At 34.0% G+C, this 115343-nt stretch carries 98 protein-coding genes and 2 tRNA genes (2 of these 100 running past the window's edge); 27 read left to right on the top strand and 73 right to left on the bottom strand.

Annotation, left to right across the window (positions count from 1 at the left end):
• The 3 genes from E0F98_RS08310 to rluF form a co-directional block, all read left to right on the top strand.
• Positions 1-65: the final stretch of a zinc ribbon domain-containing protein gene (locus E0F98_RS08310; RefSeq protein ID WP_132110355.1), read on the top strand. The gene continues 715 nt to the left of window position 1, outside the view; only the last 65 of its 780 coding nucleotides appear in the window; its start codon lies beyond the left edge, outside the window; the stop codon is at positions 63-65.
• Between the two features lie 128 nt (positions 66-193).
• Positions 194-1036 carry an alpha/beta fold hydrolase gene (locus E0F98_RS08305; RefSeq protein WP_132110353.1) on the top strand — a complete coding sequence of 281 codons (843 nt, stop codon included), beginning with the start codon at positions 194-196 and terminating at the stop codon, positions 1034-1036.
• A 140-nt stretch (positions 1037-1176) separates the two neighbouring features.
• Entirely contained in the window at positions 1177-1992 is an 816-nt protein-coding gene (rluF, locus tag E0F98_RS08300; RefSeq protein WP_132110351.1) for a 23S rRNA pseudouridine(2604) synthase RluF, read from the top strand.
• 217 nt (positions 1993-2209) lie between these two features.
• On the opposite strand, the gene E0F98_RS08295 is transcribed toward rluF, so the two are convergent.
• The 4 genes from E0F98_RS08295 to argS all read right to left on the bottom strand — a co-directional run bounded on the left by E0F98_RS08295 (position 2210) and on the right by argS (position 7100).
• Positions 2210-2617, bottom strand: coding sequence for a DUF1801 domain-containing protein (locus E0F98_RS08295; protein ID WP_132110349.1), 408 nt, complete (start codon positions 2615-2617; stop codon positions 2210-2212).
• Positions 2618-2661: 44 nt separating this feature from the next.
• Entirely contained in the window at positions 2662-3543 is an 882-nt protein-coding gene (locus tag E0F98_RS08290; protein WP_132110347.1) for a bifunctional 5,10-methylenetetrahydrofolate dehydrogenase/5,10-methenyltetrahydrofolate cyclohydrolase, read from the bottom strand.
• A gap of 76 nt (positions 3544-3619) precedes the next feature.
• Positions 3620-4981 carry a signal recognition particle protein gene (gene ffh, locus E0F98_RS08285; protein ID WP_132110345.1) on the bottom strand — a complete coding sequence of 454 codons (1362 nt, stop codon included), beginning with the start codon at positions 4979-4981 and terminating at the stop codon, positions 3620-3622.
• Positions 4982-5321: 340 nt separating this feature from the next.
• Positions 5322-7100: an arginine--tRNA ligase gene (gene argS / locus E0F98_RS08280; RefSeq protein ID WP_132110343.1), complete on the bottom strand. Its 1779-nt coding sequence runs from the start codon at positions 7098-7100 to the stop codon at positions 5322-5324.
• 286 nt (positions 7101-7386) lie between these two features.
• Between argS and E0F98_RS08275 the strand changes: the two genes are divergently transcribed.
• Complete coding sequence (locus tag E0F98_RS08275) at positions 7387-9801, top strand: outer membrane beta-barrel family protein (protein ID WP_132110341.1); 2415 nt, start codon at positions 7387-7389, stop codon at positions 9799-9801.
• Positions 9802-9896: 95 nt separating this feature from the next.
• On the opposite strand, the gene E0F98_RS08270 is transcribed toward E0F98_RS08275, so the two are convergent.
• Positions 9897-10904 (bottom strand): 3-oxoacyl-ACP synthase III family protein, encoded by a 1008-nt coding sequence (locus tag E0F98_RS08270; RefSeq protein ID WP_132110339.1) that lies wholly within the window; start codon positions 10902-10904, stop codon positions 9897-9899.
• Between the two features lie 447 nt (positions 10905-11351).
• Here E0F98_RS08270 and E0F98_RS08265 point away from each other — a divergent pair, with 447 nt between their 5' ends.
• The gene (locus E0F98_RS08265) at positions 11352-13763 is read left to right on the top strand and encodes a S9 family peptidase (RefSeq protein WP_132110337.1); all 2412 of its coding nucleotides are present in this window, start codon (positions 11352-11354) and stop codon (positions 13761-13763) included.
• 45 nt (positions 13764-13808) lie between these two features.
• On the opposite strand, the gene E0F98_RS08260 is transcribed toward E0F98_RS08265, so the two are convergent.
• From E0F98_RS08260 to E0F98_RS08250, 3 genes are all read right to left on the bottom strand, one after another.
• Positions 13809-14759, bottom strand: coding sequence for an ABC transporter ATP-binding protein (locus E0F98_RS08260; RefSeq protein WP_132110335.1), 951 nt, complete (start codon positions 14757-14759; stop codon positions 13809-13811).
• 143 nt (positions 14760-14902) lie between these two features.
• A complete protein-coding gene (locus E0F98_RS08255) occupies positions 14903-15598 on the bottom strand; it encodes an OmpA family protein (RefSeq protein ID WP_132110333.1) in 696 nt (231 codons plus the stop codon).
• 29 nt (positions 15599-15627) lie between these two features.
• Positions 15628-16104 (bottom strand): lipocalin family protein, encoded by a 477-nt coding sequence (locus tag E0F98_RS08250; protein ID WP_132110331.1) that lies wholly within the window; start codon positions 16102-16104, stop codon positions 15628-15630.
• A 183-nt stretch (positions 16105-16287) separates the two neighbouring features.
• Here E0F98_RS08250 and htpG point away from each other — a divergent pair, with 183 nt between their 5' ends.
• The 4 genes from htpG to E0F98_RS08230 all read left to right on the top strand — a co-directional run bounded on the left by htpG (position 16288) and on the right by E0F98_RS08230 (position 21829).
• Positions 16288-18174: a molecular chaperone HtpG gene (gene htpG, locus E0F98_RS08245; protein ID WP_132110330.1), complete on the top strand. Its 1887-nt coding sequence runs from the start codon at positions 16288-16290 to the stop codon at positions 18172-18174.
• 559 nt (positions 18175-18733) lie between these two features.
• A complete protein-coding gene (locus tag E0F98_RS08240) occupies positions 18734-19327 on the top strand; it encodes a hypothetical protein (protein ID WP_132110328.1) in 594 nt (197 codons plus the stop codon).
• Positions 19328-19883: 556 nt separating this feature from the next.
• The gene (locus tag E0F98_RS08235; RefSeq protein WP_132110326.1) at positions 19884-21341 is read left to right on the top strand and encodes an FAD-dependent oxidoreductase; all 1458 of its coding nucleotides are present in this window, start codon (positions 19884-19886) and stop codon (positions 21339-21341) included.
• A 95-nt stretch (positions 21342-21436) separates the two neighbouring features.
• Positions 21437-21829 carry a DUF2721 domain-containing protein gene (locus E0F98_RS08230; protein WP_132110324.1) on the top strand — a complete coding sequence of 131 codons (393 nt, stop codon included), beginning with the start codon at positions 21437-21439 and terminating at the stop codon, positions 21827-21829.
• A 69-nt stretch (positions 21830-21898) separates the two neighbouring features.
• On the opposite strand, the gene E0F98_RS08225 is transcribed toward E0F98_RS08230, so the two are convergent.
• Entirely contained in the window at positions 21899-24016 is a 2118-nt protein-coding gene (locus E0F98_RS08225; RefSeq protein ID WP_132110322.1) for an outer membrane beta-barrel family protein, read from the bottom strand.
• 143 nt (positions 24017-24159) lie between these two features.
• On the opposite strand from E0F98_RS08225, the gene E0F98_RS08220 reads away from it, so the two are divergent.
• The 7 genes from E0F98_RS08220 (at position 24160) to E0F98_RS08190 (ending at position 30589) form a co-directional block, all read left to right on the top strand.
• Entirely contained in the window at positions 24160-25533 is a 1374-nt protein-coding gene (locus tag E0F98_RS08220) for a DUF1800 domain-containing protein (RefSeq protein ID WP_132110320.1), read from the top strand.
• Positions 25534-25557: 24 nt separating this feature from the next.
• Positions 25558-26724, top strand: a complete 1167-nt coding sequence (locus tag E0F98_RS08215) for a DUF1501 domain-containing protein (RefSeq protein WP_132110318.1) — start codon at positions 25558-25560, stop codon at positions 26722-26724.
• Positions 26725-26793: 69 nt separating this feature from the next.
• Positions 26794-27693: an EamA family transporter gene (locus E0F98_RS08210; RefSeq protein ID WP_132110316.1), complete on the top strand. Its 900-nt coding sequence runs from the start codon at positions 26794-26796 to the stop codon at positions 27691-27693.
• A 90-nt stretch (positions 27694-27783) separates the two neighbouring features.
• Positions 27784-28137: a DoxX family protein gene (locus E0F98_RS08205; RefSeq protein WP_132110314.1), complete on the top strand. Its 354-nt coding sequence runs from the start codon at positions 27784-27786 to the stop codon at positions 28135-28137.
• An 88-nt stretch (positions 28138-28225) separates the two neighbouring features.
• Positions 28226-29062: a sterol desaturase family protein gene (locus tag E0F98_RS08200; protein WP_132110312.1), complete on the top strand. Its 837-nt coding sequence runs from the start codon at positions 28226-28228 to the stop codon at positions 29060-29062.
• Positions 29063-29174: 112 nt separating this feature from the next.
• Positions 29175-29453: a DUF2805 domain-containing protein gene (locus E0F98_RS08195; protein WP_073210045.1), complete on the top strand. Its 279-nt coding sequence runs from the start codon at positions 29175-29177 to the stop codon at positions 29451-29453.
• A 416-nt stretch (positions 29454-29869) separates the two neighbouring features.
• The gene (locus tag E0F98_RS08190) at positions 29870-30589 is read left to right on the top strand and encodes a DUF4369 domain-containing protein (protein ID WP_132110310.1); all 720 of its coding nucleotides are present in this window, start codon (positions 29870-29872) and stop codon (positions 30587-30589) included.
• 139 nt (positions 30590-30728) lie between these two features.
• Here the strand turns inward: E0F98_RS08190 and E0F98_RS08185 are convergent.
• The 6 genes from E0F98_RS08185 to idi all read right to left on the bottom strand — a co-directional run bounded on the left by E0F98_RS08185 (position 30729) and on the right by idi (position 33050).
• Positions 30729-30802: transfer RNA gene (locus E0F98_RS08185), tRNA-Thr, on the bottom strand.
• A gap of 157 nt (positions 30803-30959) precedes the next feature.
• A tRNA-Thr gene (locus tag E0F98_RS08180) sits at positions 30960-31033 on the bottom strand.
• A gap of 78 nt (positions 31034-31111) precedes the next feature.
• On the bottom strand, positions 31112-31378 hold the full coding sequence (locus E0F98_RS08175) for a hypothetical protein (RefSeq protein ID WP_132110308.1): 267 nt from the start codon (positions 31376-31378) through the stop codon (positions 31112-31114).
• Between the two features lie 239 nt (positions 31379-31617).
• Entirely contained in the window at positions 31618-32082 is a 465-nt protein-coding gene (locus tag E0F98_RS08170; RefSeq protein WP_132110306.1) for a peroxiredoxin, read from the bottom strand.
• Positions 32082-32492: a 6-pyruvoyl trahydropterin synthase family protein gene (locus E0F98_RS08165; RefSeq protein ID WP_132110304.1), complete on the bottom strand. Its 411-nt coding sequence runs from the start codon at positions 32490-32492 to the stop codon at positions 32082-32084. Before E0F98_RS08165 ends, E0F98_RS08170 begins: the two co-directional genes overlap by 1 nt.
• Before the next feature lie 30 nt (positions 32493-32522).
• Positions 32523-33050, bottom strand: coding sequence for an isopentenyl-diphosphate Delta-isomerase (idi, locus tag E0F98_RS08160; protein ID WP_132110302.1), 528 nt, complete (start codon positions 33048-33050; stop codon positions 32523-32525).
• A gap of 169 nt (positions 33051-33219) precedes the next feature.
• On the opposite strand from idi, the gene E0F98_RS08155 reads away from it, so the two are divergent.
• Both E0F98_RS08155 and E0F98_RS08150 read left to right on the top strand, forming a co-directional pair.
• Complete coding sequence (locus E0F98_RS08155) at positions 33220-33681, top strand: GNAT family N-acetyltransferase (protein WP_132110300.1); 462 nt, start codon at positions 33220-33222, stop codon at positions 33679-33681.
• A gap of 204 nt (positions 33682-33885) precedes the next feature.
• Positions 33886-36363 carry a PAS domain-containing hybrid sensor histidine kinase/response regulator gene (locus tag E0F98_RS08150; protein WP_132110298.1) on the top strand — a complete coding sequence of 826 codons (2478 nt, stop codon included), beginning with the start codon at positions 33886-33888 and terminating at the stop codon, positions 36361-36363.
• Positions 36364-36495: 132 nt separating this feature from the next.
• Here E0F98_RS08150 and E0F98_RS08145 read toward each other — a convergent pair whose 3' ends face one another.
• Positions 36496-38070, bottom strand: a complete 1575-nt coding sequence (locus E0F98_RS08145) for an NAD(P)/FAD-dependent oxidoreductase (protein ID WP_132110296.1) — start codon at positions 38068-38070, stop codon at positions 36496-36498.
• Positions 38071-38231: 161 nt separating this feature from the next.
• Here E0F98_RS08145 and E0F98_RS08140 point away from each other — a divergent pair, with 161 nt between their 5' ends.
• Positions 38232-38480, top strand: coding sequence for a hypothetical protein (locus E0F98_RS08140; protein WP_132110294.1), 249 nt, complete (start codon positions 38232-38234; stop codon positions 38478-38480).
• Between the two features lie 1871 nt (positions 38481-40351).
• On the opposite strand, the gene E0F98_RS08135 is transcribed toward E0F98_RS08140, so the two are convergent.
• Positions 40352-42547, bottom strand: coding sequence for an ATP-dependent DNA helicase RecQ (locus tag E0F98_RS08135; protein ID WP_132110292.1), 2196 nt, complete (start codon positions 42545-42547; stop codon positions 40352-40354).
• A gap of 85 nt (positions 42548-42632) precedes the next feature.
• Here E0F98_RS08135 and E0F98_RS08130 point away from each other — a divergent pair, with 85 nt between their 5' ends.
• From E0F98_RS08130 to E0F98_RS08110, 5 genes are all read left to right on the top strand, one after another.
• Entirely contained in the window at positions 42633-43598 is a 966-nt protein-coding gene (locus tag E0F98_RS08130; protein ID WP_165929297.1) for a KpsF/GutQ family sugar-phosphate isomerase, read from the top strand.
• The gene (gene tatC, locus E0F98_RS08125; protein WP_132110290.1) at positions 43598-44404 is read left to right on the top strand and encodes a twin-arginine translocase subunit TatC; all 807 of its coding nucleotides are present in this window, start codon (positions 43598-43600) and stop codon (positions 44402-44404) included. Before E0F98_RS08130 ends, tatC begins: the two co-directional genes overlap by 1 nt.
• Before the next feature lie 2 nt (positions 44405-44406).
• Positions 44407-44751, top strand: coding sequence for a carboxymuconolactone decarboxylase family protein (locus tag E0F98_RS08120; protein WP_132110288.1), 345 nt, complete (start codon positions 44407-44409; stop codon positions 44749-44751).
• A gap of 190 nt (positions 44752-44941) precedes the next feature.
• Positions 44942-45682: an LPS export ABC transporter ATP-binding protein gene (gene lptB, locus E0F98_RS08115; RefSeq protein ID WP_132110286.1), complete on the top strand. Its 741-nt coding sequence runs from the start codon at positions 44942-44944 to the stop codon at positions 45680-45682.
• Positions 45683-46100: 418 nt separating this feature from the next.
• Positions 46101-46334 carry a DUF5808 domain-containing protein gene (locus tag E0F98_RS08110; protein WP_132110284.1) on the top strand — a complete coding sequence of 78 codons (234 nt, stop codon included), beginning with the start codon at positions 46101-46103 and terminating at the stop codon, positions 46332-46334.
• Between the two features lie 25 nt (positions 46335-46359).
• On the opposite strand, the gene E0F98_RS08105 is transcribed toward E0F98_RS08110, so the two are convergent.
• Both E0F98_RS08105 and E0F98_RS08100 read right to left on the bottom strand, forming a co-directional pair.
• Positions 46360-47223, bottom strand: coding sequence for a glycoside hydrolase family 25 protein (locus tag E0F98_RS08105; RefSeq protein ID WP_132110282.1), 864 nt, complete (start codon positions 47221-47223; stop codon positions 46360-46362).
• Positions 47204-47929: a CDP-alcohol phosphatidyltransferase family protein gene (locus E0F98_RS08100; RefSeq protein WP_132110280.1), complete on the bottom strand. Its 726-nt coding sequence runs from the start codon at positions 47927-47929 to the stop codon at positions 47204-47206. The genes E0F98_RS08105 and E0F98_RS08100 overlap by 20 nt, the downstream gene beginning before the upstream one ends.
• A 194-nt stretch (positions 47930-48123) precedes the next feature.
• On the opposite strand from E0F98_RS08100, the gene E0F98_RS08095 reads away from it, so the two are divergent.
• Both E0F98_RS08095 and E0F98_RS08090 read left to right on the top strand, forming a co-directional pair.
• Positions 48124-49194, top strand: coding sequence for a putative type IX sorting system protein PorV2 (locus E0F98_RS08095; protein ID WP_449404271.1), 1071 nt, complete (start codon positions 48124-48126; stop codon positions 49192-49194).
• A gap of 736 nt (positions 49195-49930) precedes the next feature.
• The gene (locus E0F98_RS08090) at positions 49931-51097 is read left to right on the top strand and encodes an Lnb N-terminal periplasmic domain-containing protein (protein ID WP_317126190.1); all 1167 of its coding nucleotides are present in this window, start codon (positions 49931-49933) and stop codon (positions 51095-51097) included.
• A gap of 550 nt (positions 51098-51647) precedes the next feature.
• On the opposite strand, the gene E0F98_RS08085 is transcribed toward E0F98_RS08090, so the two are convergent.
• The 34 genes from E0F98_RS08085 to E0F98_RS07920 all read right to left on the bottom strand — a co-directional run bounded on the left by E0F98_RS08085 (position 51648) and on the right by E0F98_RS07920 (position 89139).
• Complete coding sequence (locus E0F98_RS08085) at positions 51648-53042, bottom strand: exopolysaccharide biosynthesis polyprenyl glycosylphosphotransferase (RefSeq protein WP_132110461.1); 1395 nt, start codon at positions 53040-53042, stop codon at positions 51648-51650.
• Between the two features lie 1121 nt (positions 53043-54163).
• Positions 54164-55501 (bottom strand): O-antigen ligase family protein, encoded by a 1338-nt coding sequence (locus E0F98_RS08080; RefSeq protein ID WP_132110278.1) that lies wholly within the window; start codon positions 55499-55501, stop codon positions 54164-54166.
• Positions 55498-56574, bottom strand: a complete 1077-nt coding sequence (locus E0F98_RS08075) for a glycosyltransferase (RefSeq protein WP_132110276.1) — start codon at positions 56572-56574, stop codon at positions 55498-55500. Before E0F98_RS08075 ends, E0F98_RS08080 begins: the two co-directional genes overlap by 4 nt.
• A 3-nt stretch (positions 56575-56577) precedes the next feature.
• Positions 56578-57291 (bottom strand): hypothetical protein, encoded by a 714-nt coding sequence (locus tag E0F98_RS08070; protein WP_132110274.1) that lies wholly within the window; start codon positions 57289-57291, stop codon positions 56578-56580.
• A 127-nt stretch (positions 57292-57418) separates the two neighbouring features.
• Positions 57419-58555 carry a glycosyltransferase family 4 protein gene (locus tag E0F98_RS08065; RefSeq protein WP_132110272.1) on the bottom strand — a complete coding sequence of 379 codons (1137 nt, stop codon included), beginning with the start codon at positions 58553-58555 and terminating at the stop codon, positions 57419-57421.
• Complete coding sequence (locus tag E0F98_RS08060; protein WP_132110270.1) at positions 58555-59556, bottom strand: glycosyltransferase family 2 protein; 1002 nt, start codon at positions 59554-59556, stop codon at positions 58555-58557. The genes E0F98_RS08065 and E0F98_RS08060 overlap by 1 nt, the downstream gene beginning before the upstream one ends.
• The gene (locus tag E0F98_RS08055; protein ID WP_243699218.1) at positions 59556-61085 is read right to left on the bottom strand and encodes a glycosyltransferase family 2 protein; all 1530 of its coding nucleotides are present in this window, start codon (positions 61083-61085) and stop codon (positions 59556-59558) included. Before E0F98_RS08055 ends, E0F98_RS08060 begins: the two co-directional genes overlap by 1 nt.
• A 12-nt stretch (positions 61086-61097) precedes the next feature.
• Positions 61098-62276: a glycosyltransferase family 4 protein gene (locus E0F98_RS08050; RefSeq protein ID WP_132110266.1), complete on the bottom strand. Its 1179-nt coding sequence runs from the start codon at positions 62274-62276 to the stop codon at positions 61098-61100.
• Between the two features lie 327 nt (positions 62277-62603).
• Positions 62604-63998, bottom strand: a complete 1395-nt coding sequence (locus tag E0F98_RS08045) for a glycosyltransferase family 28 protein (protein ID WP_132110264.1) — start codon at positions 63996-63998, stop codon at positions 62604-62606.
• A 208-nt stretch (positions 63999-64206) separates the two neighbouring features.
• The gene (locus tag E0F98_RS08040; RefSeq protein ID WP_132110262.1) at positions 64207-65082 is read right to left on the bottom strand and encodes an N-acetylneuraminate synthase family protein; all 876 of its coding nucleotides are present in this window, start codon (positions 65080-65082) and stop codon (positions 64207-64209) included.
• A 132-nt stretch (positions 65083-65214) separates the two neighbouring features.
• A complete protein-coding gene (locus E0F98_RS08035) occupies positions 65215-65622 on the bottom strand; it encodes an endonuclease domain-containing protein (protein WP_132110259.1) in 408 nt (135 codons plus the stop codon).
• 146 nt (positions 65623-65768) lie between these two features.
• Positions 65769-66923, bottom strand: a complete 1155-nt coding sequence (locus tag E0F98_RS08030; RefSeq protein ID WP_132110257.1) for an acylneuraminate cytidylyltransferase — start codon at positions 66921-66923, stop codon at positions 65769-65771.
• Positions 66924-67067: 144 nt separating this feature from the next.
• On the bottom strand, positions 67068-67952 hold the full coding sequence (locus E0F98_RS08025; RefSeq protein WP_132110255.1) for a glycosyltransferase family 2 protein: 885 nt from the start codon (positions 67950-67952) through the stop codon (positions 67068-67070).
• Positions 67953-67958: 6 nt separating this feature from the next.
• Positions 67959-68969 (bottom strand): glycosyltransferase family 2 protein, encoded by a 1011-nt coding sequence (locus tag E0F98_RS08020; RefSeq protein WP_132110253.1) that lies wholly within the window; start codon positions 68967-68969, stop codon positions 67959-67961.
• A complete protein-coding gene (locus E0F98_RS08015) occupies positions 68966-70183 on the bottom strand; it encodes a glycosyltransferase family protein (RefSeq protein WP_132110251.1) in 1218 nt (405 codons plus the stop codon). Before E0F98_RS08015 ends, E0F98_RS08020 begins: the two co-directional genes overlap by 4 nt.
• The gene (gene wecB / locus E0F98_RS08010) at positions 70180-71295 is read right to left on the bottom strand and encodes a non-hydrolyzing UDP-N-acetylglucosamine 2-epimerase (RefSeq protein WP_132110249.1); all 1116 of its coding nucleotides are present in this window, start codon (positions 71293-71295) and stop codon (positions 70180-70182) included. Before wecB ends, E0F98_RS08015 begins: the two co-directional genes overlap by 4 nt.
• 3 nt (positions 71296-71298) lie before the next feature.
• Positions 71299-72249 (bottom strand): glycosyltransferase family 2 protein, encoded by a 951-nt coding sequence (locus E0F98_RS08005; RefSeq protein WP_132110247.1) that lies wholly within the window; start codon positions 72247-72249, stop codon positions 71299-71301.
• A gap of 24 nt (positions 72250-72273) precedes the next feature.
• Complete coding sequence (locus E0F98_RS08000; protein ID WP_132110245.1) at positions 72274-73212, bottom strand: glycosyltransferase family 2 protein; 939 nt, start codon at positions 73210-73212, stop codon at positions 72274-72276.
• A gap of 2 nt (positions 73213-73214) precedes the next feature.
• Complete coding sequence (locus E0F98_RS07995) at positions 73215-74249, bottom strand: glycosyltransferase family 2 protein (protein ID WP_132110243.1); 1035 nt, start codon at positions 74247-74249, stop codon at positions 73215-73217.
• Complete coding sequence (locus E0F98_RS07990) at positions 74236-75192, bottom strand: glycosyltransferase family 2 protein (RefSeq protein ID WP_132110241.1); 957 nt, start codon at positions 75190-75192, stop codon at positions 74236-74238. Before E0F98_RS07990 ends, E0F98_RS07995 begins: the two co-directional genes overlap by 14 nt.
• Positions 75176-76093, bottom strand: coding sequence for a glycosyltransferase family 2 protein (locus E0F98_RS07985; RefSeq protein WP_132110239.1), 918 nt, complete (start codon positions 76091-76093; stop codon positions 75176-75178). The genes E0F98_RS07990 and E0F98_RS07985 overlap by 17 nt, the downstream gene beginning before the upstream one ends.
• Before the next feature lie 25 nt (positions 76094-76118).
• Complete coding sequence (locus E0F98_RS07980; protein WP_132110237.1) at positions 76119-77111, bottom strand: glycosyltransferase family 10 domain-containing protein; 993 nt, start codon at positions 77109-77111, stop codon at positions 76119-76121.
• 5 nt (positions 77112-77116) lie between these two features.
• Positions 77117-77956 (bottom strand): glycosyltransferase family 2 protein, encoded by an 840-nt coding sequence (locus tag E0F98_RS07975; protein ID WP_132110235.1) that lies wholly within the window; start codon positions 77954-77956, stop codon positions 77117-77119.
• A 12-nt stretch (positions 77957-77968) separates the two neighbouring features.
• Complete coding sequence (locus tag E0F98_RS07970; RefSeq protein ID WP_132110233.1) at positions 77969-78823, bottom strand: glycosyltransferase family 2 protein; 855 nt, start codon at positions 78821-78823, stop codon at positions 77969-77971.
• 16 nt (positions 78824-78839) lie between these two features.
• Positions 78840-80123, bottom strand: a complete 1284-nt coding sequence (locus E0F98_RS07965) for a glycosyltransferase (protein ID WP_132110231.1) — start codon at positions 80121-80123, stop codon at positions 78840-78842.
• Positions 80124-81029, bottom strand: coding sequence for a class I SAM-dependent methyltransferase (locus tag E0F98_RS07960; RefSeq protein WP_165929296.1), 906 nt, complete (start codon positions 81027-81029; stop codon positions 80124-80126).
• Between the two features lie 13 nt (positions 81030-81042).
• Complete coding sequence (locus tag E0F98_RS07955) at positions 81043-82326, bottom strand: ABC transporter ATP-binding protein (protein WP_132110227.1); 1284 nt, start codon at positions 82324-82326, stop codon at positions 81043-81045.
• A 112-nt stretch (positions 82327-82438) separates the two neighbouring features.
• On the bottom strand, positions 82439-83374 hold the full coding sequence (locus E0F98_RS07950) for a glycosyltransferase family 10 domain-containing protein (protein ID WP_132110225.1): 936 nt from the start codon (positions 83372-83374) through the stop codon (positions 82439-82441).
• Positions 83375-83393: 19 nt separating this feature from the next.
• Positions 83394-84419: a glycosyltransferase family 2 protein gene (locus E0F98_RS07945; protein WP_132110223.1), complete on the bottom strand. Its 1026-nt coding sequence runs from the start codon at positions 84417-84419 to the stop codon at positions 83394-83396.
• Positions 84412-85095: an FkbM family methyltransferase gene (locus E0F98_RS07940; protein ID WP_132110221.1), complete on the bottom strand. Its 684-nt coding sequence runs from the start codon at positions 85093-85095 to the stop codon at positions 84412-84414. The genes E0F98_RS07945 and E0F98_RS07940 overlap by 8 nt, the downstream gene beginning before the upstream one ends.
• 320 nt (positions 85096-85415) lie before the next feature.
• A complete protein-coding gene (locus tag E0F98_RS07935; RefSeq protein ID WP_132110219.1) occupies positions 85416-86336 on the bottom strand; it encodes a GDP-L-fucose synthase family protein in 921 nt (306 codons plus the stop codon).
• Between the two features lie 10 nt (positions 86337-86346).
• Complete coding sequence (gene gmd / locus E0F98_RS07930; RefSeq protein WP_132110217.1) at positions 86347-87435, bottom strand: GDP-mannose 4,6-dehydratase; 1089 nt, start codon at positions 87433-87435, stop codon at positions 86347-86349.
• A 193-nt stretch (positions 87436-87628) separates the two neighbouring features.
• Positions 87629-87979, bottom strand: coding sequence for a four helix bundle protein (locus E0F98_RS07925; RefSeq protein ID WP_132110215.1), 351 nt, complete (start codon positions 87977-87979; stop codon positions 87629-87631).
• A 290-nt stretch (positions 87980-88269) separates the two neighbouring features.
• On the bottom strand, positions 88270-89139 hold the full coding sequence (locus E0F98_RS07920; protein ID WP_132110213.1) for an ABC transporter permease: 870 nt from the start codon (positions 89137-89139) through the stop codon (positions 88270-88272).
• A 146-nt stretch (positions 89140-89285) separates the two neighbouring features.
• Here E0F98_RS07920 and E0F98_RS07915 point away from each other — a divergent pair, with 146 nt between their 5' ends.
• Positions 89286-90035, top strand: coding sequence for a tyrosine-protein phosphatase (locus tag E0F98_RS07915; protein WP_132110211.1), 750 nt, complete (start codon positions 89286-89288; stop codon positions 90033-90035).
• 1443 nt (positions 90036-91478) lie between these two features.
• Here E0F98_RS07915 and E0F98_RS07910 read toward each other — a convergent pair.
• The 20 genes from E0F98_RS07910 to E0F98_RS07815 all read right to left on the bottom strand — a co-directional run.
• Positions 91479-93449 (bottom strand): polysaccharide biosynthesis protein, encoded by a 1971-nt coding sequence (locus E0F98_RS07910; RefSeq protein ID WP_132110209.1) that lies wholly within the window; start codon positions 93447-93449, stop codon positions 91479-91481.
• A gap of 75 nt (positions 93450-93524) precedes the next feature.
• Complete coding sequence (locus tag E0F98_RS07905) at positions 93525-94664, bottom strand: DegT/DnrJ/EryC1/StrS family aminotransferase (RefSeq protein WP_132110207.1); 1140 nt, start codon at positions 94662-94664, stop codon at positions 93525-93527.
• A gap of 1260 nt (positions 94665-95924) precedes the next feature.
• Positions 95925-96884 carry an MraY family glycosyltransferase gene (locus E0F98_RS07900; RefSeq protein WP_132110205.1) on the bottom strand — a complete coding sequence of 320 codons (960 nt, stop codon included), beginning with the start codon at positions 96882-96884 and terminating at the stop codon, positions 95925-95927.
• 317 nt (positions 96885-97201) lie between these two features.
• A complete protein-coding gene (gene rfbA, locus E0F98_RS07895) occupies positions 97202-98068 on the bottom strand; it encodes a glucose-1-phosphate thymidylyltransferase RfbA (RefSeq protein WP_132110203.1) in 867 nt (288 codons plus the stop codon).
• A gap of 71 nt (positions 98069-98139) precedes the next feature.
• Positions 98140-98256 (bottom strand): GxxExxY protein, encoded by a 117-nt coding sequence (locus E0F98_RS16315; RefSeq protein ID WP_132110201.1) that lies wholly within the window; start codon positions 98254-98256, stop codon positions 98140-98142.
• Between the two features lie 507 nt (positions 98257-98763).
• Positions 98764-99810: a dTDP-glucose 4,6-dehydratase gene (gene rfbB, locus E0F98_RS07885; RefSeq protein WP_132110199.1), complete on the bottom strand. Its 1047-nt coding sequence runs from the start codon at positions 99808-99810 to the stop codon at positions 98764-98766.
• A gap of 395 nt (positions 99811-100205) precedes the next feature.
• On the bottom strand, positions 100206-101069 hold the full coding sequence (gene rfbD / locus E0F98_RS07880; protein ID WP_132110197.1) for a dTDP-4-dehydrorhamnose reductase: 864 nt from the start codon (positions 101067-101069) through the stop codon (positions 100206-100208).
• Positions 101070-101577: 508 nt separating this feature from the next.
• Positions 101578-102126, bottom strand: coding sequence for a dTDP-4-dehydrorhamnose 3,5-epimerase (gene rfbC, locus E0F98_RS07875; protein WP_132110195.1), 549 nt, complete (start codon positions 102124-102126; stop codon positions 101578-101580).
• Between the two features lie 158 nt (positions 102127-102284).
• A complete protein-coding gene (locus tag E0F98_RS07870) occupies positions 102285-103373 on the bottom strand; it encodes a mannose-1-phosphate guanylyltransferase (RefSeq protein ID WP_243699212.1) in 1089 nt (362 codons plus the stop codon).
• A 287-nt stretch (positions 103374-103660) separates the two neighbouring features.
• The gene (locus tag E0F98_RS07865) at positions 103661-104593 is read right to left on the bottom strand and encodes a GDP-L-fucose synthase family protein (RefSeq protein ID WP_132110457.1); all 933 of its coding nucleotides are present in this window, start codon (positions 104591-104593) and stop codon (positions 103661-103663) included.
• 219 nt (positions 104594-104812) lie between these two features.
• A complete protein-coding gene (gmd, locus tag E0F98_RS07860; protein ID WP_132110193.1) occupies positions 104813-105925 on the bottom strand; it encodes a GDP-mannose 4,6-dehydratase in 1113 nt (370 codons plus the stop codon).
• A 21-nt stretch (positions 105926-105946) separates the two neighbouring features.
• Entirely contained in the window at positions 105947-106696 is a 750-nt protein-coding gene (locus tag E0F98_RS07855) for a glycosyltransferase family 2 protein (RefSeq protein ID WP_132110191.1), read from the bottom strand.
• On the bottom strand, positions 106693-107745 hold the full coding sequence (locus E0F98_RS07850) for a glycosyltransferase family 4 protein (RefSeq protein ID WP_132110189.1): 1053 nt from the start codon (positions 107743-107745) through the stop codon (positions 106693-106695). Before E0F98_RS07850 ends, E0F98_RS07855 begins: the two co-directional genes overlap by 4 nt.
• Positions 107746-107818: 73 nt before the next feature.
• Positions 107819-109171 (bottom strand): O-antigen polymerase, encoded by a 1353-nt coding sequence (locus E0F98_RS07845; protein ID WP_165929295.1) that lies wholly within the window; start codon positions 109169-109171, stop codon positions 107819-107821.
• Positions 109171-110016 (bottom strand): glycosyltransferase family 2 protein, encoded by an 846-nt coding sequence (locus tag E0F98_RS07840; protein WP_132110185.1) that lies wholly within the window; start codon positions 110014-110016, stop codon positions 109171-109173. Before E0F98_RS07840 ends, E0F98_RS07845 begins: the two co-directional genes overlap by 1 nt.
• A 4-nt stretch (positions 110017-110020) precedes the next feature.
• Positions 110021-110929 (bottom strand): glycosyltransferase family 2 protein, encoded by a 909-nt coding sequence (locus E0F98_RS07835; protein ID WP_132110183.1) that lies wholly within the window; start codon positions 110927-110929, stop codon positions 110021-110023.
• Between the two features lie 41 nt (positions 110930-110970).
• Positions 110971-112065, bottom strand: coding sequence for a glycosyltransferase WbsX family protein (locus E0F98_RS07830; RefSeq protein WP_132110181.1), 1095 nt, complete (start codon positions 112063-112065; stop codon positions 110971-110973).
• A gap of 338 nt (positions 112066-112403) precedes the next feature.
• Positions 112404-113513 (bottom strand): alpha/beta hydrolase family protein, encoded by a 1110-nt coding sequence (locus tag E0F98_RS07825; protein ID WP_132110179.1) that lies wholly within the window; start codon positions 113511-113513, stop codon positions 112404-112406.
• Between the two features lie 234 nt (positions 113514-113747).
• On the bottom strand, positions 113748-114584 hold the full coding sequence (locus E0F98_RS07820) for an acyltransferase (protein ID WP_132110177.1): 837 nt from the start codon (positions 114582-114584) through the stop codon (positions 113748-113750).
• Positions 114584-115343, bottom strand: the 3' portion of a protein-coding gene (locus tag E0F98_RS07815; protein ID WP_132110175.1) for an oligosaccharide flippase family protein. 725 nt of this gene lie beyond the right edge of the window; the window shows 760 of its 1485 coding nt (coding positions 726-1485); its start codon lies beyond the right edge, outside the window; the stop codon is at positions 114584-114586. Before E0F98_RS07815 ends, E0F98_RS07820 begins: the two co-directional genes overlap by 1 nt.

Below are 115343 nucleotides of genomic sequence, written 5' to 3'. Positions count from 1 at the left end.
TAGTTGACAGCGTTTTAGCTGATGAAGAAAAAGAAAAAATGGAAAAATTATTTTCTAAATTCTAAATATATTTAAGTCCCGATTCACATCGGGACTTTTTTTTTATGAAATGAGCATGACCGTAATTTCTTCGCAAACACCAATAATCAAATGCGAATTACACATGACCGATAAAAATCAATAATATCTACATGTGAAAAAATCAATCTACTTCCTTTTTACTAAGTCTGTCGGATTTTACATTAATTTCCTGAGTTTTTTACTCCCCAAAAAAGCGACTCAACTTGCTTATACTTTATTTAGCGAACCTAGAGACGGAAAATTATCTAAGGACAAGCTTCCGGCAATCCTTCAAGAAACAGAGCAAGAAACCTATCATCACAACGGAGCCCATTTTCAAACCTATACTTGGAAAGGCAATAATACAATTGTTCTTTTAGCCCACGGCTGGGAAAGTAATGCCTCGCGCTGGGAAAAAATATTACCTTATTTACAAAAATCCGGTAGTACTATTATCGCTATCGACGCGCCAGCTCACGGACTTTCGAGCGGAAAGGAATTCAACATCCCGCAATATGCCGCCTTTATTGATATTTTAGTGGGTAAATTTAAACCGCAATATCTCATCGGACATTCTCTAGGTGGAAAGACTTGTTTATACTATCAATCCACCTATCAGAATAATAGTATTGAAAAAACGGTATTATTAGGTTCGCCGAGCGATTTCAATATTATACTTAATAATTATATCGCAATGCTTAGTTTAAATTCTATAATCTCCAGAGGCTTAGAAGCGCATTATCTCAATCATTTCAAATTGAAATTAGAGAATTTTTCTGGAAAAGTTTTTGCCGCAGCAATACCAACAAAAGGATTTATCGCCCACGATACGGAGGACAATGTTGTTTTATTCGAAGAAGGAAAAAAAATAGCTAGCACTTGGAAAGACGCTGTTTTTATCGAAACCAGTGGTCTAGGTCACAGCATGCACAGCGACGAATTATACAAGAAAGTCTCGCAGTTTTTATTTGAGTAATTTTAAAAAAAACTATTTCACAAAGCTTCACGAAGAATTTTATAATTTTTTTAAAAAAAACTTTGAGCATCTTTGTGTAACAATACTTTTCAAATCAATTTTAAATAGTATCTAATTATCAAATTCATTACTTTTGCAGTATGGAAGAAAATCTAAAACGCCTCAATAAATTCATAGGAGAAACTGGATATTGCTCCCGTCGAGAAGCTGATAAACTAATCGATGAAGGACGTGTTACGCTTAACGGAGTTATCCCCGAATTAGGCACTAAGGTTGCACCGCATGACGAAGTGCGTATTGACGGTAAATTGATCCGTGAAAAAAATGAGAAACCGGTTTACCTTGCTTTCTACAAACCAGTAGGAATTGAATGTACCACAAACTTGGATGTTCACAACAACATTGTAGATTACATCAACTATCCTACCCGTATTTTCCCTATTGGCCGACTAGATAAAGCCAGTGAAGGATTGATTTTCATGACTAATGACGGTGATATTGTAAATAAGATTTTACGCGCTAGAAACAATCACGAAAAAGAATACACCGTAACGGTAAATAAATTAATTACCGATCGTTTTATTGAAAAAATGGGAAATGGAGTTCCTATTTTGGACACGATTACCAAAAAATGTAAGGTAGAAAAAATCAGTTCTACTACTTTCAAAATCATTTTAACGCAAGGTTTAAATCGCCAAATTCGTCGAATGACTGAATACTTGGGCTATGAAGTTACGGCTTTAAAACGCATTCGAATCATCAATATTTCACTTGATGTTCCCATGGGAAGGTACCGTGATTTAACTGATGCCGAAATTAAAGAAATGAATGAACTTATAGAGCCTTCTAGCAAAACCGAAGAAGCGAGTTTACCAAAACCCGAACCAGTCGTAAAAAGAAGAACGGAATTTATAAAAAGAGACGATCCTAGATTTAAGAAAAGAGGAGATTATTAAAATAGAAACGGTGTGAAATTATTCACGCCGTTTTTTTATGAATAAAGCTTCTTCTTCCGAAAAACAGGAAGCAAACCATTTCTTTCACTTAAAAAAAAATGCAACACCCTTTAAGCTGAATAGTTTGGAGCATTACTATATGTCGATTGAACAATTTGCTATGAAGTAGCACTAAACACTTGAAGACTAAAACCAAGCTTGAGAGTAAACTAAAAATTTATTGTATCCTTCTTCTCCTAGCTTTAACGATTTGTTCGTCAATTAAAATAGCCTCGTTGATTTGTTGCTTTAAAGAAACAACATCAATCTCGTCGATTGAAGAAAATAAGGTTTTCGAACTAAAAGTAGTCGTCTCAAAAGCTTCATCCCTAAACGCGCTGTTTTTACAAAAACCTATAGCAACTCCTTTTTCTACTTTTGTCCAAGGAATCGAAGCAGGCCAAATATAACAAATTCTTGAATGACGGTAATAAAACGGAATATTATGAGCTAATTTCTCTTTGCAATCCGGCATGCATTCTAGAATAATTTTACGAAGAAAAAGGACAATTTCCAGTTCTGCTGCAGGCAAATAATCCAAAAACTCCTCTATAGAATTAAAATCTAATATGTCTGATTCTTCCATAACTAAAAAAGCCTATTCGAAATGGAATAGGCCTTGTTTATATTTTATTTTCTACTTCTAATTTTTCGAGCCAAAAGTGTATTTTTCAATAACATAGCAATGGTCATAGGCCCTACTCCTCCAGGAACCGGAGTAATAAAAGATGATTTTTTACTAACTTCTGCAAAGTCAACATCACCTGTGATAATGTATCCTTTTGGGTGGCTAGCATCTTCTACTCTTGTAATACCTACATCAATTACCACAACACCATCCTTCACCATATCAGCTTTCAAATAATTTGGAACTCCAAGTGCTGTAATGATAATGTCGGCTGTCTTTGTGTATTCTTCAATATTTTTGGTTCTACTGTGCGTCAATGTAACCGTTGAATCTCCAGGATATCCTTTTCGACTCATTAAAATACTCATAGGACGACCTACAATATGACTACGTCCAATAACAACGGTATGTTTACCGGCTGTTTCTACTTTGTAACGCTCTAACAACTCCATAATTCCATAAGGAGTAGCAGGTAAAAAAGTATCCATTTCTAATGCCATTTTTCCAAAATTTGCAGGATGAAAACCATCTACATCTTTATCAGGATCAATTGCCATCAAGATTTTTTGCTCATCGATATGTTTAGGCAAAGGCAACTGAACAATATAACCATCTAAATTATCATTGTCGTTCAATTCTTTGATTTTGTCTAACAATTCAGCCTCGGTAATCGTTTCTGGCAAAGCAACCAGGGTTGATTCGAAACCAATTTGCTCACAAGAGCGAACTTTACTTCCAACATAAGTTAAACTTGCGCCATTGCTACCAACTATAACAGCTGCTAAATGAGGTACTTTTTCCCCATTGTCTTTCATCATTTGTACTTCGGCTGCGATTTCATTTTTAATATCCGCTGCTGTCTTGTTTCCGTCTAGTAGTTGCATTTTAAAAAAAGTTTAAAGTTTAAAGCTTAAAGTTTCAGACTCCAACAACTTGAAACCTGAAACTTAAAACAAAATATTATCTCATTCCGGGCATACCTCCAGGCATTCCGCCTTTCATTCCACCCATCATTTTCATTAAGTTTTTACCGCCTGGGCCTTGCATCATTTTCATCATTTTACTCATTTGCTCAAACTGCTTCATCAATTGATTTACTTGCTCGATTTTTGTTCCCGAACCTTTTGATATTCTAGCTTTTCTCTTCACATCTATTAGGGAAGGTTTGCTACGCTCTGCTGGAGTCATAGAGTGAATAATAGCTTCAATATGCTTGAATGCATCGTCTTCTATCTCCACATCTTTCATGGCTTTTGAAGCTCCTGGTATCATTCCAACCAAGTCTTTCATATTACCCATTTTCTTTACTTGTTGAATTTGAGTTAGGAAATCGTCAAAACCAAATTCGTTTTTGGCAATTTTCTTCTGAATTTTTCTAGCTTCTTCTTCGTCAAACTGCTCTTGTGCTCTTTCTACCAAAGACACAACATCTCCCATTCCAAGGATACGTTCTGCCATACGAATAGGATAGAAAACATCAATCGCTTCCATTTTCTCCCCTGTACCTACAAACTTAATTGGCTTATTAACTACAGATTTTATCGAAAGTGCTGCTCCTCCACGAGTATCACCATCTAATTTGGTTAAGATAACTCCGTCGAAGTTTAATATATCATTAAATGCTTTTGCTGTGTTTACGGCATCTTGTCCAGTCATTGCATCCACAACAAACAAAGTCTCTTGCGGCTGAATTGCTTTATGAACTCGGGATATTTCATCCATCATTTCAGTATCAACTGCTAGACGACCTGCGGTATCCACAATCACCACATTAAAACCATTTTCCTTAGCGTGTTTAATTGCATTTTGAGCAATTTCAACTGGGTTTTTATTTTCTGGCTCTGAATATACCTCAACACCTATAGAATCTCCAACAACGTATAATTGTTGAATCGCTGCTGGACGGTAAATATCACAAGCAACCAAAAGCGGTTTTTTGTTCTTTTTGTTCAAAAGATAATTTGCTAGTTTTCCAGAAAAGGTAGTCTTACCTGAACCTTGTAAACCGGACATCAATATAACAGTAGGATTTCCAGAAAGATTGACTCCTGCAACATCACCACCCATTAATTCTGTCAGTTCATCTTTTACCAACTTTACTAAAAGTTGTCCCGGTTGAAGCGTAGTTAAAACGTCTTGTCCAAGTGCTTTTTCTTTAACTCTAGTAGTAAAGTCTTTGGCAATTTTAAAGTTCACATCGGCATCAAGTAAGGCACGACGAACTTCTTTTAAAGTTTCGGCTACGTTTACTTCGGTGATTTTTCCGTGCCCTTTTAATATATGAAAGGCTTTATCTAGTTTATCGCTTAAATTATCGAACATGATTTTTTCTTTTATTGAAGTGCAAATATAAACTAAGTTAGATTATTAGGCAATTAGATTATTATATAATTGGCAGGCATTTTTGACACTAATTTCACAACTTGACATTAATTTCAGTGATGTTAAAAACTAATTTCATCAATTTTTATAATTATTCAGAAATCTATGCAATTTTAGATTATCCAAATTCGCGATTTTCGTGTAATAGGTGGCTAATTTTAAATCTTTTCAAAACTTAATCGTTTATAATGAGATAATTGATAGCTTATTAATCCTATTCTTTTAACCAAAAAAAACGACCCCAAATTGAGGTCGTTTTTAGTATAATTTTCGAGAAATATTACATTCTCTCTGGCACATTAATCCCTAACAAACTAAAAGAAGAGGCTATCACATCAGCTACTTTTTTGGATAACTGCACTCTGAATATTTTCTTTTCTAAATCTTCTTCTCCTAAAATCGGAACTGCTTGATAGAACGAATTGTACTCACGTACTAAATCATAAGTAAAGTTAGCAAGCAATGCTGGACTATGATGTTGCGCTGCATTTTGAATCACTTCTGGAAACAACTCTAGTTGTTTTACCAATTCTTTTTCTTTTGCATGAAGCTCCACCATTCCTGATTTATTCGAAAAGTCAAAATTCGATTTTCTAATAATAGATTGGATTCTCGCATAGGTATATTGAATAAACGGCCCTGTATTCCCAGCAAAATCAACCGATTCCTCTGGATTAAACAAGATGCGTTTTTTAGGATCTACCTTAAGTATATAATATTTTAAAGCACCTAAACCTATCGTATTGTATAATTTAGCTTTTTCTTCATTAGAATACGTATCTAGTTTCCCTAAATCCTCGGCGATTTTTTGAGCCGTATCTGTCATTTCTTGCATCAAATCATCTGCATCCACAACTGTTCCTTCACGGCTTTTCATTTTCCCAGAAGGTAAATCTACCATTCCGTATGATAAATGATATAAGTTTTTAGACCAGTCAAATCCTAATTTTTTCAATATTAGAAACAATACTTTAAAATGGTAATCTTGTTCGTTCCCCACCGTGTAGACCATTCCACCCACATCTGGAAAATCTTTCACCCGTTGAATTGCCGTTCCAATATCCTGCGTCATATATACCGCAGTTCCATCTGAACGCAATACGATTTTTCGATCTAATCCTTCATCAGTCAAGTCAATCCAAACAGAACCGTCAGGATCTTTTTCGAAAATCCCTTTTTCGAGTCCAATATTTACAACATCTTTACCTAACAAATAGGTATTACTTTCATAATAATAAGTATCAAAATCAACTCCAAGATTTTTGTAGCTAATGGCAAAACCATCATAAACCCATTGGTTCATTTTTTTCCAAAGCCCAATTACCTCTTCATCACCAGCCTCCCATTTCAACAACATTTCTTGGGCTTCTAGAATGATTGGCGCTTGCTTTTTAGCCTCATCTTCCGTTTTACCGTCGCTCATTAACTGAGCAATCTCAACTTTATAAGCTTTATCGAAAGCAACATAGTAGTTACCAACTAATTTATCGCCTTTTAAACCCGTACTTTCAGGCGTTTCTCCGTTGCCAAACTTCTGCCAAGCCAGCATCGATTTGCAAATATGAATTCCTCTATCGTTTATGATTTGAGTTTTGTATACTTTTTTACCCGAAGCCTTAATAATTTCAGCTACAGAATAGCCCAATAGATTATTACGAACGTGACCTAAATGCAAAGGTTTATTAGTGTTTGGCGAAGAATATTCTACCATTACCGCTTTCTCTTCTGGATTAGGAGTTACGAAACCATATTTAACCTCATCCTTTATTCCATCAAAGAAATTCAAATAATATTCATCAGAGATTACGATATTCAAAAAACCAGAAACCACATTAAATCGGCTCACTTCGGCTAGATTTTCCACTAAATAGTTTCCAATTTTATTTCCTAATTCAACAGGATTGCTTTTTACCAATTTCAACAATGGAAAAATTACCATAGTAATATCTCCTTCAAATTCCTTCCGCGTAGTTTGAAATTCCACTTTGTCAATAGCAATATTAAATAAGGCTTGGACCGCTTTTTCAATTGAAGGGGTAAGGATTTGTGATAATGTCATTTTGAGTATTTATTTTAAGCTTGCAAATATAGTTATAATGTGACAATTTGTAAATTGGAATACAAGATAATTTCCTATTTAAAAATAAGAACCTTCCTCTTAAAAACTCAAAATGCTACGTTTTTTTATAAAAACTGTAACATTTTGAAAACTTGATAGTCTATTAAGCACCCCTTAATTTTTCTATTTTAATTTATGTATAAAACAGTACTATGTATTGCATATATTGAAATAAATACTATACCTTTACATCATCAATCAAATTTTTAATCAAAAATCATCAATCATGAAAATCAAATTAATCTTAGCATGCCTATTCGGGACCTTAGTTTCGATGCAAGCACAAACTTCAGTCAAAACACCTCTTCTAGAAAACCCTGGAAGTATTACCGGAAAAGTAGTCGATAAAAACAGTAACGAAACCCTTCCCTATGTCAATGTTATTGTAAAAGAAGGCGACAAATTTGTTACTGGTGGAATCACCTCTGAAAAAGGAATTTTTTATATCAAAAACCTAGACTTAAAAAATTACACTGTCGAAATACAATTTATGGGATACAAGACCATTTCAACAGCGGTCACATTATCTACTGACAAAAAGAACGCAGATTTGGGGACATTTGCACTAAAAGAAGATGCTATCGAACTTAAAGGTGTTGATGTCGTTAGTGAGAAATCGACAATTGAACAGAAAATCGATAGAAAAATAATCAACGTTGGCAAAGATTTAATCTCGGCAGGAGCCACGGCGAGTGAAATAATGAATAACATTCCCTCAGTAAGTGTTGATCCTCAAACCAACGCAATAAGTTTAAGGGGAAATTCTAATGTTCGTGTTCTCATTGATGGCAAGCCATCAAATATTGACGCTTCCCAGTTATTGCAGCAAATTCCATCTTCCTCTATCAAACAAATTGAATTAATCACAAATCCGTCAGCAAAGTACAATCCAGAAGGAATGAGTGGTATCATCAACATTGTATTGAACAAAAACAGTAAAATAGGCCTTAACGGAAGCATCAACAACGGAGTTACATTTGGAAAAACACCTAAAATCAATTCTGCCTTCGACTTAAATTACCGAAATGGAAAATTTAATTTTTATGGGAATTATGGTTTAAAGCACGGTAAAAACAATAATTATGGTTTTATAAAAAGCGAACAAGAAAACAAACAAAACACGCAACTCTTTCAATTCAATAATCTCACCACCTCGCATTTAGCTAAAGTTGGAGTAGATTACTACATCAATGACAACAATACGGTGTCTTTTTACACCAATCAAAGCTTCTTTAACGGAAAAGGATATGGAAGTACTGATGTGGACTATGTAAATACCGCTTCTACTGACTTGCTGCAGCTTTTTACTAGTGATAGTAAGAATCATTCCCAAACCTACAATTTCGACTATAAAATTAAATTCAAAAAAGAAGGTCATAGTCTTGAATTAGAAGCGAATTACAATGAAAATGACGATCCCGAAAACGCAAGTTATACCAATTTAAACAGAGACAATAAATCGCTAATCAACTCCTTTACAAATGATGTAGCTACTCTTGGTAAAAACACGATCATCAATCTTGATTATGTAAATCCGCTGACTGAAACTACCAAGTTAGAGCTAGGATTAGAGGCACGAGAGGAATCTACAGCTAATAATTTATTTAGAGATAATGCATACAGTTCTGACTTTACTTATGATCGAACAATTTACTCAGCTTACGCAACTCTTGGTAAACAATGGAAAAAATGGAGTTTCCAAGCGGGAGCCCGCCTAGAACAATACAATGTTGAAGCACTATTTAAACAAGCATCTTCAGCCGACGGACAATTTAAAGATGACATTTTAAGTATTTATCCTTCTACGTTTTTGAATTATAATCCAAGTGAAAATAACTCCTTTAACCTTAGCTTTTCAAGAAGAGTCGACAGACCAAGTATTGGCCAAGTAAATCCTATTAGAGAATGGAGCACTGCTACTATAGATTCAGAAGGAAATCCAAATCTTATTCCGCAATTCACGAACTCATTTGAATTAAATTATACCAGAAAAACAAAAATAGGTTCTATCACTTCCGGTATTTTTTACAGAAGAATTGAAGATGAAATCACAAGAGTGATTTTTACCAATCCTGAAAATCCAAACAAACAAGTTTTATCCTTTGCTAATTTTGAAAATAACAATGCTTACGGCCTTGAACTATCGAGTAATTTAGACTTTAAGAAATGGTGGAGCGCTAATATTAGCGTAGACGCTTATCAGAAAAAAGTTAAAGGAACGGTAGAAACAGCACCTAGTACTTATGAATTTATCGAAGTTAATGCCACCACTTTCAACGCTAGAATCAATAATACGTTTAAAGCTACTAAAGATTTAGGTTTTCAATTATTTGGTATGTACCAAGGAAGGGACCAAAGCCTTCAATTTGACAGAGCTACGATGTGGAAAATGGATATTGGCAGCAGCTACAATATTTTAAAAGGTAGTGGAACAATTAGTGCACGTTTCAGTGATATTTTTAACTCGATGAATTTTGCTTTTGCCGGAGATAGACCTTACAAATCAAACGGGCAGTTCAACTGGGAAAGTCAATCTGTTTATTTAGGATTCAATTATAAATTTGGAAGCGGTAAAAACAAAGCCATTCAAAGAAAAGAAAGAGATAAGAATGAAACCCAAAGTGGCGGTGGACTTTTATAAGAATTAGTTTTAAATTTTGTTACCAAAGAAAAACCCGGAGTATGCCAACTCCGGGTTTTTTGATATAAATAAAAATAGTAGTTTCTAAAAAAATTTTACCACTTAATAATAGCGCTTCCCCAAGTAAAACCACTTCCAAAAGCGGCTAAAACAACAGTATCACCACTTTTAATCTTACCTTTTTCCCAAGCCTCAGTCAAAGCAATTGGAATAGAAGCGGCTGTAGTATTTCCGTATTTTTGAATATTATTATAAACTTGGTCATCATTCAGTCCAAATTTCTTTTGTATGAATTGTGAAATCCTAAGATTTGCTTGATGCGGAATCAGCATGTCTATATTAGAAACTGATAAATTATTGGCTTCAAGCCCTTCATTAATTACCTCAGCAAAACGAACAACTGCATTCTTAAATACAAATTGTCCATTCATATGAGGAAAGTAACTTTCATCATTAGGATCATTATCTGCAATAATATCACTTACCCATCTTGCTCCCATACCTGGCGCAATAAGTGCTAGTTCTTCAGCGTGCTGTCCTTCTGAATGTAGGTGCGTAGAAAGAATTCCTTTGGTCAAGTCTTCTTCTCTGCTTAAAACAGCAGCTCCAGCTCCATCGCCAAAAATCACCGATACACCACGTCCACGAGTGGTCATATCTAATCCAGTAGAATGAACTTCGGAACCAATCACCAAAACGTTTTTATACATTCCGGTTTTAATATATTGATCAGCAACAGACAAGGCATAAATAAATCCTGAACACTGATTTCTAACATCTAATGCACCTACAGTTCTCAAACCTAAATCACGCTGCACTAAAACTCCTGGACCAGGAAAATAATAATCTGGACTTAATGTTGCAAAAACAACAAAATCAATATCTTCTTTGGCAACACCAGAGCGTTCAATCGCAATTTTGGCAGCTTTAACTCCCATAGAAGTTGTTGTATCTTCTCCTCTTATAATGTGTCTCCTTTCCTGAATTCCAGTTCGTTCTTGAATCCACTCGTCGTTTGTATCGATGAGTTTTGACAAATCATCGTTAGTCACCACATTTGAAGGAACATAATATCCTAATCCTGCTATTTTTGAATGATACATATATTACTGTTATATTAAAAATAAGAAAGCAAATTTAAACATAGTTTAACTTCTATTTCACAAATAAATGCTTTTTTATCTATTTATCATTTTAATAATTGCTTTTAATTTTCCCTTTCTAAAGAATAGCACAATCCTAAAATGACTGAAAAGTAAACCACTATAGACTGAAAGACCATAGCTTTAATGTGGCAGACTGAAAAGTTGGAAGATTAGATTATGGGTATTGACCACAAATTCGCAAATTATTCAAATTATAATTATTTTAAAAATTCCGAATTTGCGGTGTGAAAGTTTTTAGAAGCTCAAGCGAAATACACCAATAAGACATCGTTTTAAGCTCTTTTTGTGACTAATAAAAATATTTCCTAGCCATGTAACTATTTTAATATACTTTAGTCTAATTATAATTCAAATCAATTTACAAAAACTAAAACCAAATTAACTATGAAAATAAATGGGTATATAATTTTATTTTTATGCTTCGGATTCACTGCTTTTGCGCAAGAAAACCTGAGCTATCAAAAACCCTCCAAGTCAATTCTTGATTTAGTAGACTACGAGAGAGCGCCGTCTGTTAGCATGGATACAAAAAAGGAATACATGCTGTTAACCTACAGAAACACTTATAAATCTTTAGACGATTTAAATCAAGATGAAATGCGATTGGGTGGTTTAAGGATTAATCCAACCACTAATATTTCCAGTACGGTTACCTACACTAACAACATCAAACTTCGCAAAATAAAAGATAAAAACGAAATTCAAGTTAGCGGATTGCCTGCTAACCCACAAATTTCTAATATCTCTTGGTCCCCTAGTGAGAAGAAAATCGCTTTTTCAAACACCACAAATTCAGGTGTTGCCTTATGGGTTATTGATATCGCTTCCGCGAAAGCGACTCAGCTAACAGAAGATAATGTTAATGCTAATCTTGGAAATCCATTTAGCTGGTATAGCGACAACGAAAATATTCTAGTAAAAATGCTCCCAAAAAACAGAGCCGCTTTATTAAACGACAAGAAAGATTTACCAACAGGTCCGATTGTTTCAAATGCAAGTGGTTCGATTTCTCAAAACAGAACCTATCAGGATTTATTAAAAAACAAAACGGACGAAGCTAATTTTGAAAATATAGTAACTGCTGAATTGTACAAAGTAAGCTTAAACGGAACTAAAACTTTATTCAAATCGGCTGACATGTATGCCGGCGAGAATTTTTCTCCTGACGGAAACTACCTAATGATAAGCACGATTCAAAAACCATTTTCATACATCGTTCCTCTAAATCGTTTCCCTTCGAAAACGGTAATTTATGACAAAAACGGCAACGAAATTAAAGTGGTGAACGAAGTCGCATTAAACGAAATCATGCCAAAAGGTTTTATGGCAACCCGAACTGGTAAAAGAAATATGAACTGGAGAAACGACGAAGCTGCGACATTGTACTTTGTGGAAGCATTGGACGGAGGAAATCCAGAAAACAAAGTCGACTTTAGAGATCAAGTGTCTCAGTGGAAAGCTCCTTTCGATAAAAACCCAACCCTTATTTTAAAAACAAAACAACGTTATGGGGGAATTATTTGGGGGAATGAAAATACAGCAATCGCATTCGATCAATGGTACGACACTCGTAATACTAAAACCTATTTATTCAACCCGTCAGACGCTACTCAAACTCCAAAAGTAATTAGCGATAGAAACTCTCAAGATATCTACTCTGATCCAGGGAATTTTGAAACGATTAAAAATGCCTACGGAAAACAAGTGCTAGCGATGGAGAATAATAATCTTTATTTGTTAGGAAGTGGTTTCACTAAAAGTGGACAGTTTCCTTTTATAGATGAGTTTAATCTTAAAAGCTTAAAAACGAATAGACTTTATACTTCAACATTTAAAGATAAAAAAGAAGATTTGCTTTCTATTGAGGATTATAAAAAAGGAGAAGTTCTAGTTCGCATACAATCTAAGAATGAGTATCCTAATTATTACTTTAGAAACATCAAGAAAAAAGGACAATTAACTCCAATCACCACTTTCAAAAGTCCTTTTGAAAGCATTAAAAATGTGTATAAAGAAGTAATTAAATACAAAAGAAAAGATGGCGTTGAATTATCAGGAACTTTATACTTACCTGCCGGTTATGACAAAGTAAAAAAAGAAAAATTGCCCTTACTAATTTGGGCTTACCCAGCGGAATTTAAAGACCGAAATTCAGCGGGACAAAGTGATCAAAACCCAAATGAGTTTACTTTTCCTTCTTATGGTTCATTCGTGTATTGGGTAACTAAAGGATATGTTGTACTTGACGATGCTGCTTTCCCAATTATTGGTGAAGGAACAACGGAGCCAAATGATAATTTTATTACACAATTAGTAGATAATGCTGAGGCTGCAATTAATGCTGTAGATGCTTTAGGATATATCAATAGAAAAAAAGTAGCCGTGGGAGGACATTCATATGGAGCGTTTATGACAGCTAACTTATTGACACATTCTGATCTTTTTGCCTGTGGTATCGCTAGAAGCGGCGCATATAACAGAACATTAACTCCTTTTGGTTTCCAGTCAGAACAACGTAATTACTGGGAAGCACCTGAAGTTTACAATGCGATGTCTCCATTCATGAATGCTAAGAAAATGAAGACTCCAATGTTATTAGTACATGGTGAAGCCGATAATAATCCAGGAACTTTTACCCTACAAACAGAGCGTTATTTCCAAGCGTTAAAAGGTTTAGGAGCACCGGCAAGAATGGTAATCTTACCGAAGGAATCACATGGCTATGCGGCCAAAGAAAATATCTTACACCTGCTATGGGAACAAGATCAATTCCTAGAAAAGCATTTGAAAAACTAACAAAAAAACAAAGTCCCGAAATTTAAACTTTCGGGACTTTATTTTTTATGAAATCATTAAACTTACTTCTTGATTTAATTCTAAAGGAGTTTCGTGCTCAAAGAAAATTACTTTTCGAGCAAAAACAGCTTTAATTAAATAATGACTCCCTTTAAAATAAGATTGTTTCACGATGGCTAATAACATTCCGTTGTCGACCACTTTTAATTGATGTGGATATAATAAAATAATCTGGTCTTCGTCATCTTCTTCCATCGAAATTAGATTTGATAATTTCAACTCATTTACTTCCCCAAAGAGTGAGGCCACATATTTATTGATAGGATTGCTATACAACGTCATTGACTCCGCTTTATCAACCAATTGTCCTAATTGAAGCACAATAGTCTCATCTGCAAACGAAAGCGCGTCTGTGCTATCGTGTGTCGCAACAAGACAAGTAACCCCATTTGCTTTTAGATAGGCAAACAAATTTCGGCGAAGCGCATTTTTCCTAAAATTATCAATATGACTAAACGGCTCATCGAGCAATAAAATTTCAGGCTCTAATGCCAGCACCCGCGCCAAAGCTACACGCTGCTGCTGACCTCCGCTTAAGTATTTTGCTTTCACGTTTGCAAATTCAGTCATCTCAACGATTTCTAGTAATTCGTTTATTCGCTCCTTCTTTCTTTCTGGAAAAGTATTCGAAAGAAACTTACCTACATTTTCGGCAACTGTAGTATAAGGCATCAAGTCAAAATCCTGAGATAAATACTTTATAAAAGGCATTCCTGGCACTAAATTGAATTTTGGTCCTAAAACTTCTGTTTCATTCCAGAAAATCTGCCCTTGATCCAAATCATGCAAACCGTAAATTAGTTTTAACAGCGTACTTTTCCCGCAGCCACTTTCTCCAATTATGGCAATATTCTGGCCTTTTTCAATTGTGAAATCTATATTTTGAATAACGGTTTTTTCTGTATAACCGAATGTAATGTTTTTAACTTGAAGCATTTTTTATGGACTGAAATTTTGAGACTGCAAAGATAGATTTCTTTGTCAAAAAGATTTTAATGAAAGTAAAATTTATGAAAAAAAAGAAAGCCGTTTCGTTGTTAAAACGAAACGGCTTTCAATATATTTAAAACTATTTTGTTTTAGTTTCCTGATTCTTTTTTAGCATCTTCACGCATTTTATCATTTGCAGTAATAGCAAACTCAACACGACGGTTTTGCGTTCTTCCTTCGGGAGTTGCATTAGTAGCAATTGGGTCAGCAATACCTAAACCAGTAACATTAAATCTAGCAGAAGCTACCCCTCTACTTACTAAGTAATTTTTAACTGAAGCGGCTCTTTCTTTAGAAAGCTTTAAGTTATAAGCAGCAGCGCCTGTGCTATCTGTATATCCAAAAATAGTAATATCAGTATCAGGATATTCTGCAAACACAGGAACTAATTTATCTAAGTTCGCTTTTGCCGCAACAGTCAATGATGATTTGTTAGTGTCAAAACGTACTGCATTTTCATTTAATACTAATTGAATACCTTCACCTACTCTTTTTACTTCAGCTCCTGGGATTGCTTCATCGATTTGTCTAGCTTGCTTGTCCATTTTATTACCGATAACTCCACCGGCAACGCCACCAACAACACCACCAAGAACAGCTCCCATCGCACCTTTACCACCTTTACCGATATTATTCCCAAGAATACCTCCAATTATTGCACCACTAGCTGCTCCAATTCCAGCACCTCTTTGTGTATTATTTGTATTTTTTAACGCTTCACAACTTGTGAATAACGTTCCCATTGCCATTATTAAGCCTAATGTAAGTATAGAAATCTTTTTCATAATTCTTGTTTTTTAAAATTTATTTAGTTTTAGTTTACTTTTTGAAATTGGTAAACTACACTGATGCTTTTACCTTCAACATTTCCTTTATCTACTAATTGAAACGATGTTTCTGTTTGATTTTCAACAGCTAAAACATAACCTTCTCTTACTCTTTTCGCTTTAATATCAGCATCTAAAACTTTCAAAACAAACTCTCCACTTTTATTTACAAACCAAGTAATTGGAGAACTAAATGCTGCACATTTACTATTTGTTAAAGTCATATTCCCTTTGTTATTATTCGAAACTAATTTCCAAGTACTCCCCACAAAACATTGCGAGTCTGCAATTTCAAAAGAGTTCACTTTAATATATTCTTGTCCAGGATAAGAAACAGAGCTTATTACCCAGTTCCCTTTCATTGCCACCTGAGACCCTTTATTTAATTTTGTGTCTGTAGCAGAAGTCGATTTACACGAAAATAACACTAAGGTTATTGCTGTTAAAAATAATATTTTTTTCATTTTGTTTTTGGTTTTACAATTAAACTCTTACAAAGGTACAATCCATTTCGGGAGATTTAGTTGCAACATTTATATAATTTGTTTCAAAATTAACTGTTGCGACAATTTGTCACGATTAAAACTATTGGTATCTTATTTGAAAGATTGACCTAAGATTGTAAAACCATTATAAAATATTTAAATATGACAACAGGAAAAATTAATGTTTCGGTAGAAAACATCTTCCCTTTAATCAAAAAGTTCCTATACAGCGATCACGAAATATTTTTACGTGAATTGATTTCAAATGGGACTGACGCAACATTAAAATTAAAACATCTTACTAATATTGGTGAAGCTAAAGTAGAATATGGCAACCCAACTATTGAAGTAAAAATAGACAAGGAAGGAAAAAAACTTCACTTGATCGATCAAGGAATTGGTATGACCGCTGCCGAAGTAGAGAAATACATCAACCAACTAGCTTTTTCTGGTGCTGAAGAATTCCTAGAAAAATACAAAGACTCTGCTAAAGATTCTGGAATTATTGGACATTTTGGTCTTGGTTTCTACTCTGCCTTTATGGTCGCTTCCAAAGTGGAGATTATCACGAAGTCATACAAAGACGAGCCAGCAGCTCATTGGACCTGTGACGGAAGCCCTGAGTTTACCTTAGAGCCTGCTGACAAAACTTCACGTGGTACTGAAATCATTTTGCATATCGCCGAAGATTCATTAGAATTCCTTGAAGAATCTAAAATCAAAGAATTACTGAACAAGTACAATAAGTTTATGCCTATTCCAATTAAATTTGGAACAAAAACAGAGACACTTCCAAAACCAGAAGATGCTCCCGAAGATTACAAAGCAGAAACTGTTGAAGTAGATAATTTCATCAACAACCCAAATCCAGCTTGGACAAAAGCACCTACAGATTTAACTGATGAAGACTATAAAAAGTTCTATCATGAATTGTATCCTATGCAATTTGAAGAGCCATTATTTCACATTCATTTAAATGTAGATTATCCGTTTAACCTAACTGGTATTTTATATTTCCCTAAATTAGGTTCTGACTTACAAATTCAGAAAGATAAAATTCAGTTGTACCAAAATCAGGTTTATGTAACTGATAATGTAGAAGGAATTGTTCCTGAATTTTTAATGATGCTAAAAGGTGTTGTTGATTCACCAGATATTCCTTTAAATGTTTCTCGTTCTGGATTACAGGCAGATGCAGCGGTTAAGAAAATTTCAAACTACATCACTCGTAAAGTAGCTGATAAATTGAAATCATTATTCACTGAAAACCGTGAAGATTTCGAGAAAAAATGGAATGACATTAAAATCGTACTAGAATACGGAATGCTTTCTGAGGATAAATTCTACGAAAAAGCAGGTGCTTTTGTATTGTACCCAACCGTGGATAACAAATACTATACGCTTGAAGAATTAAAAGAAAACCTTAAAGAGAAACAAACGAACAAAGACGGAAAACTAGTTGTTTTATATGCAGGAAATAACGATGCACAGCACTCTTACATCGAAACTGCGCAAGAAAAGGGATATGAAGTGCTATTATTAGATTCTCCTATTATCTCGCATTTGATTCAAAAAATCGAAGGTGATAATAGCGATCTAACTTTTGTACGTGTGGATTCAGACCATATTGATAATCTTATCAAGAAAGACGAAGACGCAATTTCTAAATTATCTGAAGAAGAGCAAACTAGTCTAAAAACAGTTCTTGAAACTATCGTTCCTAAGCAAACTTACACCGTTCAACTGGATGCTTTAGACAGCCAAGCGGCTCCATTTATCATCACGCAACCAGAATTCATGCGTAGAATGAAAGAAATGAGTCAGTCTGGTGGTGGTGGAATGTTCGGAATGGGCAACATGCCAGAAATGTACAACCTTGTGGTAAATACTAATTCACCACTAGCAACAACTATTCTAAACACTACTGATAAAACAGCTCAAGAACACCTTGTAAAACAAGCGCTTGACTTAGCTAAACTATCTCAAAACTTATTAAAAGGAGAAGCATTAACTGCTTTTGTTAAGAGAAGTTTCGAAATGATAAAATAATATTAGCATAACCCCTCCAAAGGAATGGGCACTAAAGACCTGCAAGTACAAACTTGCGGGTCTTTTTTTTTGGAGCAGAATGATTGATTTTCATAAGAAGTTTTGACCCGTTTTTCACTTTATCTTTTACTTTTTAAAGAAAAAAGTAAAAGGATTTCTCCCGAGGCTTCGGGACAATCGGGGCTAATTAGAACATTTTGTTAATTAAAAGTATATTTAGAAAAAGAAGTCTACAACGATATGACGGATTTCTATATCACAGTATCGGGAATTTTAACGTAAAAAAGACACTGCATCTCTCAGAGTTTCCTCCGAGAATCTTTGCGATACAAAACTGAGATGCACTTTCATAAATAAACAATTTCAATGAAAATATATAGAACAAAAACTTAAATGGCTTATATGTTAAAGAAAACGCTCTACTTCCTCCCCATATCACTGTAAAACAAAAACTATTTCAGTAACAAAGTAAATTTAATTGTAATTTTGAAGTTCATTGATTAGATATATAAAATTAGCACTACTTGTTTAATTAACTTATCAATAAAATTCCAAGCAAATGTGGTGGCAATATCTATTAGTTTTTTTTGGTGCGGTATTATTTGACATCGTACCTTTTCCTTTTGCTCCAGCATTTACAATAATGATGTTTTTTCAAATTTTATTTGATCTAAATGTTTGGGCAGTAATTGTCATTGGAGTGTTAGGATCCGTATTTGGTAGATACATTCTTCTTTTGTATGCTCCATTATTGGCTAACAAATATTTAAAAGCATCAAAAAATGAAGACATTAAGTTTCTGGGAGACAAAATGAACGAAAATAAATGGAAAGGTGTTTTAGTGGTACTTGCATATTCTTTGTTACCGCTTCCTACCACACCTCTTTTCTTAGGCGCGGGTATTTCAAAGATAAAGCCCATTTATATCATAGCTCCTTTTTTGGCAGGGAAATTTACTAGTGATTCCATCGCCTTGCATTTAGGAAAATTTGCCGCCGAAAACCAACAGAGCATTATTGATAACATTTTTTCGTGGCAGTCAATCGCTAGTTTTATATTGGGTTTTGCAATGTTATTTTGTTTGTTTTTTATCAATTGGCGCACCTTAATTCATACTAAAAAATTAGCCTTTGATTTTAAAATCTTAAATTAAGCTCTTCTACCTTAAAGGATTGATCACTTCAAATTAAAATAATTCACGACAACGATATCATAGATTTGCAAACGATAGTTTCAGTGCTTAGAAGATAAAAAAACTCTAAGATTCTTTGTGTTTCCTCTGTGAATCTTTGCGAAACATAACTGCGATGTACTTCCACAAATAAACAATTTCAACAAAAATATATAGCGCTAAAACTTATATGACTTATATGTTTAAAAAATAAGCCTAAAACGGTAGGGCCGATTTGCATATCGTAGTTTAGAGCTTTTTAATCTAAAAAAACTTTGCATCTCTCTGCGTATACTCTGTGAATCTTTGCGAAACAAAACTGATATGTGCTTTCATAAATAAACATATTCAGCCAATCTACACAGCACAAAAACGTATATGACTTATATGTTTAAAAAAACGCTCTACTCCATAACGTTGAAACAATAACCTATTCAAGCTAACATTCCTAAAATAGATATTATCTTTGCCTAATTACATTCCTAAAAACAGATCTAATGACTCCAGAACTTCCTAACTATTATACAAATAAAAAGAAGTGAAAAAGCTAGAAAACACAACCACTAGCTGGACTATTTGTCCTGAATGTAAAGGACGTGGTAAAAAAAGTCGGAGAATCAACAAAAAAGTGCGACTCCAATACCAGAAAGCACTAGAACAATTTGAAAATTCGAATAGTAAAGGCCTAGCTCCTGTCCAGCCAAAGGCACATCTAGATTCTTGCTTGAATTGCTCTGGCTCTGGCTTAATTCCTGCCAGAAATCCTCCCGAAGCAGACACAGAAAACTACCCACACCTTGCTATTATTGGTGGCGGAATAGGCGGCGTTGCCCTAGCTGTAGCTTGCCTACACCGTGGAATTCCTTTCACATTATATGAACGCGACAGCAGCTTCGAGGCTCGATCTCAAGGCTACGGACTTACTTTACAACAAGCGAGTAAAGCGATCGAGGGTTTAGGTATTTTTTCTTTAGAAGAAGGGGTGATTTCCACCAGACATCTGGTTCATACTACTGACGGAAAAGTGATTGGGGAATGGGGAATGAGAAAATGGATGCAGAACGATGCAAAGAAATCTCCCAAGCGTACCAATGTGCATATCGCGCGACAGTCTTTGCGTTTAGCACTGCTGAAACAGCTCGGCGGACATGAGGCTGTGCAATGGGGACACCAATTAGTAGATATTCATAAAACTAAGGACAACGTTGCAAATCTAACATTCGAAGTAAACGGAAAAATAAAAAACGCCAAAGCAGATCTGGTTGTTGGCGCCGACGGGATTAGGAGTTCAGTACGGAAATTAATTATTGGTGACGACACAGCTCCTTTGCGTTATCTCGATTGTATAGTGATTTTAGGAATTTGTCCTTTGGCAGCGCTCGAAAGTCTTGAAAGCCCTTTGCTGGACTCGGCCACAGTATTCCAAACCGCCAATGGTAATGAGCGAATCTATATCATGCCGTACGATTCAGAGTCGGTAATGTGGCAATTGAGTTTCCCAATGTCAGAAGAACAGGCTAAGGCATTAAGTGCCCAAGGTCCTAAAGCACTTAAAGAGGAAGCCTGCTGCAGAACGCAATGGCATGATCCCATTCCGCAAATTTTAACTGCGACCTTAGAATCACAAGTTTCTGGCTATCCCGTGTATGACCGAGAATTACTCGATAAAGAATTATTAGAAAAGAACGAACATATAACGCTGATTGGCGATGCAGCTCACCCAATGAGTCCATTCAAAGGACAAGGAGCAAATCAAGCACTCCTAGATGCACTGGCGCTAGCTCGAGCAATCACAAGAGAATGCCGACCTTTATCTAATTGGCGTGAAGCTGGATTGAGAGAAAGCGTTTTAAATCAGTTTGAATCAGAAATGCTAAAACGTAGTGCTATTAAAGTGAAACATTCAGCAGAAGCTGCTCAGTTCCTACATTCTGAGATTGTGCTCCATGCGGGCGACGAACCTCGAGGACGCTGCCTAACGAGAAAGAAGGAATAGTAATGAATGCAGAAAATCGATTAAATGAATAAAAAATCAGTTTTCGAAAAAAATTATCGAAATTTGGTTATTCAACCGTATCAATAAATTAATAGATGATCCTAAACATAGAAACTCCAGCCTTATTATTCTCAGCAACTTCACTTATACTTTTAGCGTACACCAATCGTTTTCTTACTATTGCGACTATCATTAGAAGTTTAAAGAAAACCTATGACGAAAATGAAAACAAGAGTATTTTAATCGAAATTAAAAACCTCAACTTGCGACTAACACTAATTCGTTACATGCAACTTTTTGGGGTACTTAGCTTATTTCTTTCGGTTTTTGCAATGCTACTGTTGTTTTTTAATATCCAATTAGCCGGTCTGTACTTTTTCGGTTTTAGCTTATTAAGCCTTCTGGTTTCGTTAGCGCTATCTTTCTGGGAAATAAGTATATCTGTAAAAGCATTACAAGTACATTTAAGTGACTTGGTTCAAAAATAGTATAATTAACAAACAAAAAAGAGCTGTGAAATAAATTTTCACAGCTCTTTTTTATTCTAGTCAAACCAACTATTGAGTTAAAATCCCAGCGTCTTCTTTCTTATCGGTATTTAATAAGTTAGGATTTTCTTTGGCCAACTTATTTTTGGTTGGAATCTTATAATTCAGGCTAAAGCCAAATTTCCTCGTATCCATTTTATTGCTGATTAACAACGGAGTTTCATACGAATTAAATGCAGTTTCACTCGTATTCAACACATCATCCGCAAAGATTGACAATGTCAGTTGGTCTTTTAAAAACTTTTTTGATAAGTTTAAATCCAATGCATTTCTGAATGGCTTTACCGCAATGAAGTAAAAATAATTCCCCTTCGGGATACTATAACTATAATTAGCTACGAATTTTATCTTTTGCGGAAGCACAAGTTGCGACATCAAGTTAAATATCCAGAAACCATTTGTGTCTACCTGAGGAATTTGGTGGTATTGATAACCCGCATATACATACATAAAGTTCATGGTATCTGGATTAACATTCATTTTCAATGTTTCTTCCAGCCCTTTGGTAAACAACATATAAGGAATTGGCATCCCAATGTTAAAATTATGAATTTTTATCTCTGGAATATTCTCGTTACTATTAATCACTAAATCATTATTAAGCGTCACTCTATTGATAACTTGATTCTTAGCCGAACTAATATTATAACTGATAAAAGCATAATCAAAGGCGCTTAACTTCACCTCATAATTATCAAAAATAGTAGGCTGCAGGTTTGGATTACCGGAGTAGTCAATGTTGGGGTTTTGATAATTTGTGTTATTAGGGTTCAAGGCTGATGTACTAGGCAGCGTGATCTTTTTATTATAATTCAAATTAAAATTAACCGATTTACTAAAATTATACTGCGCACTTGCATTTGGAAAAAAGCGAAATTGCTTGAATGCAGTTAGTTCAGCGGTGTCTGTTTTGCCTGAAATATTGTAATCTTCGGCGCGACCGCCCACAATAAAACTAAATTTGTCAAATGTAGTTTGCAGTTCTACATAAGACGCCGCAGTTCTTCGTTTATAATCTAAATTCGTAATTCCCTTACTTTCTGCATCGAAAAGTAATTCTTCATACAAACTCCCAAAACTTAACTTCCCTTCGTCCGATAACGGAACGGGCTGCGAATAGTCAAATTTAAAATTATACAAACTTTGGTTTGATCCATTCTCTAAGGTCAAAGCCGAACTATTAATCGGACTTAGTTCAAAATCATTACTATTGTTGTTGTAATTAAATTTAAACTCTAATTTTTTAGCCGCATTATCAAATTTTTTCTGGTAAGTAACTACTGCATCTTGGCGCAAGCCAGTGCTTACGGAAGCATCATTAGTACTAAAACCGGGACCGTTTCCTAGAGTATAACTGTCATTATTATTGTGAGTTATATCATAATTCAATAACAAACGGTCTTTACCGATATCAAATGTTAATGCCGATTTCACAAAATTATTTCTCCCTATACGATCAGCATTTGTTCTTGACAGCAAGGTAGTTGTACCGTTCTCTTCTTTCTCAAGCGAAGTCCAGACAGCACTTTCTCTATAATTCTGACCTAGATTTAATTGCCATCCAAAATACTTATTCTTAGCGCTCAATAACAGACTGTTGTTCATTCTCCAGCGCAGGTCATCATAATTCGTAAAACTTGTACTGTTAGTATACGTAGCACTCAAATAATTCTTTGCGTTTTTATTAGTGATAATATTCAAAATTGCACCTCCAGAAGTAGCGGGGAATTCGGCACCTGGTTGCGTAATAATTTCAATTTTTTCAATAGCATTGGCAGGCATTCCCTCCAGGAAAGCATTCAGCTCCGTAGTAGAAATATTCAACGGCCTTCCGTCCATAAAAACGTCCAATTGCTTTCCTTGATACATCATTCCAGCAATGTCTGAAGCAATTAAACCCGGTAGTTTTTTTATTCCTTCTAAAACCGAACCCGTATTCAAACTGGCTTGGCCCGCAAAATCAAAGATGGTGCGATCTGCTTTTTGCTCTACTGCTTTCTTGGTTTTTATAATTGCAACCTCATTTAATTCTGTTGTCTTTTCGGGTGCCGTCTCAGTAGTCGTTTGAGCAGAAAGTGTAGAAAAACTTCCTAATCCCATCAAAGCAATCAAATATATTCTTTTCATTTTTTTTGTATCAGATATTCCATAAGTCAACGTTATCCTTTAGTTGTTACATTCTTACTGAAAATAGTTTTAATCAATTGGAATTAAACCTTTTTAGATTTGGAATATCTAAACAAATACCCAGCTCATAAAAGTCATTTATTATGGATCAAAACGCATTATGGTCACTACGATTAGGTTTTTCGAATAAGGAAAATAGCAAAATTTCGCAAAAAGGAATCCCTTCTTTTTTAGAAGATTCCTTCAAAGTTTCTTTTGATACTAGTATTCCTGATTTTTTAAAAAACAGTCCAAAAACGGCGACCGAATTAAAGCAATTGCGACAGCTGTATAAAAATGCTACTCCAGAAGAAAAAAAAGAAGCTAGACAAAAAGAAAACCAAACTTCGGAAGCCATGAAACAATGGTGGATAGAGCGAATTATCGATGCCGAATATCCACTCCAAGAAAAGATGACCTTACTGCTGCACAATCATTTTGTATCTACTTTTCAGAAAGTAAAAGTGAATTATTGGATGTTTCAACACAACCAAATATTACGTAAAAATGCTTTTGGAAACTTCAAGACGCTAACCAAGGAAATACTAAAGAGCAACGCCATGGTGCGATATCTTGATAATACTGATAACAAAAGAGGGAAGATAAACGAGAATCTCAGCCGCGAACTACTGGAATTATTCACCCTTGGCATAGGAAACTACACTGAAGATGATGTGAAAAATGGCGCAAAAGGACTTGCAGGCTTAAATCTTGGCGAAGAAGGAGCCCAATATCGAAAAGCATTTGAAGACAACTCAACGATAACCTATCTCGGGAAAACCGGTGTTTTTAAATCGGATGCTTTGGTGGATATTATTTTCGAACAAAAAAATATTCCCTACCTCATGACACGCAAAATACTAGAATGGTTCATTTACGACAATCCAAAAGAAGAGTTGGTGCAGTATTATGGTGATTATTTTAGAAAAGTTGATTTTGAATTCAAACCTTTACTAGTAAAAATATTCACCGAAGAAGCACTTAAAAATACCGCAGGTTCCAAAATTAAAAATCCATTAGAATACAGCTTACAACTACTAACTGAATTGCAGTTAGAAAATGCGAAAAAGACGGTAATTACCAACTTTTTAAAGCAGCAAAGTATGGATTTGTTCAATCAGCCTAATGTGAAAGGCTGGGAAGGAGGCAAATCTTGGTTGACTACACAAATCTATTTGCAGCGCAGCATTGTCGCGGATGCTTTTTGTCAAGGCCGTATAAACATTAACAGAAAAATGGACGGGAAAAATCGACCTCTTCAAAATAAAATAGTATCATTAAACTGGCAAAAGGGCACAAACAAAACCATCATAAAAGAACTTACGGACCGCTTGTTATTTGGCGTAAGCCCAGAAATACAGAAAGACCTTGAAACCGTTTTAAAATATGATTTTGATGCCAATGCACCCAATGCTGATCAAGCCGTTTTAAGATTATTTAATACAATAATCAAAGAACCTGAGTTTCAATTAATCTAATAACGACTCCTAATATCACTAATTATGAACAGAAGAAATTTTTTATCCTTAACAGGCACTTTTACTGCAGGATCGTTGTTATTACCTGATTTTTTATTCTCTTTTAGCAAGCAAGAAAGTCTAGTCATAGGCGAGCAATGCGTTTTATTTATTCAGCTAAATGGTGGTAACGACGGCTTGAATACTTTTATTCCTTACCTCGACCCATTGTATTATGAAATGCGTCCAAAAATTGCACTTTCTAAAGATGATGTCATCGCTGGAAATAAAGAAATGGCATTTCATCCTGCTCTAAAAGGATTTGCACAAATACAACAAAACGGCGATTTAGCAGTGATTCAAAACGTAGGGTATCCCGAGCCGAATCGCTCCCATTTTAGAAGTCAAGAAATTTGGCAAACCGCTTCGGATTCTAAGGAATATATTAACGAAGGATGGCTGGGTCGCTATCTGGATTTACAATGCGCCACCCACACTCCTACTGCTGGAATTAATATAGATAACATTGACAACTTGTCTTTAAAAGGCGAAGTGCCGAATGCCATTACTATCAAAGATCCTGAAAGATTTAAAGTGAAAAATAATACAACTGAGCCTAATGCATTATCGGAAAACCCCGAATTAGATTTTGTTCGAAAAATAGCCAACTCAGCGGTAGAAGGTTCAGAGCAAATCCAGAAAGCATTAACAAATACAACTCAAGAAAATTCTTATCCGAAGACAGGATTAGGAAAAAACCTTGCGTGGATAGGTCGATTAATAAAAGGAAATCTGAATTCGAAAGTATATTATACTTCTCTTAATGGATTTGACACACATGATAACCAATTAGCCATTCATAGAAATAAACTATCCGAATTAAACGATGCCGTATTTAGTTTTTACACCGACATGAAAAATGCGAAACTACTTCAAAACGTTACAATTGTTGTTTTTTCTGAATTTGGACGAAGAGTGAAAGACAATGGAAATGGCACAGATCACGGAACAGCAGCTCCAATGTTTGTCATTGGCGGAAGCAATAAAGGAAAAGTAATAGGTGAGAATCCCAATTTATCCGACTTACTTCAAGGGGATTTAAAACATCAAATTGACTTTAGGAGCGTGTACGCTACCTTGTTACAAGACAAGTTAAATTTTGCACCAAGCTCCATTGGCATTAAGAATCCACTAATCAAAAATCTATTTTAAAAAATCATCCACTATCTAAAGTTGCGTTGCACTTGAAAGCTTACCTTTGCCCTTCAAAAAAAATATTGAATGTCAAATAATCAGGTTTTAAAAGGAGTATTTCTAGTTGCATTTGGCGCTACGAGTTACGGTATGCTTGCTACTTTTGTAAAGATGGCGTATGATGAAGGTTATACAACTGCCGAAGTTACTACCTCACAATTTGTGTTGGGAATCATAGGGATACTGTTAATCAACTTATTCCAAAAAACAAAAAATAAAAATACAGCTGTAAAGGCTTCAAAACGAAATATATTTCACCTAATGCTGGCCGGAACTTCATTAGGAATGACGAGTCTTTTCTATTATTTGGCAGTAAAATACATTCCTGTTTCCATTGGAATTGTATTACTGATGCAAACGGTATGGATGGGAGTTTTACTAGAAATGATTCTTGAAAAGAAACTTCCTTCTAAGCAGAAGATAGTTTCCGTAGCTATTGTTTTATTCGGAACCGTTTTAGCGACTAACTTAATAAACAATGAAGTTCAACTGGACTGGCGCGGTCTAATGTGGGGTTTTTTGGCTGCAGCCTCATTTACCACCACAATGTTTACCGCAAATCGTGTTGCAACTAATATTTCTTCAGCTCAACGCAGCTTATATATGCTGTTGGGCGGTGCAATAATTGTTTTTACATTTTCGATTATCACTCAAGTAACACCGTTTAATTTTGAAATTTTTCTAAAGTGGGGAATTGTATTGTCTCTTTTTGGGACTATTATTCCACCAATGCTTATGACTGCCGGCTTTCCACTTACGGGAATTGGACTAGGAAGTATTGTTTCTGCAATTGAGCTACCGGTTTCTGTGACAATGGCCTATTTCCTTTTGAACGAGACTGTAACTATGACACAATGGTTTGGCATAAGTTTAATACTATTAGCGATAATATTAATGAATATTAATAGCAATGGCAAAATAGCATAATTCTGTTTTTATATAAAATTATGAAATTCGACACCAAAAAGAATAATTAGTTGTAAATTCGCATCAAAATTCTATTTAATTTCCTTTATTATGAATTTACCTTGGCATCTTTACCTAATGGCTTTGATTTATACCGTTGCAGGATTCAACCATTTTAGATCGCCTCGACTATACAAGAAAATTATACCTCCTTATTTCCCCAATCCTAAATTATTAAATATCCTAAGCGGTGTTGCCGAAATAATTTTAGGAATATCATTATGTATTCCGATGCTTTCCACATATGCAGCCTGGGGAATTATTGCACTGTTAATAGCAGTTTTTCCAACACATATCTATATGTACCAAGACGAAAAAGCAAGAATGGGACTTCCCAAATGGGCTTTATTACTGAGAATGCCAATGCAACTATTGTTGATCTACTGGGCTTATCTGTACACTTAAGACTTCTAATAAAAAGGACTTGACTATTAATGAATTAGGATGTCATCGTATCTGAAAAATCACTATTTTTGATACATACCCTACTAGCATGAATGAAATTGTTTCTTATTTTTCTACCATACCTTCTTCCCACAGAAGTTTGATTCTAGTTAGTGGTATTACTATTTTTTGGTTGATCGAAAACGCATTTCCACTTTTTAACTTTACTTATAAAAAATGGCATCACGCTGGAATTAATATATTCCTAACACTGACCACAATTATAATTAATTTTTTATTGGCTTTCGTATTACTAATAGCTGCTGATTGGACTATTACAAATGATTTTGGAATTCTTCAATGGCTACCTGAAATACCATTATGGCTTTATGTACTAATTGGTTTGTTATTACTGGATCTTATCGGAGCCTATCTAGTTCACCTTATCGAACACAAAACTAAATTCCTTTGGCGGTTTCACATCATCCACCATACTGATAATTGGATAGACACCACAACCGCTAACAGACATCATCCTGGTGAAAGCATCATTCGGTTTGCATTTACAACTTTGGGAGTTTTAATCGTGGGAAGCCCTATGTGGATGGTATTCCTGTACCAAACGCTATCTGTAATTGCTACTCAATTTAACCACGCCAATATTGCTTTACCAAAAAAGTGGGACACTATTATGAGCTATTTCATTGTATCACCAGACATGCATAAGGTACATCATCATTATAAATTGCCTTATACGGACAGCAATTACGGAAATATATTCTCAGTTTGGGATCGTCTTTTTGGAACATTTAGAACATTGCCCAAAGAAGAAATTGTATATGGAATTGATACGCACATGAATATGGAAGAACATAATAAACTAAATAATTTATTGAAAATTCCTTTTCAAAAACAACGATCACCAGAAAAGAATTATACCCCATGAAAAAAAAATGCTTTTATGGTTATAACTAATTATATTTTTATTAATATTGTTCTATCTAATTTAGAATCAATTATATTAATCATTAAAAACAAATTGAATTAATTTTCAAGTGATGAAAAAGAGTAACCGCAAAGAATTAAACTGGGAACAAACAGAAAAACTTGTTACAATGGCCTTAGAGGAAAAAAACCCTTTTGAAATTATTAAAAAGGAATTTGGTCTGGTCGAAAAAGAAGTTTTGGAAATAATGAAAAAGAAGATGCCGGCAGAGAAATTTGAGATGTGGAAAAAGAAAGCTACTGCAAATAAACCAAAACCAAAACCCGTTAAAATCGATGATTTTGATGAAGACTTGGATGGTAAATATTATATCAAAAACAAATTGGATTAACCAATAAGAAAAACACTCTCCCGAAGAGTGTTTTTTTTTATGAAAATTTTAAATTAGTTGGTGCTGAATAAATTTAAAATCCTCAATCAGAGTATTATTTATGTGCAAATCCCTTCCACTTTCGAGAAACAAATTACCTCGGAGCAGAGCCCCAGCGGTATTAGCGAAATAACAGCCACAGATTCACAGATTTTCAATAATCTTTTTTAATCTGTGACTCGAGACCAAAGGTCGAACAGGCTAAGTAATCTGTGACAAAAAAAATCGAAGCAGAGCTTCTAGGAATTAAACCTAAAGAGATTAAACCAGAAATCCCTATATAAAAATAGATTGCGATTTTTTTTTAGAAAATTACCTCAAACTAGCGACTAATCTTTCCAACTATTTTCTTTATTTTGCAGCAAAATATTTAACCAATGAAAAAATCAATCCTTGCATTCGTTTCTCTGTTGCTTTTGGCATCCTGCGCTAAAAACGAATCAAAAACCAACTTGCACATTACAGGAAATATTAAGGGACTAAAAAAGGGAACCTTATATATTCAAAGAGTCGTAGATAGCGCTCTTGTAGCAATAGACACCATTGCAATCGACGGCAGCTCTGCGTTTGAGAGTAATATCGATTTAAAATCACCTGAGATGCTTTATCTGTTTCTAGACAGAGGAGTCAGCAATTCATTAGACAATAATTTATTGTTTTTTGCTGAACCTGGAAACATCAACATAGACACCAACCTAGACTCTTTCCTTTCGGGAGCTAAAATAACAGGATCTAAAAATCAAGAATTATACGAAGAGTATAAAAAAATAAGCAGTCGTTTTAGAGACGATAACTTAACTTTATTAGAACAAAAATTCAATGCTCTTAAAAGAAATAATACAAAAGCGGTAGACAGCCTGAGTGCAAGACAAGATTCTAACACAAAAAGAAGGTACTTGTATGTAACGAACTTTGCCATCAACCATAAAGATTACGAAATAGCGCCTTACATCACTTTATCTGACATCTACGACATCAATCTTAAGTATCTAGACACTATTCAAAAATCGATGACTCCAAAAGTCGCAGAGTCTCTTTACGGGAAGAAACTAACTGAATACGTAACTGCGGTTAAAGCTCAAGAACAAATCGATTAGAGATTCCGCAATTCAATTTATATTAAATAGGCTCCTTCAATTAAGGCAGCCTATTTTTTTTACCTTATAATTAAATTGTTCTCGATTCCTGTGGTAAAACAAAAAACCACCTAACAAAAGTTAGATGGTTTTCACAAAGAGCCGGCGGAGGGACTCGAACCCACGACCTGCTGATTACAAATCAGCTGCTCTAGCCAACTGAGCTACGCTGGCATTATTCTGGCTGCAAATATAGTTCTGAATTTCTATTATCCAAATAAAAAAAAGCACTATTTATAATTATTTTTTATTTAAAGAGATCAAAAACTATTCGCTCTTTGTTCTCTTTTTATAAAAAAACCACCTAACAAAGTTAGATGGTTTTACGATGAGCCGGCGGAGGGACTCGAACCCACGACCTGCTGATTACAAATCAGCTGCTCTAGCCAACTGAGCTACGCTGGCGTCTCATTACGGGTGCAAAGATACAGATGAATTCGTGTTTTCCAAAATAAATCTGTACTTTTTTATCGTTTTTTTTGACTACAATTCGTTGATTTTAGCAATCAATTGATTTGCAGTTTGTTCCAATTCAATATTGATTTGTTTGAAGTGTGCTTTTTTATCTTCTACTTTTTTAGCGTTCACTTTTGTGATCAAAGTATCAAATGCAGCAATAGCCTCATCAATTAAATTATTAGTTTCTGTTGTAGCTTTTCCTGTAGTTGAAATTTCAAACAAGTAAACTGCTTCAATAATATCTCCTAATACGTAGTTGATGTCTTTTTTTAAATTCTTAATATTTGCCATTTTATTTTTAATTTTAATTTGCGTCTGCAAAAGTACATATAATCTTTCTATTACCGACTATGAAATGTAAATTTCTAAAATAGAAGCTTTTCCAATACCCAGCTATTCATTTCTCGGAACTGTAATCACCACTACATTTTATTTTTTGTTTTCGAAATATGAATTCTCTTTCAATATCTCAAATTCTACATCTATAATCATTTACACTCTAAAAGATAAGCAATTATGTCTAATGATTATTACTTTAAAAAGATGCTGTTTTTCACAGCTTCCAGCGCTTTTGGAATATGATTCCCAGCCTTAATACTATCAAAAATCATTATTATTTTTCCTTCTTTATCAGCCACATAGGTGACTCTTCCCGGAATCAATCCAAAAACATAGGATGGAACTCCAAAAAGCTTTCTGATTTTTTTATCGCCATCCGATAAAAGCACAAAGGGCAATTTATAGTGGGAAGCAAATTTCTGATGAGAAGCGACACTATCACTGCTTATTCCGATTACTTCAGCACCTAGGTCTTTAAAATCTTCATATTGATCCCTAAAGCTGCAGGCCTGAGCAGTACATCCCGGCGTATTGTCTTTTGGATAGAAATAAATCACCAATGGTTTATGACCTACTAGGTTTTGACTGTCGAAATCATTCCCATCAGTATCTTTCGCTTTAAAATTTGGAATCTTATCTCCTACTTTTAACTCCATTACTCTCCTCTATAAGTTACAAAATTACGAGGCGTTTCATACAGCACAACTTCCAAATCAAATTCTACATTAATCCTCTTTCTTATTTTATTCCAAATCACCACTACGATATTTTCGGCGGTAGGATTGAGATTTTCAAACTCAGGAACGTCAACATTAAGATTTTTATGATCAAACTGATCCTCTACTTCTTCCTTTATTATATCCGACAAAATTTTTATATCCATCACATAACCCGTTTCGGGATCAATCGCACCGGTAACACCTACAATTAAATCATAATTGTGTCCGTGGTAATTCGGGTTATTGCATTTTCCAAAAACAGCATCGTTTTTCTCGAAAGTCCAATCCTTGCGATACAATCGATGCGCCGCGTTAAAATGCGCCTTTCTACTTATAGTTACTCTCATGTTGTGATTTTAGAATTAGGATTCTACTTCTTAAATTTTATGTTCTTCTAAGAAATGATAGAATTCGTCGAAAATTATTTTAAACCAAACCGTATAGATTTCAGGATGTACTTGCATGTCATTTTTGACGGCATCAATCCCCATCCATTTCCAACCTTCTACTTCCTCTGGATTTATAACTGGACTTTCATTTGAATAGCCGATCATAACATGATCTAATTCATGTTCTGTTAATCCATTATCAAATGGAGCTTTGTATATAAAATGAAAAAGTTCTTTGAGCTCAGTTTTAAAGCCCATTTCCTCAAACAACCTTCTACTCCCCGCCTCAATATTAGTCTCGCCCTCTCTTTGATGACTACAACAAGTGTTAGTCCACAACAACGGCGAGTGATATTTATGATGCGCACGCTGTTGCAGCATGATCTCATTTTTACTATTCAAAACAAAAACCGAGAAAGCACGATGTAACAAAGCTTTTTCATGTGCTTCTAGCTTAGGCATCAACCCAATTTGCTCATCGTTCTCATTAACTAATATTACATTTTCTTCTATCATAATTATTTTTAGCATCACAAAAATACAAAAAAGTTAAACAATAGTAACTCCTTTAACGTTCTGTTTCGAATTGTCGAAGATACTAGAATACCTTGACATTTAACCCACATTCGACGAAAACAAACACTTAATTCTTTCTTACATTTGATATTCTAAAATCGATATCATAATGAACGAAATAAATACCCGTAGCGCCAAAATGGAAGACTTGAGTACACTTCTCGAATTCGAACAAGGAATCATAACTGCCGAACGTCCCTTTGACCCTACTTTAAAGGAAGATCCAATTTCCTATTATGATATTAAAAAAATGATTACTGCAACCGAAATTAAAATTGTAGTTGCCGAAATTGAGTCCCTTATTGTAGGCTCTGGTTATGCGCGAATCGAAGCTGCAAAACCGTATTTGAAGCACAGCAACTATGCTTATCTAGGATTTATGTACACGGACCCAAAACACCGAGGAAAGGGAGTAAACGCAAAAATTATTGAAGCTCTAAAAGAATGGTGTCGTTCCCATGATATAACAGAACTCCGATTAGACGTTTATAGCGACAATCCATCAGCAATAAGAGCCTATGAGAAGGTAGGTTTTAAAAAACACTTGCTAAATATGAGAATTGGACTTTAGCGATTTATTCGTAAAAATAACAATTAAACAAGGCATTATTTCTATCGAAAAAAAACATCAAATACACGCTGTTTTCTTTATGAATAATAAATGTGCACCGCATCGTTTTTTATATACCTTTACCTGATTTTTCTTCAAAAAAAGAATCATAAATTATTTCGATTTAAAACCCTACAAATATCCAAGTCTTTAATTTAGCATTCTATGGAAAGTCACGATTACATTAGTCTATTTGAGCAATCTCCAGCATTATTATTAGTGCTAGACCCCCATTTTAATATCGTCACTATATCTGACGCTTATTTAAAAACAACAATGACCGAAAGGGAAAATGTGATAAACAGAAACATTTTCGATGTCTTTCCTGACAACCCAAAATACAAAACATCGGGTGCGCTTGCTGCTCTACGAATTTCTTTAAATCGCGTTTTAGAGCAGCAAGTTGCCGATAAAATGGAAATTCAAAGACATGCCATTAAAAAACCACAATCAGAAGGAGGCGAATTTGTAGAACGTTATTGGAGTGTTGTCAACTCACCAATATTAGATGACAATAAAAAAGTGAGGTACATTATTCAGCTTATCGAAGATGTGACTGAAAATAAAGAATTGATCTCGAACAACCTTAAACTGAAAACCCACATTGAATTGCTAGCTGAATCATACGAGTATGCTGAAGAAATTATTGCAACTATCAACGAACCTTTCTTGATACTCAATGGAGAATTAGAAATCAAATCCGCCAGTAAATCTTTTTGTAAAAAATACAACATCACTAAAGACGAAGCCGAAGGAATCGCTCTATTTAACTTAAATAACAAGCAATGGGACATCCCAAGCTTACGTTCACATATAGAAAACATTCTCACCTATGAAACAGCACCTGAGGACCTAGAAGTTACCCATCTTTTTTATGGCATAGGCAACCAAACAATATTGTTTAATGCCAAGAGCATTTTTCAAAAAACACATGGCGAGCAATTAATCCTACTCGCTATAAAAGATATTTCTGAAGTGCGCCGATTATCAAACGAACTTCAATTAAAAGAAAAAAAGGCATTAGAGAGACAACTTGAGACCGAAAAAATAGCACTGAAAAAAATTGAAGATAGCGAGAAGCGCTACAATTTAATGCTTACTAAATCCCCTTATTCCATAGCAATATTGAAAGGCGAAAACATGGTGGTCAGCCTAGCAAATGAAAGTATCGTAGAAATGTGGGGAAAAGGAAATGACGTAGTAGGAAAAGAATTCACCACTATATTACCTGAAATTAAAGACACGCAGTTCCCCGCACTACTGAATGAAGTTTACACAACAGGAGTTCCATTTTATGGCAATGAACTATTAGCGCCTTTGCTTCGCAATGGTAAATTAGAAGATGCTTATTTTAATTTTGTCTACCAGCCTTATCACGAAGCTGACAATACTATTTTGGGAGTCACCATCATTGCTTATGAAGTTACCGAACAAGTAATTGCAAAAAACGAATTAATCATATCTAAAATCAATGCCGAGCAAAAGACTTTAATTGCAGAAGAAGCCGTAAGGTCAAAACAGCAATTTTTGTCAAACATGAGCCACGAGATTAGAACTCCAATGAATGCAATTATTGGCTTCACTAATATCATTTTAAAAACAGAGCTGAATAATTCACAAAGAGAGTATATCACGGCAATTAAAGAATCAGGAGATGCATTAATTATCCTAATTAATGATATTTTAGATATTGCAAAAGTCGATGCTGGAATGATAACCTTTGAGACAACCATATTCAGACTTACAAAGTCAATATCGACCACACTGCATCTTTTTGAACAAAAGATTTTAGAAAAAAACATAGCACTAGTACATAACTACGATCCAGCAATCCCTAAATATTTGATTGGTGACCCAATGCGTTTGCGCCAGATTATCTTAAATTTAATGAGCAACGCGATTAAATTTACTTCAAAAGGCGAAATAGGTGTAAATGTACGTCAGCTAAGTCACGACAGCGAATCGGTTACAATTGAATTTATAATTACCGATACCGGAATTGGTATTGCCAAAGATAGACTCGAACATATTTTTAAAAATTTCGAACAAGCTACCAAAACAACCAGCACTTCCTATGGCGGAACTGGACTAGGTCTTGCTATCGTTAAACAATTAGTGGAACGCCAAGGCGGGACAATAATCGCATCTAGCGAGCATGGCGTAGGATCCTCTTTTGGTTTTAGAATGAACTTCAAAAAATCAAACCGACAAGAATTAGTAGCTAATGACGAACTGGGAACAAGCTCTTTCGACACTTATAAAGAAGCAATTACCAAAGGAACAAAAGTACTCGTTGTTGAAGACGTAGTATTAAACCAATTGTTAATAAAAATAATATTACTGGATTTCGGATTTGAAATCGAAATGGCCGACAATGGCAAAATCGCGGTTGAGTTGCTCGAAAAAAATGAATATGACATTATTTTAATGGACCTACAAATGCCAGAAATGAATGGATTTGAAGCTACAGCACACATACGGAATGTTTTAAATTCTCAAATTCCTATTATCGCTCTTACTGCTGATGTCACTAATGCCGATGTTGAAAAATGCATCTCTATTGGTATGAATGATTATATTTCGAAACCAATTGACGAACAATTATTGTTTGAAAAAATCAGCAAGCATCTTGTTAAAGTTTAAGCAAGTTTATGAATTTAGGATAATCGAAAATTTGAACGATTGTACGCTATCGCAAAAGTTAAGAACAACTCACTCCTAAAATAGCATACCTCCGCAATAAAATAAAAACAACAAAAAAACCTCGATTTAAGACTAAATCGAGGTTTTTTTGTTTAAATTTTCTCCAATCATCAGGGCACATTTCTCACCATCAATAGCTGCCGAAATGATTCCGCCCGCATAACCAGCTCCTTCGCCACAAGGATACAATCCTTTTATTTGCAGGTGCTCATAAGAAATTGGGTCTCTTGGAATTCGTACTGGCGACGATGTTCTTGATTCCGGTGCGTGTAATATCGCATCATTAGTCAAATAGCCACGCATCGATTTCCCAAATTCAGAAAATCCTTCTCTTAATATCTGAGTTAAAAATCCTGGAAAAACTTCACCCATTTCTACTGATGTAGTTCCGGGAACATAAGATGTTTTCGGAATTTCTGAAGAAACTTTACTTTGCGTAAAATCGATCATTCTTTGCGCTGGTACTTTTTGAGATTCCCCAGCCAGCTGCCATGCTTTTTGTTCGATGCTTTTTTGAAACTCCATTCCAGCAAGAGCGCCAAATTTAGCAAATGGCTTAAAATCTTCTAATTTTAATTCAACTACAATTCCTGAGTTTGCTGTCGCCTGATCCCTTTTTGATGGAGACCAACCGTTAGTGACTACTTCTCCAGGACTCGTCGCACAAGGTGCAATCACGCCTCCAGGACACATGCAGAAAGAATACATTCCTCTACCGCCCACTTGCTTTACAATACTATAAGGAGCCGGTGGCAATAGCGCGCCACGATAATCACAGCTGTATTGAATACTATCAATTAAGGATTGAGGATGCTCGGCTCTAACACCTAAAGCAAAAGCTTTGGCCTCTATAAATATTTTTTTTCTATCTAATAATTCGAAAATATCTCTGGCAGAATGTCCAGTGGCCAAAATCATTTTATTTGCTAAAATCGTATCTCCTTTTTGAGTTACGATCCCCTCCACTTCATTATTTTTTATTAAAATATCAGTAACTCGAGTTTCAAATAAAACTTCGCCGCCACATTCAATGATTTTCTCCCGAATATCCTGAATAATTTGGGGTAATTTATTAGTTCCAATGTGCGGATGTGCTTCCACTAAAATATCTGGAGTAGCACCATAAGCCACAAATAACTCTAAAATACGGAGTACATCTCCTCTTTTTTTGGATCTCGTGTATAATTTTCCATCAGAATAAGTTCCTGCTCCACCTTCACCAAAACAATAATTAGAATCGTCGTTTACAAGATGATCAACATTGATTGCCTTCAAGTCACGACGACGGCCACGCACGTCTTTTCCTCTTTCGATTACTATTGGCTTTAAGCCCAATTCAATAAGCTGTAAAGCAGCAAAAAGTCCTGCTGGTCCAGCACCTACAACAATTACTTCTTGAGAAGTGGCCACATTTCCATAATCAGGAAGTTGAATTTTATTTTCTTCCAAAGGCTCTCCTTTCAAATACACCTTTACTTTCAGATTGATTTTAATGGCTTTTTGACGCGCATCAATAGAACGCTTTAAAATGAAAACATGCTGAATCTCTTTCGGAGAATTCTTTAATAATTTTCCAAGGTGCTCTTTTAGCAACATTTCATTTGCGGCAATTTCTGGAGATACTTGTAATAGGTGTTCTTGAGGCATTTCTTAAGTGATAAAACGGTGATTTTTTTACTTGCTTTTCATCGAAAAACAAAGTGCAAAAATAGTATTTTGAAGTGGATTTGAATGTTTGTTTTGGCGGTATTTGTTTTTCGTCTTCTAAACTTTGTAACTTTGCTTCATTAAACTTACACAAACGAGGCATGTCGAGACAAATAAAATTAATATGGGACTTTCGTGGACCTGCTTCCGCAAAAACAGCGGAGCATCACGAAATTCACTTAAAAGAATACATCGCGATTAAAAAATTACCACTAAACATCACGGGGTTTGAAATTCAAGGCGAAATGCAAGCGATTGCCTTTATGGTCGTTACTGATGAAAACATGATTCAAGTTCGTGATGCCCTGAAACCGCACCGCGGACAAGTCTATGAGGAAAGTGAGCAGTAAACAGTGGTCAGTATCTCTGCAAACTGAACACTAAAACCTAGTTTGTCATTCTGAGGAACGAAGAATCTCATCAAACTACTCATGTAAATAAGATTCTTTCTCTGTCAGAAGAACAAGTTTACGAATCTATTTTATCAGTATTTTCAAAAGTCAAATAGTAGCAATATTTCAGATACCAATATCTCTCAATACTGAACACTGCAAACCGAACACTGAACACTAAAACCTAGTTTGTCATTCTGAGGAACGAAGAATCTCATCAAACTACTTACCTACGCTGTGATTCCTCCATCGTCAGAAGGACAAGTTTACGAATTTATTTTATCAGTATTCTCAAAAGTCAAATAGTAGCAGTATTTCAGATACCAATAGCTCTCAATACTGAACATTGCAAACCGAACACTGAATACTAAAACCCAGTTTGTCATTCTGAGGAACGAAGAATCTCATCAAACTACTCACGTAAATAAAACTCTTCCTCCGTCAGAAGGACAAGCTTACTAATCTATTTTATCAGTATTCTCAAAAGTCAAATAGTAACAGTATTTCAGATACCAATATCTCTCAATACTGAACACTGCAAAACGAACACTGAACACTAAAACCTAGTTTGTCATTCTGAGGAACGAAGAATCTCATCAAACTACTCACTTAACGGTGATTCTTCCTCCGTCAGAAGGACAAGTTTGCGGATCTATTTTATCAGTATTTTTAAAAGTCAAATAGTAGCAGTATTTCAGACACCAATATCTCTCAATTCTGAACATTGCAAACCGAACACTGAACACTAAAACCTAGTTTGTCATTCTGAGGAACGAAGAATCTCATCAAACAACTCATGTAAATAAGATTCTTCCTCCGTCAGAAGGACAAGTTTACGAATCTATTTTATCAGTATTTTCAAAAGTAAAATAGTAGCAGTATTTCAGACACCAATATCTCTCAATACTGAACACTGCAAACTGAACACTAAAACCTAGTTTGTCATTCTGAGGAACGAAGAATCTCATCAAACTACTTACCTACGCTGTGATTCCTCCGTCAGAAAGACAAGTTTGCGAATCTATTTTATCAGTATTCTCAAAAGTCAAATAGTAGCAGTATTTCAGATACCAATATCTCTCAATTCTGAACATTGCAAACTGAACACTGAACACTAAAACCTAGTTTGTCATTCTAAGGAACGAAGAATCTCATCAAACTACTTGCCTACGCTGTGATTCCTCCATCGTCAGAAGGACAAGCTTACGAATCTATTTTATCAGTATTCTCAAAAGTCAAATAGTAACAGTATTTCAGATACCAATATCTCTCAATACTGAATACTAAAACCTAGTTTGTCATTCTGAGGAACGAAGAATCTCATCAAACTACTTGCCTACGCTGTGATTCCTCCATCGTCAGAAAGAGAAGTTTGCGGATCTATTTTATCAGTATTTTTAAAAGTTAAATAGTAGCAGCATTTCAGACAGCTAAATCTCTCAATACTGAACACTGCAAACTGAACACTGAATACTAAAACCTAGTTTGTCATTCTGAGGAACGAAGAATCTCATCAAATTACTTACCTACGCTGTGATTCCTCCATCGTCAGAAGGACAAGTTTACGAATCTATTTTATCAGTATTCTCAAAAGTCAAATAGTAGCAGTATTTCAGATACCAAAATCTCTCAATACTGAACACTGAACACTAAAACCTAGTTTGTCATTCTGAGGAACGAAGAATCTCATCAAGCTACTTACCTACGCTGTGATTCCTCCATCGTCAGAAGGACAAGTTTGCGGATCTATTTTATCAGTATTTTCAAAAGTCAAATAGTAGCAGTATTTCAAACACTAAAATCTCTGAAAACTGAAAACCGATAACTTCCTAATTAGCCACTTCACTAATGAATTTAATTCGCATCAAGCGCAATTCATCAATATCATAGTCACCTTCAAATTCTTTCAAGGCATCTTCAATTTTATCGGTTTTTGATTCCATAAAATAATCATGAATTTCCTCTTGTTGGTCCTCATCAAGCATATCGTCAATCCAATATGCGATATTCAACTTGGTGCCTGAATACACAATTTGCTCCATTTCCTTAAGTAAGGCTTCCATCGTCAACCCTTTCGCCTTAGCGATATCATCCAAAGATAATTTTCTGTCAACGTTTTGTATTATATATAATTTATTGGCTGAATTAAGCCCAGTCGATTTCACAACCAAATCATCTGGACGCACAATTTCATTATCTATTACGTAGCGATTTATTAATTCGACAAATTCACTACCGTATTTCTTCGCTTTTCCTTCTCCTACTCCATGAATGTTAATCAACTCCTGCACCGAAATAGGATATTTTAAAGCCATATCTTCTAAAGAAGGATCTTGGAAAATAACAAATGGCGGCACTCCCAACTTCTTAGATGCTTTTTTACGCAAATCACGTAGCATTCCCATCAAAACTTCGTCAATAGCTCCAGCAGATTTTGACGCACTTACAATTGCTTCGTCTCCAGCTTCATTGTATTCATGATCTTCAGACATCATAAAGGAGCTTGGACTCTCAATAAAAGCCAATCCTTTCTCGGTGATTTTTACAATACCATAAGTTTCTATATCTTTCGATAAATAACCCTCTACGAGAACTTGTCTCAATAAAGCCATCCAATATTTTTCGTCAAACGCTACACCGCATCCAAAAAATGATTGCGAGTCGGTTCTATGCGCTTTTATGACCGCATTGACTCTACCGATTAGCGTAAAAACAATTTCTTTAGATTTATATAAATGCTTGGTATCTCTTACTACTTGCAGCAATTTCACTGCCTGGTCTTTGGCTTCTACTTTTACTTTTGGATTTCTTATATTATCATCCATATCAGCACCTTCACCTGTAGCACTGTCGAATTCTTCACCAAAATAATGGAGTAAAAATTTTCTTCTCGACATCGAAGTCTCTGCATAAGCAACAACTTCCTGTAATAAAGCAAAACCAATTTCCTGTTCAGCCACAGGTTTACCAGACATAAATTTTTCTAGTTTCTCTACATCTTTATACGAATAGTAAGCAAGACAATGTCCTTCTCCACCATCCCTACCGGCACGTCCTGTTTCCTGATAATAACTTTCGAGTGATTTTGGAATATCATGATGAATCACAAAACGAACATCCGGTTTATCGATTCCCATTCCAAACGCGATTGTCGCCACAACCACATCTACATCTTCCATAAGAAACATATCCTGATGTTTTGCCCGCGTTTTAGCATCTAATCCAGCATGGTATGGCACAGCACTAATACCGTTTACCTGCAATACTTGAGCCACTGCCTCCACTTTCTTACGGCTAAGACAATAGATGATTCCTGATTTTCCTTTGTGCTGTTTTATAAATCGAATGATATCTGATTCTATATTTTTTGTCTTTGTGCGTACCTCATAATAAAGATTAGGCCTGTTGAATGACGCTTTAAAAGTCGTGGCATCACACATATCTAAGTTTTTCAGAATATCTTCTTGCACCTTTGGAGTAGCCGTAGCGGTAAGACCAATAACGGGCACGTCTCCTATTTGCTTGATTATATTCTTTAGATTCCTGTATTCCGGCCTAAAATCATGCCCCCATTCAGAGATGCAATGAGCTTCATCAATGGCTACAAAAGATATAGTTACGTTTTTAAGGAAATTGACATTTTCCTCTTTCGTCAACGATTCTGGAGCAACATACAACAGCTTCGTCAAACCCGAAGTAATATCCTTTTTAACTTGAGCGATCTCGGTTTTTGTAAGGGATGAATTTAAAACATGAGCAATACCTTTTTCTGAAGATAAACTTCTAATGGCATCAACTTGGTTTTTCATCAAAGCAATTAAAGGAGAAACAACAATAGCGGTTCCTTCTTGAACTAAAGCGGGCAGTTGATAACAGAGCGATTTCCCACCGCCTGTAGGCATAATTACAAATGTATTCTGCTTATTGAGTAAACTTTTAATAACCTGTTCCTGCAGCCCCTTAAATTGGCTAAAGCCAAAATATTTCTTTAATTCTTTATGGATATCAATTTCGTTTGAATTCATTCTTTATTATATGGTATTTTGTATAAATTTGCACCATATAAAGATACAACTTTCTTTTACACTCACAAATTTTAAACATTCTGTTTTGATATCTAAAGAAAACATATTGGCTCTAGCCAAAAAAACCATTTTATCTGAAAGCGAGTCAATTACAAAACTAACTGATTTTCTAGACGAAAATTTCGCAGATGCAACGCAGGCAATCTATAATTCTAAAGGCAGATTAATCGTAACTGGGATCGGAAAAAGTGCAATCATTGCTCAAAAAATGGTCGCCACATTTAATTCTACCGGTACACCATCCATGTTTCTTCATGCCTCCGAAGCCATTCACGGTGACTTAGGAATGCTTCAAAATGACGATATTATTATCTGTATTTCAAAAAGCGGAAACAGTCCAGAGATAAAGGCCGTTGTCCCGTTTCTAAAACGTTTTGGAAATACACTAATCGCCATCACCGGAAACATGACTTCATTTCTTGCCAGAGGATCTGATTTTGTTTTAAACACTACTGTTGACGCCGAATCCTGTCCTAATAATCTCGCTCCTACAAATAGCACTACCGCACAATTAGTAATGGGCGATGCTGTTGCAGTTTGCTTAATGGAAATGCGAAACTTCAAACCGGAAGATTTTGCCGTTTATCATCCTGGCGGTGCTTTGGGCAAAAAGCTATTACTCCGAGTGCAAGACATGCTGGAACACACTTTAAAACCAATGGTTTCTCCTGATGCGCCAATTAAAAAAGTAATTTTCGAAATCTCCGAAAAACGCCTAGGTGTTACTGCCGTTATTGAAAATGATATTGTAATCGGAATTATAACTGACGGTGATATTCGAAGAATGTTGAATGAAAGAGATTCTTTTGCCGAGTTGACAGCGAAGGACATTATGACCAAAAATCCAAAAGTAATTCAATCCACAGATATGGTTGTTGACGCATTGAATATTCTCGAAGATTTTTCCATCACACAATTAGTGGTAGTTGATCAAGGCGAGTACAAAGGCGTTTTACATTTACACGATATTTTAAAAGAAGGAATAGTATAATGGCAAAAAAAAATCAAAACGAAATGTCGTTTTTAGATCATCTTGAAGATTTAAGATGGTTACTAGTACGCAGCACGATCGCAATAATTATTATGGCTATCGCCACTTATTTTTTTAGTGGCTTTTTGTTCGATACTATAATATTTGGACCTACAAGACCTACATTTTTTACCTATCAATTTTTCTGCGAGCTATCGCATTCTTTGGGCTTCGCAGACAATATTTGCATCACCGAAATGCCCTTCATCATTCAGAATACCTCAATGGAAGGACAGGTAAATGTATTTATTTGGGTTTGTATTCTTGCAGGATTTATTTTAAGCTTCCCTTATATCTTATACGAAATCTGGAAGTTTATTAGTCCGGCCTTATATATGAACGAGAAGAAAAATGCCAAAGTATTTATCTTTTTCTCTTCGCTACTTTTCTTTTTCGGAGTCATATTTGGCTATTTTGTGGTTATTCCCATGTCAATAAACTTTGTTTCGACCTTTACAGTCAGTGACATTGTACTAAATCAGTTTACACTAGAATCTTATATCGGAATGGTAAAAACATCCGTGTTGGCGAGCGGACTGTTTTTCGAACTTCCCATTATCATCTATTTCTTAACAAAACTAGGTTTAGTAAGCCCAGCTTTCCTAAGAACATATAGAAAATATGCAATTGTACTTGTACTTATTATCGCCGCGATCGTAACACCTCCAGATGTAGTAAGTCAAACTATTGTTGCAATCCCAATGCTACTAATCTACGAAGCAAGTATCTTTATCTCAGTATTTGTATCTAAAAATAAAAAAGAATAATTATGGCTGATATTATCGAAGAATTTAATGAATATCGTTCTCGAATGAACGAAAAATTACTGGCTGACAACAACAAAATAGTGAAACGTATTTTCAACCTAGACACTAATGCGTATGCTGCCGGTGCTCTTGATGTAAAAACCAAAGAACTACTAGGTTTAGTGGCTTCGGCTGTACTTCGTTGTGACGATTGTGTAAAATACCATTTAGAAACCAGTCATAAAATTGGGGTAACCAAAGAAGAAATGATGGAAGCAATGGGAATCGCAACCTTAGTGGGCGGAACTATCGTAGTACCACATTTACGTAGAGCCTATGAGTTCTGGGAAGCGCTTGATGAAAATTAGCATAATTTAGTCCCGATAGCTATCGGGATCAGAAGTTAAAATCCAAAATTGAAGTTAAAAGCTAAAGCCAAATAAACGAAATTCGTTTCTTTGCAAGGATTAAAAATAGTTCTCGATGTATCTCATAAAAAAGCGATACACTTAAACTGTCGATCACCTAATTAAACGCTTAACGTTTAAACCAAAGCACATGATATTAAGAGCCGAGAATTTAATAAAAACATACAAAGGACGAAGCGTCGTAAAAGGCATTTCGGTAGAAGTAAATCAAGGTGAAATCGTTGGACTTTTAGGTCCAAATGGTGCCGGAAAAACAACTTCTTTTTATATGATTGTAGGATTGGTAAAACCCAATTCGGGCAATATCTATCTTGACGATTTGAATATCACCGATTATCCAATGTACAAACGCGCACAGCACGGAATTGGATATTTAGCGCAAGAAGCCTCTGTTTTTAGAAAACTAAGCATCGAAGACAATATCTTGAGCGTTTTACAACTTACTAAACTATCCAAAGAAGAGCAAGTTGCCAAAATGGAAAGTCTGATTGCCGAGTTTAGCTTAGAACACATCCGTACAAATCGTGGCGATTTACTCTCTGGAGGTGAACGCCGTCGTACTGAAATAGCACGATGCCTAGCAACCGACCCAAAGTTTATCTTACTTGACGAACCTTTTGCTGGAGTCGACCCCGTAGCTGTAGAAGACATTCAGAGGATTGTAGCGCAATTAAAAAATAAAAACATCGGAATACTAATCACGGACCATAACGTTCAGGAAACCTTAGCTATTACAGATAAAACCTACCTTATGTTTGAAGGCGGAATCTTAAAAGCTGGAATTCCAGAGGAATTAGTGGAAGATGAAATGGTACGTCGCGTATATCTGGGACAAAATTTTGAATTGAGAAAGAAGAAGATCGAGTTTTAAAAGTCCTCCCCCCAGCCCCCTCCAAAGGAGGGGGTGACTGGATGTGAAAAAACATTTCATTAATGATTGTGCTAGGAAGGTTCTCGATACTCTCGTTCCTTCATTCCGATAGCTGTCAGAAAAAGAATGCTAGTTGGAGTGAAAAAAATATTTCAAGAATGATTGTGCAATGAAAGTTCTCGATACTCTCGTACCTTCAGTCCAATATCTACCAGAAAGAGGGTGATAGTTATAGTAAAAAAACCACGTCAGTTCGAGTGATTTTTTAAGCTGCGCAGAGCTCTTTTTATAAAATCAACGTTCTGCTTAAAAAATTTTATCGAGAACATTTTATAATCCGCACGAAGTCTAGAAACTAGTTGACGCACATATACACAAGTCAAGGAATTTGACAATCTTAATCTATTAGCTAACCAAAATGACTCCAAAAGAAAAACCAAGTAAAGAAACTTTAGAAAAATGGCACAAAGACCCTAACAATTGGATTGGCGGAATATTCTATTTTAACAAAGAGGACAAACGTATCCTTCCGCCTAAAAGAATTGCCTGGATGGGTTGGACAGTCAATTTTGCTAACACTATTTCAGTGGCAATATTTGTACTACTGCTAATGCTTATAATCGGGGTTCTTATCTTCTCCCCAAAGAAATAGTAGCAATTTCTTCTAGCTCTAAAAATTATTCGATAGTAATAAACTGCAGCTGTTGCAAATCGCCGTTGTAGATATTTACATCTACATTCCCTTTTATTCCTGGCACGCTTGCTTTTTCAGTAAACTGCCAAAACAACCAATCTTCCTCCATACTTTCGCGGTAAAAATTATAATTAGCGATCCAAAAAAGATAATCACTAAACTCTTCTTTTAAAAAATCATCATAGTAACTTTCGCCGGTATAAATAATCGGTTTCACTTTATAATGCTCTTCTACCCTTTTCAACCATCTTTTTAAGCCGATTTTTAATCGCTCGACAGACTGATTTTTAGGTAGTTTTTCAATATCTAAAACAGGCGGTAAATCCCCTTTCCTTAAAGACACCGTTTTAATAAAAAGATCGGCTTGCTCTATGGAATTCTCATTGGGGCGATAGTAATGATAAGCCCCTCGAATCAATTTGTTTTCTTTGGCGCCAAGCCAATTCTTCTCAAACTTCCGGTCCAAGCGGTCTTTTCCAACCGTAGCTCGAATAAATACAAATCGCACAGCATATTTGCTTTCTATAGTATCAACATCGGCCCATTTAATTCTCCCTTGGTACTCAGAAACATCTATTCCCACCGCCTTTCCTAGATGATTGTCTAGAACTTGGTAATTTCGAACATCAGAAATACGCTTATCTTCTGCCTCTTGCCTTAAAACTTTATCTGATTTAAAACTAAAATAATAAGCCAGGCCATTTCGATAATGATACCCAACGCCAACAAGAAGAAGTATAAAAAATGAAACTATTGCAAAGCGTGAAACCTTACCAGAAAAAAAAGAAGCTTTCTTTTTAGCCTTGCGCCTTACCGGCGGCTTCCTTTTAACGTTTGCTTTTCTCATCTAACGAAAATTTATTGCTCACTACTGACAGTAATACATATCCAATGATAACCATTGGGATTCCTGCAAATTGGAAAAAAACCAGCAATAAAAACGATAGGAACAAAAAGACAATTTGAAGTGCATTGTCCTTGAGGTTGAATTTTTTAATCTTTAGAGAAAACAACGGAATCTCGGCATTCAAAATGTAAGCACTAAAGAGTGTAACACATAATAAAACCCATTGACTTGTTAGGATTTCGAGAACCAGCAAAGAATCTGAATATTTTAAAACTAGGGGTAAACTTAATATAAAAAGAGCATTGGCAGGCGTTGGCAATCCAATGAAGGAATTTGTCTGACGGGTATCGATATTAAACACAGCGAGACGGTAACAAGAACCCATGGTGATAATAAAACCAAGATAAGGCAACATATAGTGCCCCGAAATATCTTGCTGACTTTCCGACAGCATACGAAACATAACGAATCCCGGTACAAAACCGCTCGTAACCATATCAGCTAATGAATCTAATTGTAATCCTAGCGGACCTGAAACTTTGAATAATCGAGCAAAAAAGCCATCAAAAAAATCTAAAAAGATTCCAAGACATACAAAATAAAAAGCCATTTCAAAATCGGATTTCGTCACAAAGACCATCGCAATGCAGCCACAAAGTAGATTAAGTAATGTTATTGAATTAGGGATGTGTTTTTTAATGTTCATTGCGTATCGAATTTTAGAGTCTTATCGGACAAATTTAATATAATAAGTGAATGCAGCAGCCGTTTTTTATAGAGATTATCAACAGTAAAATTTGCAAGACGGTTTATTTAATAAAAGAACGAACTAAGCTCAGCAAAATATTATATTTTTGGTAAAAATTAAATTCCGCTTTGGCTTCATAAAAAACAGCACGATTGAAAAAAATTCAATTCTTTTTATTGCTTTTGGTTTGTACCGCTAATTATGGTCAAGCGGTTAGAAAATATTCCAATGAGTTTATGAATATTGGTGTCGATGCGGCAGCCTTAGGAATGGCAAATGCCGTGACAGCTTCAACTGCCGACGTAAATTCTGGCTACTGGAATCCCGCAGGATTAACCAAATTAGAAGATAGTCAACTGGCTTTAATGCACGCGAGTTACTTTGCAAATATTGCCCAGTACGATTACATTGGCTATGCAAGCCCCATTGACGACCGCAGTGCTTACGGTATTTCGTTAATCCGTTTTGGTGTCGATGATATTTTGAACACTACAGAATTAATAGACAGCGACGGAAATATTGATTACAATAGAATTAGCCTTTTCTCTACAGCTGATTATGGTTTTACTTTTTCTTATGCTCGAAAATTAACCGTTCCCGGATTTCAATACGGTGTAAATGCTAAAATAATAAGAAGAATAATCGGGAAGTTTGCCGATTCTTGGGGATTTGGATTTGACGTCGGACTCCAATTCGAAAAAAACGACTGGCAATTTGGCTTAATGGTTCGCGATATTACAACAACATACAATGTTTGGAATATAGACGAAAAAGAATATCAAAAAATTGCTGATGCTATACCGGGACAGAATCAAGAACTTCCTGAAAGTACAGAGATCACAGCTCCAAAAGCACAGCTAGGACTTTCCAAAAAATTCATTATTCGCTACGATTACAGTATCATGGCTGCCGCCAATGTCAATATGCGTTTTGCCAAAACCAATGATGTTTTTTCCTCTGATTTTGTGAGTGTAGATCCAGCATTAGGACTCGAATTTGGATATACCAATCTTGTTTTTGTACGGGCGGGTGCGGGTAATTTTCAAAATATAGAACAATTAGACAACACCGAAAAAGTAAGTTTCCAGCCTAATATCGGCCTGGGTTTTAAATACAAAGGCATCCAAGTGGATTATGCCTTAACTGATTTAGGAAATCAAAGTGCAGCTTTGTATTCGAATATCTTTTCACTAAAAGTGGATTTATCGCTTTTTAGGAATTAAGCGATTAAAAAAAAACTGTTACGCAAAGATGCGCAAAGGAAATGAAGAGATGCGCAAAGTAATGTATTTTTAAGAGTCGTATAAAAGAGAGAACATTATTTTAAAAACGTCTGTTCGAGTGTCACGCTTTTTTGCCTGATATATCGAGTACTGTTTTAAAAACGTCTGTTCGATGTATCGATTTTTAGAAATTAAGGAATTTTTAAAAAAAATGTTACGCAAAGATGCGCAAAGGAAATAAAGAGATGCGCAAAGTAATTTATTAATAAGAGCATTATAGTTGAGAGAGCACTATTTTAAATACGTCCGTTCGAGTGTCACGCTTTTTTTGCCTGATGTATCGAGAATTGTTTAAAAACGTCTGTTCGAGTGTCACGCTTTGTTGCCTGATGTATCGAGAACCGTTTAAAAACGTCTGTTCGAGTGTCATGCTTTTTTGCGTGATGTATCGAGAACCGTTTTAAAAACGTCTGTTCGATGTATCGATTTTTAGGAATTGAGCAATTTTAAAAAACTGTAACGCAAAGATGCGCAAAGGAAATGAAGAGATGCGCAAAATAAATAATTTATGAAAGCATTATAAAAAAGAGAATATTGTTTTAAAAACGTCCGTTGGAGTGTCACGCTTTTTTGCGTGATGTATCGAGAACCGTTTTAAAAACGTCTATTCGAGTGTCACTTATTTTGGTGATGTATCGAGAATCGTTTTAAAATCCATGATTGAGTTAAAAAAAATATGAAAATTATCAAAACACCAAACCCAATGAATAATTCATTATTTCAAAAAATAGTATGTGCAGTTCTGCTAATAGCAACAATGAACTACGGCTTTGCACAAACCCCGATATTATCAGAAAATGCGCGTGTTAGTGTTTTAACCTGCGGCACCGGAAATGAGTCCTATTCTCTTTTTGGACATACCGCCATTCGCATTAACGATACAAACCAATCTATCGATTTGGTTTATAATTATGGCGCTTTTGACTTTAACACACCTAATTTCGTCGCTAAATTCACAAAAGGAGACCTACAGTATTTTGCCGTTACACATCCCTACACTGATTTTATAAACCAATACGACTACGAAAAAAGGTCTGTCTATGAGCAAGAATTAAATATTCCCGATAGCCTAAAACAAAAACTGTTTGAGAATCTGAATACTTCATTAGCTTCTGGAGACAGCTACTACACCTATAAATTTATTGATAAAAACTGCACCTCCATGGTCGTCGATATTATCAATAAAACCCTCGGCAGCGACGTTATTGAAAAAAACACCGACACGGATATTAGCTACAGAAGTATTCTATACCCCTATTTTGACGGTCATTTTTATGAAAAACTAGGAACTAGTATTATTTTTGGAAAAAAAGTAGATAAGCTAGGTACTCACATCTTTTTGCCTTTCGAATTGAACAAAAACCTAAAAACGGCGCAGTTCAACAATCAGCTGCTTAGCAAGGAGAATAAAACGCTTCTTGAGTTTAATGAATCCCCGCCCACTTCCTGGTGGAACAATTGCTATACCTACTTGATCCTTCTGGGATTTATTATCCTTATGAATTCAAAAATAATAAACCAAGTGTACCTTTTATTTATAGGTATTTTAGGTATCTTCTTTTTGTTTGTTGGTTTCTATTCAAACCATCACGAACTGGCCTACAATTACAATATCTTATTATTCAATCCCGCCTTACTCGTTCTAATTTATTTTTGGCATACAGACAACAAGAAATGGATCTACAATATCACTTTATTCAACTTGCTTTCTTTGGTAATCTATTTATTTATAATGATCAACAAAGCTCACTTATTAATTGTGTCACCTCTAATTATTACCAGTGGAATAATATTGGTCAAATTAGCACTAAAAAACAAAAAGCCGACACCAATTATCATCTAGATAAAGCTATCCATCATACAAATTAAATACATCAATGAGTTTTGAAATTGCCATTTGCTATTGCCATTGATATTGAAATTATATGGATCAAATTGGCACGCAGATTTTGCAGATTATCACAGATAAAAGTAAAGCAAATCCGTCAAATCAGCGTCATCCGTGGTCCATTTTTATTTTTCAAATCGTCTCGAGAGCATTTCAAATGATTTTTAAAGTAATAGCAAAGCTTGTTTTCGAATTTAATAAGCCGCTTTATAAACAATTGATATTGACATTGAAACTGCCATTGATATTATATGGATATTATATTGATCAAATTGACACGCAGATTTTGCAGATTTCCAAAGATAAAAGTAAAGCAAATCCGTTTAAATCCGTCAAATCAGCGTCATCCGTGGTCCATTTTATTTTTTCAAATCGCCTCGAGAGCATTTAATTGATTTTTAATGTAATAGCAAAGTCTTATTTTCGAAGTAAATAAGCCCCTTTATAAACAATTGATATTGATATTGACATTGAAACTGCCATTGCCATTGCCATTAAACTTTCCCTACTGCCCTCTATAAAACAAAACCGTAGTAATCGTACGCAGAGCAATATTCAGATCCAGATAAAAACTCCGATGTTTAATATAATAAAGATCGTATTGCAACTTAATCAGACTGTCATCAATCGATTCCCCATAAGAGTAGTTCACCTGTGCCCATCCAGTAAGCCCTGGTTTTATGATATGTCTCGTCTCGTAAAAAGGCATGATTTCCGAAATTTCTTTTACAAAAAAAGGACGTTCCGGGCGCGGACCTACTAAACCCATATCACCTCTCAAGATATTAAGAAACTGCGGAAACTCATCGAGACGAGTTTTGCGCATAAAATTTCCAAATACGGTTTTTCTAGGATCTGTAACTGTCGAAAAAACCGCCTTATCAGCTTCAGAAGTATTCTTCATACTTCTAAATTTTAAAATTGAGAAAACAACTCCGTCTTTACCGATACGTTCTTGAGTATAAAACAACTCCCCCCTATTACCGATGGCATTCCCCAGTATAATAAAGGGTATAAACACCACGCATAAAAGAAGTCCTACAATTGAAATAATTATTTCAAAAAATCGAACAATGGACAAATAAAATTTATTTTGATTGTTGCGGCTAAATGGAAAAAAACGATAAAAATCCCTTTCGATATACTGTACCGGAACGCGATGTGTCTTACTCTCATAAACCTGAGTGTACTCCCGGACGATTTTCCCCGACTCTAACAGCTCTATCAATTGCTGGTACAATTCTGAAGTTATCCCTGCTGTATCTTTCGAAGCAATCACGACTTCAGAAACGGCATTTTTTTTAACATAGGCAGCCAAATCCTTTTTGTGTATCGCCTCCACATCTTGATAGGGTCTAATATCACTATTTTCCGTAGCATCAGCACTTACATATCCAATAATCCGATAATGCGGATCAATATTTTGCAGTCCTAAGATCAATTCTTCCAATTGTTCCTGCTCACAAATCAACACCGCGTTTTGAAGAAACCGATTGCTAGCCAGAAAGCGAACATAAAACAACCGCCACAAAATCAAAGTGCTAAAAATAACGGCGTAAAAAACTAAAATCTGGATTCGGTTTGAGGGAAGTTCCGGCGAAAAAACAGGAGTCAATAAATAGACCAAGGCTGTAGTAGATGCTGTTAAAAACGTACTTTTCAAGACGGCCAATTGGTTGCTGGCAACCTGAAGATTATACATTTCGAAAATAGCGCCAAATATACTGAGGTACAATGCCAAAAAAATAATCCAATATCGGTTAGTCACTGCCGCTTCCAAATAGTTCAGCTCAAAAAAAGTCCCAACCAAATACACGGCGACTAAAACAAAAACAACATCAAAAAGACGAAGAATTAACTTCCGCTCTGATATTTCAAAATGCATCTTGGACTTGGACATTACTTTATGTAGATATGCCTGCAATTTAGCAATTTTATTGAGTAATCTACATAAAACGACTCATTTCTACAAACAAAATAACGCTGATTAGCTTCCAAGCAAAACACCACCTCTTTTCAGTAAAATTGGACTCGTTAAACAGTTTCCTATAAACCTCAACGACATATAAACCATTGACTTACAAACACCAACTCATTTAAAGTACCACCACATAGCAGTGAAAGAGAAAGGGTGTAATTCTTGATCCGCAACGCCTGTCAAAAATTAACAATATCGATGTAATAGTGGAGAAATAGCTACAGTATCGAACAAAAAATGAAGAATGCATGCTGCATTTTAGCTCCTTTGGGCACTAATAAAACTGATCACTAAATAATGACCACTTCTCACTTCTCACTTCTCACTTCTCACTATCCTAACAATCCCGTACTGCTGCAAGTGTTGAAAATGGAACACGGATAAAAACAATTTAAACTGGTAAAAACGGATTTCTATATAAAAAATCAGCGAACATCCCCCGATCTGTGTCCCAATATTGAATTACTAGTCCGCTAAACCGACATTCTCATATAATTTTAAATACCTCTGAACTATTCTTCCCGAAACTATTGCACTAATTGAGATCACCGATCACTGAATTCAGATCACTGATCACTGCTTCTCACTTTCATATTGGCTTTATCACACATCCAATCATAACTCATAACTCAATACCGACATCTGAAAACTCCTCCCCTCGCCCTTAAATTAAAAACGGCGAAAAACAACGAAAAAACGGCGTGGCAGCAGTCCGCGAGTTGAGCCTAAAAGGCGAACGGCTCGGGCTGTGGAACAGAGTTTTGAGGTAGTTTTTAAGTTTTTAATTTTCAGGCTTGATCTTTTGTTTCTTTTGCATCAAGGCAAAAGAAAAAATCCCTTCATGAAAACCTACTCCCCCGTTAACGCAAATTTGCAATCCGTGCCTAAAAAAAAAAAAATCAAAACAACCAACTTCCTACTGAGACAATATGAAAATTTCACATTCACACATAACTGAAAACTCCTACTCCCCACCGCCAACTTTAAACCTTAAACTCTTTTCGATTTTAAACTGCAATTTACTGACCACTGCTCACTCCTCACTATTCTTTTTTGGAATTAGGTACTAGCTGAACATTCAGCAGCGACAAGGAATACACAAAAGCAGGTATAGCCGTTCGCATCGCAGCATGATTTATAGTCAAAAACCAGAAGGCCACAAAACACAATAAAAACATATTGAACTTATTTTCCAGGTACAAGACCAAAGGCGTGATAACCAAAATTAACAGACCAACAATTCCAAATGATCCGTGCTCCGCTAGCATCCGTGTAATTTCATCATGAGATGTTGAAAAACTCCCAGTTACCACTTCGCGAACTTCAGCTCCTTTGGCAACGCCAACCCCAAAAATAGGATTGTCCAGAAACATATCAATTTCAGTCGCGGCTATATCCCCTCTTCCAGTAAATTGGTTTTTTTTCTCCCTTCCCTGAGCATCTTGATTGGCATACCTGTTTTTGATTAAGCCACCGGTTTGAATAGAAGTATAGGTCCAAGTCACCATCATCGCTAAGCCGATTACTACTATAATATAATTCAGTTTTACCTTCCCTCTAAAATTAGATTTAAAATACAGGAAGCACAACAATAATACAATCATCAAGAAACCGGTAATCATCCCACCACGGGAGAAGGTAACCATCCCTCTATAGCTGATATTTAAAGCGATAATTAAATTGAGCACCAGCATAAATTTCGATCTAGATTCTAATATAATCCTCGAAAAAAAAATAAACATACCCAACCCTAAAAAAGTAGCCACCTGATTAGGACCAAATCCTCCTGAGGTCTCAAAATTAGATTGGGTACCTGTAATTACATCCCTAACATTTGGAGTATATAAAGTCAAATACGCCGCACAACTGACTATGGGAAGACCTATGCATAACAACATCGAATTCATCTGCTCCAGTGTAATTTTTCGTCTATAAGTATACAATGAAGCCACTGCCAAGCAGACCGGCCCAGAAATATTAAACGCAATAGTTTTCCTGATATTGGTATCAAAGTTTAAAACAAAGGTGGAAATAACTACGCTAGGAACCAACAATAATAAGAAAAGCCAATAGGGAGTAGCTCCTTTAGAGAAACCGCTAAAATACATCCCCATTAAAACAAATATCATCACCCCGTATTTAGAAAATTCATAGCTGATATTTCCGCCTGTCATTCGCAATAATACTTCAGCTCCAGCTATATAAGCCGCCGCCATTAAGGCTTCATTATTGCGATTTTGGGTTTTTATTACAAAATAAGCCCCAACCAATATCATAGAGTAGCCATATAGTTTAGCAGCAAAAGGAAGTACGAAAATCCCAATACCAATAGCCACATGGGATAAAATTAAATACAAATAGAATTGTTCTTCTTTTTTCATTTACTTTGCTGTTGCACCCACTTTAAATATTGTTTTATAATCACTTCTTCTGAATAGCTATTTAAAACTGTGTTATAAATCGCTGCCCCAAAATCATCCCTAAGAGCCTCATTTTCTATCAATTCAACTATCGCTGCACAAAACAACTCCGCATTGTGTGGGACGACAAAACCATTCTTTCCATTTTGAACCACCTCAGGCATATTCCCAACATCAGTAACTACTACCGGTTTTTCACCCCTAGCATATTCTAGCAATGCAACGGGCAAGCCCTCTGATTTAGAAGTTAAAACACAAATAGATGCTTGCTGAACTATATTTTCAACATCATTTTTACTACCATAAACAAAGACCTGATCTTTCAGATCATATTCGACAATCAACTTCTTTATTTCCGACGAATAATTATCTTCAAAATCTTTTCCGACCAAATGAAACGTCCATTCGGGATGTGTTTCTCTAAGTATCTTCGCTACTTCCAATAAAAGAAAATGATTTTTTTGCGGTCTTAAATTAGCCAAAGATACAATCCGTTTTCCAGTCACCCCTTTCAAAACGGTTTTCCCTTTAAACTCATTTTCCGTAGATGCGAAATTGGCTAAATAAATAGCATTCTTACAATGTATCTTTTGCTCTACCCATTGTTTTAGTTTTTGATTGACACTAATCACGCCCTTAAAAAAAGGAAGCGTCATTCTAAAAACAAATGTAGGCCTTGAATTCAAAAATTCACTTTCCCCATAATGGTCATGCCATAAAATTCTTATCGACGGGTAAACCAACTTTAGTAAAAATGCCAAAAAGAAAGAACTGCTGTGTGCATGAACGACAGACACTTTGTTTTCCACAACATAACTTCGTAATACGAATAGTGCTTTCAAATCAAAACTTCTTTTCTTTTTCAAAAAAAGATAGTTCACTTTAGAATCTAAATCCGACAACAAAGTTCCTTCCTTTCGGGTTGCTATCAGTCCGGAAAAATCAATTTGACTCGCCAAGACATTCGCGTAATTAACTGCCATTCGCTCCGCTCCACCTGCTTCAAGAGAGTCAATGATTTGAATAATGCGCATAGACTATTTTTTTTTCAAAAGAATATTAATACTACCTGCCATTAGTTCTTCTTCATTAAACTTGCTGAAATCTTCATGAATGGCTAATTCTCTAAATTTTTGATACGCTTCAGAATTAGTATTCAATGTACTATGTTCAAGAGAAATAATTTCAAAATCAATCATGAAAATTTCTAAATATTGAGGTAGTCTTAATCTATTATGGTAGTCAAATTTTGTTTGAATATCATCCCACTCTTCCTGACTGTATTTTAAAAAATCTTGTAACGAAAGCGACGAGTCACTATAAGAACGATGATCATTGGGCGAAATTAAATGCAGTATATAACTTCCCTTCCTCAAAGTGGAATTAAAAAATTTATGCATTTCGATAATGTTTTTTACTGGCACATGCTCCAAAACAAATCGAGATACCACTAAATCAATATTATCCAATTTACATTCACATATACTTGTTTTAGGAAGATAGGTTAATGACTTATGTGTTTTGTAATTTCCTTTACTTTCTAAATCAATAGTATGATGTTTGCTATAATAATCATTTAACTGTTTTATTTCTTTTGCATTATAATGTTCATTGATATCATAAGAATCAACGGATTTAGCATTCCCTTCAAAAATTAATTGATAGGGTAAGATAGGACTCCAACCCGAACCCAATTCAACTATTTTTAACCCTTTCAAATTAACATTGCTATTTTGTAAAATTCTTACCATTGAATTATAGCTGTTTTTTGTTGATTGAAATTTACTCTCAAAGGTATGCTGACTCGCAATCTCTTGTAATAAATTGTATAGTGAGTATCCTATGGAATTAGGTAGCAACGCAATTGTTTTAAGTATCCTAGTTTTTAAACGATGATTCATTTTTCATTATTATTTTAATTTGTTGTTGAAAAAGTTCTACTGTATATTTTCTCGACCAATTAGACGCTTCTACACTTTTATTTTTGAAATCCTTTTCATTTTGTATAAGTCCTTCTATTTGTGAAATATCCTTTTCAAAATCCATATTTAACAAAATCCCTCGATTACCATTATTTAACATGTAAGGAACACAAGAAACTTTTGTAGCTATTGGAACGCAACCCCAGAACATTCCCTCAGCAATTACTTTCGGCCAACCTTCACTAACTGATGGCAGAACTACAAAATGACTATCTTGATAGGCTTTTTGAACTATTTCCGTAGTTTGATTTCCTTTTAGAACTATTCTATTCTCTAACTTATTTGCAGTACAATATTGTTCTAATTTATTTCGCTCTACTCCATCTCCATAAAAAGTTAAGCTAACTTCGTATCCTTTTTGAATAATTCGCTCCACTAATTGAATCGCATACAAAGGATTCTTTCCCGCTACCAAAGCACCAACGAAAACAAAACGAATTACTCCTTTTACATTCCTATTGACAATAGCTAATTTATCATCCTCTGAGTACGTTGCCGTAAAAAAAGACTTTACATTATTAGTTTTCTCAGGCCATTCACCATAGACTAAAACCTGCATGTTCCGCGTTAAAAAAGTATTAGACAAAATCCATTTTTGTAATCGATAACTCCACGGTTGCGTTGATTTCGGATCCCAATTACCCGCGTATTTAGCGGTTTTGGGTTTAGAAGGGAATGCGATCTGAAGCACGCATCCTAACAAACCTATATTGCCAGGACAGCGCAAATGTATATGCTCTGCTTTATTCATGGCATTATATATCTGCCAACTAATTTTAGGGAATTTAAAAACAGTCTTCAAAGTAGAACTCCAACCCAAAACATCAAAGCCGTCTATAGCCACGAATTTAATATTTTGATGTTCATAGGCGCAGTCAATAGCAGTTTTAAAACGATCTGTTTTAGGCGCCACAATTATTAATTCATCCACATACTTCCCCCAGATATTCATTTCACGAACATAAGGTGCATAAGCAAAGAATTGATTTTGCTCAATTATGTGTGGCACATGGGTGATGATGACAAACTTCATTAATTTCTGAATTTGGGTTTATCAAAGAACAAGCTCCACCAACCCGCGGTTCTCCCCATGAATTCTGTAAAGGCTTGCTTGCTATTAGAGTTTGTAAATGTATTGCTAAATCGAATAAATGTCAAAAGTATAGTAATGGAATGCCATTTTAGTTGATCTTTAAATAAGGGATTTGGGTTCTTAGTTCGCCAAACGTACCAGCCATTTCGCACCACCATTTTTCCATATTGGTATTGATTGGGTCGGCCCGAGGCATCGTGGTAATGATACAATTGAGCTGCAGTATTCAGATACAGCTTTCCATGCCTAGCTACTCTCAAACTAAAATCAGCATCTTCATACAAGCCATAGCCTTCAAAATAAGTAGAAAATTTCAAGGTGTTAAACACTTCTTTTCTAAATGAAGAAACACCTCCCATCAACATTTCGACTTCATAAGTTTTACCGCTGGGGGGTAAAAAACCAACACTTCGTCCGTGAGAATACAAGGATGAATATCCCGGTGGACAATTGCTATCTAACCCTATTTTTTTTCTCAATACAAATCTACTACCGTCTTTGCGTTTCCATCCATCAAAATAAAACTCATCCATTTTAGGCTGGTAATGATAGCCTACAAATTCGCATTTTGATTCACCAACAATATATCCTCCTACACCGAGTGCTTCGGGATAAAGCGCATAGGTTTTTAATAATTGCTCAAAATAATCAAGTTCCAAAACCGTATCGTCATCAAGAAAACAACATATACTGATATCATTTCCCACTCTCTCAATCCCATAATTTCTTTGTTTAGTTAATCCCCGAGACTCATTAGGAACTAGTAAATACCTAAGGTTTTTTAAATTATTCTCTTTAAGAGTATTTTCGGTTTCACTGTTTGTGGAAGCATCAATAATTAAAATTTCATCAGGATACAGCGTTTGCTTCTCAACTGATTGCAATAATTTCAGCAAAGGCAAAGGACGCATATAAGTGCATACAATTAAAGAAAACTTCATCATCTTGTTTTTAATTGATTAGCCCAAAATACACTTCGATTCCACTGTTTTCTAAAATGAACAAAATAGTGATACGGATTTGTAATCTTTTGATGCGTATAATACTTAAAAAACAAAGTTGTTTTATAGCCTCTAATTTGCTCTATTGTATTGTTGGAAATCTGGTACAACATAACAGTTGGCGAAGGTTTGGGTTGTACTTTATCATCATGCCATTCTAAAACAGGCTTTGTCCTAAACCCACCAATAGGCGCTTTTAAATGTAAAATTTCGGGCGCAGGTAAATACAAAACATCACAACCTTGATTTCGCAATTGCATGCCAAAATCACTATCTTCCCCATAACCGAATTCGTACCCAATATTAAATCTACAGTTTTTTATGGATTCCGTTTTCACGATACTACATCCGGAACCAAAACTTCCCCACTGTAAAATAGTTTTAAACGTCTGATTATCTTCTTTTTGCAAACAACTTAAAGATACCGAATTCGCACCTAATTTAGTAATGTTCTCAAATGCTTTTTGGATAAAGTTTTGAGAAACTCTTATATCATCATCTGCAAGAAAAATCCATTCGCTTTCAATTACCTTTAAAGCAATATTACGCGCATTACAGGCGCCTGGTAGATGGGTAAAAATATGTTTTACTGTAAATGGCCATTCTTCTTTATGCAAATAATCCAATTCCGAAACACTATCTAGTATGGTATTTTGTTCAACAATGATTACATTTTTAGGTAAATTAGTTTGACTTCTTAAATCACACAAGACATCATATAAATATTTTTTCCTTCCAATCGTTGGTATAATTACATCTACTGTTCCTTTGTCCAGCACAATCCTAGATGATTTGACCGTTACAGCATCTAAGTTTATCTTTTTATTATTCCTATTCTTATAAAATAAAGAATAGACCATTGGAACTAAAGGAAATTTATTTTCGTAAATAATTAAATTTAATAACAATAGAAAAATCCATCTTGTTTTGTAATGTTGCCGTACAAACCTAAAAAGAGTATAGCTTGATGTTAGATGTGGAGCAACTGTTGGAAGCTGTTTTAAAAGCCTAGGTTCTGAATAACACAATAGTCCCGCTTGCACACCTAATTTAGCAAAAGAATTCAAATAATAATCAAAATTACCGCCCCTTACAATTATACCTTGCATTGCATTAACGACAGCCGCATGTACGACACCTATATCACTGCTCATTTGCCAGGTGGGATAAGTTACTTTTTTATTTACATTAATAAATAAAGACTCGTCAATGTATCCTATCTTCCTTTCCAAAAAATTAAAAGCGGAAACTGAAAAAGACAATATCAATTTATGGTGATGCAACAAACTTGGAATTAACTCACAATTCAATTGTTCTTTTAAAGCTGTGTTACACCACACAAGTACTTCATCTGGAAATTGTTGAGCTAAAACATGAAGCCCTTCGGCAATACTTCCTTTAAAATCAAATTCTATGGTTTGGCTACCCGCTGTTTCTACTGCAGTAATTTTAGAATTTAAATGATACACTACAATCAAAACTTACCTTATTAACGATTTATAAAATGATAAACTTTGTCTCGCTACTATTTCGATGCTAAATTTTTCGATCACTTTTTTTCTAGCAGAAGTCCCAAATTCCATTTGTAAATGAGTATTTTCAAGTAGCTCAACAATTCTATTTGCGTATTCGATATGATGAGTAGGGTGCACTAAAAAACCATTAATTCCATCATCAATTACTTCTGTGGACCAACCTATATTGGAAGCCACAATAGCTTTTTGCATTGCCATGGCCTCAATCCAGGAAACAGGTAAGGCTTCAGCAAATGATGGAAATACACAGACGGTTGCTTCGTGGATGTGCTTCTTAATATCCTGATAGGACACACTGCCTAAATAATTGACATTGACTAATGCCTCCTTAGTAAACAGCGTCTGCATCATTTTCCAGGTCGAAGGATTTCCTGATATAATATCAGGAACATCTCTTCCTACCAAAAATAATTTAGCATTTGGATTATTTTTAACCACTTCATTAAAAATCAAAGGCAACTCCAGCAATCCTTTTTTACGAATAAGACTTCCGAAATATAAGATTGAAGAATTGCACATCTCACTACTATTTCCATTGACATTGCTATTGCCATTGGCATTGCTATTGTTATTAAATAAATCAATATTTATAGAGTTTGGAATAATTATAATTTTTTTTTTAAATCCAAAAACTTCATTCGTCATTTCGGCAGTAAACTGGCTCACGGATAGCAATCCATCTGCATTTTCAAGTGCTCTTCGTTCGTGAAATTTATTAACCCATTTTACAGGACGTTGATCCAAATGACAAAAATAAGTATCCGAACCATTTAGTCGAATGACAACGGGGCATTTTTTAGGACTAATAAAAGAAGTAATTCCTGTCCAGTCTGCTGCTTCTACGATATCAATATGATGTTCCTTATAAAGTTGGTCTATTATTTTCTCTAGTTTTTTTCTAGTAAAATACCAAGACAACCCCTTAAATTTTACATTTTTTATTTGCTGAACACAAATACCATTATCGTCAAATATAAGTTCTTCATTTTGACCATAGACTAAAACACGAACCGAACATCCTTCTGCCATAAGTCCGATAGCAAGATTTTTAATACTAGTTCCAATTCCTCCAGAGCTTCCTGTTCTAGCATGAGGATATTCAGGTGTTAGGAAGGCTATTTTCATTATTGGTTAATTATTTATAAATAAAGCGAATCAAAGTTAAAAAATGTATTTAATTGATTACGTATCTAAACCTGACAGGTTTTTGAAACCTGTCAAGTGTAAAAGCTTAAAAATATACTTTTAATTCTACTCCTTTGATTCAAATCATTAAAAGTTTTTCATTTTAAATTTAGAAGGATTCTAATTATTCCTCTTTATTTTTTAATGAAAAAATCTTTTACGATTCTCGCTGTAAATATTCTTGCGTACTTGCCCGTCATATTTAGAAGTTCCACAAAACCCATATACTTTATAGAAATAAAAATATGAAAAAATGAAATACGTAATCTATTTTAAAATTTTATCAATAGTATTCCAGATTTTCTCAGAAGCTTTGGTAGGTTCTTTGCCTACAACGACTTCAAACCATTTTTTACCCTCGCTAACATTGGACAAATTCCCTTCTAAAATTTGTTTCACTAGATTTTCTAAATCATTTTTATTGGTACAAAAAACCGCTGCATTAGAACTTGGCATACTTCTAAAGTGAACATAATTATAATTTTGCCCTATATCCCGAATTCCTTTTTTCAATTGTGGTTGTTCATAATTGAAATAAATACAGGATTTATCATGTGCAACGAAATCAAAAACCGTGGACGAACATACATTAGTCACAAACTCTGAATGTTTACATACGTTGTACAGCATTTTCAAATCAGCTTTGGTAGGCAAGATCTCATTCCATTTTTCACCCATTGGTTTCCATAGAGGATCTAAAGTGACAATAATATCTTTATTGGATTCAAGAACGGCATCATATCTAGTAGTGGTATCAATGGGAGATTTTCTGTATATAATTCCTAGATTATCTCCTTTTCTATTTAAACTCCTAACGGCTTTCGCTAAATCCTCTAAATAGTATTGATCCAATGGCGAGGTAGTTTCATCATCTCCTGAATAACAAATGTATTTTTTATTAATATCTAAATCATATTGCGCAAAAAATTCTTCCCGAGATTGAGATAAACTCTCGTCAAAATGCGATTCAAACTGGGGTGTTCCTGTAATAATGACTTGAGAATCTTTAACAAATGGATAGTACTTTAAAACTTCTTCTTTCATTAAATCACTCCACACGCAATAATAATCCGTTTCAACTACTTGCATTGCTTTAGGGACATTATCCCAGGAATACACAAAAGCAACAGTTGGAATTCCCAAATCTTGAGCGGCTAACAAGCCACTAATTGATTGTGTTGCTCGCTGTGTCGTACAAAAAACCAAATCTGGTTTGTGTTCTTCTAATTGTGCTTTGCAATAACGGTATTTATCTGTGGATCTTTCCAATGAATTGATTCGCTTTCTAATACGAATAATCCCTTTTTCGGATGAATTCAGTCCAATGAGTACCTTAGTTAATAAGGTCATTAAACTATTTTTGAGCCCTTTATAGTTAAAAGGAAACTTATACTTTGGATAAACATTATCATTGAATTTTTTCTCAGAAACATTTAGCTCTATATGTTTTCGAACTCTCGAATAAATAGAAGTTAATGGGTGAGTCTTATGATTTTCAATTTTTACTTCCTCATAACCCAATTCCTCTTTTAAGGAAAAAACTGTATTGTTCCAATACACAATTTCATAGCCTTTTTGTTCTCCAATTTCCTTAAATTGAGTAAAAGCGAAATTACGTAAGCCTACACCATCAGGAAAAAAAACAAATATTTTTTTATTCATTAATTTCGATTTTAATTTATTAGAATATTCTTCTTGGAAAGTTTTTTTATAACTTTATTTAAAAAAGCGAACCTACTGCTTTTTATCCTTTTAAAATCTAGATTTATTCTAAAGGTAAATAGTTGGAATATAGACTTCTAGATACATTTTTTTTCTCCGCTGCGCTACGTAAAAAACACTCGAAATGACGGAAATATTGACCACTATACTACACTTTCTGATTCTTCAATTTATCCCTTTGCACTTGTTCAATTAGTAAAATATCGGTGGATTTAAAAGTCAAAGCGGCGTGAACAGCATTCAAATCACGAGATAATTTACGCAACCCCATAGGTTCTAATGAAGCCGCATGATCTGTTCCTTTCCAAGTACGATCTATAGTGTAGTGTCTTTCGATAATATTTGCCCCTAAAGTGTAGGCTGCAATGTCAACAGAAATACCTAAGTGATGTCCCGAAAATCCAATATGCTTAACTTTACTTTCGTATTTCTCCTTCAGCAAATTAATATCCAACAAACAAACGTCCTCGAATGGAACAGGATAACCTGAAGTACAATTGTATAAAACCAAATCTTGATTTCTTCCTTTTGTAATAAAGAAATTCACCAAATCATCGGTTTCGTTTTTGGTTGTCATCCCTGTTGAAATATGTATTTCTCCTTTGTAATTCTCGCACAACCACGATAACATTTCATAATTGTTATTACAAGCCGAGGGTATTTTAATAAATTCAGGCTGTAAGGAAGTTATTTCTTTCGCTGAGGTCGTATCCCAAACAGACGTAGAATACACAATCGCTATGGATTCACAATAGTTTTTCAATTCTGCGTGTTGATTGACGTCAAACTCTAAATATTCTCGATGTGCTCCGTAAGTCGCTCCATATGCATTAGACTCATTTGGATGAGGCGCATTATACTGTGCCTGCGTTAATAACTCTTTATTGTTTCTTTTTTGAAACTTGACGGCATCAACATTACAAAATATTTTAGCGATCTTGATTAGTTCCTTGGCAATATCCATTTCCCCTTTGTGGTTACATCCAATTTCGGCGATGACATAGGGTTTTTTATATTTATTCATTATCTATAGTTTTGTATAACAAATAAAGTATTTATCACTTTATTTTTGCACTTAATATTTAGCTTTATCTATGTGATTCAACTCTATTTAAAAATATTATCTTAAAATATAAAACAGAACACTCTACTAGTCCTAGCTCCCCTCTTGAGAGGGGTTGGGGGTGTGTTTTTCAAATTCTTCTATAAAAAACTCAATTGTCTTAATAACATTTTGCATATCTTTCGAAACTTGATCATCAGTAAATCTTAAAACTGATACACCAAGTTCATTCATTCGTTTTTCTTTTATAGTATCCTTATTGTAAATTTCCAAAAATTGATGTGAATATCCATCCACTTCTATAGCCAACATTAACTCTTGACAAAAAAAATCTAAAATATAATTATCAATTGGTTTTTGTCTGTGAAAATCGTAACCATACATTTGTTTCCCTTTTAACTTTATCCAAAGAAATATTTCTGCTTGAGTAGAATTATTTCTAAGTTCTCGAGCATATTCCTTGAGTTTAGGATTATAAGGGATAAATTTTCGTTTTGCCATGATAACTTATTTTGAACATACAGTAAAATTCAATGGTAGTAGTTAATCAACACAATATTTACACACCCCTAACCCCTCTCAAGAGGGGAATACGATGGTTCAAACTATTATAATTAAAATTACCCAATAATTCAGCTTGACAAAACTTATTCATATCGTTTATTATACTTCATTATAATTTCACAAGCTTCTCTAATCGCTCCAGCAGCTGAATTTTGAGTCAACACATAATCTGCATGGCGTTTTACAACCTCCGTTCCGTCGGCAGGACAAAAAGACCAGCCTACACTGCAAATATTCGCCAAATCATTAACATCGTCGCCAACGTAGGCTACATCCGCAAAACTAGCTTTTCTGACTTCAAGAAATTGGGTTAGAAATGCATATTTGTCTTTGACCCCTAAAAAAACGGACTCTATTTGTAATTTCTTCATTCTTTGCCCAACTAAAACAGAATTCTCCGAAGTCATCACCACAATCTCAACATTGTTTTGTCTAAGAATTTCTAATCCCATTCCGTCACGCATATCAAAACGTTTCATCATTTCACCCTCAGCACCAAAAAACACAGACCCATCCGTAAACACGCCATCGACATCTAGCACCAAATATTGTATTTTACTTTGAACTTTTGCTTTTTGAAAACGGCTAGCTAACAATTGTTCCACAATATCCCAATCGGTCAAACTATCTATTTCAGTATAACTAGCTTCATCCATTTCAACAAGACCAACTATACCACTTACACGATTTTTAGATTGTAAAAATGCTGTTTTTGTAGTCGCATAAACAGCCCCATTTTCGACCAAAAGACCTTCAAAATCTTGACGTCTAGGTCTATTGAATGGATCATAGTTTTGAGGTGTTCCATCGGCATTCCAAGTAAAACGGTGTGTTTTAACTACTGTAAGTGCCGAATCATATTGATAATCTATTTTTTCTAATACTGCATTAATATCTTCCGAAGTTGTCATGGGAGAAGTTGCTTGTAACAAACACAAAACCGAATAATTTTCTTTTAACTGAGAAGTAAAAGCCAACATGGCTTCCTCAGTACTTGAAGTATCTATGGCTGTACTTGCTTCACGAGGAACCGCCTTTACTTTGGCACACCAACCATATTCTTTTTCAATATAAGTAATAATTTCCTCATCATCAGTATAGACATAAATAGCATCCAAATTAGAAAATATTGCAGCACCAATAGTCCAACTAAATAAAGGTCTCCCTAACATTTTCTTTTTATTTTTCCCAGGAATTCCTTTGGAACCTTTTCGAAGTGGTAAAACTGCTATTTTCATTTTTTATTTTTTATCGCCCAATCAAATATACTGATTTGAGTTTATTATGACTCTTTTTGAGTAATCGTTTTAAATTAAAACTTAGGATCTAATTTCCATATTCTGTGACAAGCCCAGACTACCCACTCATATTATTCTAGCAAATTAATATCTAGGTGGTGGTAATTGACATATTCTTTTTAAAATTTGACTATCAATTGGTTTTCTATGGCTAAGTATTTTTGGTAAAGTGGTAACTGCTGAAAAAAGGGATTGAAAATAGATGTGAAAATACCGCCTATCGCTGCAAGCATATTTTTTAAAATTATGCCACAGCAATTTCGCAATTTTCATCAATGGAAAAGGATAATACACTAAATAATAAAAAACAGTATTTTTCAACTGTTTATCAAATCGATAATAATTTTTCCCGGTTTTTAAGCGTTCTTCTCTATTCACTCTATGATTTACTGCAATACGGTTAGTATAAAGAATATCGTATCCGTTTGCCAAAACTTCAATAGAAACACACGATTCTTCTCCGTAAATATCCATCCAAACTGGAAATCCACTAGTAGCTTCATAAACTACTTTTCGAATAGCAAAACCGCAACCTACAAATTCATGGCACAAATACTCATCAACCAACTCTTTTTTATGTGTTAAAGCTTCAACATTAGAATTGAATACTCCCTTTATCTCTTGGAATGCAAGGACTCCAACTTTAGGATATTCCGAAAAAATTTGAGTTACTATTGCTATAAAATCAGCTTGCAATGGATGTGCATCATCATCTAACCCTATAAAAAAACTTCCTTTTGCATGAGGATACAAAATGGCTCTTGAACCTGACGCTCCAATAGTTGTATTGGAACCAAACCATTTCACCCAACTAAATTCGTTTTTTAAATCTTCTGATCCATCCGTACATCCATCCAAAAAAACCAATACTTCATGTATAGAAAAATCAAGTAATCCCTTGATTTTCAATAAAGTTTTTGAGAGCTCTTCTTTCCTATTTTTGGAAACAATTAAAATGGATGTTTGCATTCTAAATTATCGTATTAGACTTTTTAATAACCAAGCTTTATTCATGAATTGAACTTTTCGAACCATTAAAAACCAAATTGATAGATTTTTTCTACTCACTCCCGAACGTTTCCAGTAACTCAATAATTTTCGAGCTAATAAATAACTGAAATTCTTTTGGTCTTCTCTGGACAACTCACTTTTACTAATTAAAAAAACCGAATTGAAAGCGTCGATGAATTGTTCCAATTTAATCTTAAATTCCGAATCTAGTACTTTTTGAGTTGAATAATAAAAATCATTAATTTCTTTTTCAGAAAAAACAACCCCAAAATCTCCCCAATAATTAGCAATTATCTTAGAACGATTTTGATAATGTATTTTTTGTTTTTCTGTAGCACGGTGATTACTATTTTCAAGTATTCGATACTTCATTAAGAAATCAGGTAAATTAACTAATTTCCCAACTCTTAACATTCGAACCCACAATTCCCAATCTTGACAATTTATTTTCGTTTCATCGTATCTTAAATTATTTGCAATCATCGTTTGGCTTCTCATAATGACTGAAGAATGTCCGAAAGTAGCTCCAAAAAGCAAATAGTATTTTATATACTTTGGATCTGTGGGATAGGTCCAGCCTTCATTAGGCTGTATTTTTAAATCTTTCAGCCAATATCCTTGGGTACCACATAAAATTATTTCTGGTTGTTTTTCTAAAACCTCTAATTGTTTCTCAAAACGTTTTGCAAAACACCAATCATCAGCATCCATCCGAGCAATGAATTCATATTTTGGTAATAGAAAATCCAAGCCTTTATTTAGTGTTTTGGTTACTCCAATATTTGTCCCGTTTTGAATATAAAAAACTCGTAAATCTTGGTAGCTTTTTATGATTTTGGCTGTTTCATCGGTCGAACAATCGTCATAGACATACAAATCAAAATCTACAAAAGTCTGATTCAAAACCGAATTGATACTTTCTTTAATATAAGAGGCTGCGTTATATGCAGGAAGTAAAACCGCCAGTTTTTTCAATCTAAATTTACTTTGTTTAAAATATTAAGAACATTTACCTTAAAATTTTCGTCACTAAAATAATCTCCAAATGGCTGTACCGCTTCGTTAGATTCCAACCTTTCACTAATCAAGTATTCTAATTTAGATTTTATCTGATTCAAGTTGTCACAATCGGCAATATACTTTTCATCTTGGATTAACGATCTTAATTCACTGATTTTGGGTGACAGACACAATATTGGTTTTTGTAAACTCGCAACAAACGGCACTTTCCCAACCAAAATATTGCTTCTTAAAGGTCCATTTTCTAAAATGATGATAATATCTGTTTCTTTGGATTGCTCATTGGATGCATTAGAAAAATTGGAATGCCCCAAAAAAATAATATTAGTACAATCGCCATATTTTTCCTTTAATTTTTCCGCTTGGTTGCCTTTTAATCGGAGTACAAATTCTGTATGCTGTTTATAGGTTGCATTGGATTCAATAATTTCCTTATACGCATCCAAAAGAATTTCAATATTTCTTCCAAATTGAATAATTCCGTGATAGGAAAGTGTTACTTTTTTCCCTTTAGTTCTAACCTTAGCAAAATCAGAAAAGTCAAATACTAATGGACAAAACTGATGTGGTAAAACATAAAATTTATTTCTGTGCCCGTAAATCAATTCAAAATCCGCTGATAAAATAGTAGCTGGACTTATACATGCTTTAGCCTGACTAACTACCCTTGCCATTTTTTTCAACCTAAAGAGTTCTAAATTAGTCAACTTATTTTGAGAACCTGAACACCAAAACACAGGATAGGGGTCATGAAAATTTAATATCGTTTTTTGTAAAATAGGTAAATCTATCGCTCCCAGAATAGCTTCGTAATCTAAACCACAACTTCTAATAAAAACAGTATCGTATTTTTGATAATCAATCTTTCGAATAATAGAAGTATATTTTTTTTGAATATACCATTCATTCAAGGAAACATGAAAGATACGCCAGTACATCCAGTTCAACCACTTGATATAAAAAGGTATTTTTCGGTTGATAAAATGACTTTTTAAATCATTAACAGGCAGTAGATCTAATTGGTCTTGGTACTGTTCATGCCTTAAATAAACAACATCAATTACAGCATTAGGAAAAACTTTTCGTAATTGCCCAATAAACGATCTGGAAACCACACCTTCGCTAGTTCCTGACACTCTTAAATCTTGAGCTATGATTAGAAATTTCATCTGTAATTATTTACTAGAAAATTAACTATCTGTAAAGATGCAGTTCCATCCCCATAAGGGTTTATATTATCGTCAAACACAACAAAATCATCCAATAAGCTACAAATACTATTTTCAATTTCATTTTGATTGATTCCCACAATTTTTGAAAAACCTGCGGCAACTCCTTCTGGCCTTTCTGAAACAGTACGTGTTACTAAAACTGGCTTACCTAAAGTGGGAGCTTCTTCTTGAATACCACCTGAATCAGTCAGAATTAAAAAGGACTGCTGCATTAACCACACAAATGCGGGATAAGAAACAGGAGGAATAAGATAAATATTATCTTGATGCGCTAATCTTTCATTGACAACATCTTGCACGTTGGGGTTTAAATGGACTGGATACACCACACACACATCATCCCGTGTTGCAATTGTTAACAATGCGTTACAAACATTGATGAATCCAATTCCATAATTTTCTCTTCTATGCCCTGTCACTAAGATTACTTTTTTATCTTTTGGAAGTGTCTTTTTTAAAGATGCAATTTCAGGATGAAGAAATCCTTCCTTACTTATTTTTTCAATAGTCCAAAGTAAGGCGTCAATTACGGTATTTCCTGTTTCTTGAATATCATCCCGCAATACACCTTCGTTTAATAAATTTTGAGTTGCCCCTACGGTTGGAGAAAAATGAAAGTCAGCTAATTTACTAGTAAATTGTCTATTGATTTCTTCAGGAAAAGGAGCTTGTTTATTATAACTACGCAATCCTGCTTCTACATGTCCTACTTTTATTCCTAAATGAAATGCCGCTAAAGCAACCATTGAAGAAGTAGTTGTATCTCCATGAACCAAAACCAAATCAGGTTGTACGATTTCAAGAACCTCATCTATTTTATTTAAAATAGTAGCACTCAACTTATTTAATGTTTGATTGGGTTGCATGATATCCAAATCAAAATCAGGCATAATTTCAAAAAAATCCAACACCTGATCCAGCATTTCTCGATGTTGCGCAGTAACACATACTACCACCTCAAAACCTTTTTCTTTTTTTAATTCATGAAATAAAGGTGCCATTTTTATGGCTTCAGGGCGTGTACCAAAACAAAGTAAAATTTTCAATATAATTTATTTTAAATATCGTTTATACCAAGGTTTTATGATTTTATATAATTTATATCTTAATTTATAAAAATATGCATAGTCTAAATTAATACCAATTTCTTTAAAAAAATAATACTGCTTCTTTAATACCTCCGGATAAACCTTCCAATAATCATAAAAAACATTCAATAATTTCCATTTAAAAAAAGCATCTTGTTTAATATTACTAGACAGCAAATAAGCCCTCATTAAGCGTAAACTTATTAAATAAGATTCAAGTGCATCAATATCTCGTCTATTACTTATTCTATAATTAGGATATGTATTATGTTCTCGATAATAAGCAAAACAATTATCTGTATGTATAATATAATTGCTTTCAATCACCATTCGACACATAAATTCAGCATCATCATTTAATGACAATAAAACATTCCAATTTCCACCTTTTAAAATTAAACTTCTAGGTATTAGAAAAACATGTATTGGACAATAAGTCAACTGCTTTCTTAACTCATAAAAATATTGGTTTGCAGTTAATTTACTTTTATCTTTAAATATATAATCTCTTTTAAAATATTCTCTTTCTGACAAAAAGTCCCAATTGCAACAAGCAATTGCCTTTTTATTTTCTAATTGAAATAGTTCCTTTAGTTGTAACTCAATTTTATTCTCAGAAATAATATCATCATCATCTAGCCATTGAATAAAATTCCCTTTACTTAATTCCAAACCAAAATTTCTAGAACTAGCAGCTCCTCGAGGAAGAACTTCAGGTTTAGCAACATATTGAATACGACAATCTTCTAGTATAATTTTATCAACTTCTATCTTTGTATTATCTGTGGAGCCATCATCAACAATTATACACTCCCAATCTTTGTAGGTCTGTTTTCTTATTGATGAAATTGCTTCAACCAATAATTCAGATCTATTGAAAGTTGGAATTATAACAGAAACTACCGGTGATTTCATAAAAATATTAGATATTATAAAAGACTAAATTAAAGATGCTAATTTAGTAATTGTCTTGCTGTGAAATTTAGATATTAAAAGACCAATCCTTAAAAACAAAATAAGCTTCATTGAATAACCTTTTGCTTCATTGGTATAACCAATCAATTTTTTCACTTCATTAGGATTATAATAATAAATGAAAAATGTTTTAGCAAAAAAAAGAATACTTTTTTTTGTGTGTAATTTGTTTTCAGTTAAATAGTCCGATAATTTCACTCTTATTATAGCGGCAGTTTTCCTTTTCTCAAAATCCAAATCCTTCCCTAATGTTAAAGAATTTGAATGTTTTCTATAAATAAAAAGATACTCGTCTACAATTCCAAAATCATTAGGGTACTTATAAGTGATTCTAGTATACAATTCCCATTCCTCTGCATACTTTAAACTTTCATCAAATCTAAACTCTAGTAAAATATTTTTCTTCCAAAGTGTACTTAAACTATTAATTTTAATGTCTCCTAACAATATTGAGTCTCCAACATGCTTGTATGAAAAATCAAACTTTTGACGAATTATTTCCACACTTCCATCTTCTTTCTCTATTAAAAACTCATATTTACATACTGTAAAATATATATTTTTATTGGAATAAAATGGTGACAATTGTAACTCTATTTTTTTTGGATGCATTAAATCATCATCATCAAAAAACTGAATAAACTGACCGTTAGCTATATCAAGTCCATAATTACGACATCCTGACAATCCTTTTTGATATCCGTTCGGTCTTTTATAATATTTAAAACGATCATCCTTTAACAAGAAAGGTGTGATTACTTCAATAGTATTATCTGTCCCTCCATCATCTACAATGAGGCATTCCCAATCCAAAAAAGTTTGCGATTGAATTGACTTTAAAGTTTCTACAATAAAATGAGCTCTATTGTAGGTCGCCATGATAATGGATACTTTTACACTCATTATTAAATAATAGTTAATATATGTTTAATCATTGCTTTTATCCCCTTCCCATTCAACACACTACTATATTTTCTTATTATAAAAAGCGCATTTAAAAACCTGGAATTATTAGAAACATCCTGTCTTAATGCCTCAATCGTTTTGTTAAAAAATGCTTTCTCAATTAAGGTATTGTCACTAATAAAATTGACATTACATTTAAGTTTATTCTTAAACTTAGAGATAAGCTTGTGATTTTGTACCCACCAATCAAACGGAATTTGCTGGTAAGACATTCTTTTAGCTAAAAAACTAGCTATTTCCTCATTTTCATTTCCTTCAATTAAAACACAATAATTTGCAAACATTTTTTTCAGATTATCTTTCCAAAGCCGCTTTGCATCCTTTGTAAATTTAATTTGGTGGGTGAGACTGTCCTCATGTTTTCTATAAAAATATAATTTTTCATTTACCTGATAAAATTTACTATGAATCATAGCTCTCAACCAAAAGTCATAATCTTCTACCAAATACAATTTTTCATTAAAACCTTTATTTCTTTGAAACACTTCTTTTTTATATAAAAATGAAGCGCCCACAAAGTTTCCAAAAACAATATTCTCAAAACCTACGTAGTTTACTTCCCCTATCAACTCCCCATTTTCATCTATAGAGATTAAATCACTGTAAGCAACATCTACTTGTTTTTCTAAAATGATATTAATCAGCGTTTCTAAGGCAGCTGTTTTATAATAATTATCATCGCTTGTCCATGTTAAAAAATCTCCCTTAGCAGCGCGATGACCAACATTTAAACTAACGGGTAGTTTTAAATTTATATCATTATTGATGAGCTTTATCCTATCATCTTTTTTTACATAGGAATGGCAAATTTCTAAAGTCCTATCTGTTGAACAATCATTAACGATAATTAATTCAATATTGCTATAAGTTTGACTAAGGCAACTCTCTATCGCCTCTTCTATATATTTCTCGCCATTATAGACGGGAAGAATAATTGAAATTAGTGGTTTGATTTCCATTTTATCTTCTAGCATATTTCATAATTTTATACCCTTTCTTAAAATGGAAACCTAAAAATAATGCAATTAAAAAAGCCATACTTTTACTAAATGAAAAATATTGTCTAATCAGCTTCATTGCTTCTTTTTGGTTCGGTATTTCCTTTTTTGCAACTGCTATATCAAAAGCACTTTTCATATAACCTGACATAAACCACCTTACTAATTTGGCATTATTATAAACTAATAAATCATTTGCGGTTTGATATTTTATATTAGCTATTTTGGTTATATAACTAATATTCTTAATTCCATGGATTTTTGTTAAGGTACTGTTATGTACTCGCCTATGGGTTAAAATTTGATCTATTAAAAGTCCTTTTGTCGACAGGTTTAACAACCTAACAAAAAAATTATACTCATCACCATCAGTGGTAATGTTCTCATTAAAACGAAGGTTTTCGACTAGCTTTCGTCCTACAAAAAAATCATCTGTAATCCACCCTAATTTGTTAGATGCAAAATTCATAGCCGATATTTTTGCTGCTTTTCTATCAAAATCATAGGGTTTATCAAGTAATACACCTGTTTCATGATTAAAGTTGATGGTGTCAGTAATAACAAAATCGAAATCATCCCGAATTAGTGCATTGTACCCTACCTCTAAATGATTTGGCAACATAATATCATCGCTATCAAACCATTTGATGTAGTACCCCATAGATTTTGTAAAACCAAAATTACGGCAGGCATTTGCGCCTTTTTTCAGTTCATTGGGGCGTTTATATATTTTGAATCGATTGTCTTTTTCTTGATAGGATTCCATTACCTCATATGAATCATCAGAACTTTGATCATCTACCAATATACATTCCCAGTCATTAAAGGTTTGCCCCAGGATACTGTCTAATGTATATCCTAACAAATCTTCACGATTATACACTGGAATTATAATAGAAATTTTAGGTGGTTGTTGCATTTTTATTCAAATGAATCAAATATCTTCTGGAAAATTTAATTGCTTGTGTCAAATTTATATTTTTTAAAATCAGGAGAAAAAGGGAAAACCAAAATCTAAATGTAGCTTTTCTTATTTTATAAACCATTAGCTCGTATTCCAAAAGAAAATATTTTTTCTGTTCTTTATCAAATTTTTCTAGGAAACTAAAAATCAAAAAATTGAAAAACTGGAATTTAACATCTTGTTTCTCTTTTTGTTTATAACCTCCTCGGGAAATATTTTCATTACTTATTCTAAAATTTACCACGGCTGAATTTATTGTATAAATACTATGCGATTCTGAAAATTCTAACCATGCCCTATCATCAGCATACCAAGCTAAACCGTAGTTAAAAAAACCATGCTTATCATACGCCTTCCTTTTAAATATTTGTTCCGAAAGAGAACCTCTGGATTTTTTGAAAAATTTTCTATATAAAGAATCTGTAGCTTTTTCAAGTTTTGGATGTGTATATTCCTTTGAAATGATTTTACTATCTCCATCAATCTCGATGGTTGCAAACCGGATGACATTACAATTGTTTTTTTTAATTTCTTCTTGATTCTTGTAAAATTCCTCAATACAATGAGAAGACAATACATCATCATCCCCTAATATCATTAACCATTCTTCATCCGCAGACAAAGCAATGCAACGATCCCATTGTTGTACTAAAGAAATCCCTCCTAAATTTGTCTCAAAACGTTGATAGATTAAGTCTAATTGCCCATTATACTTGTCTAATAAGGCGGCAGGATTTTCTGGACTGGCATCATCACCAATATATACTTTGAATCGCTTGTCAGTTTGATTTACTAACGATTGTAAGGTTTCTTCAAAAAAAGTGAATTTATAAAATGGGATAATAATCGAAATCATATGGAATAATAGGCAAAATAATTATTCATTTTAAAATAAATATTCTATTAGGAAAACTAAGTTTTATTTTCTTATCTACTCTCTTGTAAAAAATCAAAAAACTCATTTTGAATCCCTTATAATATAATTTCAAGCAATGGATTTCACTCCAAAATCCAATTGCTATTGGCTTTTTTTTACTTTGAATTATTTTTATTAAAATTTGTAAAACTTCAATATGTTCTTGTTCATGAGTTATTTTTTTTTCTGAAAAAGGTGGTTGTAAAATCATATCAATAGCCAATTCATCATTCTCATCAATTTCAATTAATCTACTAATTAATTTTTCTTCCGTTTCATAATCATCGTAATCTATATATCTCTTATCATTAAAGTCGTTACTTACCAATGGATTTCCCCAATAAACTGGAATACAATCTTTATAAATTGGGTCTAAAATTTTCTCAGTAGTATACCTAATATAACTGCTATTCTCAAATGACAATACAAACTTATAATCTTTAATAAAATCATATTTATCTTCAACTGGACCTCCAACATTATTAAAGATTTTACCTCCTGAATCGACTTTTTTAAATTTCGATAAATTTTTAAAAAAATCTAATCTTTTCTGACATTTTGCATTGGAAACCACCATACAACAAAACTTAGATTTTGATTCCCATTTTTTTTGAGCTTCTAATCTTGTTTTTTCATATGTCAACTGTTCTAACATTTTGTGATGATCAATATACAAAGAATACAATGGTAATCTAAAATGGTTTTTTCGAGTCTTATAATCAAACGAAAAAGCAAAATCACAAGCTGTAAAATCGGGTCTTACATTTTCTCCAGTGAAAAAGATGCGTATACATTTATATCTGAGATATTCTTCACTGTAACAAGAGTAAATTAATAGATCTGGATTTATTTCATCTATAATTACCTTATAATTTTGAATTAATAAATTGTAGAAATAATTATTCGTTTTAATAAAATCTGGCCAAAAATCAGTAAAATTAATTCTAATTTCTCTCATATACTTTATAGTTTAAAGCTTTTATTAAAAACAGTAAAACCTAAAAATGTTTTACAAAACAAATCAATTACAAACTTCTCACTCTTCAATTGATAATCCAACTCCTCTTCTTTTTTGGCTAGTTCAGTCTTTAGTTGTTGAAAAGAACCATAGTGTGACACAAAAAAATCGGCATGTTTTACACTCAAATATTCAAATAATTCCTTAAAATGGGAATTAGTAATTTTTGTTTGTCTCGATTCTGTTTTTATTCTATAATAAAATCCAGTGGTCTGGATACAATTTACATCGCCGCCATTTTTTAAAATGGCTATCCAAAATTCCCAATCTTCTAAGCCATGTACCATATTTACATCATAGCCTCCTACACTTGCCCAATCTTCTTTTCTAAACAGGGCGTTGCAAAAAATCATATTTTCTCTACTTAAATTAAATAATGAAAACGGCGGCAATATTGAAACACCTGTTTCAGCACCAAACTTTTCCGACTTGCAATAAACAACCTTCAACGAACGGTTTTCATGAAGTGCTTTATGTGCTAATGCTACATAATCTGCTGCCATTTTATCATCTGCATCTAATGGTAAAATAAAAATTCCTTTAGCATGGCTGATACCTAAATTACGGGCACTACTCACACCCGAATTTTCTTGATACAAATATTTAAACCGACTGTCTTTTGCGATCCATCTTTGTGCTACTTCTTCCGTATTATCTGGACTTCCATCACTTACGACAATACACTCCCAATCAGAATAAGTTTGCGCTGCAACAGATTGCAAAGCTTCATCTAGATATTGTGCTTGATTATAGCAAGGTACAATTATAGATACCGTATTATTCATAGTTGAAAAAAATTAATGTGTATTTAGTACTTCTTTGACTTTCTTTTTCGAAAAAAATACGATCAAAATTCTGAATAAATAAGACAGAAATTTTCTGCCAAATGTTGTTTTTTCGATTTCAATCAGCATCTTCAGTCTATTAGAATTCATATAATCTTGCATATTACTTAACTTTTTTCGATTTTCAAACAGTTCATCATAATCCGAAAGGTACTCAGTAAATAGCAATTCTAAAACAACTCTTCTTTCTTGCGAAAAATCATTAGTAGAACTTAAACCATCCAAATAGAAGTTGGACAAAACGGCATCAACATGCTTATACGTAGCTTCTTTTTTAGTGAGGGCAATAATAAAAAATTTCCAATCAGCGACTATCTTTAAACTTTCATCATAATACCCAACTCTATCAAATAATTCTTTCTTGATAAAAGTAGATTGATGTGGCAATGTTTCCTTGAACAGATAGGAAAACGATAAAAAATCAGGACAATTTTTTACATAAAAAGCATTTTCCCCAATCACATTGATATCAAAATAAACTAGTTCTTTATCTACCAATTTTGAATTTGCAGTTTTCAAAATATCATTATCTATTAAATCATCACCACTATTCAAAAACAACAAATATTGACCATTAGCAACTTTTATTCCTTTGTTCATGGCATTATAAATCCCTGAATCTTTCTCACTAATCCAATAATTAATTTTCGAACTCTGACTTTCTATATACTCTTTGCTACCATCAGTTGAACCACCATCAATAACAATATATTCAAACTCATTCCATGTTTGATTTATCACACTTTCGACCGTTTTTTTCAAACCGTCAAAATTGTTATAATTTATGGTTATTATGGAAAGTACCATTGTATTAATTTAATTTTTAGTTATTTGTATTCGCTAATATAGTCTCAAATATTTTTTTATACTCCAATGCTTGTACTTTTAAATCGTATTTTTTTACTGCATTTATTCTGATTTGACTTGAGTCAAATACACTATCACTTTTTAAAAATTCTTGTAAACTTTCTAATAAAGACTTTACACTAATATCTTTGGTCAACATACCGTTTTCACCATGTTGAACCATATCAACAATACCTCCAACTGGAAAACCTATAACTGGTGTACCGCACATTAATGATTCTAAAACCGTATTAGGTAAATTATCCATTAACGAAGGTATCACAAAAACATCGGCTGCAGAATAGACAATACTCATTAGTCTTTCGTCATAAATAGGCCCTAATTCAATAATATTGTTTACAGACTCTAATTCACTATTTTTATTACCAATAGCACACAACACAACATTTTGCATTTCCAATTGTTCAAATGCTTTTTTAAGAAATACAAAACCTTTACGATTGTTGCTTATAGAATCTGCTACAAACAAAATGACTTTTTTATCCAAAGGGATATTTAGTAAATTTCGGGAATATTGTTTATCCCTAGGTGCAAAAATATCCGAATCAAGACCATACGGAATACAGACAACTTCTCGTGATTTAAACAATTCACTTTTTTTAGCTTCATTTGCCAACCATTGGGATGGTGCAACAATGGTCAGATTAGTGCAATTCAACAGCGCCTTTTTCTTAATATATTGATTTTTGTCTGAATTTTGTAATTCTTCTACTGATAAAATACGTTTTTGGGGAAATCCCTCTTCATCAATACCCAAATATTTCTCTAAATAATGCTCTCCTCCTGTAAAAGGATTCATATCATGAAGTGTCCAAACGACTGGCTTGGTGTTTCTTTCAAAGAATGTTCTATAATCTAAAAAATTAGCTACCCAATGTAGGTTTATAATATCTGCATCTTGATACTCTTTACATTCAGTAATATCAAATGGCGAATTAGGAAAACTGAACATTTCTAATCCATTTCTTCTACTGGCTATAAACTTATTTTCGGGAGTACTAGTATTGGTTTTTAAAATTTTAAGTTGTTTTAAAATCCTAACTATTTTCTTTTGAATTTTCTCTATAAGTGAAAACTGGACTGGTGGTTGATTAAACGGAATAGTTTGATTGATTCTTTTTGTCTTGTCTCTCAATAGCACTTTTGAATCAGTCACTGACTCTAGCAATGCTCTATGCAACCTAAGACAAGAATTAGCGGCTCCTCCTCTATCAAAAGTATTTACTATAAGTACTTTCATTTAAACCTTTGTGTAAATAATCATAATAGTGTGACCTTTAATTTTTATTCGGATTTTATTTACTATTCTGACATATAATTTTCTTAATTTAAAAAAATTAAAAATCCATTTAAGAAATTTACTTCTATAAATAATTTCGTTAATCGTAGATTGAATAAACCAATCCAAATGATATTTCTGTAGTGGCTCATACAATACCTTATCTACTTTAACATCAAATACATTAACCAGATTCCGCAATGATCTCTCATTCCACAACCCCATATGATGGGGTGGAAAATTAAGTAAACCACCTTTAGAATATTTTATAAATGAATTATTATTGGGTACTGCTATGATTAATTTACCTCCCTTTTTTAGACAATCAATTTGCGCTTTGATAAACGAACTAACCTCAGAAATATGTTCTAATACCTGATAAGAACAAACTACATCATAATTTTCAAAATTATGTACAGCATGAATCTGAATAGACTCATTTAAAACTTTTAACCCTAATTTAGATGCTTTTTCAATACTATCTTCATTCAATTCTAAACCTGTAATGTCAAATCCAGATTTGGCAAGATTCTCAACAAAACCTAATCCACCACTACCTATTTCAAGTACTTTTTCATTACCTAATAGTATTTTTTTACTACATTCATGTTCCCATTTCCATGGCATATAATACCAATCGAATTTTTGTAGTTTTTCATAAAAACAACTATCTCCATCAATATGATAAGGAAAAAAAAACTGATAGCCAGTATTTTCACATTCGAATATTTTAACTTCTGAAACATTTTTTAGGTAGTTTTTAATATCAATATCAAATTGATTTTTATATCCTACAATTAGTTTCTTTACAGGAATGGTTTCTTTTAGAAAAGCTTTACTATTAAGATCAACTGTAGATTGTATCATACTATTAAAATCTTTACACATCAATATAATTTATTTTATTCCAATCACAATCAACAATTACACAACCGTTATCTGTATTTCCATATTTATGAAAATCTGACCCAGTTTCAACAATTTCAAATGAAAGACAATCATTCAAACAATCAATAAAAGTAACATTCGGGATATGTAGTGCAAAAGTGATTTTAAATCGATTAGGCAACAAAGTTTTTACTGGTATTTCAATGAAAAATTCGTAAATACCACTCTTATTTATCGCAGTTCCCAATTCAATCTCAGATGTAAAAATATTTCGCTCATTGTTATCTGTTACTCTAAATCCAAGAAAAGAGTTCAAGTGCTTATCAGCAACTTTAATCTTAATTTTAATTGCAATTTGTTCATCAAACCCATATTCGGTTCTTACTTGATTTTTATTATCAACAAGTTGAATATTTAATATTCCTGATGTTTCAACGGATTCATTTATATATTCACTACAATAACCTTCGAATTGATTGGTTTTTAAATATTCTTCGATCCCTTCATTAGTATTCCCTTCAAAAACAACCGTACCATATTCCATCACCATAATTTTGGTACAGAGCTGATTGATAGCCGCCATATTATGACTCACAAACAATACGGTTCTTCCTTCTCCTCTCGATATATCTTGCATCTTGCCAATTGCTTTTTTCTGAAATTCGGCATCACCTACCGCCAAAACCTCATCAATAATCAAAATTTCAGGTTCTAAAAAAGCGGCTACTGCAAATGCCAAACGTACTGTCATTCCGCTACTATATCTTTTTACAGGAGTATCAATATAACGCTCACAACCAGAAAAATCTATTATTTCATCAATCTTAGAAGTAATTTCTTTTTTTGTCATGCCCAAAATAGCACCATTGAAATAGATATTTTCCCTACCTGTCATTTCACCATTAAAGCCAGTACCTACTTCTAACAAGGATGCTACGCGTCCTCCAAATTTGATACTACCTGTGGTAGGAGCCGTCACACGAGATAAAATTTTTAATAATGTAGATTTACCCGCTCCGTTCTTGCCTATAATACCTAAAACCTCTCCTCTTTGAACTTCAAAGTTAATATCTTTTAATGCCCACACATACTCACTATCCCCTTTAGTACTTCTATCATTGATGTCGCCTACTTTTAAATACGGATCCTCTTTCCCCCTAATACTGTGCCACCATCGATTCACATCATGGCTCAAAGTACCAGTGCCAACTAATCCGAGACGGTATTGTTTGGAAATATTTTCGGCTTTTAATATGATATTTTTATTTACGCTCATAATTGTCAACAAACTGGAACAGCTAAAAAAAACCTAAAAACCTTGATTTTATAATTTAAATTAACCGCTACAATTACTATTTTCATTTAATATTGTAATCTACGAATGAAATTCAATTCAATCTTCTTAAAACTCTCTTTTTATTAATAATATAGTACTCTTTCAATAAATGTATATACTTCCACGGTTGTTGCGCTATGGGTTTTCCAACACTTTCAAAAATTTGATTTAATACTGCAAGCACTTGTTGTCTTTCCTCTTCATAACTGACCCTATCCAAACTAAAAACAGGCTGCATTAACATTTGAATCGCTAATTCATCGTTTTGATCTATTTCGACTATTCTGTCAATCAATTCTTTTTCAGACTTAAATTGACTGTAATTAAGTATTCTATTTGGATTAAAATCTACCTCTACAAGTTTATTCCCCCAATAAATGGGTATGCAGTCTTTGAAAATAGGCTCAATCAACTTCTCAGTAGTGTAGCCATCATACTGACTATTTTCAAATGCAATAACAAATTTATAATCCTTTATAAAATCTAATTTATCATAAACTGGTCCTCCTACATTATTTAGAACAGTTCCTCCTGAATCAACCTGTTTAACTTTAGATAGATTTTTAAAAAATTTCAATCTTTTAGTTGCTTTAGGATTGGACACCAGCATGCAACAGAATTTAGTTTTGGCCCTCCATTTCTTTTCGGCCTCGACCCTAGTTAGAACTGACTCAATTGTTTCCTGCATGTTACGCTTTTCTACGTACAGTGAATACAATGGAAGTCTAAAGTGATTATTACGATTATTATAATCAAACGAAAAAGCAAAATCACAAGCAGAGAAATCGGGTCTTAAATTTTCGGCCGAATAAAATATCCGAATACATTTATAGTTTAAATAATCTTTACCATAGCAAGAGTAAAATAAAAAATCTGGTTTATCGTCTATAATGACTTTATATTTTTCAATTAATATATTATAAAAATAATTATTAGTCTTATCGAATCCAGGCCAAAAATCCACAAAATCAATTTTTATTTCCTTCATACAATAATAACTATTAAATTTACTTGACTTTAAAAAAAATCATAGACTTTACGAATAATTTCAATTGATCAGTAAAATTCAATTTATAACTTAAATCATTTTTTACCTGTAAATATTGTAGAAAAGTGATTGGGTAAAAATCTTTCTTATCCAAAAAACAGCGTTTTATAATAAACTTATCCAAATATAAAATTTCTGCTTTAAAACTTTTTGGTTCAAAGACATTTTTACTATTGGAAGCTAACAATTTCAACTGCATCTTTTTAAAAACGGGAACATCTTTAAATATTATTCCATTCCCATGATTTAGCATTTTTTCAAAAACGACGGATTCAACGGGTAAAAAATTAAAATCCAACACACTATATAAATTTCGTTTTATTTCAAAATCATTTTGTTTTTGTTTTTCACCTTGCTTATTTGATACTTGATTATTGTGAATCCTATAATCTAATAACACTTCTTGCAAATTATGCAATTTCCCTATTAAGGCTAAACGTGTCCAAAGGTCGTAATCTTCAGCTGGTTCTCTATTTGCATCATAAACTGCGGAAAGTCTATTCAATGATTCTTTCCTAATCATCACAGAAGGATGTGCAATGCAATTCCCTCTTAATAAATGACTTTTAATTAAATCCGCATTCTCAGGAAGTTGTATCACCTTTCCAGACCCAATCACTCGAAACCAGGATCCACATACAATCACTTCATGATTTACTTCTAAAAAAGAAACTTGTTTAGCAAAGCGGTTCAACATACTAATGTCATCCCCATCCATTCGTGCTATATATTTCCCTTTTGCAATTTGAATTCCATAATTTAAACTATTAGTGTACCCTGAATTCAATGGTTTTAAAATAAGTTGAATTCTATTATCAGTATAGCTATTAATTATTTTAACTGTTTCATCAGTAGAAGCATCATCAATGATTAATAACTCAAAATCACGAAAGGTTTGGTTTAAAATACTTTGAATTGCTTGTTTTACATAATTCTCACAGTTATAAACAGGTAGTACAACTGATACTATTGGTTCATTAATCATTAAATAAAATTTTATTGATCCCGATTGTCAATTCTCCTGATTCGAACAAAAAGAAGCCTTTTCTTCTGAGTATGTTTTCAATTTCTATTCTGCAATTATATTCATCGTGAATTTCAATTGCCACTATCTTCGTGTTTTTTAAAAAAGATAAGTCATTATTATTTGTAAACAAGAATCGTTCTGCTCCTTCTACATCAATTTTTAGCAGAGAAATATATTCTAAACTATTTTCCTTTAAAATATCATCAATCGTAATTCCTTTTACCTCACCTTTTACATCTTCTTTAGTAGTAATTGACCAATCTTTCCTGTCTCGAAAATTACGTTCCACTGTAAAAGTCAAACTTGATTTATGCGATAGAGCTCTATGGTATAATTTTGTAGCTGTATTATTCTTAAAAAAGTTTATGTTTTGTCTATAAATTTCCACATTAGAAAATGAAGGCTCAATGGCAAATATTCTTAGATCTTTAAAATAATTAGAAAAAAAAAGTGACGTATATCCAACATTTGCCCCTGCGTCAATTATGACAGGGCTTTTTAGATGCTCAAAATTTAATAACATCATTTTTAAAACAACATCATATTCTCTAAAATTAAAAATTTGTTCTAAAACCTCATAATCACTAAAGTTATAATCTCTTAAAATTAAATTATACTGATTGGAAATCTCCACCAAGTAATTAGAATCCTTTTTTTCAAAATGAGTAACTAATTTATTTTTTTTAATTTAACCTCAAACAATTCAGATTGGGAATATTTTTTCGGAAATAAAAATCTATAAATTCGTTTTATTTTTTCAACATTCATAAAAAAAAATCTTATAATCGAAAATTCATCGATTGATTGTGAACTCAGCTCCCCCTTTTTATTCTAATTAATTTATCAATATACTGTTTTTATATTGTGTCAAATCGATCGAAGTCGAGATTCGCTATTTCATTAACTCTATTTTCATAAATCAACGATAAGAATATTTGACTCACTTTCCGCTATCTACAAAAACTTCTGTAAATAAACTTTCTGTATTCCTTCTCTCAGTGAGATCGAATGTTTCCATCCTAAAGCATGAAGCTTTGTCATATCCATTAATTTCCTAGCTGTTCCATCTGGCTTTGAAGTATCAAAAATAATTTCTCCTTGAAAATCTACTATCTCTTTAACCATATTGGCCAAGTCGCCAATACTTATTTCGCAGCCAGAACCAACATTTACAAAACCACCATCGTCATAACTTTGCATTAAATACACGCAGGCATCCGCCATATCTGAGGCATGAAGAAATTCCCTAAAAGGAGTTCCTGTTCCCCACACAACAACTTCTGGAGATTCACTGCTTTTTGCCTCATGAAATTTTCTAAGTAAGGCCGGAATCACATGCGAATTTTGCAAATTGTAATTATCATTAAAGCCATATAAATTTGTGGGCATAGCCGCTATAAACGAGCATCCATATTGTTTTCGATAAGCTTCGCACATCTTAATGCCCGCTATTTTTGCGATAGCATAAGACTCATTTGTCTCTTCCAACTTACCAGTTAAAAGGTATTCTTCTTTTAAAGGCTGCGGTGCTACTTTTGGATAGATACAGGAGGAACCTAAAAAAAGCAGTTTTTTGACCTTGTTTTTATAACTTTCATGAATTACATGCGTCTGAATGAGTATGTTTTCATATATAAAATCGGCACTATAGGTATCATTGGCGACGATTCCTCCTACTTTGGCTGCAGCCAAAAAAACATACTCTGGCTTTTCAACTTCAAAAAACGTTTTCACAGCCAGTTGATTGGTTAAATCCAATTCCTCTGAAGTTCTTGTAATAATATTTACATAGCCTTTTTCTTCAAGGTTCTGAACAATGGCACTACCCACCATTCCGCGATGTCCTGCCACATATATTTTTGAGTCAAATAGCATCACTTCTTCTTTATTTATAGTCTTGTAGGTATTTTTCTTTTCTAAAAAGTTCTAAATCGGCAGCTACCATTTCCTTAATTAACATTGCTAATGTATATTTTGGTTGCCAACCCAATTTAGCATTTGCTTTGGTATTATCACCCCTTAGTACATCCACCTCTGTAGGACGAAAATAGTTAGGATCGATTTGAATTACCTTCTGACCAATTTCAAATGAAAAATCAACATTCGAAGACGAAACAACAACAGCAACCTCATCAATCCCCTCCCCACTAAAAGCAAGAGTTACCCCCAGCTCATTGAATGCCATTATAATAAAGTCTCTAACCTTTGTGGTAATTCCTGTAGCGATCACAAAATCATCTGGCTCGTCTTGTTGCAACATTAACCACATGGCCTCAATATAATCTTTAGCGTGTCCCCAGTCTCGCTGAGAATCAATATTCCCCATATAAAGAGTCTTCTCTAGTCCAAGAGCCATTTGAGCGATTCCGCGTGTGATTTTTCTTGTCACAAATGTCTCTCCTCGCAAAGGACTTTCATGATTAAATAAAATTCCGTTGCAAGCAAACATACCATAAGCTTCCCGATAATTAACCGTTATCCAATAGGCGTACATCTTTGCAACAGCATAAGGAGACCTTGGATAAAAAGGCGTCGTTTCTGATTGCGGGACTTCTTGAACCAGACCATACATCTCAGAAGTAGAAGCTTGATATATTTTAGTTTTTTTCTCTAAGCCAAGAACTCGAACAGCATCCAGTAAACGTAGTGCTCCTAAGCCATCGGTGTTAGCAGTATATTCTGGAATATCAAAACTAACTTTTACATGGCTCATTGCCCCGAGATTATATATTTCATCGGGCTGAGACTCTTGAATAATCCGAATTAAATTAGTAGCATCACTCAAATCACCGTAATACAAAATAAAATTCTGATTTTCTGAGTGTGGGTCTTGATAAAGATGGTCTATCCTATCAGTATTAAATGAAGAAGCTCTTCTTTTAATACCGTGAACTTTATATCCTTTCGAAAGTAAAAATTCTGCGAGATAAGAACCGTCTTGTCCTGTTACTCCTGTTATTAATGCTGTTTTCATTTTTTTTCTTTAATCCTCCCAAGTCGTCGGAACCGCCTGAAGACACAGGAGACCATACCTATTAAGAATGCTTCAAACCTTTTAATGAGAATAGACAAAATGAATCTCCCCGCTTCTTTCTCACTTCTCACTTCTCTTCTCACTTCTCTTCTCACTTTTAACTTCTCACTCTTCACTTCTCACTCTTCACTCTTCACTTCTTACTATCTATATAGTTTCTAAAGCCTAAAAGTGATTTTTTAACCTCATTGAGTAGGTTCTCAATAGAGTCCTTTTTCTCAGTAAAATTCAGTCTTACTGCAATTAAATACTGAGTTTCTAACTCAGCAAAAGATCCCAGTGCTATATGCAGAAAATGAATTAATTCTTTATCGCCTTTTCTCGCAGCTCCTTCGGCTATATTGGAAGGGATCGAAACAGCACATCTTCTCATTTGACTTGCTAATCCAAACTTTTCAGACTCAGGAAATTGTTGGGTCAATTTATAGATAACCTCTACTAAGTCCATACTTTTTTTCCAAACATCTAAATCCTTGTGGTTCATTTTTTCTTGCTTTTTACTAAGAGGATTGTAGTTATATATGATAATTGTTCGTCAACAGTTTTAAATCTTAATCTATCCAATATATTTTCTCACTTCTCACTTCTCACTTCTCACTCTTCACTTCTCACTCTTCACTTCTCACAACTACCTAAAACCCGTCCACCGCTTCGCATCCTGAGTCACATTATTACGGACATCAGCTACACAATTAAATTTCCCAGCCACATATCAATATCACAAACCTCACATCTCGACACCCCCTCCTTCGGAGGGGGGCCGGGGGGAGGATCCTACACCGTATCTATAAAACTCTTCTCCGTCTTATTAAAAATCAATACTCCTACTAAGAAAACGCTTACTGTTATCGCGAAAGTATACAGCAACCCAAAAACAGAAATATGACCTACATTCAACAACATATATCTTGCGGTTTCTATGACGTAAGCTAAGGGATTATATTGAACCAACCATCCATAACTCGGAATTTTTTCTTTTATCAAAGCCATAGGATACATCACCGCAGATAAGTACATCAGTAATTGCACTCCAAAACCAATTAGATAACTAAAATCCCTGTATTTAGTCACCAAAGACGAAATAATCATTCCCAATCCCAACCCTAAAACGCCCATTAAGACAATCAACAAAGGGAAGAAGGCCGCAGCAGCATTCAAACTCACCAATGCTCCTTGACTGTAGTAATAGATATAAAAAGCGATAAAAATAAAGAACTGAATTCCAAATTTAATCAAATTCGAAATCACGATAGAAATAGGCACAATCAGCCTTGGAAAATAAACCTTCCCAAAAATTCCCGCATTAGCACCAAATGTATTAGATGTACCCGTAAGACAGGCCGTGAAATAATTCCAAACGGTGATTCCCGCCAGATTAAACAAAAACGGAGGCACGGCGCCAGTACTAATCCCTGCCAGGTTATTAAATATAATTGTAAAAGTAATCGAGGTAAATAAAGGCTGGATCAAATACCAAAGCGGCCCTAAAACAGTTTGCTTATAAACAGTTACCACATCTCTTTTTACAAAAAGAAGCAGTAAATCTCTGTATTGCCATACTTCCTTGAGATTTAGGGAGAAAAACTTATTTTTAGGTGTTATTTCAAATAACCAATCCGTATTTGAACTCTCTAAGTTATTCATTAGTAGTGCTGTGGTATTGTGGTTAGTAATAATTAAACATTGCTACATTACAAATATAACATTTTGCTTAAATTATCGTTCATTATTTCCAATTTCTGTCTTTAAATATTTACGTACTTTGCAACATAATATATAAACAGTCGCTAGTGTTTTTCTTTTCCAAAAATAAGCCAGTTCTAAAAGACCTCATCCCCGAAGGTCATATCGACATTCATTCCCACTTACTACCGGGAATTGATGATGGTGCACAAACTTTTGAAGACACCCTAAGACTTACCAAAGCACTGCAAGGATTTGGAGTAACCGAGTTCATCACCACTCCACATATCATCCAACATGTTTGGGAGAATACCCACGAAGGCATCCTGTCCAAAAAAACTGCTACCGTTTTAGAATTAGAACAAAGCAATATTAAGGTTCCTTTCAAAGCTGCTGCTGAGTACTTGATGGACGATCAATTTTTACGACTTTTTCAGTCTCATGATCTACTAACCTTAAAAGACAATTATGTCTTGGTCGAAATGTCATACATAAATGCGCCCATTCAGCTATACTCCATCCTTTTCGACTTGCAGGTAGCTGGTTATATTCCGGTACTAGCGCATCCCGAGCGCTACTTATTTTACCACAATAATTTTAATGAGTACGCCAAACTAAAAAGAGCCGGCTGCCTATTCCAACTCAATTTACTATCCGTCGTAGGTTATTACGGTCCACAAATCACTACCATAGCAGAACAACTACTATCAAAAGGAATGTACACCTACGTAGGCTCAGATGTCCATCATGACCGGCACATAGCCGCTTTTGACCAAGAAGTAAAACTAAAAGACGTAGCAACACTAAAAGAAGCGATTGGCAATAATCAATTTTTTAAGACAGAAGTTAAAGAGTAGAGGTTAGAATAAAGAGAATAGAAGTTAGAATACTGAAAACCGAAAACGGATAACAGATAACAGATAACCGAATACTCATAAATCTCCTGTAACCCAGAAAGCTTTTGGGTGATAAAAATCCAAGAACTGAAAACCGATAACAGAAAACGGATAACAGATAACCGAATACTCATAAATCTCCTTTGGCCCAGAAAGCTTTTGTGTGATAAAAATCCAAGAACTGAAAACCGATAACAGAAAACGGATAACAGATAACTGAACGCAAACTATACGGAGATTACTTCGTCCCTCGCAATGACTCTGTGCCCCGCCCTACTATTTTTATCTCTAAAATCACGATAATAATTATAGAATCCCAGCGTAGGTAGTAGTTTGATGAGATTCTTCGTTCCTCAGAATTACAAACTGGTGTTCAGTGTTCAGCATTCAAATATTCTGGTGTCTGAAATCCTACTAGTACTATTGGACCTTTGAAAATACTGATAAAACATATCCGCAAACTTGTCATTCTGACGGAGGAAGAATCACAGCGTAGCTGAGTGGTTTGATAAGATTGCTTCGCCTGTTAGGGTAAACCCTTGAGTCCTCCCAAATGATAAACTATTTGCCGAACTAACTAATAACAGACAACCTATAACAAAACGCAAACTATGTGGCGATCCCTCCTCTGTCGGGATGACAAACTGTGTGTCGAACTAGCTCATAATAGAAAATCGATAACAGCACTGACAAGCTAGAACCCGCTACTGCGAAAATAATTTCCTATACCAGCATACAATACCGAACACCTTATCATTAGCAATCTTAACCCCGCCCTTAAATTGAAAACATTTGAAATTAAAAACAGGACTGCCAGTGGCAGTCTGGTAGCACAGTCTACCCACCCAGTTTGTCACGCTGGAAGCTTCTCAAACAAACCATGAAACATCTAGTTTGTTTCCATTAAACCGTCTCAGCAATTTGCTTATTGTAGCCTGAGATTCCTCCGGAATGACAAACTACACGTTAATTTGTAACGTTTGAATTCAAAATTATCCTCCCAAGTTTACCCACCAAGTTTGTCACGCTGGAAGCGTCTCACACAAACCATGAAACACAACGTTTAGCTTCAAACCTATCCACCCAGCTTACCCCGCTCCTTGTCACGCTGGAAGCGTCTCAAACAAACCATGAAACACAACGTTCGACTTCAAAATTACCCTCACGGTTTACCCACCCAGTTTGTCACGCTGGAAGCGTCTCACACAAACCATGAAACACCTAGTTTATCACATGGAACGATAAAAGTAATTACCTTATTGTCGCTAGAGATTGCTTCGCAATTACAAACTATGTGCCGAACTAACTGATAACACATCCCACTAGCCATCGGGACTGATAACAAAAAAAGTCCACAGAGAATACTCCCTATGAACTTTTTAAAAACTATCGCTAAAACAGTCCTTATTTCACATCCAACAATTCATAACTAGAATTCATACTTATAAATTCGGGAACGATTTTCTTCATTCTCATTACAATTTCATCATTGTCCAAATAATGCGCTTTCTCAATTAACTCTTCGATATCCGCATGCAAACCCTCAAATTCATCCTGAATTTCCTCTGCAATCATTATTTTCTCATGATAGGTAGCAATTGTCTTTGAAGTGTCATTAAGTAATTCCTCATACAATTTCTCACCAGGTCTCAATCCCACAATTTGTATTTTAATATCTTTATCTGGAACAAATCCTGCCAACTTAATCATCTTTCTTGCCAGATCGATAATCTTAACCGGTTTCCCCATATCGAAGATGTAAATCTCACCGCCTTTACCCATCGCTCCAGCCTCTAGAACTAGCTGACAAGCTTCAGGAATAGTCATGAAATACCGAATAATATCGGGGTGCGTAATGGTGATTGGTCCACCTGCGGCAATTTGCTTGGTGAATAACGGCACTACAGAACCATTCGATCCTAAAACATTACCAAAACGAGTCGTAATAAACTTCGTTGCGTTTTTCTTGCCTAATTCCTGAGTTTTTAATTGCAAGGACTGTACATATTTTTCCGAAATACGCTTACTCGCCCCCATAACATTACTAGGGTTCACCGCTTTGTCAGTAGAAACCATTACAAATTTCTTAACCTTGTACAAACAGGCCAGGTCAGCAAGGTTCTTAGTTCCGCCAATATTAGTAAGAATAGCTTGAGAAGGGTTCTCTTCCATTAAAGGCACATGCTTATAGGCCGCAGCATGAAAAACTACCTCTGGTTTATATAATCTAAAGACTTTTTCCATCGCCTCTCTATTCCTTATATCAGCTACAACGGTTCTAATTTTTGTATTTGTAGAAAACGTTTCTGTCTCTAAGTTCAAATGATGCAGTGGTGTTTCGGCTTGATCGAGGATAATAATCTTCTTTGGATTAAACTGTATTACCTGACGTACAATTTCGCTTCCTATAGAACCAGCTGCACCTGATATTAAAATAGTATTGTCTTTTATTTGTTTGGAAATGGACTTGTTATCCAAGACAATCGGTTTTCTCTCCAGCAAATCTTCAATCTGGATCGTTTTTACCTTTTGAGAAATCTCTTTTTGATTTTCCCAGTCGGTGATTAATGGTACGATATACACTTTATAATTGTACTCTAAACACTGATCAACAATGATTAAACGCTCTTCTTTTGACAGACTTTTATCAGCGATAATGACTCCTTCAGCACCTACAGAACGCATTAAAGTGGGTAGTTTTTTCTTTAAAATTAAAATAGGTAAATCCAGCATTCGTTTAGATGAATTTTGAGCATTCCTGTCCACAAAAGCTACAATTTTAAAACGAGCAGGAGTTTCCATCTTTAGCGCATTAGCTACTGATATGGCATTAGCGTCGGTACCGTAAATAATTGTTCTGGGTAAGGTTATGTTGCTTTTTTCAGAAAAATAATATTCGAAAGTTTGCTTTACAATAACCCTGTATAGAAATAACCCACAAAAGGAAAACACCATATTAATAAAAAGTGCAGTGTTCAAAAACACCTTAAATCCATAGACTACTTCAAAAATAAAATTGAATAGTAAAAAGATAGTTAAAACGGCCATTTGCGAAAACAGTAGCTTAATGGCATCGATATAAGAAGAATGCCTTATAATTCCAGAGTAGGTTCGAAACAACCAAAAAAAGAATAAATTAACCCCAAACAGCGAGCCAACAAACAGTACGCTATGCGGTGTCCTGATATAGTTTACTCCGGTTCCCCTAAACAATAAATAGCTAAAAAAGAAGGCCAGTATTAAAACGGCACAGTCCAGCATCACTATGATCCATCTTGGTAAATAGCCCAGACTATGAAGATTAAATTTTAGATTAGTCCTAGAAAAAATTTCTCCGTCTATAGAGCTACTGTCTGGTTTTGTATTGTTTTTCAAACTATATGATATTTTACTTTTTTTTTAAACATCTCAAAAATACTATTAATTATTTTGAAAATAAATTTTTATATTTTATTTGTTGAATAAATTTAAAATTACCGCCCGGATTCTATTTCGATCCGCCATTGTAAGATTAGAACCAGAAGGCAAACAAAGTCCGTTGATAAAAAGTGTTTCGGCAACATAGTTGCCATAATAGGGGTATTTATCAAAAACCGGTTGCAAATGCATTGGTTTCCATAAAGGTCGTGACTCTATATTAGCTTCTTCCAGTTTCAATCGTATTGTTTCTCTACTAATACCTAAGGTCTTTGTTGGTTCAACTAAAATAGTACTTAACCAATAATTCGAAACGTAACCATCATTGGGCGCGGTAAACACCGTTACTCCTTTAATATCCTTGAATAAATCCAAATAAAATTCATGCATTTCTGTTCTCAGTAATAGATGCTTCTGTAAAACCTCCATTTGTCCTCTACCTATTCCTGCACAAATATTGCTCATTCGATAGTTATACCCAATTTCGACATGCTGATAATGCGGTGCATCTTCTTTTGCTTGGGTTGCTAAAAATATCGCTTTTTCCTTTAACGCTACTGAATTGGTTACTATTGCACCACCACCCGAAGTCGTTATAATTTTACTTCCATTAAAAGATAAAATACTAATATCTCCAAAAGTACCACACCGTCGTCCTTTATAGCAACTCCCCAGTGCTTCAGCGCTGTCTTCTAAAATGGGTATAGAATAGTGATTCGCAATTGCTCTTATTTCCTTAATTTTATAGGGAACTCCATATAAATCTACGGCTATTATTACTTTTGGCTTTTTGCCTTTAGCAATCCTATCTACAATCGCACTTTCCAGTGCAATGGGACACAAATTCCAAGTTTCGGGTTCACTATCAATAAAAACAGGAATTGCACCCAAGTAAATTATAGGGTTGACAGAAGCTGAAAAAGTCATGCTCTGACAAAGTACCTCATCTCCAGACTTAACGCCTAAAAGAATTAATGCTAGATGAATGGCGGCGGTACCCGAATTTAAGACCGCAACATGCCCTAAACCAAGATATTTTTCTAAATTTTCTTCGAAAATAGCCAAATTTGGCCCCATTGGAGCAATCCAATTAGAGTCAAAAGCCTCTTGAATGTACTTTTGCTCGTTTCCACCCATATGCGGAGTCGAAAGCCAAATTTTTTCTTGAGCCATTTCTTAAAAATTAATATCTATGGATTGAATTTAAAATTAAATATTTTTTTTGAACTTTCTAAGTTAATTTTATAGCTTATGATCACAATGTTAATGAGATTGCTTCCCAATGACAAACTAGACCTTAAATTATAACGTTTCACTTCAAAATCACCCTCACAAGCTTACCCACCCAGTTTGTCACGCTGGAAGCATCTCAAACAAAGCAGGAAACACCTAGCGTGTCACAGGAAACCGTCTCAAAAATTATCCTCACAAGCTTACCCTCCCAGTTTGTCACGCTGGAAGCGTCTCAAACAAACTAGGAAACACCCGGTTTATCACAGGAAACCGTCTCAAAAATTATCCTCACAAGCTTACCCTCCCAGTTTGTCACGCTGGAAGCGTCTCAAACAAACCAGGAAACACCCGGTTTATCACAGGAAACCGTCTCAAAAATTATCCTCACAAGCTTACCCTCCCAGTTTGTCACGCTGGAAGCGTCTCAAACAAACCAGGAAACATCTAGTTTGTTTCCATTTAAACGTCTCAGAAATTTGCTTATTGTCGCTTGAAATTGATTCGCCTGTTCGGGTAAACCCTCGAGTCCTGCGGATGACTCTACATCCCGATAATGCGGCAATATTTTCCTATACCGACAAACAAAACCGACACCTTATCATTAGCAATCCTAACCCCGCCCTACTATTTTTATCCCGATAGCTATCGGGACAAAAATCACGATAAGAATTTTAGCGTTGGTAGGCGGGAGTGACACCCGAGTCGAGGAGGAACGACGAGCGGCTGGGGTCACGATAGGAAAAACCGAAACGAAGTGAGGTTCATCGAACACCAATTAAAATAAGAGTTAGGTGAGATAAATTTGTTCGATGATTTTTAGATAAAAATAGTCAGGCAGTGAAATCGAAGATTCACGAATACAAAAAAAAACAATATTAAAGCATGAGTAATTTTTTGTTTCTTTTTTCATCAAGACAAATCGAAGATTCATCGAACACCGCTTAAAATAAAAGTTAAGTGAGATAAAAAAGAAAAAATAAGAATTAAAAACAATTCGTCATTGTAAATAACAACTTCAAATCAATCTCACAATATGATAATCGGATGATAAAGCAAACACCTATTAAAATAAAAGTTACCTGAGATAAAAAAGAAAAAATCATTTGCTAGTGGCAAGAAAAGTCCAAGATTCCGCAACCTAGACTTAACGAATAGCTTAAGCAAAAACGGCTTTAAATAAAACTTTATCAATTTAAAGAATTACACTCTACTTTCTTTAAGCTGCACTTGACGTAGAACAAATGTTCTAACCCCTAAATAAACAAGAGTCATCATCAGTAAAAATCCTCCGGCAGAATAAAGCGACAAGCTATCGCTGGCATCACTATAAATGACAATCGCATTAATAACTAACTGAAGTCCCGCATAGAATATCGCAACAGCAACGTGAGAATACCCCATTTCATTGGCTAGGTATTGATACAAATGAGAACGATGTGGTTGAAATATGTTTTCTTTCTTTATCAATCTACTTATAATGGTTACAACAGCATCGATGCCATAAACGGAAAAGAAAAGAATATAGGCCAGTTGGTCCGACTCTACAATTGTCTTAATCATAAAATACCCGAGAAAAAGTGCCATACTTATACTTCCTACATCGCCCGCAAAAGTTTTAGCTTTTCTCCTAACGTTAAATATACCGAAAACAACACATGATAATCCCATTGTAATTAGTAAGGGTAGACTGGTTTCGTTTAATGGTAAATATGCAAAACTTATTATAGCAATTAAGGCATAAAGTACGGTTATACCGTTGATGCCGTCCATGAAATTAAAAGCATTTACCCAACCTATCATCAGGATAAATACAATGGGCAGCAACCATATAGCCTCTGAAAATAAATCTAAATCATAAAACACCAAAAGTACAGCTACTACATGAGCTGCAAATCGCGGCAACTGTGACAGCGGTCTAATGTCATCAATGAAACTTATTAAGCCAACTAGTACTACAGCTACTGTAAGTTCCCAAGAAACATATCCCCGAAAAAAAGCAATGATTATTGCAATTGGAAAAATAATCCCACCACCACGTAAAGTGATTGATGTATGGGAGGACCTACTGTTCGGTTTATCAATTATATTGTATTTATCGGCTACTTTGAAATAAAAAAGTTCAACACCCATCAATAAAAAAAATAACGCTATATATATCATAAATTTATTACATTCTCGGCTATTAAATAATAGCATTTAAATTAAACCACTACAACCCGAAAGTCATAATTTTGGTTTGGCAGTCAAAAAGTCTGCAAGCTTGGATTACGGAAATTAACCGCAAATTTGTGATGTTAAAATTTTTAGAGGCAAAACTAAGAATTACTTAGCGTACTAATTTTTATACTCTTTTTGGAAATTAAAAATTTCAGCCATTATCGCATCAAGAATATCTCTATTCTCTAACAACTGACCACTGAATACCAATCACTAAAAACTGCTCACTGATCCCGATAGCTATCGGGACTAATCACTTATTACTTGTGTTTCAACAATCCCAATAAATACTCACCATAACCTGATTTTTTCAAGGGCTCGGCCAAATCTCTTAGTTCTTGTTCCGTAATGAAACCTTGACTCCAGGCAATCTCTTCGATACAGCCCACTTTCAGTCCTTGACGTTCTTCAATTACCTGAACAAACTGACCGGCTTGCATCAGGCTATTGAAAGTCCCAGTATCTAGCCAAGCAGTTCCCCTGCTTAAGATCCCCACTTTTAAGGCTCCCTTCTCTAAATATACTTTATTAACATCGGTGATTTCATATTCTCCACGCGCACTTGGTTTAATATTCTTGGCTATCTCAACCACTGAATTATCATAAAAGTACAAACCTGGTACTGCATAATTAGACTTTGGCTCCAAAGGTTTCTCCTCTATCGAAAGCGCTTTTAGATCCTTATCAAACTCTACCACTCCATAACGCTCTGGATCCGAAACGTGATACGCAAAAACAACTCCTCCTTCTGGGTTTTTATTGGACTGCAACAATTCATCCATATTAGACCCAAAGAAAATATTATCTCCCAGCACCAAAGCCACACTGTCTTTACCGATAAACTCTTCACCTATAACAAAAGCCTGGGCCAATCCATTAGGAATAGACTGCTCAGCATAACTAAACTTACAACCAATAGCCGAACCATCACCCAATAATTTTCTAAAATTAGGTAAATCATGGGGCGTCGAAATAATTAATATCTCATTAATCCCTGCCGTCATCAAAGTCGACAACGGATAATAAATCATCGGCTTATCATAAACTGGCATCATTTGCTTGCTCATTGCCAACGTTAACGGGTGCAATCGGGTACCGGATCCTCCTGCTAATATTATTCCTTTCATTTTGTGCGAATTTTGCGAATTAAAACGAATTTTTCGAATTATTTCAAATTAATCATTCTTTTATAAATTAATCACGATGTACCAAAGTTAATAAGGAGTCCTAATTCCAAATTGGCACATCGTAGATAGTTTTGTAACTGTGCATAAAACGCAGTAGCTATTAGTGATACTTCTTTTATTTCTACCATAATTGTTTCGTAATAGAAATTAACGTTTTGGGACCTTGGATGCCTTAATAAATTACTAAGCAAATCGCTATTAATTAAGCTAACCCACCGTCCTTAGCATCCGCAGTCGAGCGTCAAATATTTGAAGAATGCGTAAAAAGAAAAGCTGTCCGAGGCCTTTCGCCGAGTTCTTTTCTTTTAGCTTTCGAAAATAAATTTGACCGACGAGGATGCGGAGACTTGAAATCGAAGATTCACGGAATCCATAATTAAATTGTAATGGTGAGTAATTTTTTGTTTCTTTTTTGATCAAGCAAAAAAGAAAATTATAAATCTTGAGAACAAATAGCACTCACTCTTAGAAAAACGTCAGTGGAGACGTCTTACTAATAACATCCATTAGTATCGATTCGTTTTCAATTCTTCTGAACACTAATCCCGATAGATATCGGGACTGAATACTGAACACTTTTTTTGAATATGCAGCGCCATATTTCCAATAGTAGACTTACTATATAATATTTGACCCTAAGAATACTGTTTATCGTAATACGAAGCATATGCTCCCGAAGTCACATTTTCCAACCAAGTCTCATTTTCCAAATACCAATTCACTGTTCTCTCCAGTCCTTCTTCAAAAGTAACCGAAGGCTTCCACCCCAATTCTTTATTAATCTTAGTCGCATCAATCGCATAACGCAAATCATGACCTGGACGATCTTTAACATAAGAAATCAATTGCTCTGATGTTCCTAGCTCACGACCTAACTTCTCATCCATGATTTTACAAAGCAACTTAACCAAATCAATATTTTGCCATTCGTTAAAACCGCCAATGTTATACGTGTCATGGTTAACACCTTCGTGAAAAACCAAATCAATAGCTACCGCATGATCCTCTACAAATAACCAATCACGGGTATACTTCCCATCCCCATAAACGGGTAAAGGCTTGTTTTGGATAATATTATTAATAAAAAGCGGAATCAGCTTTTCCGGGAAATGAAAAGGCCCATAATTATTCGAACAATTAGTCAACACATAAGGCAAGCCATAGGTCTCACCATACGCACGTACAAAGTGGTCTGAACTTGCTTTAGATGCTGAATAAGGCGAATTAGGATCATAAGCCGTTGTTTCTGTAAACAACCCTTCAGCACCCAGACTTCCATAAACCTCATCAGTGCTAATGTGATAAAAACGCTTTCCATCCTTATTGTCTTTCCAAATCGTTTTTGCTGCATTCAACAAATTCATGGTACCTATAACGTTTGTTTTCACAAAAGCTACGGGGTCTGTTATCGACCGATCCACATGCGATTCGGCAGCTAAATGTAAAACTCCATCAAATTGATGCTCCGCAAAAAGCGCATCAATAAAATCAGCATCTACAATATCTCCTTTTATAAAAGTATAATTTGGAGCTGTCTCTATATCTGTTATATTCTCTAAGTTCCCCGCATAAGTCAAGGCATCCAAATTGAATATTTGATACTCCGGATATTTATTCACAAACCGTCTTACCACATGCGAACCAATAAAACCAGCTCCTCCTGTTATTAGTATTTTTTTCATTTCTATTTCTATATTTTGATATTTGTCAGTTCAAGGGATAATTAATTTTAAAAAAACATTATAATCATTTATAAATTAAATTTCATTATTTCTGAGATTCAACCGTCCTTAGCTTCCGCAGTCGAGCGTCAAATGTTTGAAGAAGTCGTAAAAACAAAAACTGTTTGAGTCCCGAAAGCTTTCGGGACGAGTTTTTTTGTTTTAGACTTCGAAAACTAATTTGACCGACGAGGGAGCGAAGACTTGATTTTTTTGTTTCTTTTTTGATCAAGCAAAAAAGAAAATAACTTCACCTTTGATAAAACCTAATTAGTAGTTGATGACTAATTCACATTAAAAAATAAGTCCGTAATATCGATAACCATGAACCTACTATTTCCGCAACTTTCTAATCTCTATTTCTCAATACCCAACAACCCCATACATTTCCTTAAACTTTCCTTATATTCCGGCACTTCAACGCCAAAAGTAGCTTTAATTTTACTTTTATCCAATAAGGAATAGGCAGGACGTTTTGCCGGTGTAGGATAATTAGATGCTGGAATACCGCCAACTTCACACTCAAAACCTCCAATTTCTTGTATCGCCAAAGCAAACTCATACCAACTTATTTCACCTTCATTAGAAAAATTATAAATACCCGCCTGCCAATTCTTATGCTCTATTATAGTAATAATAGCTAGCGCTAAGTCGGCGGCATAGGTTGGAGACCCAATTTGGTCATTAACCACATTAAGGCTATCTCTTTCTTGCATCAATCGAGACATGGTTTTTACAAAATTATTCCCGAAGCTAGAATACACCCAGGAAGTACGAATGATTATTGCGTTTGGATTTAATTCTAAACAAGCCTTTTCTCCAGCCAGTTTTGTAACCCCATACACATTAATCGGACTCGTTTCTGCAGTTTCTGTCAAAGCCACCGCCGAATCCCCATCAAAAACGTAATCAGTAGAAACATGTATCAATTTGCATTTATTCGCCTGACTCCATTTGGCCATAACTGCCACCGCCTGATGATTCAACACATCTGACAACTCAATTTCAGTTTCTGCTTTATCAACGGCTGTATGCGCTGCACAATTAATAAGTATTTGCGGATTAATTTCTGATAATTTGCCTTCTAAACCCGCCAAATCGCACAAATCTAATTCCTGATAATCGGTAAAAACCCACTCGAATTGGGTTTTATCTACAGCTATTTCTCTAAGCTCTGAACCCAATTGGCCATTCGCTCCCGTTACTAGTATTTTTTTCAATTGATCTCTTTCTTCTTTATTATAAAATCTAACTTTTTCTATTCTATTTACTCTTTATTCTTTTCTCTTCACTACATTCACTCTCGCACCAAATAGTCGTATTGTGTATAGTACACTATGCAAAAAAGTATAAATTTAACATAGACCGCTATATAAAACCAGACCAACTACTGAATAATACTAATTGTATCTGTTATGTCCAAAACTCAAAAAGTAACCCTAAAACCGACAACTTTAAACTTTAAACTCTTTTCAAAACTCCCAATCAATAGCATCAAATCCAAGCAAAAAACCTTTGCGTTCTTCGCGAATCCTTTGCTAACTTTGCGGTTAAAAAAATAAGTCGTCCTCAGTTAAAAACCACTTCTCGAACCCACAACCGATCCCGATAGCTATCGGGACTCACAACTGATAACTGACAACCGATAACCTTAACATCCAATCACGTACACTCTAGCATCTACTGTCAAAAACCGAAAACCGAAAACTGACAACAGCTAACCTGCCACTAAAACTCCCAATCAATATCCTCAAATCCAGGCAATACCAAATCCTTCTCTGAAACAATCACTTCACTCGGATTTATCTGCCAATCAATTGCCAAAGTAGCATCATCATACCGAATCCCTCTTTCGCTATCTTTATTATAGACTTGATCTACCTTATATAGAACTGAAGCTGTTTCACTCAACACCGAAAAACCGTGAGCAAAACCATGCGGCACCATTAATTGTTTTTTGTTCTCAGCACTTAGCACTACTGAAAAATGCTGTCCATAAGTAGCCGAGTTTTTTCGTAAATCTACTGCTACATCAAGAATTTCTCCTTGCAACACTCGAACCAACTTCGCTTGTGCAAAAGGATTAATTTGTAAATGCAATCCTCGAATCACCCCTCTTTTTGAGAACGACTGATTGTCTTGGATGAAATTATATTTAATTCCATTTTCATGAAACTTGGCCTGGTTATAAGCCTCAAAAAAGAAACCCCTCTCATCATTAAAAACGGCAGGGGTTATAAGTACTAAATCTTTAATAAATGTTTTTTCAATGATCATTGTATAATTTTATATTTTCTTGTCTAAATATCTATTTCTTCCTCATTCTCATAATTTGGTATGACTTTAGAACTTAAGCCAATTATGATTATTAAATAATTTCAAACTTTTTAACAGTCAACCGATAACTCATAACCCATAAAGCAGAAAACCAACAACTATAAGTATTCCTCTCCATAACTAGACACCATCTTACCTGCAACAGTCTTTATCTCTTGCTCACTCCCTTTTGGGTAAATCAACAATACCTTACCGTCATCAACCACTATAAAATCTTCTAATCCTTTTATTATAGCAGCTTTCTTTTTAGGCAACTGGATAATACAATTATTGGTGTTCTCTAAATGAAAATGATCCACACTTAAAGCATTATTATTTTCATCTTTTTCTACTACTTCATGCAAAGAAGCCCAAGTACCCAAGTCACTCCAACCTATATCTGAAGGAATAGTATAAACATTATCAGCTTTTTCTAAGATAGCATAATCAATGGAAATGTTTGGACTTTTAGGATAATTCTCTTTTATAAAAGCGGCCTCCGCACTAGTGTTGTACACCTCATTCCCTTGGACAAACAAATTAGCTATTTCACTAGCATGTCTTTCAAAAGCCTTTATAATGCTTTGAGCACGCCAGACGAAAATCCCTGCATTCCACAAATAATCCCCACTAGCTAAATATTCTTTTGCTCTTTCCAAAACTGGTTTTTCCATAAAACGAGCTACTTGATGTACTCCATCAACTCCTTCTTTTTGGAAATTGATATAGCCATAACCAGTATCCGGTCTGCTTGGATTAATACCCAAAGTAAGTAGCGCATCATTGGATGCAGTATAATCCAATGCCTGACTGATTCTGTCCAAAAACTCGCCTTCTTTCAATATCAAATGATCCGATGGAGCCACCACAATATTGGCATCAGGATTACTTTTCAAAATTTTATAAGACGCATAAGCGATACAAGGTGCCGTATTATTGCGACTAGGCTCCAATAAAATATTAGCTACCGCAATACCATCCAACTGCTGCTGGATCAAATCCAAATACTGCTGGTTACTCAATATAAAAATGTGCTCCGCGGGACAAATTTTCAAAAACCTTTCGTAGGTTAATTGCAACAGCGATTGTCCTATTCCCAATATGTCAATAAACTGTTTCGGAAACTGATTGCGACTCTTTGGCCAAAATCGACTCCCTACTCCGCCCGCCATAATGAGGACGTAGTTATTATTTATATTTGATTTCATTTTTTATCTCTCTTGTTATTAGCATTTTTCACCACAATTACCTCTTTCTATCGAAGCAAACTGATAAAGTAGTTTTGTCATGCTGCCGTCCCGAAAGCTTTCGGGAGAAGTATCTCATTAACTGATGTAATCCTTATATTCAAACTCAGTTTACTCACAATCTTGTCATGCTGATATAGCAACCATCTCACAAAGTAATAGCCTTGCAACACTTAAAAAACATATATGCTAATCTGTCTACTAAATACTAAACAGACATCCCATAACCGATAACTGACAACCAAAAACTATTCCCAAACCTTGTCTTTAATCTCCTGATAAACCTTTTGAATCCCTTCCTCCAAAGTAATTTTTGCCTTCCAACCCAATCCATTAAGTTTCGAAACATCCATCAATTTGCGGGGAGTACCATCTGGCTTAGAAGGATCTGTAAGTATTTCCCCTTCAAATCCAACTGTTTTCTTAACCAATAAGGCCAAATCTAAAATCGAAATATCTTCTCCTATCCCAATATTCACTATTCCATCTTCATTGTAATTTTCCATCAAAAACAAACAAGCTTCTGCTAAATCATCTGCATGTAAAAATTCTCTCTGAGGACTTCCTGTTCCCCAGATTGTTACTGAAGCATCTCCATGACGCTTAGCTATAATAAACTTACGAAGCATTGCAGGTAAAACGTGAGAATTTTTTAAATCATAATTATCGTTAGGTCCATACAAATTGGTAGGCATAACCGAAATAAAATTACAACCAAATTGATCTCTGTATGCATCACACATTTTGATACCAGCAATTTTTGCAATTGCATAAGGTTCATTAGTTGGTTCTAGTTCACCTGTTAACATGTATTCTTCTTTCAAAGGCTGAGGGGCCATTTTTGGGTAAATACAGGAAGATCCTAGAAACATTAGTTTCTTCACTTTATTGACATAAGCTTGATGAATCACATTATTCTGAATCATCAAATTCTCGTATATAAAATCTGCTCTATAGGTATTGTTTGCTATAATTCCACCTACTTTTGCAGCTGCCAAAAAAATATAATCTGGTTTTTCCTGAGCAAAAAAATCAGCGACTGCTTGTTGATTTCTTAAATCCAACTCAGACGAAGTACGTAGCAAAAAGTTATCGTAACCTTGTACCTCTAAAGCCCTTAAAATAGCAGAACCTACCATTCCGCGGTGACCTGCAATATATATTTTATCTTGTTTTTTCATCATATTTTAAAATATTCGCTTTTGATTATTTTCTCCTGTTGTTGTTAGAAACCGTCAGTCTGAGTGATTTTTGTGCAATGAAAATGAAACAAAAATTATATCGAGAGCTAACTTTCCCTAAATTTTTACAGAAGCGTCAGTTCGAGTGATTTTAAATAGTAATGCGACAGCTTTACTATTCAAAATTGTATCGAGAACGAGAACTACTCTAACTGATTCTTAACACTTATGCCCCGCTGCTCTCAACATTCGCTGTTTCTGAACGAGTTGCACATCACAAGCCATCATTTCTGCTACCAATCCTTTTAAATCATATTTTGGTACCCACCCAAGTTGCGTTTTAGACTTTGTAGGATCTCCAATCAACAAATCCACTTCTGTTGGACGGAAATATTGAGGATCTACAGCAATCACTTGTTTACCAATTTCTAATTGATAATCTGGATTAGAACAAGAGGCAACATAGCCTTTCTCCTCTACACCTTCGCCATTGAACTCAATAGCAATTCCTACTTCTGCAAATGACATTTTAACAAAATCACGCACATAGGTAGTTTCTCCCATAGCGATTACATAATCTTCAGCTACGTCTTGTTGCAAAATACGCCACATTGCCTCCACATAATCTTTGGCGTGTCCCCAGTCTCGTTGTGCATCTAGATTCCCTAAATAAAGGCAATCCTGTTCTCCTAAAGCGATGGCTGCAGTAGCCATAGTTATCTTACGGGTTACAAAAGTTTCTCCTCTACGCGGAGATTCGTGATTAAAAAGAATCCCATTAGTCGCAAACATACCGTAAGCTTCTCTATAGTTTTTGGTAATCCAGAAACCATAAATTTTAGCTGCTCCATAAGGCGAACGAGGATAAAAAGGAGAATGCTCATCATACAATCCCTTCTCATTTTTATTCTCCGCCAAACCACCATACAATTCAGAAGTGGAAGCTTGGTAAATACGGCATTTCTTTTCTAAACTTAAAATACGAACCGCTTCTAAAATTCTTAGAGTTCCAATCCCATCTACATTAGCCACATATTCCGGTGAATCAAAAGAGACTTTTACATGGCTCATCGCTCCTAAATTATAGATTTCATCAGGCTGCACTTCCTGAATGATTCGAATGATATTAGTCGAATCAGTTAAATCGCCATAGTGCAACTTAAAATTTATATGGTCTTGATGTAAATCTTGGTATATGTGATCGATTCTTTGGGTATTAAAAGAAGAGGCTCTTCTTTTAACTCCATGAACCATATATCCTTTTTCTAATAATAATTCTGCCAAGTATGAACCGTCTTGTCCTGTGATTCCTGTGATAAGGGCTATTTTCATTATCTTCTATATATTTATAATTTATTTTAAAAATTGAGCTAATTTTCTCAAAACTCTCAGTGGCATTAAATAAAAAGGCTTATTTAAATTATTTTTTTTCCAAGCATTTAAAACTTCTTTATTTTGTTTAATTACACTTGACAAACCGGCATTTGAAGCTCCTCCAAGTCTCATTCTAACTATTAGCTTATTAAAATATTTTGAATTAAAATTATGTTTTTTAAATATTCGCAACATAAACTCATAATCAGCAGCTATTTTGTAATCTAGATCAAATAATCCTGCTTCATCATATACTTTCTTTTTCACAAACAATGACGGGTGAGGTGGTACATTTGCATTTTCAAAAAATTGATTATAATACGCTTTCGATTTCCAATTCCTAATTACTTTATTGGTATCATCACTTTTCACATAAACCAAGTCACCATATAATATATCTAAATCCAAATCAATGTTAAATTGCTCCATAACAGCGGCTATAACACCTGAATCCTCATACAAATCATCTGAATTTAAAATTCCTACAACATCTCCCGTAGCTGCACGAATACCTTTATTCATCGCATCATAAATACCGCTGTCTTTTTCAGAAATAAAATAAGCTAATCTATCTTTGAAATCAGTTATCAAATTTACCGTATTGTCTGTAGATTTTCCATCTATGACAATATATTCTATATTTTTATAATCCTGTGAAAGAACTGACTGCAAAGCATCCTTTATAGTCCTATCATTATTATACACTACTGTTATTATTGATATTTTCATGATCTATATAAATCTTTATAAACTTGTATCGTTTCTTGATAGCATTTTTCCCAGGAAAAATTCTTCACTTGCTCAAAACCCATTTTTATTATTTCTTCTCTTTTTTTATCAATATTCAATACTGCTTCATTAAAAACTGCGATTTCTAATTTATCAATCAAAACACCTGCTTTTCCTGCAACTTCAGGAATTGAAGAACTATTCAGGGCAATAAAGGGACAACCCGTTTTCATGGCCTCCAACAATGGTATTCCAAAACCTTCATAAGAAGAAGGATAAATTAATGCGTAAGCTTGATTATAAAGTTCATTTAACTTTGCATTTTCAATATTATTAAATAATTCCCAACGACCTGGAATCAATCTATTAAGTATTTCAACCTCCTCTTTTCTTAAAACACAGCCTACAATATTTAACTTGAAACGATCTGTTTGAGCTATGGCTTTAACAGCAAAATCAAAATTTTTATATTTTTCTCTGGAGCCAATAAACAAAAAATCATTCTTTAGAGCTTCTTTTTTTAGGGGGTAAAAGTCCTTTGAAACACCGTTATAAATAACATAAATTTTATTTGAATTAATATTAGGAAAAAAAGTCAACAAATCCTTTTTTGTGTTTTCGGAAATTGTAATAATAGCATCTGCCTTATTAATAGCTTTTCCTTTTTGATAACTATGTAAAAATCTCCTCACTCCTGAATAATACTTTTCATGTACGAAGTCATGAACGGTAAGAACTTGTTTTGCCTTTTTATTTGATGTGATGCGGTTATAGCTTGAATGAAAAATAAATTTTTCATTCACTTTTCTAAGAGAAACATTTACAAACCTATCTACCAACAAATTAGAAACCTCAGTTGATAAAATCTTTTCCTTACCTATTACATGTTGTTTTGCGACTATATTATCATTTTCTCTCTCAACAAAATAAACCTCATCATAATCCCGTATAACCCTTGAATATAATTCAAACCAATAAGTAGAAATGCCGCCCGCTTTTTGGAGGGAAAAAACAATATTATCAAGTATTATTTTTAAATTATTTTTCATTAAATAGAATAAGTTTGACTTAAAAATTATATCAGGCTGTAAATAATAAATATATGAAAGAGATTTCTGACCTTTAAATAACAACACTTTTTCTTCCAAATAATTCCCTATTAATCATAGGAATAATTATAATAAATAAAGCTACAAACCAAAATTGATAGAAAAAACTGCTAAATTCCCCCCTACAAAAATCAGGTATCATAGTAAAAAAAACGAATATAAATCTTTGATCTCTAAATTCTTGCAATTTAGAAATAAGTGACCCCAAAAGAAAAAACACAACACTAGGGCCAAATAATCCAAAATTAACAAATGACTCAGCTACGGGGGAATAAGCGTAACCCATACCACCACCAAAATTATCCATTACAAATTGAACCGCTAATGAATTCGGTTTTGATGTATAAATTGATCTAGGTATGAAATTTAAAAAAGAATCTATGAAAATAGTTTTACCATAGAAGAAATCAATTGTGCCATTTAAATAGTTATATACAGCTAACTTTAAGGTGTAAAATGGGTAAACAAATTCATTATTAGATAAAGTGTCAATAGCAACTTGTAAATAATTAAATCCTTCGTCTGATCCCGCTTCTGCTCGCAAAGACCCTAAAAACAAAAATAAAAATATAGATACTAACATTAATAAGAACCAACCTAAAGTAAATTTAATTTTTTTAAAATTTATAAAGACCCAAAAAACCCCAATCAACATCGGTACAAAATCTCTTCTATTACCAACGCTTGATTGTAAAGCTATATAATATAACAAACATCCAAAAACAATCAATTTAACTCTTGATGGTAATAACTTATAATAAAATGTAAAATACAGAAAAATACTAGTTATCATTAAACCAGTAACAATTCCCAATTGGCTAATACCTTCCGTTAACTCTAATCTACTAACAGTCTTTAATAAAGATGGATTAAAAAACATCCCTCTGCTATAAAAAGAATATGATTTATATAATAGAAATACAATTAACATTATCAATAAAAACACACTGTATAGTTTACTATATTTTTTATTTTCAATTGTTTTTGTATAGGTGACATCATAATTTGTAGACTTTATAGATCCTGAGCCAATTACATATGAAGGTACAGTAGTTGCATAAATGATTGTTGCATAATATCCAGCTTCTGTAATTTCCCCTAACAAAAAAAATTCTATAACAGAATTGAAAAAACCGTACAGAAAAATAAAAACTAATAAAATAGCTAATGAATTATTAAGCAGGAGCTGATTAGCTCTACTTTTTATTGTTAAAAACCCAACTAATAAAGAATAGACAAAAGAAATGATAAGTATAATATCATTTTTAATTAAAAACAATATAGCATACAGCATTAATAAAAAAAAACACTGACTATAACCGACAAACAAAGAAATTCTTTTTATGTTTTGAATTCTTTTTTTCATCATTTAATAATTGCACCAGAGAATAATCCTAATAGCTCTGCCGAATAATAGCGTAATTTTTTTTGATCGAAAAAAGCAAAAAATGGCAAAGAAAAACTCACCAAGACCACTCTTTTAAAGAATTTAAAATAAAATTCATGTTTAAAGCAAAGCTTTGCAAAACCGCATCTGTACGTAAAAACACGTTTTATCGACGCTTGATCACCTTTGACAGAAATAATTTGAGGGTGATAAAATAAAATTAAAGGATTAAATATAACTTTATATTTACTGTTTTTTAAAATTCTGAATAACCAATCGTATCCTTCTTCGGCACCATGAAAACACCCAGCGCCCATTGATTCATCAAACTTATACTGACTAAAAACCTCTTTTTTTACAAACCCAGTAGCTTCAACAAACCCTCCTGACATTGTTTCGACAGTCAAAGTAAAGTCTTGATTTTTAAAATTCATTACACTGTCATTAGCATTTCGATCTATACATTTGCCAAATATAATATCTGCCTTAGATTCATTTAAAAAATGAAGAGCTAACTTAATTGTATCATAAAAGAACTCGCAATCATCATCTGGAAAGCATAGCCATTTACCATTTGCTAAAGCGGCGCCATAATTCTTTGCTTTGGACAGACCTTTAAAGTCAACATTTTCAAACCTAACAGATTCAAATTTCAATCGTACCTCTTTTAGAAATGAAATATTATTTTGGTCAATAACAATTATCTCAATTTGAGAGTGATCTGTATCACAGCTATAAATACTTTCTAACAAAGAAATTAATTCCTCTATTCTGCCTATTGTTGGAATAATAATCGACAATAGTGATTTTTGAAAATTTTCCATTTTTCTAGATTGCTCTTAGATATTTATAAAATTTATATGAGAATAAATTAATTTGATAAAATAAATCAGAATAAAGGTACATCCAAAATAAATTTGCTTTTTTATTTTTTTTTATTTTTTTTAAGTTAGGTTTAATATGTTTTTTTTCTTCAGAAAAATAGTAAGGCACTGAATTCCTTAGGATAAAATAATCAATAAATTGATTTAGGTGCATAATTTCAGTAGATCTATAATCATCAATTTTCGATAACAAATGATTTTCATATTTACATCTGGACAACATTGCTCGGTTCTCACCAAATAAATCATAAACAACAGTAGAAGTTTTTTTTACGACCCCTTTTTTATTAATCATAATTCTAAACCACATGTCTAAATCTTCACCGTGTTTAAGATTGGTATCAAAACCACCTACATTCATTAGTGCTTCTTTACTTATACAAACTGAAGATGAGTGAAAAATAGTGCCATAAGGAGCATGTATAAAATAATCATCTATATAACCTTCAAAACCATCGGCCAATGAATTTGCAATATAATTTATCCCTTTGTCTGAATTTTCACTAATCAGCGTAGAGTACATATCGGCATCTGGATATTTCTGTAGTAATTCTAAAATAGTTTCTAAGTGATTACTCTTCCAATAGTCATCCCCATCTAAAAAAAGAATCCATTCAAATAATGCTATATCAATCCCGACATTTCGAGCACTAGAAACACCTTCGTTAGTTTTATTAACTACTTTAATTCTTCCGTCTTTAATATTTTCAACAACAGTCAAACTGTTATCTGAAGATCCGTCATTTACAATTATCAATTCAAAGTCTTTATACGATTGAGTTAAAACAGAATTAACAGCACGACTTATAGACTTTTCTTTATTATATAATGGAATTACAATACTGAATTTCATAAAAAATTTAAATTAAACAAAGGTTACCTTGTAAAAACAAATCATTTTTTTATTTGTCTTTTTAGAGCTTCTAAGTATTTCCTTCCCCAACGCATATCTGGCTCCATATAGTTACCCTCTGCCCATTCATTCCAAGATTTAATAAAAATTATTTTGTGTTCTGGTTCTTTATTTTCTATAAGACTAACCGTTTGTTTTACATGTTTTTCAAATAAATCTGGTGTAGAGTTCGTCATTACCATTCCTTCACGACCACTTCTTGGGGTATGATCCCAATTTGGAACAATACTAGGAAAAACATCTTCCTGTTTGTCTTCTTCAGCAACTACAAAATATTTAGAAACTTTCTCATATGGATATGCTAATGGAACATTCATTACTGTCTTACGTAATTTTGTGAATACTCTTTGAAAAAAGGACCTATGATTTACTATGTAGTTATTTAATCGAATTGTGTTTATTGCATCTACTCCTGCTTCCCTAAATCTATCTAAATTATTCTCCAAATAATTCTTTTGTCCAACAAAATATATTCCTTTTAAACCGTTCTCTGATGCTAATTTTCTCCAAGTTTCTATAAAAATCGGAACCTCGGAATTAGCTAAAGGCCTAAATATCATAAAGAGTGGTTTCCCATCAACAGTTATATATCTTTCATCTTTGAATGCGGGTAAAACCTCATAAAAATGAGCTCGATAATCGTCTATACCTGGATACAACTGTTCAATTAGAATATTCCTATTTTTCATACCATGATCAAAACCTTTCCAGGTCTCGTTTGCCCAAGCTAAACAAAATGGAAAATCCGGCTCCCCGGAAGCCACAACTTCATTAAAAGGACGTTCGATTAATCTTTTTCCATTACCAAACCAATAATGCCAATAACAAAAGCCTTCTATACCATACTCTCTGGCCATATCTGCTTGTGCTTTACGAGTTTCGGGCACACGCAAATCATAATAACCCAAATCAGCGGGAACTCTTGGCTGATAATGCCCTTTAAAAAGTTTTTTTGCTTTACCTACATTGGTCCATTCAGTAAAACCTTTACCCCACCATGTATCGTTCTCAGGTATTGGATGGAATTGCGGCAGATACATCGCTATTACTCTTGCTTTTAAATTATTAATTGACATCTTATAATTTTATTTATACTTTTATATTATAATCCTCCCTAGGGATAACTAAACATTTATAATAAAATGAATACAAGTTAGAGATCTAACTTTTCCAATAGTACTAAAATGTTTCGAAACCCCACATAATTGGCTATTTATAAAGGATTTATACTTTTTTATCTCTTGTTTTATCTTCTCTAATTTTTTTATAATATTAAACCATTACAGAATAAATTATTAATCTAAACTATACTTTCTAAAAAGTATAAATCATTAAAAAAAGAATTTAAAAATAATTATCAGCAGTTTTTATAGCTTACATTTAATTAAATCCTATAATAACTTAAAAAATATAATCAATTAAAAAATATTGCTTTATAACCTTCATTATATTCAAACCATTCTGCAACTTCCAAAACAGTTGGTGTTAAATTATTATCAATAAATTGATATCTATAATACCCTACAACTCCTTTTTGTGGTTCAACGACATGTCCTCCCGATTCAATCTCCCGCAGATTTAAATTACCACCACGCTTTTGCATGGCATCAACAAACTCTTTGGTAATAGAAAAACTCACAGCCCAATCGTCTTTGGTTTGAAAAATTTTATATGGGTAGGGATAGTCATTATTGTCCTTCAACATTAAGAAATCAAAAGGATCATAATCCCCCACTTTGTCTTTTTCATACACTGCATCATTCAATTCAGCTTGGTTTTTAACTTCCTTCATCCCATAAAGTCGAATAATATTTGCCCTATTCTGAAAAGAGCTGAACTCCCCACCTGCTGAACTTTGTGCTCCTGCTTTATAATTCCATAAGTTTCTCTCAATACTTAACATTGGATTAATTCCAGCCTGAGCGATAATTGGAATTGATGTCAAATTTCCCAGATTCATACTAATTAAACCACCATTAGAATTAGCAAATACATAACAACCTCTTAAATCAATATTAAAATTACTCATTACATATTCATAACCAGCAACATAAGAACGCATGGCGATGAAATTCCCAACGGTTCTGCCTCGGTCTATTTTCAAGCTGGTCGCTAACAACTGCGGGATACCATTCATATCTAAAACCGCATATCCTAATGACGCTAGGTATTTACAATAATTATCAGATTCAGATTCCGAAAAATCGTTACTAACATAGCCACTACCACCATGACAATAAATCACTAATTTTACGGGGAGACCATTTTGAGAATACCCTTTGGGAAGAATAATGAGTCCCTTATCTACTAAATCCATTCCTTTACTCCCTAATATATTGGGATTAGCGGTATTAACTACTACATCAAATCGATATACAAATTCTTTTTCAAGAGGAGTCACTTGTTCATGAGGATGTAGTACTATTACATCTTGATCTGATGAACAAGAAATCAGAAAAAAAGTACAAATAAGTACTAAAAAAAAACTACTTATTTCTCTTGTGATTATATTAATATTGTTCATGATTTTGAGTAAAATTAAATAATAAAATTATTATTTATTCTAAAAGTAAAATGCGCTTATGTATGCGTTCATTTATAATATATTAATTTTTTATTAAATGGAATAAAATTTAATTAATTATAATTGAAATAGAATTCTAACAGTCTATTATTAAATCTAAGCAATGACGATATTACAAAATATACGAAATAATAATAGTATAGAACTATCAGACAAGTTAAAATTAACGACTGTTTAATATAGTTTAAACAAATCAGGAGTATATGATGGCTCTTGATGTATCCCTACGTCGACCTGATACTCATTTAAATCAGGATTTTTATAAAAGAACTCCTTCAATCGCTTTTCTTCCTCATTATCAAAAATTCGCTGTACATTACTTGCTAATGCCTTGGCCGGTGAACCTGCTAAGAAGGTATTAGGCTGACAAATTTTTGAATAATCTTTATTCAAAAATGTATTTTGAGCGGTTATACAATAATCAGGTAAGACTACCCCTTTAGTAACAATTGTTCCGGAATTTAACCAACAATTGTTACCAATAGAAATCGGAGCAAATGATCTTTTAATTATTCCAGTTTTTATATCTTTAACAAAGTGAAAATTTGTATCTGTAATAGTACTCATCGCCACTACTCGTGTAAATGAACCAATACTTATTTTATCCTCACATTTAATCTGAACTCCACTTCCCAAAGTCACATATTTACCAATTTTAAATTCGCCATTCCACACTGATATACTGCAGCCTCCCATAATAATAGCAGGCCCCTCGAAAATAATACAACTTCCACTATTTATTGTTAGTTTTATTGGATTAAGTGAAACAGGAAAAAAATCAATCTCTTTACCTAAATGAATCATTCCCATCGATATAGGAGAACTAATTTTTATATTACCTAGTAAAGTATAAATTTTTAATTTACCATAAATAATTATTGGAAATTTAAATGCAATATTAAAAGGCTGAGTTTTAAAATTTATATAAACTGTTTTTACCCAATTAATTTTGAAAATTAAGAGAATAAAATAATATATCGGTCTTACTTTATCTTTAACAGAAGTCATCATTATATTTTAAATTTTGACCTTGTCATTTCAACAATATTTATATTCATGATTTTATTTATTTTTCTTATTGAGTAGCATAAACTAGATATAAAGATTATAGTTCCTAAACCATAACGAAGATATACATATGTAAAATCCTTAATAAAAAATGATATTAAACTAAAAATTATTGTGACGAATAGGATTTCTAAAAGTTCTTTTTTAAAAGTAATTTCAAATAATTTATACATAATCAATTGCATCAGAAGCATATGTATAACCGCCATAATTATTGAAGATATGCCTAAACCCATCAAACCAAAATACTTAAAACTAAATATGCTTAAGACAACACCTATCACTTTAGAAAAGGTTACAGAATAAATGAAAACACTTGATTTTTGTTTTGCCAGTAGAATCATTCCCATCGCAGTTGAACATACTAAAATGAGGGTGCCAAAAACAGCATAACTGATGTAATCAATGACTTCTAAAAATTTATCCGTATAAAGAATTTTAATTAACAATGGCATTACAAACAAAAACAAAACTACTAAAGGACCAATTAAAACAAGACCTACTTCAGATTGCTTATTTACTTCGTCAGTAAGTTTTAAATTATTTTTATTTATAGCCGATATCCGTGGATAATAATCTGTGGACATTGCCGTTATTACAATCCCAAAATAACTTGATACGATCGTCGAACCTGCCGCAAATAATCCTACCATTTGTAAACCAGAAACACCTTCAATATAAATTCGTATAATATAATCCGTA

Source organism: Flavobacterium hiemivividum (genome assembly GCF_004349145.1).
In the GTDB taxonomy this organism is placed as follows: domain Bacteria; phylum Bacteroidota; class Bacteroidia; order Flavobacteriales; family Flavobacteriaceae; genus Flavobacterium; species Flavobacterium hiemivividum.
This window is presented reverse-complemented; position numbering and strand designations above follow the sequence as displayed.

Coding starts and splice junctions, on each gene's coding strand:
- E0F98_RS08135 (WP_132110292.1), bottom strand. CDS start 42,547: ATGAATTCAAACGAAATTGATATCCATAAAGAATTAAAGAAATATTTT.
- E0F98_RS08240 (WP_132110328.1), top strand. CDS start 18,734: ATGTGGTGGCAATATCTATTAGTTTTTTTTGGTGCGGTATTATTTGAC.
- E0F98_RS07900 (WP_132110205.1), bottom strand. CDS start 96,884: ATGATATATATAGCGTTATTTTTTTTATTGATGGGTGTTGAACTTTTT.
- E0F98_RS08155 (WP_132110300.1), top strand. CDS start 33,220: ATGAACGAAATAAATACCCGTAGCGCCAAAATGGAAGACTTGAGTACA.
- E0F98_RS08270 (WP_132110339.1), bottom strand. CDS start 10,904: ATGTATCATTCAAAAATAGCAGGATTAGGATATTATGTTCCTTCAAAT.
- E0F98_RS08150 (WP_132110298.1), top strand. CDS start 33,886: ATGGAAAGTCACGATTACATTAGTCTATTTGAGCAATCTCCAGCATTA.
- E0F98_RS07970 (WP_132110233.1), bottom strand. CDS start 78,823: ATGGTACTTTCCATAATAACCATAAATTATAACAATTTTGACGGTTTG.
- E0F98_RS07990 (WP_132110241.1), bottom strand. CDS start 75,192: ATGCAACAACCACCTAAAATTTCTATTATAATTCCAGTGTATAATCGT.
- E0F98_RS07925 (WP_132110215.1), bottom strand. CDS start 87,979: ATGAACCACAAGGATTTAGATGTTTGGAAAAAAAGTATGGACTTAGTA.
- ffh (WP_132110345.1), bottom strand. CDS start 4,981: ATGTTCGATAATTTAAGCGATAAACTAGATAAAGCCTTTCATATATTA.
- E0F98_RS08210 (WP_132110316.1), top strand. CDS start 26,794: ATGTCAAATAATCAGGTTTTAAAAGGAGTATTTCTAGTTGCATTTGGC.
- rluF (WP_132110351.1), top strand. CDS start 1,177: ATGGAAGAAAATCTAAAACGCCTCAATAAATTCATAGGAGAAACTGGA.
- E0F98_RS08190 (WP_132110310.1), top strand. CDS start 29,870: ATGAAAAAATCAATCCTTGCATTCGTTTCTCTGTTGCTTTTGGCATCC.
- E0F98_RS07870 (WP_243699212.1), bottom strand. CDS start 103,373: ATGAAATCAAATATAAATAATAACTACGTCCTCATTATGGCGGGCGGA.
- E0F98_RS08200 (WP_132110312.1), top strand. CDS start 28,226: ATGAATGAAATTGTTTCTTATTTTTCTACCATACCTTCTTCCCACAGA.
- E0F98_RS08205 (WP_132110314.1), top strand. CDS start 27,784: ATGAATTTACCTTGGCATCTTTACCTAATGGCTTTGATTTATACCGTT.
- E0F98_RS08295 (WP_132110349.1), bottom strand. CDS start 2,617: ATGGAAGAATCAGACATATTAGATTTTAATTCTATAGAGGAGTTTTTG.
- E0F98_RS08275 (WP_132110341.1), top strand. CDS start 7,387: ATGAAAATCAAATTAATCTTAGCATGCCTATTCGGGACCTTAGTTTCG.
- E0F98_RS08070 (WP_132110274.1), bottom strand. CDS start 57,291: ATGGTAAGAATTTTACAAAATAGCAATGTTAATTTGAAAGGGTTAAAA.
- E0F98_RS08060 (WP_132110270.1), bottom strand. CDS start 59,556: ATGAAGTTTTCTTTAATTGTATGCACTTATATGCGTCCTTTGCCTTTG.
- rfbA (WP_132110203.1), bottom strand. CDS start 98,068: ATGAAAGGAATAATATTAGCAGGAGGATCCGGTACCCGATTGCACCCG.
- E0F98_RS08225 (WP_132110322.1), bottom strand. CDS start 24,016: ATGAAAAGAATATATTTGATTGCTTTGATGGGATTAGGAAGTTTTTCT.
- E0F98_RS08120 (WP_132110288.1), top strand. CDS start 44,407: ATGGCTGATATTATCGAAGAATTTAATGAATATCGTTCTCGAATGAAC.
- E0F98_RS07960 (WP_165929296.1), bottom strand. CDS start 81,029: ATGATACAATCTACAGTTGATCTTAATAGTAAAGCTTTTCTAAAAGAA.
- htpG (WP_132110330.1), top strand. CDS start 16,288: ATGACAACAGGAAAAATTAATGTTTCGGTAGAAAACATCTTCCCTTTA.
- E0F98_RS07985 (WP_132110239.1), bottom strand. CDS start 76,093: ATGATTTCGATTATTATCCCATTTTATAAATTCACTTTTTTTGAAGAA.
- E0F98_RS08105 (WP_132110282.1), bottom strand. CDS start 47,223: ATGAGAAAAGCAAACGTTAAAAGGAAGCCGCCGGTAAGGCGCAAGGCT.
- argS (WP_132110343.1), bottom strand. CDS start 7,100: ATGACATTATCACAAATCCTTACCCCTTCAATTGAAAAAGCGGTCCAA.
- rfbB (WP_132110199.1), bottom strand. CDS start 99,810: ATGAAAAAAATACTAATAACAGGAGGAGCTGGTTTTATTGGTTCGCAT.
- rfbC (WP_132110195.1), bottom strand. CDS start 102,126: ATGATCATTGAAAAAACATTTATTAAAGATTTAGTACTTATAACCCCT.
- E0F98_RS07855 (WP_132110191.1), bottom strand. CDS start 106,696: ATGAAAATATCAATAATAACAGTAGTGTATAATAATGATAGGACTATA.
- gmd (WP_132110217.1), bottom strand. CDS start 87,435: ATGAAAACAGCATTAATAACAGGAGTAACAGGACAAGACGGTTCTTAT.
- E0F98_RS08100 (WP_132110280.1), bottom strand. CDS start 47,929: ATGAACATTAAAAAACACATCCCTAATTCAATAACATTACTTAATCTA.
- E0F98_RS07825 (WP_132110179.1), bottom strand. CDS start 113,513: ATGAACAATATTAATATAATCACAAGAGAAATAAGTAGTTTTTTTTTA.
- E0F98_RS08250 (WP_132110331.1), bottom strand. CDS start 16,104: ATGAAAAAAATATTATTTTTAACAGCAATAACCTTAGTGTTATTTTCG.
- E0F98_RS08050 (WP_132110266.1), bottom strand. CDS start 62,276: ATGAAAATAGCCTTCCTAACACCTGAATATCCTCATGCTAGAACAGGA.
- E0F98_RS07845 (WP_165929295.1), bottom strand. CDS start 109,171: ATGAAAAAAAGAATTCAAAACATAAAAAGAATTTCTTTGTTTGTCGGT.
- E0F98_RS08075 (WP_132110276.1), bottom strand. CDS start 56,574: ATGCGCATTATTCAAATCATTGACTCTCTTGAAGCAGGTGGAGCGGAG.
- E0F98_RS08090 (WP_317126190.1), top strand. CDS start 49,931: ATGAAAATTATCAAAACACCAAACCCAATGAATAATTCATTATTTCAA.
- idi (WP_132110302.1), bottom strand. CDS start 33,050: ATGATAGAAGAAAATGTAATATTAGTTAATGAGAACGATGAGCAAATT.
- E0F98_RS07840 (WP_132110185.1), bottom strand. CDS start 110,016: ATGGAAAATTTTCAAAAATCACTATTGTCGATTATTATTCCAACAATA.
- E0F98_RS08015 (WP_132110251.1), bottom strand. CDS start 70,183: ATGAAATTTCTAATCATAGCTCAAGATTTAAGAGTGTCAGGAACTAGC.
- E0F98_RS08085 (WP_132110461.1), bottom strand. CDS start 53,042: ATGTCCAAGTCCAAGATGCATTTTGAAATATCAGAGCGGAAGTTAATT.
- E0F98_RS07955 (WP_132110227.1), bottom strand. CDS start 82,326: ATGAGCGTAAATAAAAATATCATATTAAAAGCCGAAAATATTTCCAAA.
- E0F98_RS08220 (WP_132110320.1), top strand. CDS start 24,160: ATGGATCAAAACGCATTATGGTCACTACGATTAGGTTTTTCGAATAAG.
- E0F98_RS07935 (WP_132110219.1), bottom strand. CDS start 86,336: ATGCTATTTGACTCAAAAATATATGTGGCAGGACATCGCGGAATGGTG.
- E0F98_RS07950 (WP_132110225.1), bottom strand. CDS start 83,374: ATGAAGGAAATAAAAATTGATTTTGTGGATTTTTGGCCTGGATTCGAT.
- E0F98_RS08065 (WP_132110272.1), bottom strand. CDS start 58,555: ATGAAGTTTGTCATCATCACCCATGTGCCACACATAATTGAGCAAAAT.
- E0F98_RS08045 (WP_132110264.1), bottom strand. CDS start 63,998: ATGAATAAAAAAATATTTGTTTTTTTTCCTGATGGTGTAGGCTTACGT.
- E0F98_RS07830 (WP_132110181.1), bottom strand. CDS start 112,065: ATGTCAATTAATAATTTAAAAGCAAGAGTAATAGCGATGTATCTGCCG.
- E0F98_RS08175 (WP_132110308.1), bottom strand. CDS start 31,378: ATGGCAAATATTAAGAATTTAAAAAAAGACATCAACTACGTATTAGGA.
- E0F98_RS08025 (WP_132110255.1), bottom strand. CDS start 67,952: ATGCAAACATCCATTTTAATTGTTTCCAAAAATAGGAAAGAAGAGCTC.
- gmd (WP_132110193.1), bottom strand. CDS start 105,925: ATGAAAATAGCCCTTATCACAGGAATCACAGGACAAGACGGTTCATAC.
- E0F98_RS08145 (WP_132110296.1), bottom strand. CDS start 38,070: ATGCCTCAAGAACACCTATTACAAGTATCTCCAGAAATTGCCGCAAAT.
- E0F98_RS08110 (WP_132110284.1), top strand. CDS start 46,101: ATGACTCCAAAAGAAAAACCAAGTAAAGAAACTTTAGAAAAATGGCAC.
- E0F98_RS08290 (WP_132110347.1), bottom strand. CDS start 3,543: ATGCAACTACTAGACGGAAACAAGACAGCAGCGGATATTAAAAATGAA.
- E0F98_RS07865 (WP_132110457.1), bottom strand. CDS start 104,593: ATGAAAAAACAAGATAAAATATATATTGCAGGTCACCGCGGAATGGTA.
- E0F98_RS07920 (WP_132110213.1), bottom strand. CDS start 89,139: ATGAATAACTTAGAGAGTTCAAATACGGATTGGTTATTTGAAATAACA.
- E0F98_RS07835 (WP_132110183.1), bottom strand. CDS start 110,929: ATGAAATTCAGTATTGTAATTCCATTATATAATAAAGAAAAGTCTATA.
- E0F98_RS07995 (WP_132110243.1), bottom strand. CDS start 74,249: ATGCTAGAAGATAAAATGGAAATCAAACCACTAATTTCAATTATTCTT.
- tatC (WP_132110290.1), top strand. CDS start 43,598: ATGGCAAAAAAAAATCAAAACGAAATGTCGTTTTTAGATCATCTTGAA.
- E0F98_RS07975 (WP_132110235.1), bottom strand. CDS start 77,956: ATGAATAATACGGTATCTATAATTGTACCTTGCTATAATCAAGCACAA.
- E0F98_RS07820 (WP_132110177.1), bottom strand. CDS start 114,584: ATGATGACTTCTGTTAAAGATAAAGTAAGACCGATATATTATTTTATT.
- E0F98_RS08170 (WP_132110306.1), bottom strand. CDS start 32,082: ATGGAGTTAAAAGTAGGAGATAAGATTCCAAATTTTAAAGCGAAAGAT.
- E0F98_RS08260 (WP_132110335.1), bottom strand. CDS start 14,759: ATGCTTCAAGTTAAAAACATTACATTCGGTTATACAGAAAAAACCGTT.
- E0F98_RS08140 (WP_132110294.1), top strand. CDS start 38,232: ATGTCGAGACAAATAAAATTAATATGGGACTTTCGTGGACCTGCTTCC.
- E0F98_RS16315 (WP_132110201.1), bottom strand. CDS start 98,256: ATGGTAGAAATAAAAGAAGTATCACTAATAGCTACTGCGTTTTATGCA.
- E0F98_RS08215 (WP_132110318.1), top strand. CDS start 25,558: ATGAACAGAAGAAATTTTTTATCCTTAACAGGCACTTTTACTGCAGGA.
- E0F98_RS08265 (WP_132110337.1), top strand. CDS start 11,352: ATGAAAATAAATGGGTATATAATTTTATTTTTATGCTTCGGATTCACT.
- E0F98_RS08080 (WP_132110278.1), bottom strand. CDS start 55,501: ATGAAAAAAGAAGAACAATTCTATTTGTATTTAATTTTATCCCATGTG.
- E0F98_RS08255 (WP_132110333.1), bottom strand. CDS start 15,598: ATGAAAAAGATTTCTATACTTACATTAGGCTTAATAATGGCAATGGGA.
- E0F98_RS08035 (WP_132110259.1), bottom strand. CDS start 65,622: ATGGCAAAACGAAAATTTATCCCTTATAATCCTAAACTCAAGGAATAT.
- E0F98_RS08030 (WP_132110257.1), bottom strand. CDS start 66,923: ATGAAAATAGCAGTTTTACCACTTCGAAAAGGTTCCAAAGGAATTCCT.
- E0F98_RS08040 (WP_132110262.1), bottom strand. CDS start 65,082: ATGAATAAATATAAAAAACCCTATGTCATCGCCGAAATTGGATGTAAC.
- E0F98_RS08230 (WP_132110324.1), top strand. CDS start 21,437: ATGATCCTAAACATAGAAACTCCAGCCTTATTATTCTCAGCAACTTCA.
- E0F98_RS07980 (WP_132110237.1), bottom strand. CDS start 77,111: ATGAGAGAAATTAGAATTAATTTTACTGATTTTTGGCCAGATTTTATT.
- E0F98_RS07850 (WP_132110189.1), bottom strand. CDS start 107,745: ATGAAAAATAATTTAAAAATAATACTTGATAATATTGTTTTTTCCCTC.
- E0F98_RS07945 (WP_132110223.1), bottom strand. CDS start 84,419: ATGATTAATGAACCAATAGTATCAGTTGTACTACCTGTTTATAACTGT.
- E0F98_RS08005 (WP_132110247.1), bottom strand. CDS start 72,249: ATGAAATCACCGGTAGTTTCTGTTATAATTCCAACTTTCAATAGATCT.
- E0F98_RS07905 (WP_132110207.1), bottom strand. CDS start 94,664: ATGGCTCAAGAAAAAATTTGGCTTTCGACTCCGCATATGGGTGGAAAC.
- E0F98_RS08195 (WP_073210045.1), top strand. CDS start 29,175: ATGAAAAAGAGTAACCGCAAAGAATTAAACTGGGAACAAACAGAAAAA.
- lptB (WP_132110286.1), top strand. CDS start 44,942: ATGATATTAAGAGCCGAGAATTTAATAAAAACATACAAAGGACGAAGC.
- E0F98_RS07965 (WP_132110231.1), bottom strand. CDS start 80,123: ATGAAAGTACTTATAGTAAATACTTTTGATAGAGGAGGAGCCGCTAAT.
- E0F98_RS08000 (WP_132110245.1), bottom strand. CDS start 73,212: ATGAGTGTAAAAGTATCCATTATCATGGCGACCTACAATAGAGCTCAT.
- E0F98_RS08165 (WP_132110304.1), bottom strand. CDS start 32,492: ATGAGAGTAACTATAAGTAGAAAGGCGCATTTTAACGCGGCGCATCGA.